This window comes from Roseateles sp. UC29_93, from assembly GCF_042695725.1.
Classification (GTDB): domain Bacteria; phylum Pseudomonadota; class Gammaproteobacteria; order Burkholderiales; family Burkholderiaceae_C; genus Roseateles; species Roseateles noduli_A.
In genome coordinates, this window is the sequence record NZ_CP170545.1 from 6,561,343 (window position 1) to 6,644,246 (window position 82,904).

Consider the following 82,904-nt stretch of genomic DNA (forward strand, 5'->3'; position numbering starts at 1 on the left):
GAGCCTCTGGCTCGGCAAGCTCGAGGTGCAGCTGCTGCAGCTCGGACGCGGGCATACCAAGGGCGACACCGTCGCGTGGCTGCCCGAGCAGAAGATCCTGTTCTCCGGCGATCTGGTCGAGTTCGATGCCACGCCCTATGCCGGCGACGCGTACTTCAGCGATTGGCCGCAGACGCTGGACAACCTCGCCGCGCTCAAGCCAGCTGCGCTGGTGCCCGGCCGTGGCGCCGCGTTGACGACGCCTGAATCCGTCGCGCAGGGACTCGCCGGCACGCGCAGCTTCATCGCCGACCTGCACGCGTCGGTGAAGGCCGGCGTCGCCGCGGGCAAGGAGCTCAACGCCGTCTACAAGGACACCTACGCCGTCATGAAGCAGAAGTACGGCCACTGGGTCATCTTCGACCACTGCATGCCGTTCGACGTCACGCGCTGCTATGACGAGGTCACGCAGTTCCGCGATCCGCGCATCTGGACCGCGCAGCGCGATCAGGAGATGTGGCAGACGCTCGAAGGCTGATGGCCCTCACCCCCAAGCGGGAGAGGGAGTTTGAATCGCTGACTGCCGCGATGGAGACCGCCGTGCATGCCACCTCGACCGCGCCGACGTCCGATGTCGACTATCAGCGCGTCGTCTATCCGTACCGTCGCAGCGCGGACCAGGACGCCCATGAGGGCGGCCGGGCCGCGCGCCATCCGGTGGTCGTCGTCGGTGCGGGACCGGTCGGATTGACGGCAGCGATCGACCTCGCGCTGCAGGGTGTGCCCGTCGTGCTGCTCAACAACGACGGGCGGCTCTCCGTGGGATCGCGCGCGCTGTGCTTCGCGAAGCGGACGCTGGAGATCCTCGATCGCCTCGGCTGCGGTCAGCGACTCGTCGACAAGGGCGTCTCCTGGAACGTGGGACGCGTCTTCTTCCGCGACGAGCAGGTCTACCAGTTCAACCTGCTCGCCGAGCCCGGCCACCAGCGACCGGCCTTCGTCAACCTGCAGCAGTACTACGTGGAGGGCTTCCTCGTCGAGCGCGCGCTCGAACTCCCGCTGATCGATCTGCGATGGCACCACGGCGTGACCGGACTGACGCAGCATGACGATCACGTCGCGCTGGAGATCGACACGCCCGAGGGGCCGTACACGCTGCTCGCCGATCACGTCGTCGCCTGCGACGGATCGCGTTCGACGCTGCGCAAGCTGATCGGCGAGGAGAGTCACGGCCGTACGTTCAAGGACCGTTTCCTCATCGCCGACGTGCGCATGAACGCGCCCTTCCCCGCCGAGCGCTGGTTCTGGTTCGATCCGCCTTTCCATCCAGGACAGAGCGTGCTGCTGCACCGCCAGCCCGATGGCGTGTGGCGCATCGATTTCCAGCTCGGCTGGGATGCCGATCCCGAGCTCGAGAAACAACCCGAGCGCATCCTGCCGCGCGTGTGCACGCTGATGCGCGAGGCCTCGATCGCCGCGGGCGGCGACGGCGCTGTGCCTGAGATCGAGCTGGTCTGGGCGAGCGTCTACACCTTCGCCTGCATGCGCATGGATCGCTTCCGGCATGGGCGCATCCTGTTCGCGGGCGACGCGGCGCACGGCGTGTCGCCGTTCGGCGCGCGCGGGGCCAACTCCGGCATCCAGGACGCGGACAACCTCGCATGGAAGCTCGCGGCGGTCGTGCAGGGGCATGCGCCTGACGCGCTCCTCGACAGCTACGCCCGCGAGCGCGAGATCGCTGCCGACGAGAACATCCTGAACTCGACGCGCTCGACGGACTTCATCACACCGAAGAGCGACGTCAGTCGGATGTTCCGCGACGCGACGCTGACGCTCGCCAAGGACTTCGACTTCGCGCGCCGGCTGGTCAACAGCGGACGACTCTCCGTCCCGACGGTGCAGTACGGCATGCCTGCCGCGGACGCTCCGATCCGCATCAACGACTGCGACGACTGGTTGCTCCGCCAGATGCGGCCGGGTCGATTCACCTTGCTGGTCTTCCACGATTCGAACGAGCACGAGCACGAGCACGAGCACGAGCACGAGCACGAGCACGAGCACGAGCACGAGCACGAGCACGAGCACGAGCACGAGCATGCGAGTGAGTACGAGGACGCCGTCGCAGTAAGTCGGCGTCAACGAGTGCCGGTGGGGCCGGAATGGGGCTTGGGGGTCCAGGAGGGATCCCCCATGCCCCGTGGAGAGCCCGCGCTTGGCGACGCGGGGTCTGGGCTTGAGGCGGTGCTGACGATCCACGTTGATGAGTCGCTCGACGCACACGGGCTGGTCCGCCAGCGCTACGCCGCTGCCCCGGGCGCGGTGGTTTTGCTGCGTCCTGACCAGCACATCTGCGCGCGTTGGCGCACGATGCCGGCTGGTGGGGCGATCCGTGCGGCGATGCATAGCGCGCTCGGCCATGATGTCTCTGTGGAGGAGCCTGCCGCATGCCTTTGATCACCGCTCCCAACCTGGACGCTGGCGACGACTTCTACGAAGCGCTGCTGGGCGCGCATCATGGTCTTGACGCCGAGGCGAGCCATGCCTTCAACGCGCGGCTGATCCTGCTGCTCGCGAATCACATCGGCCGGCAGGATGTGCTGCTCGAGGCGCTGTCCGCAGCGGCCCGGGCCACTCCGGTTCCTCCGGCTTCCCCGGCTTCCCCAGTTTCCATCGATGCCCCGACCCCGGGCGCCGCTTCCCCACGAGGACAAGCATGAACGCACCAGAGACCCTCCGCTCGCCCGAGGCGACCGGCCAGGCGCCGAGCGCACTGGACTACCAGAGCGGCTTCGGCAATCAATTCGAGACCGAGTCCGTCCCCGGCGCGTTGCCGAAGGGCCGCAACAGCCCGCAGCGCGCGCCGATGGATCTTTATCCGGAGTTGCTGTCGGGCAGCGCCTTCACCGCACCGCGCGTGGAGAACCGCCGCACCTGGCTGTATCGCCGACAGCCCTCCGTCGTGACGGGCGCGTTCCACGCCTACGAGCAGCCGTTCTGGACCAGCGGCGCGGCAGGCGGTGTCGCGGCGCCGCCGGACCCGCTGCGCTGGCATCCGTTCCCGATGCCCGATGACAACGCGAATGCGCCGGGTGTCGACTTCGTCGACAGCATCAAGACCATCGTCAGCAACGGCGATCCTGACGCGCAGGTCGGCATGGCATCGCTGATCTACGCCTTCAACCGCCCGATGACCCGACGCGCGCTGATGAACGCCGACGGCGAGATGCTGATCGTTCCGCAGGAAGGCGGCCTGCGCCTCACGACCGAGATGGGCCTGCTCGACGTCGTGCCCGGCGAGATCGCGCTGATCCCGCGCGGTGTGAACTTCCGCGTCGAGGCGCTCGATGGTCCGCAGGCCCGCGCACGCGGCTACGTCTGCGAGAACTACGGCGCCGCCTTCCGCCTGCCGGAGCTCGGCCCCATCGGCTCCAACGGCCTGGCGAACCCGCGCGACTTCCTCGCCCCCGTCGCGGCGCACGAACCCGACGGCGCGCCGTATGAAGTCATCCGCAAGACCGGCGGCGCGCTGTGGCGCAATGCCCAGGCGGTGACGCCCTTCAACGTCGTCGCCTGGCACGGCAACCTGACGCCGCTGAAGTACGACACGAAGGATTTCATGACGATCGGCTCGATCAGTTTCGATCATCCCGATCCGTCGATCTTCACCGTGCTCACCTCGCCGAGTGACACGCCTGGCACGGCCAACTGCGACTTCGTGATTTTCCCGCCGCGCTGGCTGGTGCAGGAGGACACCTTCCGTCCGCCCTGGTACCACCGCAACGTGATGAGCGAGTTCATGGGGCTGATCTACGGCCAGTACGATGCCAAGCCCGAAGGCTTCCGTCCCGGCGGCGCGAGCCTGCACAACTGCCTGGTGCCGCACGGCCCCGATGCCGACGCCTTCGAGGCCGCCAGCACGCGCACGCTGACGCCGCAGAAACTCGACCACACGCTGGCCTTCATGTTCGAGAGCCGCTGGCGCTTCCGCCCGTCCGAGTGGGCGCTCAACGGCGGCGCGCTCGACACGAACTACGCGGCCTGCTGGGGCGCGTTGAAGGACAAGTTCAATCCGAATGCCTCCGAATGACAAGGCCTGACCCCATGACCGACCTCGACCACACCCACGACCCCGCGCTGCGCAGCTGGATCGCCTCCGCCAACACGCCGGACACCGACTTCCCGATCCAGAACCTGCCGCTGGGCATGTTCCGCATGGCCGGCGCGACCGGCTCGTTCCGGCCCGGCACGGCGATCGGCGACCAGGTCCTGGACCTGATCGCCGCCGCCGACCTCGGCGTGCTGTCCGATGGACTCGGCGCCGTGCTGCGCACCTGCGAGGGACTCGGCCTCAATTCGCTGATGGCGATGGGCCCGGATCTGCGCCGGCAACTGCGCCATGAACTTGTCGCCGCGCTGAACGCGGACGCGGGATCGACGTCCTCCGAGCAGCTCGCGCCGGCGCTCAAGCCGATGACCGACGTCGAGATGACGCTGCCCTGCCGCATCGGCGATTACACCGACTTCTACGCCGGCATCCATCATGCGACGACGGTCGGCAAGCTGTTCCGCCCGGACAACCCGCTGCTGCCGAACTACAAGTGGGTGCCGATCGGGTATCACGGGCGCGTGTCGTCGATCGGGGTCAGCGGGCAGACCTTCCGCCGTCCCGTCGGCCAGACCAAGGCGCCCGATGCCGAGGTGCCGAGCGTCGGTCCGATCAAGCGGCTCGACTACGAGCTGGAGGTCGGCGCACTCGTCGGCACCGGCAATGCGCAGGGCCATCCGATCGCCATCGACGACGCGGAGCAGCATCTGTTCGGCCTCGTGCTGCTGAACGACTGGTCCGCGCGCGACATCCAGGCCTGGGAGTACCAGCCGCTGGGCCCCTTCCTGTCGAAGAGCTTCGCGACGACCTTGTCGCCGTGGGTGATCACGATGGAAGCGCTGGCGCCGTTCCGTCGCGCCTTCACCCGGCCGGAAGGCGATCCTCAGCCGCTGCCGTACCTCGACGGCGAGGCGAACCGCGATCGGGGCGCGATCTCGATCCGCCTGGAAGTCCATCTGCAGACCCGCGCGATGCGCGACGCCGGCGAGGCGCCGGCGAAGCTGATGGCCTCGGATTTCGCCGACGCCTACTGGACCGTCGCGCAGATGCTCACGCATCACGCGAGCAACGGCTGCAACCTGCAGCCGGGCGACCTGTTCGGGTCGGGGACGATGTCGGGGCCGGAGGCCGGCCAGGGCGGATCGCTGCTGGAGTTGACGAACGGCGGCAAGCAGCCGATCACGCTGCCCAACGGTGAGCAACGCACCTTCCTGCAGGACGGCGACAGCGTCGCGCTGGTGGGTCGCTGCGAAGCGCCGGGACGTCGCACGATCGGATTCGGACCGTGCGTGGGCACGGTCGTGCCGGCGGTGGCCTGATCCGCCAGATCGGCCGGGTCACACACCGACACACCCTCAGGCGCCCGCTGTCGCCCCGCCATCCCGGCAGGTTGTCAGCGGAAGCCGACGGATGACGTCGGATTGAATCCAGTCCGTGCGCATTGCAGACGCACGGGATCGGAGGTTGCCGAAGCGGCGCATGCTCACTCTCCTCAAAGGAATCGACATGCCGCCGACGCGCCTCCTCGCCGTCTCCGCCGCCGCCTGCCTGGCCGCCTCGCCCCTGCTCTCCTTCGCCCAGGTCACCGTCAAGGACGATGGCCAGTGGCGTGCCCTGTTCACCGCCGGAGCCAGTCTCTCGTCGGGCAACAGCGACTCGACGACGGTCAACCTCAGCGGCGAAGCCGTCAAGGCTACGAAGACCGACAAGCTGTCGATCAACGGCCGCGCGCTGTACCTGAAGAACGACGACGACCAGGCCGAGCAGCGCTACGCCTTCGGCACGCACTACCAGCGCGACATCAACGACCGCGTCTTCGGCTTCGGGCAGTTCGACGCGCTCAAGGACGAGCCGTCCAACCTGTCGTCGCGACTCTCCGTCGGCACCGGTCTCGGTTATCACGTGATCAAGCAGGACAACGTGACCTGGGACGTCTCCACCGGCGTGGGCTACACCCGCGAGCGCTACGTCGAGCCGTCGATCGTCGACGGCGTGGCGCGCGACCGGTACGCCAACACCGAGCTGCTGTTCGCCGAAGAATCGAACCACAAGATCTCGGACAACACGACGCTCAAGCAGCGCCTGGCCTATCTGCCCGACCTGCGCAACAGCGGCGAATTCCGTGCCACCTTCGACGGCGGCATCTCGGTCGCGATGACCAAGCGGTTCAGCCTGACGGCCACCGTCCAGCACCGCTACGACAGCAATCCCGGCGATGGGCTGAAGAAGAACGACACGCTGTTCATCACCGGCGTGTCGTACCGGATCGATTGATCGAGGATCGTCCGCCTCAACCGAGCAGCGCAATGAGCCGCGTCGCCGCCGGCGGCAGGTAGGCCTGGGCGCGATGCGTCACCACCAGGTGGCGGCGCATCGTCGTTTCTTTCAGCACGACCTCGCGCAGTGATCGAAGCCGCCCAGGCCCTTCGAGGTGGCGGCGCGAGATGAAGCTGAGCAGCCCCGTCTCGGCGATCAGCGCGGGCAGCATCTGCAGCGAGCTGCTCTCCACCTGGACCACCGGCCGCGGCAGGCCGTGCCGGTCGAAGCCGTGATCGAGCCAGTCGCGCGTCGGCGCGCCCGCCGGCTGCAGCACCCAGCGGTATTCGCCGAGCGCCTTCAGGCTCGGTCTCCCCGAGAAGATCGGATGTTTCGCCGAGGCGGCGACGACGACGGCGTCCTCGACCAGCCGCTGCGACACGAAGCCCGCTTCCGCGCGCCGTTCGGTGCCGACGATCAGGTCCAGCTCGCCCGCGCGCAGCATCGGCATCAGCGCGTCGACCAGCGCGACCGTCGTCTTCAGCGTGACCTCGGGCGCCTCCTTCAACAGTCGATTCACCGCCTTGGGCATCAGGAACTGCGCCGCCGTCGGCACGACACCGACGCGGACTTCGCCCGACAGGCCGCGCCCGATGTCGCTCATCTCGCGCTGCGCGTCCTGCGCGTCGAAGCGCAGCTGACGCGCCCAGCGCAGCATCACCTTGCCGGCGGGCGTCAGACGGATGCCTCGCCCCGCGCGCTCGAACAACGGCGCGCCGGCCGCCTTCTCGAGCCGGCGGATCGCGCCGGTCAGCGCCGGCTGGGTGCGATGCAGGCGTTCCGCCGCCTGGCCGACGTGTTCGAGCTCGGCGATGGTCTCGAAGTAGCGCAGGTCACGGAGATCCATAGCAAAAGCCGTGCTGATGAAAACGAAAGAATAATCGATTGGACCGGGGTGGAACGTCCGCCAATACTTGGCCTCGACAGCTTCAAGAACGTCCAGACCCCGGCCTGCGGACCGGGGCGCACACGGAGACAGACCCATGATTCGATCGATGCCCTCGCGCCGGGCGGCCCTCGCCGTTCCGCTGGCCATGCCACTCGCCCTGACGCTGGTCCTGTGGACGACCGCCAGCGTTGCCGCGCCCTATCCGAACAAGCCCATCCGCGTCTACGTGCCCTTCCCTCCCGGCGGCGGCACCGACGTGATCGCCCGCGAGGTCACGCAGGCGGTGGCGACCTCGACCAAGTGGGTCTTCGTCATCGAGAACAAGCCCGGCGCCGGCGGCAACCTCGGCGTGGACGCGGCCGCCAAGTCGGCCAAGGACGGCTACACGCTGGTGCTCGGCCAGAGCAGCAACCTCTCGATCAATCCGTGGCTGTACGCCCGCATGCCCTACGACCCGGCGAAGGACCTCGCGCCCATCGGCCTGGTCGCGCGGGCGCCGCTGGTGCTGGTGACCTCGGCCGATTCGAAGCTGAAGACCATCGCCGACGCCGTGGCTGCCGCGAAGGCCCAGCCGGGCGCGCTGAACTACGCCTCGGCCGGCAACGGCACGGTCGCGCATCTCGCCACCGAGCTGTTCCAGAAGGCCGCCGGCGTGAAGCTCCAGCATGTGCCGTACAAGGGCGTGGGGCAGGCGCTGACCGACGTCGTCAGCGGCAACGTGGACCTGTACATGTCGACCACGCCGTCGCTGCTCGGCCACATCCGCCAGGGCAAGCTGCGGCCGCTCGCGGTGACCTCGGACAAGCGGCTGCCCGAGCTGCCCAACGTGCCGACGCTGGCCGAGTCCGGCTTCAAGGGCGCGGAGTCGGCGACCTGGTTCGGCTTCCTCGCACCGGCCGGCACGCCGCCGGAGATCGTCGCGCGATTGAACAGCGAGTTCACCAAGGCGCTGCAGCAGCCCGCGCTCGTGAAGAAGCTCGGCGACGAAGGCGTCGCCGTCACCGTCAGCACCCCCGACCAGTTCAGCCAGCTCATCCGCCAGGACCTCACCCGCTGGGGCAAGGTCGTCAAGGACGCCGGCATCAAGATCGATTGAAGGAGAGCCCCATGAGTCAAGCCGCCGCATTGCCGAACGCGAGGCAGAACGCGACGCCGAACGCGACGCCCGACGCGCTGCCCGACGTGATCCGGGACATCGAACGCACGCCCGCGGAGGTCGTGGCACGCGCCGCCGCCTATCCGTCGTCCATCCTGGCCGACGTCGCGGGACGCCGCGGCGCGTTGCACGGGCGCATCCAGGGGCTGTCCCCGTCGATGCGCTTCGCGGGCACCGCCCTCACCGTCGAGGTGCGGCCGGGCGACAACCTCATGATCCATGCCGCCATGGCGTTGGCGCAGCCGGGCGACGTGCTCGTCGTCGACGGCAAGGGCGACCTGTCGAGCGCGCTGATGGGCGAGATCATGTCGCAGCAATGCGTGGCGCTGGGCATCGCGGCCGTCGTGATCGACGGCGCCGTGCGCGACAGCGAGGCGATCCGTGCGCTCGGCTTCCCGATGTTCGCCGCGGGCTTGAATCCCAACGGGCCGACGAAGTCGGTCTCCGGCCGCTTGAACCATCCCGTCTCCATCGGCGGCGTGACGGTGCATCCGGGCGATCTGGTCGTCGGCGATGCCGACGGCGTCACCGTGGTCGAGCGCGCCAGGGCCGCGTCGCTGCTGCCGCTGGCCGAAGCGAAGGTCGCCGCCGAGACGGCCCGCATCGCGGGCATCCGCGATCGCGTGGCGCTGCGGCCGGTCTGGCTCGACGGCGCGTTGCGCGCCGCGGGCGTGATCAAGGACGGAGAGACGCTGTGAGCCGTCCCGTCCTGCTGGTGACCGGCGCGGACCTGGCGCCGCAGGCGCTCGCGCTGCTGTCGGACTTCGAGGTGACCTACGCCGGCAGGACGCCCAGCGAGGACGACATCGTCGACCTCTGCCGCGCACGCAATCCGACGGCGATCATCGTGCGCTACAGCAAGGTCGGAGCGGCGGCGATCGAAGCGGCGCCGGCCTTGAAGGTGATCTCCAAGCACGGCAGCGGCACGGACACGATCGACAAGGCGGCCGCCGCCGCGCGCGGCATCCACGTGGTGGCCGCGGTCGGCGCCAATGCGGCGGCCGTGGCCGAGCAGGCGATGGCGCTGTTGCTGGCCTGTGCGAAATCGGTCGTGGCGCTGGACGCGCGCATGCGCGACGGGCACTGGGACAAGGCGACGCACAAGAGCATCGAGCTGGAGGGGCGCACGGTGGGTCTCGTCGGCCTCGGCGCGATCGGGCAACGCTTCGCGCGGATGGCCGACGCGATGGGCATGCGCGTGATCGGATCCGATCCGTTCGCGAAGGAACTGCCCCCGTTCATCGAGCGCGTCGCGCTGGATCAGCTCTGGCGCGAGGCCGACGTGATCTCGTTGCACTGTCCGCTGACGGCGGACAACGCGGGGCTGCTCGACGCGGGCACGCTCGCGGCGTGCAGACGTGGCGTGATCCTGGTCAACACGGCGCGCGGCGGCTTGATCGACGAGGCCGCGTTGCTCGAGGCCGTCCGCAGCGGACAGGTGGCCGGTGCCGGCCTCGACAGCTTCGCGATCGAGCCGATGCCGGTGGACCATCCGTTCATTCACGAACCGCGCATCCTGCTCAGTCCGCACATCGGCGGCGTCACCGCCGACGCCTACGTGAAGATGGGCATCGCCGCGGCGCGCAACGTGCTTGCCGCGCTCGCGAGCTGATGGGCTGATGGGCCACCCCATCGGAGCAGGGCTCAAAAAGCACTGAGGGGCTCGCGCCCCTCAGTCTTCCGTTCAGCGCTCCATCTGACGGCCAGGACCGTCGTTGCGGCGCGGCGGATCCACCGCGCGCGGAGGTTCCGCGGCCCGCGGCGGCTCGGCCCGCGGGGCGGGACGCGGCGCCTCGACGCGCGGCTGCGGCTGCGGCTGCTGCGGCATCGGGCGCGGCGCTTCGACGCGAGGCTGCTCCACGCGCGGTTGCTCGAACCGAGGTTGCTGCGGACGCTCGAAACGAGGCTGCTCCGCACGGGGCTGCTCGAAGCGCGGTTGTTCAACACGAGGCTGCTCAAACCGTGGCTGCTCCACACGCGGCTGCTCGACACGATCGGGGCCACGATGGCGCCAGTCGCTCCGATCGCGATCGCCATCGCGGCGCTCCGACGGACGTTGCACGTCGGGACCACGCTGCGGCACCACCGTCTGCGCGGGCGGCGTCTGCTGCGCCTGCGGCAGCTGCGGCCGCACCGTGGCGATGTCGGGCTCGGGGCGGATCACGCCGCGGACCGGGCGGCTCTCGCCGGGTCTTGCATCATTCGGCGCGTCCGGGCGACCGTCGCCGTTCCGATCCATAAAGGGACGGCTTTCGTTCCGGCCATCGTTGCGACCGTCATTCCGTCCGCCATTGCGACCGTCGTTGGGGCCATCCGGCCGGCCGTCGTGATTGCGGTCCACGAATGCACGTCCGTCGTTGCGGCCATCAGGGCGGCCATCCGGACGACCATCGGCCTGCCCGATCGGACGCGGCGGCCACGCGCGCTGCGGCTGCAGCGCGGTCGCCGGCAGCGGCGCCGACACAGGGCGCTGCGTGTAGAGCGCGCCGTGATCGCGCTCGTTCCGATAGGCCGGCGGACGCTGGCCCGGCCGCACGACGGTGGCCGGATTCGCATCCGGATTCACGCGGCGCCAGTAGGCCTGGCTGTGGCGGAAGCCCGGGGTCCAGGCCTCGCGCGGCGCCAGCGGCACCCAGCTGCCGTAGCGCGGCGGCGGCGGACGCCGGCCTCCCCCCACGACAACGCCGATCGAGATCCCCGGCCCCACCCCGCCGACCAGCGCCGGCGCATACGCGGGACGACGCACGTACGGACCCGGCACCCAGCACCAGCGGTCGCGCCAGTAGGCCCAGCGGCCGTAATGGAACGGGGCGAAGCCCCAGGGCATGTCGTCCACCCAGGTGTAGCCCCAGCGCGCGCTCCACATCCAGCGGCCGTAGCGGTACGGCGCCCAGTCGGCGACGACCACCTGCGGCACCCACACGGCACCGTAATCCGAGCTCTGTTCCCAGGCGCCGTAGCGCGCCAGATCTTCAGCGCCGGTCATCTCCGGCGACACGTAGGGCACGCTCGTGCCGCTGCCCACCAGCGGCTGGACCGCGTCGCGGCTGTCCTCCAGCATCAGGCGCGCGAAGCCGTCCTGCTGCAGCGGCTGGCGCTCGGTGCGCGGGCCGTTGTCCCACCAGAATTCGGCCTGTTCATTCGTTCCCAGCCAGACCGGCTGCGCGTCGGTCGCGCGCGAGTCGAAGCGCAGCTTGCCCTGCCAGGCCTGCGCCTCGCTGCCGCGATCCAGCTGCGTCACGCGGTACAGGCCCTCGCGCTCGAAGCCGAAGCGGCCTTCCAGCGTGCGCACCGTCCATTCGTCGGCCGACTCCTGGCCCCGCACCCGCAGGCCGACCGCGCCCTTCACGATCTGCACCGCGATGCGGTTGTCGGCGAGCGCGTTGAACTCGATCTCGCTGCGCTGGTCGATCCAGAGCGTGGAGGTGCCGATGGTGATCGTCGCGCCGCTGCCGTCATCGGAACGCAGCCGATCGCCTTCGCCGATGCTCTGGTTGCGGTGCATCTGCACCCATTCGCGTTCATCAGCGTCGTACAGCCACACCGAACCCGCCAGATCGGCCAGCCGCCCCGCGCGCGACGGGGCGTCCGCCATCGCCGGGCCATGGGCCAGCAACGCCACCAGCGCGACCAGCACCAGCGAGGTCGCCATCCACCAGCGTGACAGTGCCCCGCGATCCCGCGCACGCGCCAGCCCGGTGGTCGTCCGTCGGAACGACGAGCGCTCCGGCAGACGATCTGGTGAACGATTCAGCGAACGGGTCATCGAGTCTGTCATGGCCTTGAGCCTCCACCGGTGTCCGGAGGAATGCGGGACGCGGAGCTCCGCGATCGTTTCTTAACGCTTTGGCGACGTCCTGGTGCACGCCTGCTTACAACTTGACGCCCTGTTGCGCGGAGGTCAAGCGGACGCCGTATGTCCATCCAATATGCCCATCCGATATGCCCATCCAGTCCGAGCATGCGCCACCAGACGCTCGCAACAGGTTCTGGCCGTGCTCCGGCACCCGGCGCGCCCGGGACTGCGCCGGGTCAATCGTCGGTGTTCGGGTCCAGGCCCGGGAACAGGATCTCGGTGAAACCGAAGCGGCTGAAGTCCTTGATGCGCATCGGATACAGCGTTCCGACCAGGTGATCGCATTCGTGCTGGACGACGCGGGCGTGGAAGCCCTCGGCCTCGCGGTCGATCAGGCTGCCGAAAGCGTCGAAGCCCCGGTACCGGATGCGGCTCAGCCGCGGCACGACGCCGCGCAGCCCCGGCACCGACAGGCAGCCTTCCCAGCCCTCTTCCATCTCGTCGGACAGCGGCTCGATGGTCGGGTTGATCAGCACCGTCATCGGCACCGGCGGCGCCTCCGGATAACGCTCGTTGCGTTGGAAACCGAAGACGACGACCTGCAGGTCCACGCCGATCTGCGGCGCGGCCAGGCCGGCGCCGTTGGCGGCCTTCATCGTGTCGAACATGTCCTCGAGCAGCTGCTTCAGCTCCGGCGTGTCGAAGTCCTCCACCGGCTTGGCGTGGCGCAGCAGGCGCGGGTCGCCCATCTTCAGGATGTCTCGAACAGCCATGGTGGTTTCCTTGTGCGGTGGCTTCCGGCGGGAAGCGTGGCGGGTCATGCAGGCGACGGCGGCCAGGGGCGCCATCACGTAATCTGGGACCATTCTAAGAACCCGACCCGGAGACTGCCCGTGAGCGCCACCACCGCCCTGCCCTCAGCCCCGGCATCACTGCCGGCCTACCTGGAACCGTTGGGTCCCGGCGTCTTCGCCATCGACACGGCCTTCCAGCGCGACCACTTCGACGCGGCTTTCCTGATCGTCGACGGCGGACGCGCGGCCTTCATCGACACGGGCACGCGGCTGGCGCTGCCGCGGCTGCTCGGCGCGCTGGAAGCGCTCGGCGTGCCGCGCGACGCCGTGGACTGGGTGATCCCGACCCATGTGCATCTGGACCACGCCGGCGGCGTCGGTCCGCTGATGGCGGAACTCCCGTCGGCGACGCTGCTGGTGCATCCGCGCGGACTGCGGCACATGGTCGATCCGTCCGCGCTGTGGGCCGGTGCGCTCGCGGTCTACGGCGAGGCGGAGATGCGCCGCTCCTACGGCGAGCTGGTGGGCGTTCGGGAATCGCGCGCGCGGGCGAGCAGCGATGAGCAGCGCATCACCGTGGGCGCGCGCCCGCTGCGGCTGATCGACACGCCGGGGCACGCGCGCCATCACCACTGCGTGTGGGACGAGACGAGCGGCGGCTGGTTCACCGGCGACACCTTCGGCTTGTCGTATCGCGAGTTCGACGATCCCCGAACGCGGCGCGTGGATCATGCCGACCAGCACGCCGGTGCAGTTCGAGCCGGACGCGCTGCGCGCTTCGATCGCGCGGATGATGGCGACGCGGCCGTCGCGCATGTACCTGACGCACTACAGCGTCGTCGGTCGCGACGCGGCGGACGTCGAGCGCCTCGCCGCGCTGCTGGTCGCGCAGATCGACGAGATGGAAGCGATCGCGTTGCGACTGAAGGACGCGCCGGATCGCCACGCCGCGCTCAAGCGCGAGCTGCTCGCGCTGTACCAGCGCCGCGCCATCGCGCACTGCGGCGAGCGCATGCCGCCCACGCGTGTGGCCGCGCTGCTGGCGATGGACGTCGAGCTGAATGCCCAGGGGCTGGGGATCTGGCTGGACCGCCAGCGCTGATCTTTCGATTTGATTTCATCGAAAGGTATTTTTCTAGGTATCAACGATCTTCGAAATTATTCGAAAGCATTCGTAGACTTCCGTCCAAGCAAACTTCCGGGACGGACGATGATGCGACGATGGGGAAGACGAGCCGCACCGTGCTGGCGGCAGCCGCCTTGCTGGCCACGCTGCCCGCGGGGGCCCAGCAGCATGCGGGGACGGCGTCACTGGCGTCCTCCGGCCGCTGGTCCCATGTGCCGGTGGGCAAGGCGCCGACGCCCCCCATGGGCTGGTCGAGCTGGAACGCGTTCCGGGTCGACATCTCGGAGGCCCGCATCCTCGACGCGGCTCAGCGCCTGGTCGACACCGGCCTCGCCGGCGCGGGCTACCGCTACGTCAACGTCGACGACGGCTGGTGGCTGAAGCGGCGCACGGGCGACGGGCGCCTGCAGGTGCGCACCGGCCTGTTCCCGAGCGCCGCCATCGGCGGGGCGAAGGGCTCGTCGCTGCGGCCCTTCACCGATCGCCTCCATGCAATGGGACTGAAAGCGGGCCTCTACACGGACATCGGCCGCAACGCGTGCTCGCAGGCGTATGACGCCGACAGTCCCAACCTGCCCGAGGGCACGATGGCGGAGCGCGAAGTCGGCCTGTCCGGCTTCATGGACCGGGACATCGCGCTTTTCTTCGGCGAGTGGAACTTCGATTTCGTGAAGGTCGACGGCTGCGGGCTCTCGTCCTACGGCCCGGAGCGCGCCTACGTGGCGTCCGGTCAGTACCGCGAGGTGAAGCCGCTCATCATCGATCCCAACGTCTACCAGACCGACATCGCAGGCACGAAGCGCCTCTACGCGGGTTTGCGGGAGACGCTGCGGCGCGCCCGGCCGGACGGGGACTTCGTGCTGTCGGTCTGCCTCTGGGGCACGGCCAATGTGCGCAGTTGGGGTCAGGACCACGGGACGATGTGGCGCACCAGCAGCGACATCGACGACACCTGGAGCCACATGGTCCACAACTTCGACAGCGTGGCCACGCGCGAGTTCTACGCCGGCCCGGGTCGCTGGAACGACCCCGACATGCTGGAGATCGGCAACGGCGACTTCGACGGCGATCACCTCCTCCAGGCCCGCACCCACCTGAGCCTGTGGGCGATCATGGCCGCGCCGCTGATGATCGGCACCGATCTCTCGAAGGCGCCGGGCGCGATCGTCGACCTCCTCGGCGCGCCGGAGGTGCTGGCCATCGACCAGGATCCGGCCGGTCATCAGGGTGTGATCGCCTACGCCGACAACGATCGCCAGATCGTCGTGAAGACGTTGGCCGACGGCCGCAAGGCGGTGCTGCTGTTCAACCGCACCCAGGCGCCGACGACGCTCACGCTGACGGCCGAGCATCTCAAGATGGCGGCGTCGACGCCGATCACGGTCCGCGATGCGTGGGAACGGCAAGACCTGACCCCGTTCACCGGTCGTCGCAACTTCGAGCTCCAGGGCCGCGAGGCGCAGTTGCTGGTGGTCAGTGGTCGCCACGCGCTGCAGGCCGGCTACTACCTGTCGGAGCGGCCCGCAGAGGTTTACGTCGCCCGCGACGGCATCCGCGCTCTGCAGGCGGATCCGGTGATCCACCGGATGCTCGATCCCTACGGCGGCAGCACGGAAGGTTCGGGCAGCCGGCCGGTCTATGCGGGCTGGGGCGCGCCGCGCGCGGACGCGACGCCTTACGACGAGACGCTGCGGGTCGTGAACGTGCCGTACCGCCATGGGATCGGCGCGCTGGCCGGATCCCGCCTCGAGGTGAAGGTACCCGCCGGCTCGCGGCGTTTCGAGGCCATGGTGGGTGTCGACGACTCCACGCGCGGCCAGGCCGCGTCCGTGGTGTTCGAGGTCTACGGCGACGGTCGCAAGCTGGCCGTGTCGCGGCCGATGCGGTTCAACCAGGCGGCTGCGGCGCTCAGCGCCGACCTGCGCGGCGTGAAGGTGCTCGAACTCATCGCGCGCCAGGTCGGCACGGACACGGATCCGGTCCTCGCGACCTGGGGCGCGGCGCGCGTCGAATGAGCGCTCGATCCCGGCCGGTCTGAAAACAAGAAGGGGACCGCAGCGCGGTCCCCTTCAAGATGCGCCGCGCGATTCGCGCGGCGCGATCGTCCTGTCTCACGCGTCGAGGTTGAGCTCCTGGATCTTCCGCGTGATCGTGTTGCGCCCGATGCCCAGCTTCTGCGCGGCCTCGATGCGGCGTCCGCGCGTCAGGTCCAGCGCGGTCAGGATCAGGCTGGCCTCGAAGCGACGCGTCAGCACGTCCCACACGTTGGGCTCGCCGGCCGCGAGCAGGCGTCTCGCCTCGCGCGCCATCTCGGCGACCCACGCGTCCGGCGACGGGGGGATGGGCACCGCCGGCAACGGCATCGAGGTGGACGCAGCCGAACTCGTCAGCCCGCTCGCCAGCGGCATGACCTCGGACGACATCGTGGCGGAGATCGCCGACGCATGCGCGCCGGGCTGCGCCAGCAATTCCTGCGGCAGGTCCTTGGCCTCCACGACCAGGCTCGGCGCCATCACGCTCAGCCAGTGGCAGATGTTCTCCAGTTGCCGGACGTTGCCCGGGAAGTCGAAGTTCACCAGGCGCTGCAGCGCCGCCTCCGACAGCCGCTTCGGCTCGACGCCCAACTCGCCCGCGCTGCGCTGCAGGAAGTAGCGCGTGAGCAGCGGCACGTCCTCGCGGCGCTCGCGCAGCGGCGGCAGTCTCAGGCGGATCACGTTCAGGCGGTGGAACAGGTCTTCGCGGAAGCGCCCTTCCTTGACCAGCGTCTCGAGGTTCTGGTGCGTCGCCGCGACCACGCGCACATTCGCCTTCTGCGGGCTGTGACCACCGACGCGATAGAACTGGCCGTCGGACAGCACGCGCAGCAATCGCGTCTGCAGGTCCAGCGGCATGTCGCCGATCTCGTCGAGGAAGAGCGTGCCGCCCTCGGCCTGCTCGAAGCGGCCGCGACGCGTCGCCTGCGCGCCGGTGAACGCGCCGCGCTCATGGCCGAACAGCTCCGACTCCAGCAGGTCCTTCGGGATCGCGGCCGTGTTGATCGCGACGAACGGTCCGTCCGCGCGCGGGCTGTGCTTGTGCAGCGCCCGCGCCACCAGTTCCTTGCCGGAACCCGATTCGCCGGTGATCAGCACCGTCACGTGGCTCTGGCTCAGCCGGCCGATCGCGCGGAACACGTCCTGCATCGCCGGTGCCTGGCCCAGCATCTCGGGCATCTGCACCTGCTCGGCCTCGCCGACGGCTTCGCGCTGGCTCTCTTCCTGCGCGCGCCGGATCAGCTCCACCGCGCGCGGCAGGTCGAAGGGCTTGGGCAGGTACTCGAAGGCCCCGCCCTGGAACGCGCTCACCGCGCTGTCCAGGTCCGAGTACGCCGTCATGATGATCACCGGCAGCCCCGGAAGCTGCTTCTTGATCGTGCTCAGCAGCTCCAGGCCCGAGCCGCCCGGCATGCGGATGTCCGACACCAGCACCTGCGGCGTGTCCTCCTCCAGCGCGGCCAGCACCTCACGGGTCTGGCTGAAGCTGCGCACCGGCAGCCCTTCGCGCGTCAGCGCCTTCTCGAGAACAAAACGGATGGAATGGTCGTCGTCAACAATCCAGATCGACTTCATCTATGGCTCCCCTTTCCCCCGTTGTCGGCTTGTGGCCGCGGCTCAGGGCAAAGGCAGGGTGATTCGGAAATCGGTCCGACCCGGCTGGCTGTCGCAATCGATCATCCCCTGGTGCTGTTGGGCGATCGTCTGCGCCAGCGTCAGCCCGAGACCAGAACCGCCCTCTCTCCCTGAAACCAGCGGAAAGAAGATGCGGTCCTTGATCTCCTCGGGCACGCCCGGGCCGTTGTCTTCGATATGCAATTCCAATGCCAAGCGCCAGCGCTGCTTGCCGATGGTCACCTGCCGGGCCACGCGTGTGCGCAGGGCGATGAAGGCATCGCCCATCGGGATGCGCTCGTGCAGCGCCTGCGCGGCGTTCTGGACGATGTTGAGCACCGCCTGGATCAGTTGCTCGCGGTCGCCGCGGAAGTCGGGCAGCGAGATGTCGTAGTCGCGGATCATCGTCAGCCCGCGCGGGTACTGCGCCAGCACCAGCGTGCGCACCCGCTCGCAGACCTCGTGGATGTTGACGTCGCCCACCACCTGCGCGCGCCGGTGCGGCGCCAGCAGCCGGTCCACCAGCGACTGCAGCCGGTCGGCCTCGTGGATGATGACCTCGGTGTATTCCTCGAGCTCCGGCCACAGGTCCGTCGGCTGCAGCTCCAGCGCGAGCAGCTGCGCCGCGCCGCGGATGCCGCCCAGCGGATTCTTGATCTCGTGCGCGAGGTTGCGCGTCAGTTCCTTGGTCGCGTGGACCTGGTCGAGGTTGCGTTCCTCGCGGTCCTGGCGCGTCTGCTGCGCGTTCTCGATCAGCTCGATCACCAGCCGCTGCGGGTCGTCGGTCTGGCTGACGATCACGTGCACCGGCAGCAGGTCGTCATGCGTGCGCGGGCCGCGACGGATGGTGGCGTCGAAGCGCGAACTCGAGAACGCGTTGCGGCTCACCTCCTCGAGCGCCTCGACCACGCGCCCGGTGTCGACGAACCATTCGAGCAGGTTGCTGCCCTGCACCGCGCGGCGCGGCAGGTTGAACAGCGTCTCGACGGCGGTGTTGGCGAACTCGCAGGTGCCGTCGGCACGGACCACGGCGACCAGGGTCGCCAGCAGGTCGAAGCAGGCGTACTGCGCGTGATGCGGATCGTGGGGGACTGGGGCGGGCGTCTTCTTCATGCGGTGTCGCTCTCGTCGCCATCGACGCGCGACACACCGGCGGCCTGGCCCGCCGTCCCTCGATCAGAGGTTGGGCGGCGGCAGCTTGGCGAGCTCGCGCTTGATGGCCTGGACGTCGGCCTCCTGGCGCGACACCGAAGCCTTGAGCTCGGTCGTGCGGTCCAGGTACTTCTGGTAGTTGCGTTCGTCGCCGCGCCGCTCGGGCTGGCCGTTGTTGTATTCCTGCTGGATCTTGGCGAGCTTGCCTTCGGCGTCGCGCAGTTCCTGCTCGAGGATGCGGCGGCGGTCATCATCGCGGACGCGCTGGTCCTTGACATCGACCTTGAGGTCACCACTCTGACCTCCCGAGGCGGGCGCCGTCGTCGACGGCGCGCGCGGCTTGCTCGGCGCGATCACGGAGATCGGCGTGCCCTCGATGCTGCGGCAGCCCTTGTCGGCGGCTTCCTTCGCGGACATCGCGTCGGTGTACAGCACGGGAGGGCCGGGGCAGCGATACACCACGCCCTGCGCCGATGCCTGCCCGGCCGCCATGCCCACCATGGCGGTCAGCATCATCACCAACCACGAACGTCCCACCCGCTTGTGCTGCAGCGTCATCTGCATTCCCTGCTTCTAACTGACCAGAGTCGTCGGGCATTGTGACGCAATCAGTCACTGTCAGGCGAGGGCGTGCGTTCACGCGCTGTTGCCAGGTGTACGCACGGGCAAGGACCGGCACGGCGCGCCAAAGAGAAAGGGACGGCCGGAGCCGTCCCTCTGCGTGGTCACGAACGTGCGGAGCGGGCCGTGCCGAAGCGGTCATGGCGCCCTCCGCGCGGACGATCACAGCGAGTAGTACATGTCGAACTCGACCGGGTGGGTGGTCATGCGGAAGCGCTGGACTTCCTGCATCTTCAGCTCGATGTAGGCATCGATGAAGCTGTCGGTGAACACGCCGCCCTTGGTCAGGAACGCGCGGTCCTTGTCCAGGTACTCCAGCGCCTGGTCCAGCGAGTGGCAGACGGTCGGGATCTTCGCGTCTTCTTCCGGCGGCAGGTGGTACAGGTCCTTCGTGGCGGCTTCGCCCGGATGGATCTTGTTCTCGACGCCGTCCAGGCCGGCCATCAGCAGGGCCGCGAAGGCCAGGTACGGGTTGGCCGAGGGATCCGGGAAACGCGCCTCGATGCGGCGGCCCTTGGGGTTCGCCACGTACGGGATGCGGATCGAGGCCGAACGGTTCTTGGCCGAGTAGGCCAGCTTCACCGGGGCTTCGAAGCCGGGCACCAGGCGCTTGTACGAGTTCGTGCCGGGGTTGGTGATGGCGTTCAGCGCGCGGGCGTGCTTGATGATGCCGCCGATGTAGTACAGCGCGAAGTCGCTCAGGCCGGCGTAGCCGTCACCGGCGAACAGGTTCTTGCCGTCCTTCCACACCGACTGGTGGACGTGCATGCCCGAGCCGTTGTCGCCGACGATGGGCTTCGGCATGAACGTGGCGGTCTTGCCGTAGGCATGCGCGACGTTCTGGATGATGTACTTTTGCAGCTGCAGCCAGTCGGCGCGCTGGACCAGCGAGCTGAACTTGGTGCCGATCTCCATCTGGCCCGCGTTCGCGACCTCGTGGTGGTGGACTTCGACGGGGATGCCCATCTGTTCCAGGATCAGGCACATCTCCGAGCGCATGTCCTGGCCGCTGTCGACCGGGGGCACCGGGAAGTAGCCGCCCTTGACGGTCGGACGGTAGCCGCTGTTGCCGTGCTCGTAGTCCTTGCCGGTGTTCCAGGCCGCCTCTTCCGCCTCGATCTTGACGAAGGAGCCGGACATGTCGACGTTCCAGCGCACGCTGTCGAAGATGAAGAACTCGGGTTCCGGACCGAAGTAGGCGGTGTCGCCCAGGCCGGACGACTTCAGGTAGGCCTCGGCGCGACGGGCCAGCGAGCGCGGATCGCGCTCATAGGCCTTGCCGTCGGTCGGATCGATGACGTCGCAGCTCAGGATCAGGGTCGGTTCTTCGAAGAACGGGTCGATGTTGGCCGTGTTCGGATCCGGGATCAGCAGCATGTCGGACGCTTCGATGCCCTTCCAGCCGGCGATCGAGGAGCCGTCGAAGGCATGGCCCGACGTGAACTTGTCTTCGTCGAAATGGGAGACGGGCACGGTCACGTGCTGCTCCTTGCCGCGCGTGTCGGTGAAGCGGAAGTCAACGAACTTGACTTCATGCTCCTTGACCAGGTTCATCACGTCGGCGACGGTCTTGGTGGCCATCAATCACTCCTAGAGGGGGCTGGATGAGAAAGAAAGAGTCGTGGGGCATCGGCCCAGCGCGGACGATTTAGCAGTTTGCATGCCAACAGATGGCGGCACGGTGACAGTCAGGCGCCAGAGCGGTGCATGGCACGCAAGCCCTTGATGCCCAACGCGCCACACGGGGGCGGTGTGAGACAACCAGAGAGAACCGCTGACCGACCACGCCCGGCATCGTCCGGGCGAGCTGCCCGAAGCGGTGCATCATCGCACCAATTCAGTGCTGATGACGGCACCAAACTGAACCACGCCCGTCCGCAGGGCAGCGTAGGCGGCGTCCATGGCGGCCGGGTCGCCCTTGACGCCCAGTTCGATGTGCCGGCCCCATTGCGGGTGGTCGACGCTGGGCAGCGAGAAGACCTTGATGCCGGGGAAGTCGGACTCGACGCGTTCCATCAGCGGGGTCAGGCTGGCTTCCATCGCGCCTTGCACGATCAGCGAGCGCTCCCGCGTGCCGACCTCGCGATGCAGGTCCGCGTGCAGGTGGTCCAGGACCCACTCGATCATCGGATGCGCCATCACCGGGAAGCCGGGGACGAAGTAGGCGCGACCGACCGAGAAACCGGGGATCTTGTTGTACGGGTTCGGGATGATGGCGGCCCCTTGGGGGAACACGCCCATCTCCATGCGGCGCCGCGTGTCCGGATGGTCACGCTCGGGCGTCGTGCCCTGCTCCGCAGCCATCTGCTGGACGCGTTGCCAGATCAGGTCCGCGGCTTCGGGATGCAGCTCGAGCGGTCGACCCAGCGCCGCGGCCGCGGCCTGCCGCGTGTGGTCGTCCGGCGTCGCGCCGATACCGCCGCAGCTGAAGAACAGGTCGCCGCTGTCGAAGGCGGCGCGGTACTCGCGGATCAGGTGCTCGCGGTCGTCGCCGAGGTACTTCGCCCAGGCGAGCGACAGGCCGCGCGCGCCCAGCAGCTCGATCACCTTGGACAGGTGCTTGTCCTGACGCTTTCCGGAGAGGATCTCGTCGCCGATGATGAAGAGGCCGATGTTCATGCGGGGTTCCTGCGAAAGCGTGGGAGCGGAGGTCGGCGCGGGCCTGGATCGGGATCAGAGCGGCGACGGCTTGTTCTCGATGCGGGGCGTCGGACCGGGGGCCGGGTCTTGCCTGTCGTCGACATTCTCGACCTGGTCAAGGACACGCGGCGGTGCCGCCTCGTAGTTCGCCGGCAGCGCGTCCATCACCGGATCCGGCGCGCGATCGGCGACGGTGTCGGCGCGCCGCATCTCCTGCAGCGCGGCCAGCGCGTAATGCGAGAACCACAGCGAGCTGAACGCGAAAACCAGCGTGTACAGCCACACCGAGACCAGGATCAGCACCGGCGCGAAGGCGATCGTCAGCGCGCCCATCGCCCAGATCGCGGCGGGCGCCGCACCGAGGTAGCCGGTGGCCAGTCCGAGCACCAGCAGCGGCATCCGGTGCTCGGTGATCAGGCGGCGGCGCTCGGGGCCGGACGCGTGTTCGGCGAGCACGTCGAAGGTGAAGACGCGGTAGCCCAGCCAGCCCCAGATCAGCGGCGGCAGGATCAGCGCCAGCGGCGGGATCAGCCAGAACGGCAGCGACGCGACCAGCAGCACGACGCACAGCACCGTGTGGCCGAGCGACCAGCTCAGGCTCGCGACGAAACCCGCGCCGTGCTTGCACTCCAGGCTGGCAAAGCGCCGCTGCGCGACCAGGTCCACCATCGACGGCGTCATCAGCAGCGCCACCAGCAGCAGGCTCAGCACGACCAGCGCCGGCACGGCCATCGCCAGCACGATGATGGGCGCGAGCACGGTGCGGAAGGACGCGGCGCCGAGGCTGTCCAGCCACTTCAGCATCCCGTCGATGAGACTCCACGACTCCATCGTGGCGCGCACGCCGGCGACCGCCGCTTCCCAGAAGAAGTAGCCGAGTCCGAACGCCAGCGCCGCCGACACGATCAACGGCAGCAGCGACAGGCCGATCACCCGCGGATGCAGGCAGTACGCGGCGGCGCGCCAGAACGAGTCCGCCAGGCGGCTCATCGGCTTGATCATCAGTCGTTCCCTCCGGCCGGCGCGCGGCCGGCGATGTCCATGGGCGCGCCGCCGGACGGGGTCGATCCGTTCCCGGGCGCGTCCGCGATCTTGTCACGCCCGACCATCCGCTTGAGCCCCAGCCACTGCTGCGCCCAGAAGCCGCGCCCGTAGTCGCGACCGCCCTCCTCCGGCAACTGGTCGCGCACGCCGGTCGGATCCCAGCGGTCCTCGAAGTTGGCGGTGCGGAACAGCACGTCCCAGATCGGGAACATCACCGCGAAGTTGTGGCCGCCCAAGGTGCCGCGGCCGAAGCCCTCATGGCCGATGCCGATCGAATGGTGCAAGCGGTGGAAGCGCGGGCTCACCAGCAGCCGCTCGCCGATCAGGCCGAAGGTCAGTCGCAGGTTCGCGTGCTGCAGGTTCTCCAGCAGCTGCGAGATCGCCACCAGCGCGACGAACTGTCCGGGACCGACGCCGATCAGCCGCGCCGTCACCGCGACGGCGCTGTCGATGATCAGGTCGTCGAGCAGATGGTTGCGGCTGTCGCTCCACATCGTCATCTGGCGCTGGCTGTGGTGCAGCGAATGCAGCGCCCACCACCAGTTCCACGAATGCTGCGCGCGATGCAGCCAGTACATCAGCAGGTCGAAGGCGACGAGGTACACCACGAAGCTGACCCACGCCACGTCGGTGACGCCGGGCCACAGCGCGTCGAGCTGGAAGGTCGGGATGCCGTGCATGCGCATCTCGCCGACGGCGCTGTCGAACAGCGGTTCCAGCGAGAAGAACATCACCAGCCGGAACAGGCCCAGCCGCTGGATCAGCGTGTAGAGGATGTCGATGCGGATCGCGTGGCGGTCGGTGACGGCCTCGGCCGGACGCCAGCGCTGCAAGGCGCCGATCACCGCCAGCATGACGATGATCTGGATCAGGCCGACGAGCAGCCAGCCGGTCGCGTCGAACGCGTCCTCGAGCAGGTTGCCGTAACCCAGGTTGAAGACGATCGGTTGAATGACGCTTTCGAACAGCGCCTGCTGCACCTGTCCGAACAGATCGGTGAACCAGTCCATCACGCCGTCGGCCCTCCTGAAAATCGATGCATCGCCGCTTCAGCCTGGAAGCACGTCCACACGCCGACGCCTCAGCGCCTGAGCGCGTCCTTCGGGCCCGGCGCCCCGGCGCCACCGCCGGACGCCGCGGTGCCCGCGGCCGACGTCGCCTTCAGGGCGACCGCCTCCTGCGGCCTGCGCATCCACGCGACGTACTCCGGATGATCGCGCAACGGCGCGAAGCACATGCCCCGGGCTTTCAACCCTTGCAGCAGCGGTTCCAGCACCGTCGGCGCCCAGGGGTCCTGCCGCGACCAGATGCCCAGGTGCGCCATCAGGATATCGCCGGGCTTCACACGTCGCAGCGCCTGATCGAGCAGCGCCCGGTTGGGAAACTTGTCGCTCGGCAGTTCGTCGCCGAGGAAACCCGACGCGCTCCAGCCCACATGCCGGAAGCCGCAGGCCTGCGCCGCCGCGAGCAGCGCCGGCGAGGTGCGCCCGGCCGGCGCGCGGAAGATCATCGACATCGGCCGCCCCGTCATCTCGAGGAAGCGCCGCGCGGGGCGCTTCAGCTCCTCGCAATACTCCGCCGAGGTCAGCACGACGTTCTGCGGCACCTGCTCGCCCGCCGCGCGCTTGAAGCGGAACTTCCCGTCGGGCAGATCCGCCGACCAGGTGTCGTGGAACCAGGTGTGCGAGCCGAAGTCGTGGCCCTGCTCCGCCAGTTGCTTCCACCAGGGCGCCCACTTGTCGTCGAGCGTCTGGCCGCCGTCCATCGTCGGCTCCTGCGCCAGGAAGAACGTCGCCTTCGCGTCGAAGCGCTTGAGCGTGTCGACGATCAAGGGCGCGACCCCCATGTGGCCGGTGTCGAAGGTCAGGTAGACGGGTTTGTCGCAGGGCGCGGCGGCCGGTGCCGACGCGGACTGCGGCTGCGCCTGCACGACCGCGGTCAGGCCGAGCAGCAGCACCGCGCCATGACGCGACACCTGACGCAGCGCATGACGGCGCGCCTGGCGCAGGACGAACGAAGTCTTCACGGGCAGTGGCCTGGGTGGGGACGCGCTCACTGGCGCGGCATCTGGTCGAGCGTCCACACGCCGTGCGGCGACTTGCCGACCTTGACCTGCTGCAGGATCTGCTTGGTCTGCAGGTCCATCACCGTGAGCTTGCGGGCCCAGCGCGACGTGAACATCAGCGTGCGGCCGTCGGTCAGGATCTCCATGTCGTCCGGACCGCCGGGAGCCTTGAAGGTGTCGACGACCGTGAAGTCCGCCAGCGCGATCTTGCTGATCGTGTTGGCCGCGCGGTTGCTCACCAGCACATGCTTCCTGTCGCCGAGCGCGCGGAACGAATGCGCGCCGTCGCCGGTCTCGATGCGCTTGACCAGCTTGGGTTGCGCTGCGCTGACGTCGTAGACCTCGACGCTGCGCTCGCCGGTCAGCGCGACCAGCAGGTACTTGTCGTCGGGCGTCAGGTAGAGGTCGGCGGGCAGCTTGCCGACGGGGATCTTCCAGCGCGCGGCCATCGTGTTCAGGTCGATGGACAGCAGTTCGCTGCTGTCCTGCAGGCTCGCGTAGACGACGCTGCTCCTGCTGTCGATGGACAGGTGGCTCGGCGTCTTCGGCGCGGAGAAACGCTTGAACAGCGCCAGCGGCTGGGCCGCGTTCTGCGGCTGCCACTTGTAGATGTCGACGTGGTCCAGGCGATTGCCGGCCAGCACCAGCCACTTCATGTCGGGCGAGAAGCGCAGGTGGTACGGATCGGGAATGCCCCGCACGGTGCGCTGCACTTCGGCCGTCACCGGATCGAGGAAGGTCAGGGAATCGCCCAGCGCGTTCGCCACGACCATCGTCTTGCGATCGGGCGTCAGGTAGAGGTGATGGGGTTCCTTGCCGGTCGGGATGCGCTTGAGCTCGCGGAAGTCCTTCGGGTCGATGACGCTGATGTCGGCGTCCAGCGAGTTCAGCACGAAGATGGGACTGCCGACGGACGCGAAGGCGGCCGGGGCCGCGGTCAGCGCGCCCAAGGCGGTAACGACCAGGGCGGTGACGGCCAGGGCGGCCCGCACGGGCCGCACGAGGGAAGACAGCATGGAGATCCTCAACAGGAGATGCCCGGCGCGCCCAGCGCCACGCAGCCCTCAAGTGTAGGCGGGTTCACCCTAGGTCCCGGCCGGAACAGGACCGCGCAGCCCCTGCTGATGCGGGCTTGGGCGCCAGACAGGTCCGGGGCGTGAGCTGATCTTGAGCGATTCGAGGCGCCGCCTTCACGCCGCCAGCGCGCCAGGCACGGAGCGATCGTCTGGGCCCGCCGTTGCATCCGGTTGCGCCAGACTTGCCGCCAGCGTTGCGGCAAGTCTGCGCATGGCGAACTTCGCCCGACGGCTTATTCGTCGTCGCCGCCCAGCAGGCCACCCAGCAATCCGCCGCCGGCGATGCCGGTCAACAGGCCGCCCTCTTCCCGCGAGCCCCCGCGTTGCGGGGCCGCGGCGAAGACACGCGAGGCCAGGCGCGAGAACGGCAGGCTCTGCAGCCAGATCTCGCCGGGGCCGGTCAGCTTCGCCAGGAACAGACCTTCGCCGCCGAACAGGGCGGTCTTGATCTTGCCTACGTACTGAATCTCAAAACTCACGCTGGGCGTGTAGGCGACGACGCAGCCGGTATCCACCAGCAGCGTCTGACCCGGCTGGAGCGTACGTCGAACCACGGTACCCCCTGCATGCACGAAGGCCAGCCCATCACCATCGAGCTTCTGCATGATGAACCCTTCGCCACCGAAGAAGCCAGTCGACAGGCGCTGCTGGAGTGCGATCCCCAGCGACACGCCGCGGGCCGCACACAGGAACGCATCCTTCTGGCAGATGAGCGTGCCCCCGAGCTTGCCGAGATCCATCGGCAGGATCTTGCCGGGATACGGCGCCGCGAAAGCGACCCGCAACTTCCCATGACTCTGGTTCGTGTAGACCGTGGTGAACAGCGATTCACCGGTCACCAGCCGCTTGCCGGCGCCCAGCAACTTCCCGAAGAAACCGCCCTGGTTGGCGGACCCGTCGCCGAACACCGTGTCCATGCCGATACCGGCATCCATGAACATCATGCTGCCGGCTTCACCGATCGCTGCTTCGCCGGGGTCGAGTTCGACCTCGACGAACTGCATCTCGGCACCCTTGATTTCGTAGTCGACTACATCCATGGCCATGGTCTTCACCTTCTGTCTTTTCACCCGGAAACGGGCGCGATATTAACGTCTCGCGGCCTTCCTATACTGCGGTCATGACGCCCATGTCTCCTGACGAAAGCGCACCCAACACCCCCCTGAAGCCCGGCGACAGCTACGTGCAATCCTTCGCACGCGGCCTGTCGGTGATCCGGACCTTCGATACCCACCACGCCCGGCAGACGCTGACGGAAGTCGCCAAGCGCTGCGGACTGACGCGCGCCGGCGCGCGTCGCATCCTGCTGACGCTGCAGACGCTGGGCTACGTGAGATCGGAGGGGCGGCTGTTCGAGCTGACGCCGAAGATCCTCGACCTCGGCTTCGCCTACCTGTCCTCGCAGCCGCTGTGGCGCTTCGCCGAGCCGGTGGCCATCCAGTTGGCCAACGACCTGCGGGAGTCTGTCTCCATCGCGGTGCTCGACGGCGACGACGTGGTCTTCGTGCTGCGCGCGCCGCTGCGCAAGATCCTGTCCGACCCGATGGGCATCGGCAGCCGTCTGCCGGCGTGGGCGACGGCCACGGGTCGCGTGCTGCTGGCCTCGCTGACGGTCGAGGAACGCGAGACCCGCGTGGCGCAGGTGCAGCTGGCGCGACGCGCGAGCAACACCGTGCGCTCGCACGAGGAGCTGCGCGCCGCGATCGAGCAGGCGCGGCGTCAACACTGGTGCCTGGTGGACCAGGAACTCGAGGATGGCGTGCTGAGCGTCGCCGTGCCCATCACCGGCCGTGACGGCCGGGTCGTGGCGGCGATGAATGTCAGCACGCATGCCTCGCGCACGCCGCCGCAGCTGCTGCTGGAACAGAGCCTGCCCAAGCTCCAGGCGGCGGCGCAGAACCTGTCGCAGCTGCTGGTGCTGATGAAGAAGGACTGAGGCCGAAGGGCGCAGTCTTGCGTCCAGCAACGACGAAGGGCTGCCGAGGCAGCCCTTCTTCATTGGAACCGGCGCCTGGCGCTCAGCCCATGTGCAGCCCACCGTTGCAGCTGAAGTCCGCGCCGGTGGTGAAGCCGGACGTCTCGCCGGCGAGCCAGCCGACGATCGAGGCGATCTCCTCGGGTTCGCCCAGGCGCTTCACCGGGATGCCCGCCACGATCTTCTCGAGCACGTCGGGCCTCACCGCCTTCACCATGTCGGTGCCGATGTAGCCCGGGCTGACGGTGTTCACCGTCACGCCCTTGGCCGCCAGCTCCTGCGCCAGCGCCATCGTGAAGCCGTGCATGCCGGCCTTCGCCGCCGAGTAGTTGGTCTGACCGACCTGGCCCTTCTCGCCGTTGACCGACGAGATGTTGATGATGCGCCCCCAGCCCTTGTCGACCATGCCCGGCACCACCTGCTTGGTGACGTTGAACATGCTGTTGAGGTTGGTGTCGATGACGGTGTCCCACTCGTCGCGGGTCATCTTGAGGAACATGCGGTCCTTGGTCACGCCCGCGTTGTTGACCAGCACCTCGATCGGTCCGTGCTCCGCGATCGTGCGATCGAAGGCGGCGACGGTCGAGTCCCAGTCCGCCACGTTGCCGACCGAGGCATAGAACGTGTAGCCCAGCGCCGTCTGCTCGGACAGCCACTTGGCGTGATCGCGGCTCGGACCGCAACCGGCGATGACCTTGAAGCCTTCCTTGTGGAGGCGCTGGCAGATGGCGGTGCCGATGCCGCCCATGCCGCCGGTGACGTATGCAACTTTCTGACTCATGCTTGCCTCCTGTATGACCCCCCGGTGCGCCGCGTCCGCGGTCGGGGTGCCTGGAATATCGGTACGGGAAAGACGCGAAAAAACCACTCCGGAACGAAGCGGGAAAGAAGCCGGGAAATCGCCGATCGCTTCAGCGCTCGACGCACAGGGCGACGCCCATGCCGCCGCCGATGCACAGGCTGGCGATGCCCTTCTTCGCATCGCGCTTGATCATCTCGTGCAGCAGCGTGACCAGGATGCGGGCGCCGGACGCGCCGATCGGATGGCCCAGCGCGATCGCGCCGCCGTTGACGTTGACCTTGCTGACGTCCCAGCCCATCTCCTGATGCACCGCGCAGGCCTGCGCGGCGAAGGCCTCGTTGATCTCGAGCAGGTCCAGGTCCTTGGGCTGCCAGCCGGCGCGCTGGAGCGCCTTCCTCGACGCCGGCACCGGGCCCATGCCCATGGTCTTGGGATCGACGCCGGCGCTCGCGTACGAGGCCAGGCGCGCCAGCGGCGTCAGCCCCAGCGACTTGGCCTTGGCGTCGGTCATCAGCACCAGGCCCGCGGCGCCGTCGTTCAGGCCCGACGCATTGCCGGCCGTCACCGAACCCGCCTTGTCGAAGGCGGGCTTCAGCCCGGCCAGCGCTTCGGCGTTGGACTTGCGGTTGATGAACTCGTCGGCCGAGAACACCACCGGATCGCCCTTCTTCTGCGGGATCGGGACCGGCACGATCTCGGCGGTGAAGCGGCCCGCGTCCTGCGCCGCGGCGGCCTTCTGCTGGCTGGCCAGCGCCAGCTCATCCTGCTGCGCGCGGCTGACGTGGTACTCCTTGGCCACGTTCTCGGCGGTGATGCCCATGTGGTACTGGTTGTACACGTCCCACAGGCCGTCGGTGATCATCGTGTCGACCAGCTTCCAGTCGCCCATGCGCTGGCCTTCGCGCGAGCCCGGCAGCACGTGCGGCGCCAGGCTCATGCTCTCCTGGCCGCCGGCGATGATGATGTCCGAATCGCCGTCGCGGATCGCCTGCGCGGCCAGCATCACGGCCTTCAGGCCGGAGCCGCAGACCTTGTTGATCGTCAATGCCGGCACGGTGACCGGCAGGCCCGCCTTGATGACGGCCTGGCGTGCCGGGTTCTGGCCGACGCCGGCGGTCAGCACCTGGCCGAGGATGACCTCGTTGATCTGGTCGGGCTGCAGGCCGCTTCTGCGCAGCAGCTCCTGGATGACGATCGCGCCCAGCTCGCTGGCGGGGGTCTTCGACAGCGTCCCTCCGAATTTGCCGATCGGCGTGCGCGTCGCGGCGACGATGACGATGTCTTGGGGTGAACTCATGACGGTCTCCTTTTTCGAAACTGCTGGACGGCGGGCGTCAGCGGGTGACTGCTGGATGAACTGGCGGAATCAACTTTGAACCGGATGGGTTCTCACTGCGCGGGAGTGGGTTTCACGCGCGCTGCTTCACATAGCGGCCTGGCGCCGGCTCGATGGCCTCGTGGCCGTGACCGCCCGGCTTGCGCGGTGCCGCCTTCTGCGGACCCGCGTGGCCGGCCAGCCACTGCGACCAGTCGGTCCACCAGCTGCCGGGATGCTCGGTGGCGCCCTGCAGCCATTGCTGGTGATCGGCGGGCAGCGCCGCGCCTTTCCCCAGCCAGTGGCTGCGCTTCTTCTTCTCCGGCGGATTGATGACGCCGGCGATGTGCCCGGACGCGCCGAGCACGAAACGCTTCTTGCCCTTGAACACCTGCGTGCTGCGGTAGGCGGCGTCCCACGGGACGATGTGGTCCTCGCGCGAGCCGTAGATGTAGACCGGCGCCTGGATCGCGCCGAGGTCGATCTTCTCGCCGCAAACGGTCAGCTGACCGGGCACGCGCAGGTCGTTCTGCAGATAGGTGTGGCGCAGGTACCAGCAGTACATCGGTCCCGGCAGGTTGGTCGCGTCGCCGTTCCAGTACAGCAGGTCGAAGGCCGGCGGCGCATCGCCCTTCAGGTAGTTGCCGACGACATAGTTCCAGACGAGGTCGTTGGGGCGCAGGAAGCTGAAGGTCGTCGCGAGCTCCTGGCCCTTGAGCAGGCCCGGACCGCTCACCGCCTGGTCGCCGAGCGTCATCTCGCGCAACTGCACGGCCTGCTCGTCGATGAACAGGTCCAGCACGCCGTTGCTGCTGAAGTCGATCAGCGTGGTCAGCAGGGTGACGCTTTCGGCGGGCTGCTGGCCGCGCGCGGCCAGCACGGCCAGCGCGGTCGCCAGGATCGTGCCGCCGACGCAGAAGCCCAGCGTGTTGATCGTGTCGGTGCCGGCGATCTCGCGCGTGACCTCGATGGCCTTGATCGCGGCGCGGCCGATGTAGTCGTCCCAGGTCCAGTGCACGCAGTCCGCATCGGGATTGCGCCAGCTCACCACGAAGGTGCGGTGCCCCTGCGCAACCGCGTAGCGGATCAGCGAGTTCTCCGGCTGCAGGTCGAGGATGTAGTACTTGTTGATGCAGGGCGGCACCATCAGCAGCGGCCGCGCATGCACCTTCGCGGTGAGCGGCTTGTACTCGAGCAGTTGGAAGAATTCGTTCTCGAAGACGACGTTCCCTTCGGTCGTCGCGACGTTGCGGCCGACCTCGAAGGCGGATTCGTCGGTCTGCGACACGTGCCCGCGCCGCAAGTCGGCCATCAGCAGCTGCAGCCCGCGCGACAGGCTTTCGCCCTGCGTGTTCAGCGCGCGCTGCTGGGCTTCGGGATTGAGCGCGAGGTAGTTGCTCGGCGAGGCCGCGTCGACGAACTGCTGCACCGCGAAGCGGACGCGCGCCCGGGTCTTGTCGTCGGCCTGCACCTGGTCGGCCATCCGCTGCAGCGTCTTCGCGTTGAGCAGGTAGAGCTGCGCGGTGAAGTGGGCCAGACGGTTGTCGTTCCAGGACGCGTCGGCAAAGCGGCGGTCCTTCAGCGCAGCGGTCGCACCGGAGACCGTGGCGGACGCCGCCGAGGCGGGGGGCGCGCCGTGCGCGGCGGCCTGCACCGCCGCCTGGGAATCACCGAGCGCGGCGTTCCACAGCTCGCCGGCCTCGCGGACGTACTCGGACTGCAGCCGCGACCAGGCGTCGGCGGGGATCTGCATGGCCTGCAATTGCTTGAAGGCATCGCCGAAGCCATGCGACAGACTGCTGGCCGTCTGTTGGGCCTGCTGGGCCCAGTGTTCGAAACCGTGGACCGATGCGCCGGGGAACCCGGCTGCGGCGTTGTTCGCGCTCATGTGTCTCCTCATGCCGACCTGAGCAAGAAGCTTGCCACAGCCGGTCACGCGGATCGACGGGGAGGCTTCGCATATGCTCAGGCGCTTTGTAGCCCGACCAGCTTACCCCCGCGTGACGCTGCTGTCGCGAAGAGCCGAGGAAATCGTTGATGTATCTGGTGGCCATCGCCTGGATGTACGTGGTGCTGATGATGGCGATCGTCGAGGCCTTCAGCTCGCAGGGTTCGGTGCTCGGCGCACTGATCACCTTCGTGTTCTACGGCGTGGTACCGCTATCGATCGTGATGTACCTGATGGGCACGCCCGGGCGGCGCGCCGCACGCCGGAGAGCCGAAGCGTCCGGAAAGCCGCATGACGACGGCGAAGGCGCCGTTGCGCCGATGCCGACGTCGAGTCCGATGCAGGCGGCCGCGCCGGCCTCAACGCAGCCGGATGACCGCAGCCATGCGCCCGCTGCGCAGTCGGGTGACGCGTTCGTGGCGGAACGAAAAGAACCGTGACGGCTCGCTGAGCGTGCACCAGCCGCCGCCGCTGACGGCGGCGATGCCGAGCGCTTCGAGTCTGCGCCGCGCCAGGCCGTAGAGATCGGCGCGCCAACGCGCCTCCCCCTGTTCGTTCGGCTGGAAGCGGAACATCGGCTGATCCTGATGGCACGGCTCCGCGCCGAAGGCCGCGAGCACGTCGGCACCGACCTCGAACTGCGCCGGTCCGATGCACGCGCCCATCCAGGCGCTGATCTCGCGAGGCTCGCAGCGCACGGCCTCGCACATCGCGGCGACGGTGTTCTCCAGCACGCCGCCCGCGAGACCTCGCCAGCCCGCATGCGCGGCACCGACCACGCCCGGTCCGGCGAACAGCACCGGCAGGCAGTCCGCCACCATCACCGCGCAGGCGAGCGCGGGATCGGTGCTGACGGCGGCGTCGGCGGGCTCGGGATCGGCGCCGGGAAGCGCGTGCTCGGCGCGAAGTCGCAGCACGGTGGTCCCATGCACCTGCTTCAGGAACACGGGCAGGCCGCCAATGGCGACCGCGACACGCCGGCGGTTCTCGGCCACATGCGCCGGATCGTCGCCGACCGAACGTCCGAGGTTGAGGCTCGCCAAGTCGCGTTGATCCTCGGGCGCTTCCGGCCCGCCGCTGACGCCGCCAGCGCGCGTGGTCATGAAGGCATCGACGTGCGACACGCTCCAAGCCGGCCGCAGCCAGTCCGGAGGCGACGTCGCGGTGAACGCCTCACCTGCGCTCATGCCGCTCATGTCGCTCGCGCCGCTCATGCCGTTCGGCTTGCCCACCTCACTCGGCATCGGGGCAGGCGCTCGGTTGCGTCTTGTTGAAGGCGTCGAGCGCCATGCACTGCTCGAAGATCGCCATGACCGTCGGCACGTGATCGAGCCGGCTGTTGAAACGCTGCGCATTGAAAATCTGCGGCACGAGCACGCAATCGGCCATGGTCGGGCTGTCGCCGAAGCAGAAGCGGCCCGATCTTCCTTCGACCTTCAAGCGATGCTCGACGACCGCCAGCCCGCTCTCGACCCAGTGATGGATCCAGCGGTTCTTGTTGTCATCGCCGACGCCGAGGTCCTTCACCAGGTAGCGCAGCACGCGCAGGTTGTTCAGCGGATGGATTTCGCAGGCGATGTCCTGCGACAGTGCGCGGATGTAGGCGCGGCTCAGCGCGTCGCCGGGCAGCAGCGGCGGCTCGGGGTGCGTCTCGTCGAGGTACTCGATGATCGCCATCGACTGCGTGACCAGCGCGTCGCCGTCCTTGAGCAGCGGCACCAGGCGCGACGCGGACACGGCGGCGTAGGACTCGTTGAACTGTTCGTTCTTCGCGAGGTGGACGGACTTGTAGTCGAAGTCCAGGCCCTTGAGCGCCATCGCGATGCGGACGCGGTACGAGGCGGACGAACGGAAGTAGTTGTAGAGCTCCATGGCCGGCGATGATGCCACGGAGGCCCTGGCGGAGGCCGGTACACTGCGGGCCATGTTCCAAGCGCGGCGCTACCAGCATTGCCCCACCTGCGGCGGCCAGATCGAATACCGCGTCCCGGCCGATGACAACCGGGAGCGCGCGACCTGCACCGCGTGCGGCGCGATCCATTACGAGAACCCGTTGAACGTCGTCGGCACCTTGCCGGTGTGGGGCGATCAGGTGCTGCTGTGCAAGCGCGCGATCGAGCCGCGGCTCGGCAAGTGGACGCTGCCGGCGGGCTTCATGGAACTCGGCGAGACGCTGGCCGAAGGCGCGGCGCGCGAGACGGTCGAGGAGGCCGGCGCGCAGATCGAGCTGCAGAACCTGTACTGCGTGATGAACGTGGTCCGCGTCGGGCAGGTGCACACCTTCTACCGCGCGAAGCTGCTGAGCCCGGCGTTCGATCCGGGCCCCGAGACCCTCGAAGCGAAGCTGTTCCACGAGCACGAAGTGCCCTGGGACGAGATCGCCTTCCACACGATCCGCGAAGCGCTGCAGCGCTTCTTCGAGGACCGCCGCAGCGGCAACGGGTATCCGTTGCATACGGCGGATATCGACTGAGCATCAGGTCTCGGCTCAGATTGGCAGTGGCCGCAGTTGAGCGGTGTGCCAGAACCCGACGACCTGGATCACCACCGGTTCAACGACGTAGCGAAGCACATACTGCTTGCTTCGTCCGAGTCCCCACTCGCGCGTGCGAGTGCTCACGGGTCGACCAAACTCCGGATTGCGCGCAAGCAACTCTGAAGCATTGCGCACGTCGCGCATCAACCGGTCCGCAGCCTGCTGGCTGTGTTCCTCCAGGTACCGTCGTTGCTGCTTGAGTTGAATGGCGGCGGATGGGGTCCAACGAACCCTCATTGCGCCTCACCCCGCTGCTGGCGCGTTTCTTCCTCGATCTCGGCCATGAGGTCTTCATGAGAGATCGTGTCGCCACGAAGTGCGGCCTTCACCGCGTTGTCTTCCTGACGCTCCATGAGCACCTCATGAAGAGTGACATCCGGCTCGTTCGGGTCGGTGCGTTCAACCCAGCGCTTGACGAGGAACTCGACGAGATAGTCCATGTCCACAGTCAAGCGCGCTGCAAGCGCTTCGACGCGAGCCTTGAGCTTCTCATCGATCTGGACACGGAAATCGGCGCGAGGCATGAAGAATTCGGGGGCCTGTAGGAGTGCGGACATTCTGCACCTGCTCTTTCAAAGACAAGAGGAAGGTGCGGATTCTCAGAGCTTCAAAACGCTTGGCAAGAGTGCTTGACGGAGGTCAAGCGATTCACCGACTTCGATGAGTCAGGGCTTGATTTCCTGCGCCGACGCCCATGGTCCGGTGATGCCGTCGAGTTCGCAATCCCACAGCGCCTGTGCGTCGAGCGCATCGGTGACGCCTTCCGCATAGACCTTCAGAGAGAGGCTGCGCAGCATGACCACCAGGCTGCGCACGAAAGCGGCGCGCGCCACGTCCGCCGACACGCCGCTGACCACCGAGCTGTCGAGCTTCACGTAGTCCAGTCCGGCCTGGAAAAGACGGTCGATTTGAGCCAGTCCGGCCCCCGCGTGTTCGAGGCCGAGCTGCACGCCCAACGGGCGCAATTGACGACCGAGTTCCTGCAGCGCCTCGAAGTGCTGCACCGCCGCCGGCTCGGCCAGTTCGAGGCCGATCTGCCGCCGCACCGCGGCCGGCGCGGCCTGCACCAGTTCGCGCGCACGGGCGATGAAGCTGCCGTCGTTCAGCGACGCCGGCGCCACGTTGACGCAGCGCATCCGCCCGTCACGCTGCGTGGCCTGCAGCGCCAGTGCCAGCGCCTGCAGGTCCGCCTCGGCGCTCAGCCGATGGCGCAGCGCCAACGGCAACCAGCGCGCCGCGGGCTCGAACTCGCCGACCGGATTCAGCTTCAGTTGCAGCGGGCATTCGAGATGCAAGACCTGACGCTCGCGTCCGATCAGCGGGAACTCCAGCAGCCGGCTGCGCTGGTGCGCCAGCGCGTCCGAGATCAGCGCGCGCCACGCCCGCTCGCCCTGCGCGACCTCGTCCGACGGCGGCGCCTCGCGCAGCTCCAGCACGACGCCCTCGCCCTGCTCGGCCTTCGCCAGCGCCGCGTCGGCCGCGGCGAACCAGGCGCTCATCGGCTGGTCTCGCATCAGCTCGACCGCGCCCAGCGCGACGCCGACCCCCGAGCCCAGGTTCTGCAGGCCGGCCCGCAGCGCATCGGCCAACGCCTGCGCGGTGTCGCCGACCACGTTCGGCGCCGGCAGCCACAACGCGAAGTCCGAGCCGTTGAGCCGCCCCGCGAGGCAGCCGCGCACCTGCTCCGGATACACCCGCAGCGCCTGCGCGATCGCCGTCAACGCCTGATCCGTCGCGCCGTGCCCGAGGCGCTGGTTCAGCCCCTGCAGGTCCCGCAGCCGCACCAGCACGAGGCCCGCGCGCAGCGGACCGTCGTCGCGCTCCAGCGCCGAGTTCAGCTCCGCCACGAACTGCCGTCGGTGCGACAGGCCCGTCAACTCATCGCACAGCAACTGGTGATGCAGCGTGCGCAGCTGCTCGGCCTGGGCCTCGAACATCTGCCGCGTGCGCACCACCATCGTGTTCATGGCGCTCGTGAGTTTGCGCATCTCCGGCACGCGCGGCTCCAGCACGGTTTCGAAGCGCCCTTGCGACACGCCCTCGGCCTGCCGCACGGCGGTGTCCAGCGGCCGGCGCAGCCGCGCCAGCACCGCCGCCGCCGCCACGCCCGTCAACACGCCCACCGCGATCAGCCACAGGGCCGTGCTGAGCGTCGCGCGCCACAGCGCCTCGTGCACGTAACCGGTCTGGCCGCGCAGCTCGATCTCGCCGGCGGCCTTCCAGCCGTCCGACACCTTCGCCACGCCCGGCGCCACGTCCAGCGGCAGCAGCGCGACGAACCATCGCGGCGCGTGCGAGACCTGCGGCGTCTCCAGATGGCGCTCGAACACCTGCGCGCCGCTGCCGTCACGCCAGCGCACGCTCTCGTACGCGCCTGCGTCGAATTGCGCCGAGATCAGCAGCGACATCAGCTCCGCATCGCCCTTCTGCTGCGACAGCGCCAGCGCCAGTGCATTGGCGTTGTCGGCGTTCTTCAGCTGCGCCTGCGTCTGCAGCAGCTCGCGCAGCGACCAGGTGCTCACCGCGACGCCGCCCAGCGCCGAAGCCAGTACAGCGCCCAGGACCAGCCACCAGATTTGTCTTATCAGGGACATGTCTTGAATTCTCCGTCGCCCATCAGAAGCCCTCCGCCTTCGCCTTCGCCAGCAGGTCGCGCCACAGCGACAGACGGACCAGCGGATTTCCCCGCCGTCGTGGCGCCGACGCCGCTCCACAGACCTTCGCCGTTGAAGCTGAACACCGGCGTCAGGTCCGGCCGCAGCGACGCGGGCCGGATCTCCGGATTGATATTGTCCAGAATCAAGGGCTCCGCCTCCGGCTGCGCATAGTAGGCCAGGACCATGTGCGCCTGCGGCCGGCCCTGGAACTGCGCCCGCACGTACACCATCCGCAGCCTGGACTGCGGCACGCCGGCGCTCAGCAGGCTCATGTACTTGGCGATCGCGTAGTCCTCGCAATCGCCGGCGCCCTTGTCCAGCATCTCCAGCGGCGTGGCCCAGTAGTCGACCTGACCCCAGACCTCGATGTCGTCCTTGAACGCCACCCGCTGGTTGAAGAAACTGTTGACCGCCGTCAGCCGGTCGCGTTCCTCGGGCATCGCCGCCGCGCGATCGGCCATCTGGATCATGGCCTTCACCGACGCCTGCGTCTTCGGCGACAGCTTCGCCGCGGATTCGGTCAGCTTGTCCTGGTCCCACCCCCAGGCCAGCGCGGACCACAGGCCCGCCGCGGACACCAGCACGGCCAACGCCCGTTGCGCCGACCGGATTGTCCGGCCTGCGCGTGACGTTGCACGAGTGACGAAACGTGACATGCGCTGCAATGTATCTGCCCCGGCGCGCTCCGGCGGGCGAAGTGCGACATGCGATGCGCCCCCGGGGACGCCCCTTCCGACAAGCGGCAATTTGCCGCATCCCCCGCGCGCCTCGGGTCGGAGAGCGCCGGGATAATCCGGCTCTCACATGAAGACCCACGCCATCCGCCAGGAACTCGATCAGGCACGCGCCAACGGCCCGCTGCGCCAGATCCAGATTCCGCCCTGCCCCGAGCTGCTACAGCGCCTGCGCGCGGTGATGGCACTGCCTCAGCCTGACCTCCACGAAGTCGGCCGCGTCGCCGCCGCCGACGTCGCCATGTCCGCGACGCTGCTGCGCGTGGCCAACAGCCCCTTGCATCTGGTGGCAGGCAACGTGCCTTGCACGACCGTCGGTCAGGCGATGTACCGCCTGGGCCTGGATGAGAGTGTCGCGCTGATGCAGGCCTTCCTGGTCCGTCATGCGATCCCCGTCAACAGCCCGCACCTGCTGCGCTTCTGGCAGCGATCGACCAAGCGTTCGGTCGCGATGGGCTTCATCGCCGGCCAGTTGCCCGGCATGCGCGTCGACCTGGCGCAGAGCTATGGCCTGTTCTGCCATGTCGGCATGCCGGTGCTGCTGCAGAGCGTGCGCGGCTATGGCGCGACGATGGTCGAAGCCGCCGCCCGCATCGACCGCCCCTTCATCGCGACGGAGAACGCCAACCACCGCACCGACCACGCCGTCGTCGGCGCGCTCGTGATCAAGGTCTGGCACCTCGCGCCCGAACTGATGACGGCGATCCGCCTGCATCACGACTTCGAGGCGCTGAAGGACGGAAGCATCGAGCCGGAGATCCGCTCGCTGATCGCCGCGGGCCTGATCGCCGAGCACCTGATGCGCCAGCACGAGGGGCTGGACGAGGACGTCGACTGGGCCGCCAACCGCGACGCGGCGCTGGCCTGGCTGCACCTGTCCGAGGACGAGCTCGAGCAGTGGGACGACGCACTGCGTCCGTTGCTGGACGAGGCCTGAGTTCGGCTTGCGGGGCCAGGGGGCCGGCCCTCATACGTCTCGCAGGCTCCACAAATCGGGCCGGCCCCCTGGCCCCGCACGCCTCCAGCTCGTGGTGGGCGTCGGCGTGGCGTGCGACGGTCAGGTGGCGCGTACGGCCACACGGGCAGCCGCGAGGTCCCAACGCGCGCAACCGACACTCTTGAACAGCCGCGTGCGGCCGTCGTTCACGGGCCGCTGACCGAGCACGAGGTCGTCGAGCGCGTCCTGCGGCTCGAAGCGGCCGGCCGCCATCAGGTCGCCGGCCTCGGCCTGCGCGCCGACCGGGTCGTCGACCCAGATCTGCGCGCCGCGGACCAGCTCCTGCGGCAGCTCCACCATGTCGTCGCGGAACGCGCCGACACCGATCACCACCGCGCCCTCGCCCACGCCGGGACGCAGCACCGGCACGCGACTGGTGGTCGCGCACACGATCACGTCCCAGGGGTGACGCGTCTGGGATTCCGCCGGCAGCGGCTCGACGCCGAGCTCCTCGACAAAACCTGGCACCGTCTGGTGCCCTTGCACGTGGATCGTCGCCTGCGGATGCAGCGCCTGGAGCGCCTCCACATGCGCGCGCGCCTGCACGCCACCGCCGACTACCAGCACGCGGCGCGGCGCCTTGCGGATCAGGTGCTGCAGCGCCAGCATGCTGACGGCCGCCGTGCGGCGCGCCGTCAGCGCGGGCCCGTCCAGCACCGCCAGGCGCTGGCCGGTGCGGCTGTCCAGCACGACGACCTCGCCCGAGATCGTCGGCAGGCCGAGCGCCGCGTTGAGCGGATGCACACTGACGAGCTTGGTGATCGACAGCGTGTCGCTCAGGCAGGGCATCACCAGCAACACGCCGTCCTGGCGCAGCGGCAGCACCTGCCGCGGCGGACAGGTGAGCCGGCCGTCGCGATGCTCGCGGCAGACCGTCGCGATCTCCTCCATCAGGGGGGACCACGGGACGCGCGCGCGAAGTCGCGGCGGCGTCGAGGACCAGCATCCGGGCGCGTGCTCCGTGGACGGCGCTTACTTGCGCGGCGGCGGGACGTCGGTGCACGAACCGTGCGCGACTTCCGCGGCCAGACCGATCGACTCGCCCAGCGTGGGGTGCGGGTGGATCGTCTTGCCGATGTCGACGGCGTCGGCGCCCATCTCGATGGCCAGCGCGATCTCGCCGATCATGTCGCCCGCATGCGTGCCGACGATGCCGCCGCCGATGATGCGGTGGGTCTCCTCGTCGAACAGCAGCTTGGTGAAGCCCTCGTCGCGGCCATTGGCGATCGCGCGGCCGGAGGCCGACCAGGGCAGCAGGCCCTTCTTGACCTTGATGCCGCGGGCCTTGGCCTCATCCTCGGTCACGCCGACCCAGGCCACTTCCGGATCGGTGTAGGCGACGCTGGGGATCACGCGCGCATCGAAGCGCGACTTGGCCAGCGCCTCGTCGCCGAGCAGTTCGCCGGCGATGACTTCCGCCGCCACGTGGCCCTCATGCACCGCCTTGTGCGCCAGCATCGGCTGGCCGACGATGTCGCCGATGGCGAAGACGTTCGCGACGTTGGTGCGCATCTGCACGTCGACCGGGATGAAGCCGCGATCGCTGACGATCACGCCGGCCTTGTCCGCGCCGATCTTCTTGCCGTTGGGCGTGCGGCCCACCGCCTGCAGCACCAGGTCGTAGACCTGCGGTTCCTTCGGGGCGCCCTCGCCCTCGAAGGTCACCTTGATGCCTTCGGGCGTCGCTTCCGCGGCCACAGTCTTCGTGTTCAACATGATGTTGTCGAAGCGCGGCGCGTTCATCTTCTGCCAGACCTTGACCAGGTCGCGGTCCGCGCCCGTCATCAGCGTGGGCAGCATTTCCACGACGTCCAGGCGAGCGCCCAGCGTCGAGTAGACCGTGCCCATCTCCAGGCCGATGATGCCGCCGCCGACGATCAGCATGCGCTTGGGGCGGCTGGTCAGCTCGAGCGCGCCGGTCGAGTCGATCACGCGCGGGTCGTTCGGCATGAAGGGCAGGCGCACCGCCTGCGAGCCGGCCGCGAGGATGATCTTGCGGAACTTCAGCGTCTGGGTCTTGCCGGTGCGCTCCTGGGCCTCGCCTGCGGTCTCCTCGACCGACAGGTGGTTGGCGTCCAGCAGCGTGCCGTAGCCGCGCACGACCGTGACCTTGCGGCCCTTGGCCATGAAGGCCAGGCCGCCGGTCAGCTTGCCGACGACCTTCTGCTTGTGCGCGAGCAGCTTGGGCAGCTCGACGGTCGGCTCGCTGAACGAGACGCCCAGATCGGCGAAGTGCTTGACTTCGTCCATCACCGCCGCGACGTGCAGCAGCGCCTTGGACGGGATGCAGCCGACGTTCAGGCAGACGCCGCCCAGCGTGGCGTAACGCTCGACGATCGCGACCTTGAGGCCGAGGTCGGCCGCGCGGAACGCCGCCGAGTAGCCGCCAGGACCGCCGCCGAGCACGATCACGTCGTACTCGCCTTCGGCCGGGCCGGTGTAGGTCGCGGCTTGCGGAGCCGGCGCCGCGGGGGCAGGCGCAGGCGCAGCCGTCGGAGCGGGCGCAGGCGCCGCTGCGGCCGGAGCCGGCGCAGCAGCGGCCGGCGCCGGAGCAGCGGCGGCATCGCTCTCCAGCACGACCAGCAGGTCGCCCTGGTTGAGCTTGTCGCCGAGCTTGACCTTGAGTTCCTTGACCACGCCGGCGACGGAGGACGGGATTTCCATCGAGGCCTTGTCGGACTCAACGGTCACCAGGCTCTGCTCGACCTTCACCGTGTCGCCGACCTTGACCAGGACTTCGATGATCGCGACGTCCTTGAAGTCCCCGATGTCGGGAACCTTGACTTCAACTTGTGCCATGTTGTCTTTCACTCATGGATTCTTAGCGCGCCCGGCCGGCGCCGGGCCGCCCCGAGGCGGCCGGGCACCCGCCCGGCGGGTGGCGGCGGTATCCCGCCGCCGGGTGCCCATCACAAAACGATGCGGCGGAAGTCCGCCAGCAGGGACGCGAAGTACACGTTGAAGCGTGCGGCCGACGCGCCGTCGATGACGCGGTGGTCCCAGCTCAGCGACAGCGGCAGGATCAGGCGCGGCTGGAACTGCTTGCCGTCCCACACGGGCTGCGTCGAGGACTTGCACACGCCCATGATCGCGACTTCCGGCGCGTTGATGATCGGCGTGAAGTAGGTGCCGCCGATGCCGCCCAGCGACGAGATCGAGAAGCAGCCGCCGGTCATGTCGGCCGGGCCGAGCTTGCCGTCGCGGGCCTTCTTGGCCAGCTCCGACATCTCCTGGCTGATCTGGAAGATGCCCTTCTTGTCGCAATCGCGGATCACCGGCACGACCAGGCCGTTCGGCGTGTCCGCGGCGAAGCCGATGTGGAAGTAGTTCTTCAGGACCAGCGTGTCGCCGTCGAGCGAGGCGTTGAATTCGGGGAACTTCTTCAGCGCCGCCACGGTCGCCTTGATCATGAAGGCCAGCATCGTGACCTTGATGCCGGACTTCTCGTTCTCCTTGTTCAGCTGGACGCGGAAGGCCTCCAGCTCGGTGATGTCCGCGTCGTCGTGGTTGGTGACGTGCGGGATCGTGACCCAGTTGCGATGCAGGTTGGCGCCGCTGATCTTCTTGATCCGCGACAGGTCCTTGCGCTCGACCGGGCCGAATTTCTCGAAGTCGACCTTGGGCCAGGGCAGCAGGCCGGGGAAGGCGCCACCACCGGCAGCGCCGCCGGCGGGCGCCGCGGCCTTCTGCGCGACGGTCTGCGTCGTGCCGGCCATGACGGCCTTGACGAAGCCCTGCACGTCGGATTCGGTGATGCGGCCCTTGGCGCCGGACCCCTTCACCTCGTCGAGCGGCACGCCCAGTTCGCGGGCGATCTTGCGGATGCTCGGCGACGCGTGCGGCAGCTTGCCGGAGGGCTTGGTCGGCTCGTGCGGCGGCAGCGCGGCGGTCGGGACCTGACGGTCCGACGGCGCCGCGACCGGCGCGCTCGCGGCGGCCGGAGCCGGCGCGGCGGCAGCCTGCGCCGGAGCGGGCGCGGCAGCAGCCGGGGCGGCGGCACCGCCAGCGGCTTCGATCACGGCGATCTTCGAGCCCTTGGCGACCTTGTCGCCGAGCTTGACCAGCAGCGCCTTGATCACGCCGCCATGCGACGACGGGATCTCCATCGAGGCCTTGTCGCTCTCGACGGTGATCAGGCTCTGCTCCTGCTTGACCGTGTCACCAACCTTGACCAGCACCTCGATCACCGCGACTTCGTCGAAATCGCCGATGTCGGGCACGACGATGTCCACGGCACCCGCCGGTGCAGCGGCAGCGGCCGGCGCGGCGGCAGGCGCCGCTGCGGGTGCAGCCTGCGGCGCGGGCGCCGGAGCAGCGGCCGCCGGAGCGGGCGCGGCGGCGGCCGGCGCCGGAGCACCCGCGGCATCGCTTTCGAGCACGACGATCAGGTCACCCTGGTTGATCGTGTCGCCGATCTTGACCTTCACCTCCTTGACGACGCCCGCCACCGAGGACGGGATCTCCATCGAGGCCTTGTCGGACTCGACGGTCAGGAGGCTCTGTTCGACTTTCACCGTGTCGCCGGGCTTGACCAGCAACTCGATGATCGCGACGTCCTTGAAGTCCCCGATGTCGGGAACCTTGACTTCCACCAATGCCATTTGTGTTGTCTCCGAGTCCGACGCTTAGGCGTACAGCGGGTTGATCTTGTCGACGTTGATGCCGTACTTCTTCAGGGCCTCAGCCACCTTGGCCTGCGGGATCTTGCCCTCGTCGGCCAGGCTCTTCAGCGCGGCCACGACGATGTAGTGGCGGTTGATCTCGAAGTGCTCACGCAGCTTGGAGCGGAAGTCGCTGCGGCCGAAGCCGTCGGTGCCCAGCACCTTGTACGAACGGCCGGCCGGGATGAAGGCGCGGATCTGCTCCGCGTAGTTCTTCATGTAGTCGGTCGACGCGATCACCGGACCCTGCACCTTGCTCAGCTGCTGCGTCACGTAGGGGACGCAGGCCAGTTCGGTCGGGTGCAGCAGGTTCCAGCGCTCGGCGTTCTGGCCGTCGCGGGCCAGCTCGTTGAAGCTGGGGCAGGACCACACGTTGGCGCCGACGCCCCAGTCCGCTTCGAGCAGCTTCTTGGCGGCCTGGCTCTCGCGCAGGATCGTGCCCGAGCCCAGCAGGTTCACCGTCAGCGGCTGCGCGCCCTGCGGCTGCACGGCCTCTTCCAGCAGGTACATGCCCTTGAGGATCTGCTCCTCGGTGCCGGCCTTCAGGCCGGGCATCGGGTAGTTCTCGTTGAGCAGGGTCAGGTAGAAGTAGACGTTCTCCTGGTTCTCGACCATGCGCTTCAGGCCCGAGTGCAGGATGACGGCGACCTCGTGCGCGAAGGTCGGGTCGTAGCTGATGCAGTTCGGGATCGTGCCGGCCAGGATGTGGCTGTGGCCGTCCTCGTGCTGCAGGCCTTCGCCGTTCAGCGTCGTGCGGCCCGACGTGCCGCCCAGCAGGAAGCCGCGCGCCTGCATGTCGCCCGCCGCCCAGGCCAGGTCGCCGATGCGCTGGAAGCCGAACATCGAGTAGTAGACGTAGAACGGGATCATCACGCGGTTGTTCGTCGAGTACGACGTCGCCGCGGCGATCCAGCTGGCCATGCCGCCCGCTTCGTTGATGCCTTCCTGCAGGATCTGGCCGGCCTTGTCCTCGCGGTAGTACATGACCTGGTCCTTGTCGACCGGCGTGTAGTTCTGACCCGCGGGGTTGTAGATGCCGATCTGGCGGAACAGGCCTTCCATGCCGAAGGTGCGCGCCTCGTCGACCAGGATGGGCACCGTGCGCGGGCCCAGGTCCTTGTCGCGCAGCAGCGTCGTCAGGAAGCGGACGTAGGCCTGCGTCGTCGAGATCTCGCGGCCTTCGGCCGTCGGATCCAGCACGGCCTGGAAGGTCGCCAGGTCGGGCACCTTCAGCGACTCTTCCGCCTGCGGACGGCGCTTGGGCAGGTAGCCGCCCAGCGTCTTGCGGCGCTCGTGCAGGTACTGCATCTCCGGCGTGTCGTCGGCCGGCTTGTAGAACGGGATCTTCGACAGTTCGCTGTCCGGGATGGGGATGTTGAAGCGGTCGCGGAAGGCCTTGATGTCCTCGTCCTGCAGCTTCTTGGTCTGGTGCGCGGTGTTCTTGCCTTCACCGATCTTGCCCATGCCGTAACCCTTGACGGTCTTGATGAGCATGACCGTCGGCTGGCCGACGGTGTTCACCGCCTTGTGGTACGCCGCGTACACCTTCTGCGGGTCGTGGCCGCCGCGGTTCAGGCGCCAGATGTCCTCGTCGGACATGCTCTCGACCATCTTCAGCAGCTCGGGATGCTTGCCGAAGAAATGCTTGCGCACGAACGCGCCGTCGTTGGCCTTGTAGGCCTGGTAGTCGCCGTCCAGCGTCTCCATCATGACCTTGCGCAGCAGTTCCTGCTTGTCGCGCGCCAGCAGCGGGTCCCAGTACGAGCCCCAGATCAGCTTGATGACGTTCCAGCCGGAGCCGCGGAATTCGCCTTCCAGCTCCTGGATGATCTTGCCGTTGCCGCGCACCGGGCCGTCCAGGCGCTGCAGGTTGCAGTTGACGACGAAGATCAGGTTGTCCAGCTTCTCGCGCGCGGCCAGGCCGATCGCGCCCAGGCTTTCCGGCTCGTCCATCTCGCCGTCGCCCAGGAAGACCCAGACCTTGCGCTTGGAGGTGTCGGCGATGCCGCGGGCGTGCAGGTACTTCAGGAAGCGCGCCTGATAGATCGCCATCAGCGGGCCCAGGCCCATGGACACGGTCGGGAACTGCCAGAACTCGGGCATCAGCTTCGGATGCGGGTAGCTCGACAGGCCCTTGCCTTCGACTTCCTGGCGGAAGTTGTTCAGCTGGTCCTCGGTGATGCGGCCTTCGAGGAAAGCGCGGGCGTAGATGCCGGGCGCGCTGTGACCCTGGATGTAGAGCAGGTCGCCGCCGTGCACGCCGCCTTCGCCGGTGTCGTCGCCGTGCCAGAAGTGGTTGAACCCGCAGCCCAGCATCGTCGCCAGCGAGGCGAAGCTCGAGATGTGGCCGCCCAGGTCGCCGCCGTCTTCCGGATGCAGGCGGTTCGCGCGCACCACCATCGCCATCGCGTTCCAGCGCATGAAGGCGCGCAGGCGTTCTTCCATCTCGATGTTGCCGGGGAAGCGTTCTTCCTTGTCGGCCGGGATGGTGTTGACGTAGGCCGTGGTGGCCGAGAAGGGCACGTCGATGCCGGCCTGACGCGCGTGGTCGATCAGGGTCTCGAGCAGGAAGTGGGCGCGATCGCCGCCTTCCTCACCGATGACGGCGGACAGGGCGTCCAGCCATTCCTTGGTTTCGAGGGCGTCGGTGTCATTGGCGGCTGCGCCGAGGAACGACTGGGGCTGCGCGGACATGTCTTGTCTCCTAGCTATCTCAATCACGGCCTTCTGGCGGGCTGGTTGCCGCGCGAGGCTCTCGGTTCGAACGGGTCACTGTGCCCGAACTTGCGAGAACCGTCATGCGTGCGCCGTCATGCGTTCGCACGCGGCAAACCCCACCGGAAGGGCTATGGCGGCGGAGTGTCGCATAAGCCGCTCATTTTCCAAATAGCGCGATGCGTTTCCATATCATGAAATGCAATAGCCTTTGGAGGCCTCGTTTCGTGACGGATGTCTTTCACGATGCGATCCGGGAATGCCCGGATCGGGAATGCCCCGGGGCCGCCCGGCCCGGGGCGGGCTGAACGCGCCGGGATAATCGCGCCCATGTTGTCCCGCCTCGATGTCCAAGGCTTTGCGCGCCGTGCCCTGAATCCCGTCAAACGCCTGATCTCGGCGTGGTGGCGCCGGCAGTCCCCGTCCCGGCAGGACCGCTTCGCGACCTTGGGGCCGCTGCTGTCGGTGGTGCTGTTCCTGGCGGCGATCGTGTCGGCCTTCTGGTACCTGCGCAACGAGGAGATCGAGCGCGAGGCCGAGGCCGTCAAGCGCGACACCGAGATGGCGCAGCAGCAGATCCGCTCCCGCCTGATCGAGAACGAGGACTTCCTGATCCCGCTGCAGCGCGACCTGGCCAACCGCTCGATCGACAACCTCGAGTTCACGCAGCGCGCGATGGCGATCGCGCGCAACCGGCCCGAGATCACCCACATCACCTGGCTGAACGCGCGCCGCGAGAAGCGCGTCAGCGTCGCGGCGATCGGCGAGCAGGCCGAGTCGCTGATGACGCTGGAGGGCAGCGACCCCTCCATGCCCAACGGCCACGCCAACAGCGAGCCCGAGCGCGCCTTCCAGGGCGCGCGCGACCGGCGCACGCGGACGTATTCGGCCTCGTTCGCCGACGCCAACAACTCGACCGTCTTCCAGCTGCAGCTGCCGCTGAGCGACCGCGCCGGTTTCGCCGGCGTGCTGATCGCCGAGTACGCGGTCGAAGGCCTGCTGCGCTACTCGGTCCCCAACGAGCTGACCTCGCGCCACGCGGTCGCGGTGCTCGATCCGCGCGAGCAGGTCGTCGCCAGCACGGTCACGCCGATGCCGGGCAAGCGCATCACGCGCGCCCCGATCTATCACGAGGTGCCGATGACCCCCGCGCCCGGCCTGGTGCTGCGCGGCCAGGGCTATCGCACGTCGATCGGCCTGATCTCCAACACGCTGTTCTGGATGGTGATGGCGCTGTCGGTGCTGACCGTCTGGATGCTGCTCGGCACCTGGAAGCACATGCGCCGCCGCGCGCAGGTGCAGAACGCGCTCGCCGCCGAGACCAACTTCCGGCGCGCGATGGAGAACTCCATGCTGACCGGCATGCGGGCGATGGACCTGGAGACGCGCATCAGCTACGTCAATCCGGCCTTCTGCGCGATGACGGGCTTCGCCGAGTCCGAGCTGATCGGCCGCAAGCCGCCCTTCCCCTACTGGCCGCCCGACCGCTACGAGGAGAACCTGCGCCTGCTGCAGCAGGAGATGCAGGGCCGCAGCCCGGCCGGCGGTTCCGAGGTGAAGGTGATGCGCAAGGACGGCAGCATCTTCGATGCCCGCATGTACGTCTCGCCGCTGATCGACCCCAAGGGCAAGCAGAACGGCTGGATGACCTCGATGACCAACATCACCGAGGCCAAGCGTGTGCGCGACCAGCTGTCGGCCTCGCACGAGCGCTTCACCACGGTGCTGGAGGGCCTGGACGCGGCCGTGTCGGTGCTGTCGGTGCAGCAGGGCGAACTGCTCTTCGCCAACCGCAGCTACCGGCTGTGGTTCGGCGCCGATCCGAAGGGGCACGCGATGCTGGCGGGCTCGCAGCCGGCCGGGCTGGCCGGCGCGACGAGCACGCAGGAGGCGGGCTACGCGGCAGGCGCCGGCGGTGACGGCGGCCACGGCGAGGAAGAGGACGTCGACGGCTACGGCGGCCTGCCCGCGCAGCACCTGACCGAGGTCGGCGGCGATTCGCGCGAAGTGTTCATCGCGCAGCTCGACATGTGGTTCGACGTCCGCGCCCGCTACCTGCAGTGGACCGACGGCCGCCTGGCGCAGATGCTGATCGCCACCGACATCACCGCGCGCCGGCATGCCGAGGCCCAGCAGCAGCAGCAGACCGAGAAGGCGCAGGTCACCAGCCGGCTGATCACGATGGGCGAGATGGCGTCGAGCGTCGCGCACGAGCTCAACCAGCCGCTGACCGCGATCACCAACTACTGCAACGGCATGGTCTCGCGCGTGCGCGGCGACAACATCCAGAAGGACGACCTGATCGTCGCGCTGGAGAAGACCGCCAAGCAGGCGCAGCGCGCGGGGGCAGATCATCCACCGCATCCGCGCCTTCGTGAAGAAGAGCGAACCGCAGCGCCAGCCCGCGTTCGCGGCGTCGATCGTCGAGGATTCGGTCGAGCTGGCCGGCATCGAGCTGCGCCGGCGCAACGTGCAGATCCACACCTACGTCGCGCAGCGGCTGCCGGTGATGCGCGTCGATCCGATCCTGATCGAACAGGTGCTGCTGAACCTGCTCAAGAACGCCGCCGAGGCGATCGACAACGCGGCGCTGCCGCCCTCGCGCCGGCACATCGAGCTGCGCGTCGTGCCCAAGCACACCGCCGAGCTCGGCGCCAACATCGAGTTCTCGGTGACCGACATGGGACCGGGCCTGCCGGTCGAGGTCATCGAGCGCATGTACGAGGCCTTCTTCTCCACGAAGGCCGATGGACTGGGGATCGGCCTAGGGTTATGCCGGTCCATCATCGAGTCCCACCAGGGTCGGATCCGTGCCGAGAACCTCTACAATGGCCCGTCCATCGTCGGGTGCCGGTTCGCCTTCACGATCCCCGTGGACATTCCGCGTCCGGAGTCTTCACTCGCCCCTCTGGACAAGAGCGGCGACGCAGGGACGGGCACTGCACACAACACCGCAGCAACACCATGAGCTTGATTCCGAAGAAGGGTAACGTCTATGTCGTCGACGATGACGAGGCCGTGCGAGATTCCTTGCAATGGTTGCTGGAAGGCAAGGACTACCGGGTCAAGTGCTATGACTCCGCCGAGAGTTTCCTGAGCCGCTACGACCCGCGCGAAGTCGCCTGCCTGATCGCCGACATCCGCATGGAAGGCATGAGCGGCCTGGAACTCCAGGACAAGCTGATCGAACGCAAGAGCCCGCTGCCCATCGTCTTCATCACCGGTCACGGCGACGTGCCGATGGCGGTGCAGACGATGAAGAAGGGCGCGGTCGACTTCATCGAGAAGCCGTTCAAGGAAGAGGAACTGCTGTCGCTGGTCGAGCGCATGCTGGACCAGGCCCGCGGCGCCTTCGCCACGCAGCAGGAAGCGGCCAGCCGCGACGCGCTGCTGTCGCGCCTGACGACGCGCGAGGCGCAAGTGCTGGAACGCATCGTCGCCGGCCGCCTGAACAAGCAGATCGCCGACGACCTGGGCATCAGCATCAAGACGGTGGAAGCGCATCGCGCCAACATCATGGAAAAGCTGAACGCCAACACCGTGGCCGATCTGCTGAAGATCGCGCTCGGCGCGAACACGCAGGCCAAGGCCGGCTGAGTTCCCCCGCATCCCCCGAGGCCGCCCTGTGCGGCCTCTTTCATTTCAGAGTTTCGTTCTCGAGTTCCGGAGTACCGACATGACCGCACAACTGATCGACGGCAACGCCCTGTCCAAGCAACTGCGCGCCGAAGTGGCGACGCGCGCCGCCGCGCTGACGGCCAAGGGCGTGAAGCCGGGACTCGCCGTGGTGCTGGTCGGCGACAACCCCGCGAGCCAGGTCTACGTGCGCAACAAGGTCAAGGCCTGCGAGGATGCCGGCCTGCACTCGGTGCTGGAGAAGTACGCGGACACGATGACCGAGGCGGAACTGCTCGCGCGCGTCGACGCGCTGAACAACGACCCCACGATCCACGGCATCCTGGTGCAGTTGCCGCTGCCCAAGGGCATCGACGCGCACAAGGTCATCGAGGCGATCGCGCCGGAGAAGGACGTCGACGGTTTCCACGTCGCCAGCGCCGGCGCGCTGATGGTCGGCCAGGACGGCTTCAAGCCGTGCACGCCCTACGGCTGCATGAAGATGCTGGAGTTCATCGGCTATGACACCAAGGGCAAGCACGCCGTCGTGATCGGCCGCAGCAACATCGTCGGCAAGCCGATGGCGATGCTGCTGCTGCAGGCCAATGCGACCGTCACCGTCTGCCACAGCGCGACGCCGGACCTGGCCCACTTCACGCGTCAGGCCGACATCGTCGTGGCCGCCGTGGGCAAGCGCAACGTGCTGACCGCCGACATGGTCAAGCCCGGCGCGGTGGTGCTGGACGTCGGCATGAACCGCACCGAGGAAGGCAAGCTCTGCGGCGACGTCGACTTCGACGGCGTCAAGGAAGTCGCCGGCTGGATCACGCCGGTGCCGGGCGGTGTCGGGCCGATGACGATCACGATGCTGCTGGTCAACACGATCGAGTCGGCCGAACGTGCTGCGGGCGCCGCCGCCGCCCGCTGATCCTCATCGCACCATGACAAACGGGCGGCCAGTGGCCGCCCGTTGTCGTTGAAGAGCGCGTCCGTACTGCCTCCGCCGCTGGCCCTCCCCCCTGCCCTCTCCCGCAAGCGGGAGAGGGGGTAAGAAGAGGTCAGTTCGTATCGGCCTCGCGCAGCGTCTGGACGACCGGGCGCTGCAGCACCCCGCGCAGCGCCCACCAGCCCGCGAGTTGCGCCAGCACGGCGCCGCCGATGGTCGTGCCGATCAGCACCCAGGGCTTGAACTGCCATTCGAAGTCGAAGGCGTAGTGCGTCAGCGCCCACCCCAACGCCTGGGCGGCGATGCCGGCGAGGAAACCGGCGAGCGCCCCGAGCCCGAGCAGCTCGGCCCGCTGTACCGCGGCGAGCAGCGCGCTCGACGCGCCGAAGGCCCGCATCAAAGCGAACTCCCGCGTGCGCGCATCACGTGACCCCACCGCCGCCACCAGCAGCACGACCACGCCCAGCGCCAGCGCCACCGCGAACAGCAGCTGCACGGCCATGATCACCTGCTCCAGCACCTGCTGCACCTGCTTGAGCTCGGCCGAGACGTCGATCAGCGTGAGGTTGGGGAACTCCTTGACCAGCTGGCGATCGAGCGCCGCCGCGGCGCCCTGCCCTTCCGGCGAGCGGTACGCGGAGATGAAGCTGACCGGCAGCTCCGGCATCTCCGCGCGCGGGTACAGCACGAAGAAGTTGACCCGCATCGATCCCCAGTCGACCTTGCGCAGCGAGGTGATCTTCGAATCGACCAGCACGCCCGCGATGTCGAAGCGCATCGTGTCGCCGAGCTTCAGGCCGAGCTGTTCCGCGAGGCCCTGCTCGACGCTGACGCCGTCCTTCTCCTCGGCCGTCCAGGTCCCGCCGGCGATCAGGTTGTGCGACGGCAGCGTGCCGCTGTGACTGAGGTTGAACTCCCGCTCCACCAGACGCTGGGCGCGCTCCTCGGTGAAGCGGCTGGCCTTGATCGCCTCGCCGTTGATGGCGACCAGCCGGCCGCGGATCATCGGGTACCAGTCGTAGTCCTTCACGCCGGCCTTGTCGAGATCGCCACGGAAACCCGGGCCCTGCTCCGGCTGGATGTTGATGACGAAACGGTCCGGCGCGTTCACCGGCGTCGCGGCGCGCCAGCTCTCGATCAGGTCGGTGCGCATCAGCACCAGCAGCGCCAATGCGAGCAGCCCCAGCGACAACGAGCCGACCTGCAGCACCGCGAAGGCCGGCCGCGCGGCGACCTGCCGCGTCGCCAGCAGCAGCCAGCGCGGCGCGCCGGCCTGCGGCACGAGCCGACGCAGCGCCAGCACCGCGCCATACGCCAGCAGCGCGAAGAGGCCCAGCGCGACCGCGAAGCCGCCGGTGGCGAACAACCCCAGGCGCCAGTCCGCCGACAGCGCCGTGAGCACCGCGGAGAAGCCGATGACACCGGCCAGCAGCACGGCGATCGACCCCATCTTCGGTCGGCCCAGTTCGCGGCGGATCACGCGCAGCGGCGGCACGGCCGCGAGTTGCAGCACCGGCGGCAGGCCGAAGCCGAGCAGCAGGCTCATGCCCATGCCCAGGCCCAGCAACACCGGCCAGAGGCCCGGCGCCGGCAGATTGACCTCGATCAGTCCCGCCAGCATCGCGATGAAGCCGTAATGCAGCAGGAATCCGAGCAGCACGCCGATCGCGCTGCCGATCAGGCCGACGGTGGCGAACTCCAGCGTGAACACCCAGGTCAGCCGGCGCTGCGGCTGGCCAAGCACGCGCAGCATCGCGCAGTCGTCCAGGTGACGGTTGGCGAATTCCCGCGCCGCGAGCGCGACCGCGATGGCGGCGAGCAACGCGGCCAACAGCGCGACGAGGTTCAGGAACTTGGTCGCGCGGTCCAGCGTCTGGCGCATCTCGGGGCGGCCGGTCTCGAGCGACTCCAGCCGCACGCCGCGCCAGTTGCCATCCTTCATCTGCTGGCGGGCCTGCGCGTTGAACTGCTGCACCGAGGTCGCCTGGCCGATCACCGCGAAGCGGTAGGTGATGCGGCTCGCGGGCTGGATCAGCGCGGTCGCGGCGATGTCGGACTGCGCCAGCATCACGCGCGGCGCGAAGTTCATGAAACCGGCGCCGCGATCGGGCTCGTTGGCGATCTCGCCGGCAATCTTCAGCGTCAAATCACCGAGCAGCAGCGGATCGCCGACCTTCAGTCCCAATGCGCTCAGCACGCCCGGATCGACCCACACGGTGCCGGCCGCCGGCGCGCCGACCTGGCGGCCGTCCTTCAGCGCCAGCGCGCCGCGCAGCGGATAACGCGGGCTGACCGACTTCACCGCCACCAGCCGGCTGCCGCCGCCCTGGTCCTCGTTGGCGCGGGCCATGCTGGGGAAGTTGAGCGTCTCGACGCTGCTCAGGTTCAGGCGCTGGGCAAGTTCCTTCAGCGGCGCGGGTGTCGGTTGATCGCTGGCGACGACCGCGTCCCCGCCCAGCAGCTGCGCCGCGTCGCGACGCAGGCCCTGGTCCAGCCGATCCGACAGGAAGGCCACCGCGCACACCGCGGCGACGGCCAGCATCAGGGCCAGGATCAGCAGATGGAGTTCGCCCGCGCGGAAGTCGCGCCAGGTCTGCAGTCCCATCTGCCGCCATAACGACGGCGGTCGGCGGCCCGTGGGAGAACCGGAAGCCGGCCGGGCCGAGGGGGTCCCGGCCGGCGTGCCGGCAGGGGCGCCGGCGGGGGTGGCGGACGGAGAAGACGGGTGCGCGCTCATGCGCGGACTGTAGCGAACCGCATGCCCGCGCGCTGGCACGGGGGTGCGGCCATGCAATCGGCTTGAACAGTCCGTGCAAGCGGTTTTGACGATGCGGCTCCCGCCCGGGCGTTCAATGGAACGCATGAACACCCACTTCCCTCCCCTGTTCGTCTCCCATGGCTCGCCGATGATCGCGCTGGAGCCCGGCGAAGCCGGCGCCTTCATGCAGCGCCTGGGCCGCACGCTGGACGCCGTCTGGGGCCGGCCGAAGGCGGTGCTGGCGATCTCCGCGCACACGACGGCGCGCGAGGCCGTCCTGCTCGGCACCGACCGGCACGAGGCGGTGTACGACTTCGGCGGCTTCCGCCGGCGCTCTATCAGCTGCGTTACGACGCGCCGGGTGACCGGGCACTGGCGACGCTGCTTGGCGAGACGCTCGCGCTGCCGGTGGTCGACCATGGCGGCCTGGACCATGGCATCTGGACCGCGCTGCGCTACATCTATCCGGACGCGGATGTGCCCGTGATCCCGCTCACGCTGACGCCGCACGCCTCGCCGGCGCAACTGATCGAGCTCGGCGACAAGCTGCAGGCGCTGTCGCGTGAGGGCGTGTTGATCCTGGGCACCGGCAGCATCACGCACAACCTGCGCCTGCTGATGCGCGCGGCGTCCGAGGACATGCCCGAGATGGCCGAATCGGCGGCGTTCAGGGGCTGGTTCGCGGAACGTTCCGCGGCCCGGGACTGGGAGGCGCTGGCGGCCTATCGCACGCAGGCGCCGGCGGCCGCGCTGATGCACCCGACGGACGAGCATCTGCTGCCCTGGTATGTCGCCGCGGGCGCGGGTGGTCGCGACGACGCGCCCATCCGCATCCACGACGGCGTCACCTTCGGCGCGCTCGGGATGGATGCCTATGCGTTCGGCCCGCAGGCCGAGCGCCTGTCCCAGGCGCTGGCCGACTGAGCCTTCAGCGGGCGGTCTGCGCGGCGGTCAGAGGAAGATGGCCGCCAGGATGCCGAGGATCAGCGCCCACTTGACGACGTAGTAGCCGGTGCGGGACTTCGCCTTGAACGCCTTGAAGAACAGGCGCACCTTGTAGGCGTGATAGAAGAACTTGTTGAGGCCGCCGATGGGCTCGCTCTCCAGGTTCTGCGTCGCGGCGGACGTCATCACCAGCTTGCCGAACGCACGGTTCAGCCAGCGGATCGGCGCGAAGTGGACCGGGCGCTCCACGTCGCAGAACAGGATCACGCGCTGATGCGTCGTGGTGTTCTCGGCGTAATGGATGAAGGTCTCGTCGAACATCACGTCCTCGCCGTCCTTCCAGTGGTACTTCTCGCCGTCGACGTCGATGTAGCAGCCGGGGTCATTGGGCGTCGTCAGGCCGAGGTGGTAACGCAACGAGCCCGCGTACGGATCGCGGTGGCGCACCAGCTTCGCACCCGGCGGCAGCGACGCGAACATCGCCGCCTTCACGCCGGGGATCTGCTTGAGCAGCTCGACCGTCTTCGGGCACAGCGCGTTCGCCGAGGCCATGTCCCGGTCGTACCACTTCAGGTAGAAGCGCTTCCAGCCGGTGCGGAAGAACGAGTTGAAGCCGATGTCGTTGTAGCCGGACGCGGCCTTGATGTAGCCCTCGTCGTTGAGCTTGAGGGCTTCCTCGCGGATCACCTGCCAGTTGTCGCGCAGCAGGCTGAGCTCGGGGAATGCCGAGGTCTTCAGGTAGGGCGTGGCGGGGGCGCGGGAGAACAGGTACATGACCGCATTGATCGGCGAGATCAGCACGGTGAAGTCGGTCAGCGCGCGGGCCAGCTTGAAGCGGACACGCCCGCGGAAGTGGGCATACAGCGCCGAGGCGATGAAGATCGCCAGCACCCAGTAACGCGTGGGCGGCAGCCAGTCGGCCATGTGCGGGACTCCAGCAAGAGAAGCCGGCGATTATCGACGATCGAATGCGAGCGACACCGCCCAGAACATCAAGCCCCCGAACGCGAGGGCGACCCCCACCCATCCGGTGGACGTCCAGCCGTGGCCGGCGGCGATCGCCAGGCCGCCCAGCCAGGGGCCGAGCGCGTTCGCCGCGTTGAAGGCCGAGTGGTTCAGCGCCGCGGCCAGCGTCTGCGCCTCGCCGGCGACGTCCATCAGCCGGGTCTGCAGCACGGCGCCGAGACCGCCGCCGCAACCGATCAGGAACACCACCGGCAGCAGCGTCCACAGGCTGCCGGCCGCGAACGGGTACAGCGCCAGCGACGCCGCGCTCCACAGCAGCAGCCCCCCGATGGTCGGCATCAGCGCGCGGTCGGCGGCCCAGGCGGAGACCAGCGTGCCCGCGGTCATGCCCATGCCGAACACGCTCAGCACGACCGGCAGCATGCCGGGGCCGGTGCGCGTGACCTCCAGCAGCGTGGACCCGAGGTAGGTGTAGACGGCGAACATGCCGCCGAAGCCGATCGTCGCGATCCCGAGCGTCAGCCAGACCTGGCGACGGCCGAGCGCGCCAAGCTCGCGCATGGCACTGGCGCCGGGCTGGACGCGATCGCGCGGCGCATGCAACGCGACCAGCGCGGCGGTCAGCAGCGCCAGCAGCGTCACGACGCCGAAGCCCCAGCGCCAGCCGGCCCACTGCCCCAGAGAGTTGGCCAGCGGCACGCCGACGATGGTCGCCACGGTGAGCCCCAGCATCATGAGACTGACCGCCTGCGCGCGGCGCGCTGGCGCGACCAGCGAGGCGGCGACCAGCGCGCCGACGCCGAAGTAGGCGCCATGCGGCAGGCCGCTGAGGAAGCGGAACAGCAGCATCGCGTGATAGCCGGGGGCGAGCGCGCTCAGGCCATTGCCGACGGCGAAGGCCAGCATCAGCGCGATCAGCAGCGTGCGTCGCGGCACCTTGGCGCCGAGCACCGCCAGCAGCGGCGCGCCGACCACCACGCCCAGCGCGTAGGCGCTGATCACGTGGCCCGCCGTCGGGGCATCGATGCCGAGATCGGGCGCGAAGAACGGGACCAGGCTCATCGCCGCGAATTCGGTCGTGCCGATCGCGAAACCGCCGATCGCCAGCGCGAGCAGGGCCCAGCCCGTGTGGGCGGCCGGCGTCGGGTCGTCGGAGAGCTGGGGGGAAGCGATCGGAGAGGCGGCGGACATGTCGGACGGCTGAAAGGAAACGCTCAGGGAGCGTTCAGGAAACGTTCAGCATTGCAACACGGATCGGGTCGCCCCACCGGTGGCGGGGACTGGAGAGCGCCCTGTGGAAGGGGCTGAGGCCGCCTGCCTGGAGCGGCGCCGTAGGCACTCGTCGGAAGCGTGTCTCTGGAGCGGGCGAAGGGAGTCGAACCCTCGTCATTGGCTTGGGAAGCCAAGGTAATAGCCGTTATACGACGCCCGCGGAGGAGGCGCATTATGGCCCAAGCCAGCGGCGGTCCAGGGGATCCAGGGCCGCCGCTCAGCGGGTGCGCTGACCGATCAGTTGAGACAGCAGGCGCTGGAGTTCTGCTTCGGCCAGCGGGTTCAGGCCCACGAAGCGGCAGCCGATGTGGACCTGTTCGCCGGCAAGGAAGGACCGGAAACTGCGCCGGATACGCACCTCGAGATCGGTCACCAGCACGAGCTGATCGCCGACCATCACCCTCGCCTGCGAGACCTTCTGGCCGAGGAACAGACCGCGCCCCTCCTCGACCGTGCCGCGCAACCCGAGACCGCCCAGCGACACGTCGTCCACGCTCAGGCTGCGGGCGCGGCCCAGCAGCACAAACTCGACGCGCACCGCAGGCCCGAGCGGCACGTCGCGGCGCGGGGTGCTGCGACGCTCGTCGCCGTCGCCGTCGACATCCTCGGAAACTGCCTCAGCGTCGGTGTCGGCCTCAGCCGCAATCACATCGACGGCGTCGACGTCGGCGGTAGCGGGGGCGATGCCTTCGGCGGCGACTGGCGCTTCATTGGCCGCGGGCGGTTTCGGTCGGAATCGGAGGCGGAACATGGGAAGGTCGGAAAGCACAGGCCCCCGGGTTGTATGCGCTCCGGGTGAACGCCTTCATGTCTGGCCGACCTGGAAACGTGACCGATTTCACGCCCGAGAACATCCGCTTACAGGACCCACCCACCGTCGATCGTGAGGCTGGCGCCGGTCATGTAGCCCGACTCGGGGCCGGCGAGGTAAGACACCAGCGCCCCGATCTCGTGGGGCTGGCCCATCCGGCCCAGCTTCAACTTGTCCTGAAGGTAGTCCGCGAACGGCGCGGTCATGTCCGTGGCGATCGGCCCCGGCTGCACGTTGTTGATCGTGATGCCCCGCGGCGCGAGATCCAGTGCGAGGTTCTGGACCATCGAGGCCACCGCCGCCTTGGTCATCGCGTACACGCTGCTGCCCGGCGACCCGGTGCGGATCGCCGTGTTGCTGCCGATGGTGATCACCCGCCCGCCATCGCGCATCTGCGCCACCGCGGCCTGGATCGCGAGGAAGACGCCGCGTACGTTGACGCTCAGAGACAGGTCGAGGTCTTCGAGCGACACGACGTCGATCGTCCCGTGTCGCAGCACGCCCGCGTTGACGACGACCGCGTCCAGCCGTCCCAGCCGCTCGGCCGCCGCGGCGACCGCCGCGCGGATCGCGACCGGATCGGCGCTGTCGGCCTGGATCGCCAGGCCTCGCCCGCCGGCGGCCTCCACCACGCCGAGCGCCGCTTGCGCCGCGTCCGGCCGCGACACATAGGTCAGCGCGACGTCGAAACCATCCTTCGCGAGTCGCTCCACGATGCCCGCGCCGATGCCGCGCGAACCACCGAAGACCAGCGCGACACGTCGAGTGCCCTGCTGATCCGGGTTCATGTTGTCATGCTTCATTGCTTCCACTCTTTTCTGGAACGATCGTTCCATAATTGGTCAAAAAAAACAGACTCACTTCAGAGCCTGCAGGGACAGTCGCGCCAACGCGCGCAATTCGGTGTCCGTCGCGCCTCCGCGCGCAGCCAGACGCAAGGCGGCGATCTGCGCGAAGACGAAGGCCACGGCGTGTTTCGCTTCAACCACCGCGGACAGCTCGCCCTTGGCCTGCGCATCCCGGAGGCGTTCCAGCAGCGCCGCCTGCATCGCCCGGCCGCCCGTCTCGCGGATCTCGACCAGCGCGGCGCTGCCTTCGCTGTCCATGCCGAACTCCTGGACCGAGCCCACGCCCAGGCAGGGCAGGTGCGCCTCGTTCACGACGCGCTTGAGCAATCGCTCGATGCCGTCCAGCGCGGTCTTGCCGCTCTTGAGCGCCTCGATGTGCCGGCTGGTCTCGCTTTGCGCATAACGCTGCAACGCCGCGCAGTACAGGGGCCACTTGCCGCCGTAGGTGCTGTACAGGCTCTGCTTGCCAATGCCCATCGAGGCGGTGAGCATCTCCGCGGAACTGCCCGCGTAGCCGTGCTCGCGGAACACCGCCACCGCGGCGTCCAGCGCTTCGTCGGGATCGAACTGCTTGGGTCTGGCCATGTGGCGGACTGTAGCGATTCTGGAATGACCGTTCCATAAATGAGGCTTTCACCTCGGACCGGTGCCAGGATCGAACCGACCTCAGTCCCAGGCGGGCGCGAAGTCCGGATTGGCCAGCCGTTCGCCGCGATCGAGCGTGGCGATGCGGGTCATGTCGTCATCGCTCAGGCGCAAGCGCAGCGCCTCCAGGTTCGCGGCCTGGTTGGCGGGCTTCGTCGACGACGGGATCACCGCGAATCCCCGTTGCAGCAGCCAGGCCAGCGACACCTGCGCCGGCGTCGTGCCATGTCGCGCGGCGATGTCGAGCAGTACCGGCTCGGTCATGACCTTGCCGTAGGCCAGCGGCATGTAGGCGGTCAGGGGCAAGCCCGCCGCCTTCGCATGGTCGACGACCTGGCGGTTCTGCAGGAACGGGTGGATCTCGACCTGGTTGGTCGCCAACTCGCCGACGCCGACGAGATCGATCGCTTCACGCATCTGCCCGACGGTGAAATTGGACAGGCCGATCGCCCGCGTCAGGCCGAGGCGCTTCGCTTCGATCAGCGCGTCGAGCGTGTTCTTCAGCGGCACCGCGCCGCCGGGCGACGGCCAGTGGATCAGCGTGAGATCGACAGCCGTCATGCGCAGCTTCGCGAGGCTCTCACGCAGGCTGGGGATCAGGCGGTCGCCGGCCAGTTGCTCGGTCCAGATCTTGGTCGTGACGAACAGCTCGGCGCGCGGCAAGCCGCTCTCGGCGATCGCCTGGCCGACCTCGGCTTCGTTGCCGTAGATCTGGGCGGTGTCGATGTGGCGGTAGCCGAGCGACAGGCCGCTCTTGACCGCATCGATGACGACCTGGCCCTTCAGGCGGAAGGTGCCGAGGCCCAGCGGCGGCATGGGGATGGCGACGGGGTGGGAGGTGGGGTGGGAGGTGGGTGTGCTCATGAGGAACTCCGGAAGATGCGGGACAGGCGCAGCGAGCGTGCGCGATCAATGGCCGACGGCGATCGGCGCGGCGCCGGCGGCACGCGCGGGCAGCGGGAAGCGGCGGTCGAGGCGACCTGCCAGCACGGTGAGCGCGAAGGCGCCGAGCACGACGATCGCGCCGATCCAGGGCGTGTGCAACAGGCCCAGATGCTCGACGATCAGACCGCCGCCCCAGGCGCCGCCGGCGATGCCGAGGTTGAACGCGGCGATGTTCAGGCCCGAGGCGACGTCGACGGCCTGGGGCGCATGCGCTTCGGCCTGCTGGACGACGTAGAGCTGTAGACCCGGCACGTTGCCGAAGGCGAAGGCGCCCCAGGCGAGCACGGTCAGCACGGCGAAGACCGGCGACTGCGCGGTGAGGCTCAGCACGAAGAGCACGGCGGCCAGCCCCAGGAAGATCAGCTTGAGCGCGCCGATCGGTCCGCGCTTGTCCGCGAGCTTGCCGCCCCAGACATTGCCGACCGCGACCGAGAGGCCGTACACAAGCAGCACCAGACTGACGCCGTTGGCGGAGATGCCGCTGACCTGCTGGAGGATCGGGGCGAGGTAGGTGAAGGCGATGAACGAACCGCCGTAGCCGACCGCCGTCATCGCGTAGACGAGCAGCAGGCGCGGCTGACGCAGCGGCTCGAGCTGGTGAAGCAGGCTGGCCGGCGCGGGCTGGGCGAGCTTGCGCGGGACGAAGGCCAGGCTGGCGAAGAAGGCGACGAGGCCGAGCGCCGCGACGGCGAGGAAGGTTGCGCGCCAGCCGAAGTGCTGGCCGACGAAGGTGCCCAGCGGCACGCCGGTGACCAGCGCGACGGTGAGCCCCGAGAACATCGTCGCGATGGCGCTGGCGGCCTTCTCGCGGGGGACGAGGCTGGTGGCGATGGTCGAGCCGATCGAGAAGAACACCCCGTGCGCCAGGCCGGTCAGCACGCGGGCGACGACGAGCGCGCCATAGCCCGGCGCGAGCCATGCGAGCAGGTTGCCGGCGGTGAACAGCAGCATCAGCGCGAGCAGCAGCCGCTTGCGCGGCCAGCGGCCGGAGAGCGCGGTGAGGACGGGGGCGCCGATGGCGACGCCCAGCGCGTACAGCGAGACCAGCAGGCCCGCGGACGGCAGGCTGACGCCGAGGTCGGCGGCCATGGTCGGGATCAGGCCCACGATGACGAATTCCGTGGTCCCGATGGCAAAGGCGCTGACGGTCAGCGCCCATAAGGCGATCGGCATGAGGGGCTCCTGCAAAGCGTGGAAAGTGAGGGAACGGTCGCCAGTGTTCCCTTTTCCAACTTGCAGAAAAAGCCGTCAATCTTCAAAACATTGTTGATTAAAAGGCAAGTTCCAGTGAGCCAACCGATGCGGCGCACCCTTCAACTGGCGAACCAATTTCACGGGCGCATCACTGCGAAGCTTCCTTCCTGCAAGAGCGCCCGCCATGCCCCATTCATTTCCAGCTTCATTCCGGAGCATCCCCTCTTCATCCGCTCAGATTCAGCACCCGACCACTGGACAGAGCCATTCGTACGGACCAGACCCCTACAAGCTGCAACGCTTCCTCGATGCGCAGAAGCAGAGGGACAGCGGGCGTGACCTGATCGACGTCGACATCAACTCAGGCCAGGTGCAACACGACTGGATGTGGTACGTCTTTCCCCAGGTCAAAGGCCTTGGGAACTCAGCGCTCTGCAATGACTACGGCATCAATTCATTGGCGGAGGCTGAAGCATTCTTCAAGCACCCCGTCCTTGGCAGGAAGATGATGGACCGACTCGACACGATTGACCATGCCCTCAGGACTCAGTACTGCATGAACGCCGACATCTACCTCGGAAAGCAGCGTGCCCCGAAGCTCGCGGCGTGCCTGACGCTCATGTTCCAGGCGACCGGCGACAAGAAGATCGAACGCTTTCTGAAGGACCACTTCGGCTCAAACCATGAGCCGACCATGAAGGTCCTGCGCGGATGGCAAGACTGGCACTACCGCCAGACGAGCGTGGACCCGTACAACCTCGAGCGATTCTTCGATCGCGATCCAAAGCGGTTTGACCGGATCGTCCAAAACCTCAGCAGAGGCTCGATGGAGCTTCAATCCTTGCCTTACATCTTTCCGCGGATGCGTCGCGCCGGCGAAACGCAACGGATGGATCGAGCAGGCATGACCTGCGAGGATGAGATGTGGACCTACGCGTACCGTCCCGAACTCCGCCGCAACTTGAACTTGGCCATGGATGCGCTGCTCGCCAACAGGGCGGGCGTCACCGCGCAGGACATCTTTGGCAAAGCCGGTGCCACGCAGGTCGAGGCGTCGATGAGATTCATCAACAGGAGCGTGGATTTAACGGACTTGTTCGACAAGTCAAAGGAGATTCTTGAACGATTCTTCGGCGCGGAGGACCGCCGAGCGCCCAAGGCCTCGCCATCCGTCGCCGACGCCACGACGGCACGTCCACACGCGCAGCCTGATCGGAACCAACGCGTCAACGCGCAGCGACTCCCGGCTGCTCATATCGGCACTTCCAAGGCGGCAAGCTCGCACGCCACGCTTGGGCAGACCGGTCCTTTCAACCCGGAACGCTTCCTGAAGACCCACGGTCGGACGATCGACAACTTCGTCAACGAGTTGCGGGCAGGCCGCAAGCAGACGCACTGCATGTGGTACGCGTTTCCTCAGCTCGAAGGCCTGGGCAAAAGCAAGGAGGCCAGGACCTACGCGCTCAGGTCGATGGACGATGCCCGTCTCTACCTGGCTGAGCCCCTCTTGAGACGGAACTACGAGCGCTGCCTCGATGCGTTGATGGATGACAGGAACAAGGGCCGCGACGCCTTGTCGATTCTGGTGAATCCGATTGACGTGCAGAAGCTCCAATCCTCGCTGACCCTCTTCCGGTATGCCGCTGACGACGACACCTTGATCACGAAGATCGACGACGTCCTGGCGCGCTACTTCGGCCACCACCTCTGCCAGCGAACGAGGGATGCCTGCTTGAATCAGCCAAGGGCGCACTGACGCAGGCGCGGCGCCATCACGCGCCTTGCGACCGTCTGGCGCGGGGCCGGCTCTATCATCCGGCCCTCCCCGCGCCCTCACGCCGTCGATGAAAAGCTCCCTCGATGAACTCGCCGTCCTCGCCGCCATCGTCGATGCGGGATCGATCAGCGCGGCGGCGGAGCATCTGGGGCAGACGGTCTCCGCTGTCAGCCGCTCGCTGAGCCGCCTCGAGCAGAAGCTGGGCACGACGCTGATGCGGCGGTCCACGAGACGTCTGGAACTCACCGAGGAGGGCCAGTTCTTCCTCGCCCGCGCCCGCAACGTGCTGGCCGCGGTCGAGGACGCCGAGGAACAACTGGCGCTGCGCCGCGACCAGCCCGCCGGGCGGCTGCGCGTGAATGCGGCCTCGCCGTTCATGCTCCATGTGCTGGTGCCGTTGATCGGCGGCTTTCGCGAGCGCTATCCGCAGATCGAGCTCGAACTCAACAGCAGCGACCAGATCATCGACCTGCTGGAGCAGCGCACCGACGTCGCGCTGCGCATCGGCACGCTCGCCGATTCTTCGCTGCATGCGCGGCCGCTCGGCAGCTTCCGGCTGCGGGTGCTCGCGAGTCCCGCCTACCTCGCCGCGCGCGGACGTCCGACCCAGGTCGAATCGCTCACGAACCACTCGCTGCTCGGTTTCACCGCGCCGGAAAGCCTCAACACCTGGCCCCTGCGCTGGTCCGGCGGCGAGGGCTATCCGATCAAGGCCGCGGTGAGCGCGTCCTCGGGCGAGACGCTGCGCCAGCTGGCGCTCGCCGGCCAAGGCCTCGTGTCGCTGTCCGATTTCATGACCGCGCGGGACCGCGCCGACGGCACGCTGGTGCAGGTCCTCGCGACGCACACGGTCGACACGCGCCAGCCGGTGCACGCGGTCTATTACCGCAACACCGCGCTGGCCTCGCGCATCAGCTGCTTCCTCGACGACCTCGCAGCCCAGATGGCGAACCTCACTGCCTGACCCACCCTGTCGTGCCCGCGTCGATGCGCGCCGGACCGCGCCATGCGACCTTCACTTGTTCACGTCGCCCACGCACAGGTACTTCGTCTCGACGTACTCGTCGATGCCCTGGTGCCCGCCCTCGCGGCCCAGGCCCGACTGCTTGACGCCGCCGAACGGCACCTCCGCCGTCGAGATCAAGCCGGTGTTGATGCCGACCATGCCGTACTCCAGGCCTTCGGACACGCGCGTGATGCGGCCGATGTCGCGGGCGTAGAAGTAGCTCGCCAGGCCGAACTCGGTGGCGTTGGCCAAGGCGACGCCCTCGGCCTCCGTGCCGAAGCGGAACACCGGCGCCACCGGACCGAAGGTCTCCTCGCGCGCGCACAGCATGTCGGCCGTCGCGTCAGACAGCACCGTCGGCTGGAAGAAGCGGTCGTGCAGCCGCGCCCCGCCGACCAGCACCTTCGCGCCCTTCTCCACCGCGTCGGCGACGTGGCGCTCGACCTTCTCGATCGCCGCGTCCTCGATCAGCGGCCCCTGCGTCACGCCGGCCTCGAAGCCGTTGCCGACCTTCAGCCCGCCGACCTTCTCCGCCAGCTTCGCCACGAACGCGTCGTACACGCCCGCCTGCACGTAGAGCCGGTTCGCGCACACGCAGGTCTGGCCCGCGTTGCGGTACTTGCTCGCAATCGCGCCCTCGACGGCGCTGTCGATGTCGGCGTCGTCGAAGACCAGGAACGGCGCGTTGCCGCCCAGCTCCAGCGACAGCTTCTTGATCGTCGGCGCGCATTGCGCCATCAGGATCCGGCCGACCTCCGTCGAGCCGGTGAACGACAGGTGCCGCACCACGTCGCTCTCGCACAGCACCTTGCCGATGGCGATGGAGTGCTCCCCGTCGCCGGTGATCACGTTCAACACGCCGGCCGGCATGCCGGCGCGCTGCGCCAGCTCCGCCGCGGCCAGCGCGGTCAGCGGCGTCTGCTCCGCCGGCTTGATCACGACCGGGCATCCGGCCGCCAGCGCCGGCGCCACCTTGCGGGTGATCATCGCCAGCGGGAAGTTCCACGGCGTGATGGCCGCGCACACACCCACCGGCTGCTTGATGACCATGTAGCGCTTGGTCGCGTCGGTCGTCGGCACGATCTCGCCGCGCACGCGCTTGGATTCCTCCGCGAACCATTCGACGAAGCTCGCGCCGTAGACGATCTCGCCGCGCGCCTCGGCCAGCGGCTTGCCCTGCTCCGCCGTCAGGATGCGCGCCAGGTCGTCCGCATGCTGGATCAGCAGGTGGTACCAGCGCATCAGGATCGCGGCCCGCTCCTTGGCCGTCTTCGCCCGCCACGCCGGCCAGGCGGCGTTCGCGGCCGTCACCGCCGCGTCGGCCTCGGACGCGCCCAGGTTGGCCACGTGCGTCAGCAGCGCGCCGGTCGCCGGGTCCTCCACATCGAAGCGGCTCGTGCCGCCCACCCACTCGCCGTTGATCAGCGCGTCGGTCTTCAGCAGGCTCGGGTCCTTCAGCTGCGCCAGCGGGGAGGTCTTGGGGTCCATCGTCGCCATGTCATATCTCCGCGTCCCGTCTCCGGGCAAGGCAGGCATCCTAGCGGCGCCACCAGGGCCGCCATGTCAACGCCGCGTCACCTCCTGTGCGCCCATGTACGGCTTCCCGGCCGGTAAGCCGCGCCTGCGGCGCGGGTTGACTCCGCATCACAACACTGCGGCGAGGGCCGGAAGGGCCCGCTCCTATAATCAAAAGCTTCGCGAAATCAGGCGCTTGCAGGCGGCCACCCGCCGCCCCGGCGTCGATCACGGGCGGACATGCGCCCGGATCGGAACCGGCAAGCCGCGCACCCGCGAAGACACAACTGGATTCACATCGCAGCGTCGTCTGCGCCACACCCGACCCGCCAGGCCCATCAAGCAAAGGACAGGCATGAAAGCCGCAGAGATCCGCCACACCTTCCTGAAGTTCTTCGAGTCCAAGGGCCACCAGATCGTCGCGTCCAGCCCGGTCGTGCCCGGCGACGACCCGACGCTGCTGTTCACCAACGCGGGGATGAACCAGTTCAAGGACGTGTTCCTGGGCTTCGACAAGCGCGCCTACTCGCGCGCGACCACGGCGCAGAAGTGCATCCGCGCCGGCGGCAAGCACAACGACCTGGACAACGTCGGCTACACCGCGCGCCACCACACCTTCTTCGAGATGCTGGGCAACTTCAGCTTCGGCGACTACTTCAAGAAGGACGCCATCGGCTACGCCTGGGAACTGCTGACGCAGCACTTCAAGCTGCCGGCGGAGAAGCTGTGGGTGACGGTGTACTCCGAGGACGACGAGGCCTACGAGATCTGGAACAAGCAGGTCGGCGTGCCCGCCGAGCGCATCGTGCGCATCGGCGACAACAAGGGCGGCCGCTACATGTCCGACAACTTCTGGATGATGGGCGACACGGGCCCCTGCGGCCCCTGCACCGAGATCTTCTACGACCACGGTCCGGACGTGGCGGGCGGCCCTCCGGGCTCCGCCAATGAAGACGGCGACCGCTACATCGAGATCTGGAACAACGTCTTCATGCAGTTCAACCGGACTGAAGACGGCGTGATGCACAAGCTGCCCAAGCCCAGCGTCGACACCGGCATGGGCCTGGAACGCCTGGCGGCCGTGCTGCAGCACGTGCACTCCAACTACGAGATCGACCTGTTCGTGAACCTGCTGGCCGCGGCCAAGCAGAGCGTGGACGCCGCAACGCCTGGCACCGGTGACTGCGACAAGGAATCCCCGTCGCTGAAGGTCATCGCCGATCACATCCGCGCCTGCTCGTTCACCGTCGTCGACGGCGTCATCCCGGGCAACGCCGGCCGCGGCTACGTGCTGCGCCGCATCGCCCGCCGCGCGATCCGCCACGGCTACAAGCTGGGCGCGCGCGCGCCGTTCTTCCACAAGCTCGTGGCCGCGCTGGCCAAGGAGATGGGCGAGGCCTATCCCGAGTTGCGCCGCGATGAAGCGCGCGTGACCGAGGTGCTGAAGCAGGAAGAGGAGCGCTTCTTCAAGACGATCGCGACCGGCATGGAGCTGCTGGAATCGGCCCTGGCCGGCGGCGCGACGCAGATCGACGGCGACACCGCCTTCAAGCTGCACGACACCTACGGCTTCCCGGTGGACCTGACCGCCGACGTCTGCCGCGAACGCGGCGTGACCGTCGACGAGCCCGGCTTCAACCGCCTGCTGGAAGAGCAGAAGGACCGGGGCCGTCAGGCCGGCAAGTTCAAGATGGCGCAGGGCCTGGCGTACACCGGCGCCGCGACCACCTTCCACGGCTACGACCACCTGACGCGTGACGAAGCCCAGGTCGTCGCGCTGTACGTCGACGGCAGCGCGGTGCAGAGCGCCGACGCCGGCGACGACGTCGTGGTCGTGCTCGACCACACGCCGTTCTATGCGGAAAGCGGCGGCCAGGTCGGTGACGCCGGCGAACTGCGCAACGCCACGACCCGCCTGGTCGTCGACGACACGTTGAAGATCCAGGCCGACGTGTTCGGCCACCACGCGCAGGTCGTCGAAGGCACGGTCAAGGTCGGCGACGTCTTCGCCGCCAAGGTCGACGCCGAGCGCCGCGCGAAGACCATCCGCAACCACAGCGCGACCCACCTGATGCACAAGGCGCTGCGCGAGGTGCTGGGCGCGCACGTCCAGCAGAAGGGCTCGCTGGTCAACGCCGAGCGCACCCGCTTCGACTTCGCTCACACCGCGCCGATGACCGCCGAGGACATCCGCAAGGTCGAGGCCATCGTCAACGCCGAGATCCTGGCCAACGCCGACACGCAGGCCGCCGTCATGGCACTGGACGACGCGCAGAAGAGCGGCGCGATGATGCTGTTCGGCGAGAAGTACGGCGAGACCGTGCGCGTGCTGAGCATCGGCTCGTCGAAGGAACTCTGTGGTGGCACGCACGTGCGCCGCACCGGCGACATCGGTCTGTTCAAGATCGTCGCCGAGAGCGGCGTCGCGGCCGGCATCCGTCGCGTCGAGGCGGTCACCGGCGACAACGCGCTGCACTACCTGCAGTCGCTGGAGACGACCGTGCAGGCCGTCGCCGGCACGCTGAAGGCCGCGCCCGCCGAACTGGAACCGCGTGTCCACGCGGTGCTGGAGCAGCTCCGCGCGCTGGAGAAGGAACTGGCCGCCGCCAAGAGCAAGCTGGCTTCCGCGCAGGGCGACGAACTGCTGTCGCAGGCAGTCGACGTCAAGGGACTGAAGGTGCTGGCGGCGACGCTGGTCGGCGCCGACGCCAAGACGCTGCGCGAGACGATGGACAAGCTCAAGGACAAGCTCAAGACCGCCGCGATCGTGCTGGCCGCCGTCGACGGCGACAAGGTCCAGCTGGCCGCGGGCGTCACCGCGGACAGCATCGGCAAGGTCAAGGCCGGCGAGCTGGTCAACTTCGTCGCGCAGCAGGTCGGCGGCAAGGGCGGCGGCAAGCCGGACCTGGCGATGGCCGGCGGCACCGACGCCAAGGCCCTGCCCGCCGCGCTGGCGAGCGTGCAGGCCTGGGTCGGCGAACGCGTCTGACTCCCCCCTCGAACAGACTCCGGGACACGGGCGACGATCGAACCGCCCACCCCGGAGTTTCGACGAACAACCTCTTCAAGGGCCCCGGTCGGGCCCTTGTCGTTTCAAGCCACTGGAGCAACCATGACTGACACCCCGATGGACGACGACTTCGGCGACTCGATCGACGTCGAGAACGCGCAGCGCCTCGGCGAGCTGCTGGCCGTGCTGGCCGGACAGGCCGATCCGGATGCGCCGGCGATCACGCTGGACACGATGGACGGCTACCTGACCGCCTTGCGGGTCGGACCGTCCGACGCCGCGCCCATCCAGGCGATGGACGCGCTGTTCGGCGAGGACTGGCCCGCCGGTCTCGACGAGCAGGACCTGACCGACGCGTTCATGGAAGCCTTGCACGTGCGCTGGAACGAGATCGGCGACAGCCTGGAACCCCAGCCCCTGCTGGAAGCGCCAGAGCAGATGCACCTGACGCCGCTGATCTCCGAGTTCGACGAGGAGACCAAGGCCGAGCTGGTCGCGCAGGGCACGATCACCGCGGAACTACTCGAGCGCATGCCCGCGCCCGGCGCGATGTGGGCGCAGGGATTCCTGCAGGCGGTCGAGGACACGAACGCATGGTCGCTGCCCGCCGGCGACGGCGCCGACGACCTGCAGGCGATGCTGGAAGCAATCGAGGCCGTGACGCTGGCCGAGGACGCCACGCCGCGCGCCGAGTACGTCCAGCGGGCCTACGAGGAGCCGGAAGGCATCGACCAGAACGCCCTGATCGACGACATGCTGTTCACCGTGCAGGACCTGCGCCTGTTCTGGATGCAGCAGCGCGTGATGAAGGAAGCGATCTCCGGACTGACCTCGGATCCGGACACGACGCACTGATCGCGCGGGATCAGACGGGCCCACGCATCGAAGGCGGACTCGGGCCGCCTCGCACAAACGCCGGCCTTGCGCCGGCGTTTTTCATGGCGCCGGCGACGAGGCAGCGCTCAACGCCGCTCGCCTCAAAGCCGGCCCTTGCAGTTCGGCGCACCGCAGCGGCAACGCAGTCGGCCTTCGTGATGGCTCTCGCCATAGTCGGCGCAGATCTCCTCGCCCGGGTCGATGTCGCGGATCGCATAGAACTCGGCGCGTCCTTGCCGGATGCGCAACACGGCATTCGGCGCGCAGCTGTGATTCACGTGGCGCAGCGCGCAATCGGACTTCGTCGCATCGATGGCGGTCTTGTCGGTCACCTCGACCACGTGGATCCGACGCCGCCCCTCGATGCGCCGTCGGGCCTCGCGCACCGGGACGATCTCGCCGCGCATCTCGCCGATCTTGCGGCGCGCAGGGATGGACTCGGCGGCGAAGACCCCGAGCCCGTCGATCGGACTCTTGTCCACGGCCAGCGCGAAGCGCTCAGCCGGTTGCGGCTCGCCCTTCGGGCGCGAGGCCGTGTCGGCGGCGGAGGCCGGGGCAGGAGCGGCAGCGACGGAACTCAGTCGAGGCATGAAGGCGACGCGCGGCGCCGGCCGCGACGAAATGGGGAAACGCACATTGTCGCGCCCTTGCCACTGGTCTCAAGAAGAGCGCGCTTGACGCGTCCGTCGCGTCGCCAAGATACTGTTTCGCATGACCTTCGCGCTCCGCACCACCCGCCTCGTCCAGATGTGCTGCCTGCATCCGCTGCAGGCGCACCTGTGCGCACGCGGCCAGGGACGGCGTCGAACGCGGCAGACGCCCCCAGGATCCCGGACCCCACGGTCCTGAAGCGATCCACCGGACTCCCCCTGACAAGGCCCGCGCAACCCGCGGGCCTTGTTCATTTCCGCCCCCTCGGTCCTTCCATCCCACCAGGAGAACCCCGATGCAGACCCCGACGAATCCGACCCGCTCCACTGACGATCGCGACGCTGGCCGCCGCGCCGTGCGCATCGCCGAAGGTCTCACGCTGCGCCGCCCTCGCCCCGAGGACGCCCGCGCGCACGCCGAGCTGGTAGGACACCCGGGCGTGCAACCGTCGCTGCTGCAGGTGCCTTACACCTCCGAGCTGCTCTGGCACGAACGCTTCTCGAAAGTGCCCGACACCAACAGCGGCGAGTTGCAGCTGCTCGCATTCGACGGCGAACGATTGCTGGGGTCCGCCGGACTGCATCCGGTCGGACCGCAGGCGCGGCGCCGGCACGCGATGATGCTGGGCATCGGCGTGCATCCGGACGCGCAGGGGCGCGGTGTCGGCGCGGCCCTGATGGACGCGCTCATGCGGCAGGCGGACGACTGGCTCGGCGTGCTGCGGATCGAGCTCACCGTATTCGCCGACAACACGCGCGCGATCAGGCTCTATGAACGTTTCGGCTTCGAGCACGAGGGCCGCCTGCGCGGCTACGCGTTGCGCGACGGACGTTACGTCGATGCCTTCACGATGGCACGGCTGCATCCGCGGCCGCCCGTGATCGAGCGGACCGCGGCCTGAGCCGGGAGCGCGACGGGCCCAGCCCGTCCGCGGCGGTCAATCGGCAGCCAGCGCGGGCACCTGCGCCTCGACCACGCCGTTGACCAGGCGCCACAGGTCGTCGCCGTCCAGCAGGGTGAGCATCTGCGGCCCGTGGCCCTTGAGCAGGTGCACCTGCGCCTGCGCGGCCCAGCCCGGTCGCGTCGGGCTGGGTTGCAGCTGCTCCGCGCCCGCGACAAAGACCTGCCCCAGCTGCTGGACCGCCAGCACCAGGCGTTGTCCGGCGCCGGTCTGGCACACCATCAGCGCGGCTTCGTCGCCGCAGGGGGCGGTGGAACAGCAACTGACCGAGATCCAGCACGGGCAACATGCGGCCCTCGAAGCTCAGCATGCCGCGCACGGCCGCGGGGGCCGTGGGCCAGGCGGTGATGCGCTGGCGCTCCAGCGCCGCGACCACCTGCACCGCGGGAAGTCCCAGCCACTGGTGGTCGACGAGGAAGCTCGCCACGTCCAGCGTCTTCGCGCCGGCTGGCGGCATCGGCTTGAACGCCACGGGCATCGCGCCTGCGCCGGTCGACTCGCCGGCCGCCAGACGCCCGCCCAGCGGCAGCATCACCAGCGCGGCAAGATCGTTCGCGTCAGGCGGCGTGAGGCGACGGTACTCCCGGTAGCCGCCCGACATCGCCAGGCCATAGGCATGGACACAGCCATCGAGGTCCAGCTCGCCGGTCACATGCTGATCCGACGGCAACGTGGAGAGCGCGGGCAGCGCCATCGGCAGTCGATCGCCCGGCGACCAGCGCGCATCGCTGCTCGCCACGACCTCGCCCGCGCGCGTCACCAGCAGCGCCGCCGCACCGGCCTGGTCAGGCAGGGCCGCACGCAGCATCGCGCGGAACTGCGGCGCGCCGTCGAACACGATCGCGATGCCGCCCACCATGGCCGCGCCATCCGGATGCGGCACGCCGGCCGCGTAGACAAGACAAGGCGCATGGCCGTCGTCGCCGTAAAGGCCGGAAGGCGCATGCGACGACACCACATACTGCCCGGCATCGCGCAAGCCGAGCGCACCGGATACCCAGTCCCCTTGCAGGGAACGCCCGACGTGATGCGCCTGGCTCGGGTCCGACACGGCGACGACACGTCCGGCGCTGTCGAAGACCAGCAGCAACGAGTAGACGGTGTAGAGCGCGTGGATGCTCGCGAGCACCGCTCCGGCCGATGCGACGTCGCCGTCGGCGAGCGCACGTTGCAGTCGCGCGTCGAGCGCCCACCAGCGGCAGTCGTTGGCGCGTTCATAGAGGTTGCGGTTGACGATGGAGATCGCCAGTTCCGCCTGGAAGCCGGCACCGTCGAAGACGGCGTCCAGCGCGCCGTCCTCGAGCTGCGCGATCGCGCGTTCGAACACCTGGCGCAGTTGGTCTCCCGTGCGTTCGACCTCGTTGAGCAGGGTCACGGCGAAGGCGTTCCCGCCAGCCTGGCCGGCCACGGCGCCCTCGCCGGCGCGGGCGCCGGGCTGCGCATGGGCGCGGCTCTTGAGCTTGCCGTTCCACAGCGAGCGCGACAGCTCGCGCTGGATGCGGCGCGCTTCGACGGGGATGCTGCGCAGCTCCTCGTCGAACAGTTCGCGCGTGTCGAGGTCGCGCGCGCGGCCGGCCTGGCGCTCGGCGGGCGCATCCGCGAAGGCGTGCTGCAGCGGCTGCAGCATCTGCGCCCGCCAGCCGGGTCCGAAGTAGCCTTCATAACCGCTGGCCGTGCTGTCGCAGGCCAGGTAGTCCCGACCGGCGAAATCGAGTCGCCAGCCTTGCGCTTCGCCAGCGTCGGCCAGCGGCGCGCCGAGCGGGATCTGCCAGGGGTCCGAGGTCAGCAGCACGCGCCCTTGCGCATCCTTGAGCACCAGCACCGAGCGTGGCACGCCCGAGCACAGCGCGCGGAAGAGGCCGAGCATCTCGTCCTCGAGCTTGAAGGACAGGCACAGCAGACCGCGCGCGCCGCCGGAGTCGGCGCCGTCATGGCCACTCACCGCCGCTGCGTAGATCAGGCCGCTGCGGCCGCCGAGCAGCCCGGTCGGGCCGTGCACTTCGACGAAGGCGCGGCCGGGCTCGAAGGCGCCCTGCAGCCGCGCGTCATCGACGACGGGAGCACACCTCGATTCATCCAATGCCGCCAGACGACGCCCGTCGGCGGCCAGCAGCGCGACCTGGTCGTAGACGGAGTACTTGGCGACATAGGCGGCAAAGCGGCGACGCAGCGCCTCGACCTCGCCGGCATCGACATCTCCGGCCGCATCCGCCTGGAGCAGCGCACGCAACGGGCCGTCGCTGGCGAGGAAACCGACGTCGGCGGTCCGTTCGAAGAGGTTGCGCACCAGGATGTCGATCGCGACCTGCGAACGCCCTTGCAAGTGCCCGACCGCATGTCGCAACTGCCGGCGGGCCAGGCTGTCCAGCAGCCGTCCCGTCAGCGCCTCGAAGGCGGTGCGGGTGTCGGCCATGTCGGTGGCCGCGCCGCTCATCTGGCCCAGCAGCGCCAGGCTGTCCCAGGCGCCCTGCAAGCGCAGCAGCGGCTCGCGGTATTCCTCCAGCAGCGGCATGGCGGCCAGCAACGGCGCCACTTCGGCGCTGAACGGCAGGCCTTTCCGATAGACCTTGTTGGATCCCTGCGTCATCTCATTTCCTCCCAACGACCACGCCCTCGTGAGGCGACGCGCGGCAGTGTGGCGCGCGTTGACGACGTTGTCAGGGGGAGAAACGCACGGTTTCCGAGAGTAACTTCGTTGATCGCACGGCGATCAGAGATGAAGTGCCGCGCTGGTGCGGCAATGCCGCGAGTTGGAGAAAAACCCCGGCGATGCGACAGGCTGGTGCGTCAGTCCATCGACACCGCGGCACCTTCCGAGGTGCGGCGCTGTGTCTGGGCATGGAGTTCGCCGTCGGATGCACGGCTCTGGGGCTGGCTGGTGGCATCGGTGCCGCGTTCCGGCGCCGCCGGTTGCGGCGCGGGCGGGCGACTCGGCTGGCGCTTGCCCGTGATCAGCAGCCGGGCCAGCTTGACGACCTCGCTGGCCTGGGCAGGCGCGGCCGGCACCCACAGCGCAGCGCCGAGCACGGCGACGCCCAGCACCCTCCAAAGGGGCCGATAGGCGGTCAGCGCTTGTTGTTGTCGGCTTTGCATGGTCTCCCCGCGCGAATCTGCATCTTAGCGACGATGAGAGGAGTATCGAAAGTCAGCCCCCTGGCCGCCAGGGGGCGGCGACGAACTGCGCCTTGGAGCGGTTGACTTGCGGAATGGGGGGACGAGAGTCGCCCTTGGGCAGGAGCGCCTGTTTCAGGCCGGCTCCGCGCACCTCGAAGCGCACCTCCTGCAGCACCCGCCCACCTGCATCGAGCAGCGCCAGTTCATGCCGTCCCGGCATCGGCAGCCAGTCCCAGATCGCACCGCGCCCGATGACGCGGCCATCCAGCCGCCATGCCGCGAGGGCGCCACGTTCGAGTCGACCTTCGTGCGTGAATCGCAGCCGCTGCGCCTCCGGCGGGATGTCCGGATCCAACGCGTAGATCGCGCCGTCGATCGGATTGCTGAGCGCCACGGAGGTGCCCGCCGACTGGATGACCGCCTGCTCGGTGCCCGCGACGAACCACTCGCGCCGCACAGGCTCCTGGCTGCCCTCGAAGCGCGTGTCCCGCGGCACGACACCGGCCGGCGGCCTGATCGCCGGCGGCACACCGCCGGCATGAAGCGCCAGCATGATCTCGCGCCACACGGGCGCCGCACCGCTCACGCCAGACACCTGGTGCATCGCTTCGCCGCTCGAGTTGCCGACCCAGACGCCCACCGTGAACCGGCTGGTCCATCCGATGCACCAGTTGTCGCGCATGTCCTTGCTCGTGCCGGTCTTCACCGAGGCCGGGAAAGGCAAAGCCAGCGCGCTGGACAGTCCGAAGGTCAGCGCGCGGGCGTTGTTGTCGGCCAGGATGTCGCCGACGATGAAGCTGGCCTTGGGATCCGCGACCCGACGCGATTCGACCGGCAGCGTTCCGGCCTGCTGGCGCGCATCGCTCCGAGGCGCGCTCACTTCGGCATATCGCCCCCCATTGGCCAGCGCACGGTACGCGTTCGTGAGGGCCAGCAACGTCACGTCGGCGCTGCCCAGTGCCAGCGAGGGGCCATAGAAGCCGCCCGTTTCCGGCAGTTGCAGGCCCAGCGCGTTGAGCCGCTCGAAGACCGCCTCCGGCGTCAGCATCAGCGCCAGCCGCACCGCCGGCACATTCAGGCTGTTGCCGAGCGAGGCCCGGGCGCTGATCCAGCCGCGGTACTGCTTGTCGTAGTTCTGAGGCAAGTACATCCCTGCCCCCGTCGCGATCTGCGCCGGCGAGTCGTCCAGCAGGCTGGCCGCGGTGATCAGGCGACGCTCGATCGCCAATTCATAGAGGAAGGGCTTCAGCGTCGATCCCGGCTGCCGGCGAGCAAGCACATGATCCACCTGGGCCGCATCCGACAATTGGCTGCCACTCGATCCGACCCAGACGCGGATCTCGCCGCTGGCGTTGTCCAGCACGAGCACCGCCCCGTCCTCGACCTGCCGGCCGGACAGCTCCGCCAGGTGCCGCCGCAGCGACAGCACCGCCACGCGTTGCCAGGTCGCATCGAGCGTGCTGCGTTGGGTCGGCGGCCCGTCCGCTCGCAGTGCGAGGCGCGCGTAATGCGGCGCCCACTGCGGCGCATCCGCGACTGACAGCGCCTTGCGCCGCAGCACGGCGCCGACCTCGTCGACGAGACCGTCACAGCCCTGCCCCATCGCGCGCAGCACGCCGCAGGCGCGCGTCGCGAGGGTCTCGCTCGCGGCGTTCGGTCCGCGCAGCATCGCCGCGAGCAATGCGGATTCGCGCGCGTCGAGCCCGCTGGGGCGCTTGCCGAAGAGCGCCTGGGCCGCTGCGGGCACGCCGACCAGCTCGCCACGAAGAGGCACGCGGTTCAGGTAGGCCTCGAGGATCTGCGCCTTGGTCCACCGCTTCTCCAGTCGTGCGGCCACCCACGCCTGCCCGAGCTTCTGCGTCACGCTGCGTCCGCCGCGCCGGGCCAGATCCTGATCGAGGAGGCCCGCGAGCTGCATCGTCACCGTCGATGCACCGCGCGTGCGGGTGTTCCACAGATTGGCCCAGGCGCTGGCGGCGACGGCCGACCAGTCGACGCCGCTGTGCTCGTAGAAGTGCTGGTCCTCGGAGACCAGCATCGCTCGCAGCAGCGAGGGCGACATCTGGTCCAGCGGCACCCAGGCGAGCACACGCCGGCTGGGGTCGACGCGCAAGGTCTGCAGCAGCTCGCCTCGACGGTCCAGCAGTTGGAAATCCGACAAGGGATGCGCGGCGCGCGTCTGCGCGAACGAGGGCAGATCCGCGGCCTGCGCTGCGACGGCGGCGACGACGCCAAGGAGCGTCACGGCCAGCGCGCGCCTCCACCGCGCCAGTCCGCGCAAGCGCCCGGCCGCGGGCGTCTTCAAGGCTGGACCTCCAGGGTCGCATTCGGGACCTCGCCGAAACGGTCGGGCGAATACATCGCCTCGGCGCGCGTCGTCGGCATCTGGAAGCGTCCGGCATTGTTCAGGCGGATCGTGTACTCGAGGACATGCCTGCCGCGCGGCAGGTAATCGAAGTAGGCGCGCCACGCCGTGAAGCTGCGTTCGATGAAGCTGGGCCACGCCTGACCCTCGGCACGCTCGCCCTGCGTATCGATCGTGCCCTCGACCACGGCCGCGCCTGTCGGCATCGGGTCGCTGAGCACCACCCAGGACATGTCGGCGGCCGCGTCGACCTCCAGCCGCACACGCATCACGTCGCCGCGCGACCATCGCGGCGCCGCCTTCTGCGACACGGCAGTGATCGTCCGCTTGATCGCATAACCGGCCGTGAGCGGCGCCTTCAACGGGACGGCGGACAGGGCCTGCACGGTGGCCCAGGGCCGGCCGTCGCCCGTCTGCGTCACGGTCAGCGTGCCGTTGCCGGAGGCGGGCCATGGCAGACGCAACTCGCCGCCCTCGGGCTTCGTCGTCCAGTCGAGCGCGACACTCGAAGCCGCCAGCTTGGCCTCGGTTTTCCCCTTGACCGGCTGCGATTCGAAACGCGCCGAGAACTTCTCGAGCGCCAACGCGCCCCACAGGTTCGCCGTCGTGTTGAACCAGGCGCCCCGCTCCTGACGCGCCAGCGCGCCGACGACCATTCGGGGCAGGTCCTCCTTCCAGCCGGGGTCGTCCACCAGCGCCAGGATCGCGCGCGCCGCCGTCGCATCGCCGCTGCCCATCAGCCACCACCAGGCGTCGGACTCTTCGTTGACGAAACGCAGCGTCGTCCCCGCGAAGCTCAGTCGACTGCGCAACTGGTTCTGCGCCGCGGCGATCTGATTGGCGCGGTCGGGCGCATCGGTCATCCGCTGGTGCAGCACCAGCCAATCCACGACGGTGCCGGTCGGCCAGGTCGTCAGGTTGCGGCCCTCCACGGTGCCCAACTGTCGAGGCGTCGCTTTCCCATACCGTGCCAAGGCGGCCAGCGCCGCAATGCGCCGCGGTTCATCGTCCGGGCGCGGGGCCCAGTGGCGGCGCTCCAGTCGTCCTTCGACGAATGCAGCCAAGCCATCGAGCGCCTTGCCCAGTTGCGACGCAGGCAAGGGGCGGCCGGCCTCTTGCGCCACCGACAGCAGATGGGCCGTCAGGACGTCGCTCCCCTGCGTCAGATGCTTCGAAAGCGGGAAGTAGGCAAAGAGTCCATCGGCGTCCTGGTAGGTCGCCAGCTGCCCCATCAGCCCATCCCATGCGGCGCTGTCCTGCAGCGCGATGAACTTCGAACTCTGCTGCTCGAGGCAGGTATACGGGTATTGCTCGAAATAGCGACGGATGCCCGGCAGCGCCGTCGACAGCTTCGGTTGCAAGCCGATCTGGAGCCCGCCCCGCTTGATGCCTTGCGCAGGGAGCGCGTCGGCGGGCGCGCCGACCGGGATGCTGATGGGCGCGTCGAGTTGACGCAGCGTCGCCTGCAGCACCCGTACAGGCACCGCAGGCTGGACAGCCTGCGTGGTCCGCATGGCGTCCTTCGCGCCACCGCCCTGCTCCTGGGCCTGCGCCTCCCAGACGATGCGCTGGGCGCCTTCGGGGATGACCACGTCCCAGGTCAGCTCCTGGGCTTGACCCGCGGCCAGCTTGACGGTTCGCGCCTCGGCGGGCACCGCCTGGTCGCCGCTCTCGCCGCTCGCCTTGCCCGTCAGCGTCACCTTGAGGTCCATCGCACGAGTCGTGGCGTTGCGAAGCGTGAGCATGGCCTGGACCCGGTCGCCTTCGCGCACCAGCGGCGGCAGACCGGAGAGCAGCTGCAGATCCTGACTCACGTTGATGCTGCCCTCGCCAGTACCGAACCGTTGTCCTGGCGCATCGGCAACGGCCACCAGCCGGAAGCGCGTGAGCGAATCGTTCAGCGGCACGCGCACGAGCGCCTCGCCCCGTGCATCGACGGTAACCAGCGGCTGCCAGGTCAGCAGCGTGTCGAACAGCTCGCGCGTCGCGAACCCGCCCCCGCCCCCGGCGGCCACGGCCTTGCGACCGTAATGCCGCCGGCCAATGATCTCGCTGTGGCCGGTGGCCGTCGTCACGCCCCAGGGGCGCGTCTGGATCATGCCGTCCAGCAGCTTCCAGCTCGGGTTGGGCGCAAGGGCCAGCAGCCCCTCGTCCACCGCCGCGAACGCGATCTGGGCGTCAGGAACCGGCTTGCCATCCTGGGTCACGCGCAGCTTCACCTGCGCGCTCTGCCGCACGCCGTACTGCGCCTGCTGCGGTACGACCTCAACCTGCAACCGGTGCTTGGCCTGGCCGATCTCGATCGGTGCCATGCCCAGCTTGAACGACGGCTTGGACAGGTCGACCATGGCGGTGGGGGCCTGATAGTCGCCCGAGGCGCGCCACTCCCGCCACCAGTTCACCGGCTCGCGCCAGCCCCACGAGAAGAACGAATACCACGGCACTTCGCGCAATCGGCCGCGCAACACCATCACGCTGACAAAAGCGTTTGGCGTCCAGTTGCTGTCGATCTTCAATTCCAACCAGGGGTCGCGCCCCGATAGACGGCGGACCTCGCTGTACAACACGCCTTCCCGCTCGACGGTGATCAGCGCAGTGGCGTCGCGATAGGGCATGCGCACTTGGAACCGGGCCGTTTCGCCGGGCTCATAGCGCCGCCGTTCCGGGATCACATCGATACGATCGTCGTTGTCCTGCGCGAACCAGAGTTCTCCGGCCTTCGTCACCCACAGGGATCGGGCGGCACGTGCGGTGCGGCCGCCATCGTCATTGGAGGACCCGATCAATTCGATCTGCCCGCCTTGACTCAGCTTGACTTCGCAGTGCATGAGCCCGAGCGCATCGGTCTTGCCGCTGCAGAGCTCGCCCAAGTCCTTCAGGTTCCGTTGATGCTCATAGGCATAGAAGCCGCCCACCAGTCGCTTGCGCGTGCTGAGCGTCTGGATCTGGCGTGCACTGAGCGTGATCTTCCGATTGGCCATCGGCTTGCCATTGGTGTCCAGCGCCACCGCCTGGACCGACAACGCCTGGCCGTTGGCCACCCAGGTCGCGGCGCGCAGACCGACGATCACATCGGCGGGCCAGACGACCTGGGACGCGGAGCGCGTGTGCGTCTGACCATCGGGGTCGCGGTAGTTCAGCTCAACACGCAGTTCGGCGGGACGGTCGATGTTTCCCTTCAGCGGCACCTTGAACGACGCGCCGCCTTTCGCGTCCGTCTGCAGTGCGAGCTTGTCCAGAACGAGTCGGCTCGCCCCTGGCGTGCCGCCACTGGATTCGCCGCCGCCCTCGTCCATGTCGCCCGCAGACCCGGAATCCTGAGGCCCCTCCGGCGACGGTGGCTCGAAGGCGTAATCATCGAGCCCGGGGAAGTTGGTCCAGCGGGGCAGCAGCATGGCACTGACTTCCACCGGCGACTTCGCCATCGGGCCACCGGCCATGTAGTTCAGTTGGGCCGTCCAGGCCTGCTCTTTCGCACCTGTCGCTGGTGTTTTCGGCGGGATGAGGCGCGCATCGACGAGCGGCACGCGGAATTCCTCAACGCGTACGCTGCCACTGTCCCAGGTACGACGCCCACCGCGCGCGTCCCCTCGCTCCATCACGAAGCGATATCGGCCAAGCTTGGCCTCCGGCGGTACCTTCCATGAGCTCAGCGCGTAGCGAGCCCCTTGCCATCGCAGGTCCAGTGTCGCGATGTCCTCCCCGGTGCCTTCAAACACGACACGCAGCTTGTCAGGCAACTGGTCTGGTGTCGCATCCGTCAGCCCCTGCACGGTTTCCAGGCGGAAGAAATGCTTCATCGACAGCGTCTCGCCGGCGCGCAACAGCGGGCGGTCGGTGACGGTATGGGCGCGCGCTGAGCGCTCTGATCCCCATGCAATCGGCACATTGAAACGCCACGGCTCGATGCCACGGCTCCACCCGCTGAACATGAACGACTGGTCCAGAGCCTTCCCTGGCTGAGCGAGCCTCGCCGTGATGAACAGGCCCGCCTCGGCGATGCACTCGCCGCCCCCGCTGTCGCGGTCCAGGTTCGGCCGATCAATGCGCGCCAGGCCTTGCCCATCGGTTCGGCCGCTCCAAAGGGCCTTGCCGCGGCAGTCGTAGACCGACACCTGAGCCCCATCGACTGGCCGCCCCTTGTCGAGCGATGTCACCCACACCAAGCTGTCATCCTTCCCGAGCTTGAAATGCAAGCCGAGATTGGTGACGAGCGTCCCCGTCCGCACGAACATGGGCTGGATCGGATCAAGGAGCGATTGGCCCAGGCGCGGCGACTTCAGCTCGAGCACGTGATAGCCAGGCTGCGACAGCGGAATGCCGATCACATCAATGACCTTGTCCGGATTCGGCGGGGGCACTGTCATCGACTGCAGGTCCGAGACATCTTTCAACCACTCAGCCTTGCGGTCCTCCCACTCGTTCTGTCGGAACAGGCGCCCGTACCAGCGCAGGATCTCAACATCGTCAGTCAATCTTTTGATTCGCAAGTGCCCACTGGCGCGCGGCTGCAAGTCGGTCTGCACGTGCCGCAAGCTCAGAGGGACCAGACTAGGTCCGGCCGCTTCCCATTCGACGATCCCGAAGGGCGCCGCGGCGAACTTCGCCAGAGGCGGCGCCTCCGACGTTCGGACTTTCATCGGAAAACTGGCAGCGTTTGAAAGAGGCCGGCCGCTCTCATCCTTGATCCCGCTGGGAAGCTCGAGCAGATATTCCTGCTGCTCCGCCAACGGCGCAGGGAACCGCACTGTCGACAACCAATGGGCCGATTGCTGCTCCTGATCGACCGGCGCCAAAGGCGCCACGCTTACACCATTCGCTCCCTTGAGGCGAACCTTCAGCGCAAGGTCTCGCGCAATCGGCTCCGAGAAACTCACCGTGATCGGACGGATCGACAGGCATGGCGCATTCGCGCGCTCACGCTCGCACGAAAGCTCCGCAGTCAGCGGCCCTCGGACTGAGAAGCGGATTCGTCGGTCGGCACGCGTCCTCACGGAATCGTTGGCGGCGGCCGCGATGCCTGCCCCCCACACCAAGGTTGCCTCTGCGCCGGCCGGCAAGGGACGCGTGCAAGCCACCAGGATCCAGCTCTGACGCTTGACGTCGCCCATCTTGAGGGAACGGAGTAGCTCGTCTCGTTCAGACGCGCTGCGAAGCTCGACCGGAATGCGCTCGCCAAGTGCCTTCGATTCGCACCACATGTGTGGCGCAATCGTCTCGGATTTGGCGTCACCGGAAAGTTGCAGGAGGAATCGTTGGTCTTCCTCGATCCTGCTGCCCTCCCAAGGACTGACTCGCCGTATGGCGGGCGCTCCCAACTGAAACGAGAATTCGCGCGCTCCGCTCCATCCGGTAGGCGCGCCAGGCGCTGTGGGGCGGAAGTCGTCCTTCGCTGCCACCAGGCACTTCGATCCGGCAGGCAATGGACGGGAGAAGTCGAAGGCCCACTCCCGATCGTTGATCCAGCGTCCGCTCCCCTGCGGTGTCGAATCTCCACAGCGGACCGTGACGGGATCGGGTAACCGCAAATCGCCCAACCTCGATGTCGGGGCTTTGAATCGCACGACGACGTTCTGGACCTGCGCCACCTCACCCTGAGGCGAGACTGACGCGATTTCCGCCGCATGCCCCTCTAGATTCCCCAACAGCAAGCCAATTGCCGCCCATGCTGGCAGTGAAACAAATTTCGCTTTTTTCCAGAAACGCTGCATACGCTCCCCGTCATGCTCGAACGAGGGAGTCAGTCTATTCTGAGGTCGATCAAAAATCAGTCCCACAAAAGGGGCGGGTTCCCATCCACTTCCGCCATGTTCCTGCAATCAGCCCCTCAAACTCGACGCCGATTCGAACAGTCTCGGCTCCGAACGGCTGAAGCGGGATACTGCTTCCGGAAAAGGCAAAACCCCTCGACCATGGCTGATCGAGGGGTTTGGCGGGG

Annotated in this window: 64 protein-coding genes, 1 tRNA gene and 4 pseudogenes (1 of these 69 running past the window's edge); 28 read left to right on the top strand and 41 right to left on the bottom strand. The window is 68.4% G+C overall.

The window, feature by feature from the left end; all coding sequences use genetic code 11:
- The 6 genes from ACFJIX_RS30590 to ACFJIX_RS30615 form a co-directional block, all read left to right on the top strand.
- Nucleotides 1–517: the 3' portion of an MBL fold metallo-hydrolase gene (locus ACFJIX_RS30590; protein WP_377156719.1), read on the top strand. The gene continues 437 nt to the left of window position 1, outside the view; 517 of the gene's 954 nt are visible here — the last part of the coding sequence; its start codon lies off the left edge, out of view; the stop codon is at nt 515–517.
- A 62-nt stretch (nt 518–579) separates the two neighbouring features.
- Nucleotides 580–2,433, top strand: a complete 1,854-nt coding sequence (locus ACFJIX_RS30595) for an FAD-dependent oxidoreductase (protein ID WP_377156721.1) — start codon at nt 580–582, stop codon at nt 2,431–2,433.
- A complete protein-coding gene (locus ACFJIX_RS30600) occupies nt 2,424–2,696 on the top strand; it encodes a DUF2783 domain-containing protein (protein ID WP_377156723.1) in 273 nt (90 codons plus the stop codon). Before ACFJIX_RS30595 ends, ACFJIX_RS30600 begins: the two co-directional genes overlap by 10 nt.
- Nucleotides 2,693–4,066 carry a homogentisate 1,2-dioxygenase gene (gene hmgA / locus ACFJIX_RS30605; protein WP_377156725.1) on the top strand — a complete coding sequence of 458 codons (1,374 nt, stop codon included), beginning with the start codon at nt 2,693–2,695 and terminating at the stop codon, nt 4,064–4,066. Before ACFJIX_RS30600 ends, hmgA begins: the two co-directional genes overlap by 4 nt.
- Nucleotides 4,067–4,080: 14 nt before the next feature.
- Entirely contained in the window at nt 4,081–5,403 is a 1,323-nt protein-coding gene (gene fahA / locus ACFJIX_RS30610) for a fumarylacetoacetase (protein ID WP_377156728.1), read from the top strand.
- A gap of 187 nt (nt 5,404–5,590) precedes the next feature.
- Entirely contained in the window at nt 5,591–6,358 is a 768-nt protein-coding gene (locus tag ACFJIX_RS30615) for a YdiY family protein (protein ID WP_377156729.1), read from the top strand.
- Nucleotides 6,359–6,374: 16 nt separating this feature from the next.
- On the opposite strand, the gene ACFJIX_RS30620 is transcribed toward ACFJIX_RS30615, so the two are convergent.
- Nucleotides 6,375–7,247: a LysR family transcriptional regulator gene (locus ACFJIX_RS30620; RefSeq protein ID WP_377156731.1), complete on the bottom strand. Its 873-nt coding sequence runs from the start codon at nt 7,245–7,247 to the stop codon at nt 6,375–6,377.
- Between the two features lie 187 nt (nt 7,248–7,434).
- Between ACFJIX_RS30620 and ACFJIX_RS30625 the strand changes: the two genes are divergently transcribed.
- The 3 genes from ACFJIX_RS30625 to ACFJIX_RS30635 are packed head-to-tail and all read left to right on the top strand — an operon-like array spanning nt 7,435 to nt 10,057.
- Nucleotides 7,435–8,385 carry a Bug family tripartite tricarboxylate transporter substrate binding protein gene (locus ACFJIX_RS30625; protein ID WP_377156732.1) on the top strand — a complete coding sequence of 317 codons (951 nt, stop codon included), beginning with the start codon at nt 7,435–7,437 and terminating at the stop codon, nt 8,383–8,385.
- Between the two features lie 11 nt (nt 8,386–8,396).
- Nucleotides 8,397–9,143: an RraA family protein gene (locus tag ACFJIX_RS30630; RefSeq protein WP_377156733.1), complete on the top strand. Its 747-nt coding sequence runs from the start codon at nt 8,397–8,399 to the stop codon at nt 9,141–9,143.
- Complete coding sequence (locus tag ACFJIX_RS30635) at nt 9,140–10,057, top strand: NAD(P)-dependent oxidoreductase (RefSeq protein ID WP_377156735.1); 918 nt, start codon at nt 9,140–9,142, stop codon at nt 10,055–10,057. The genes ACFJIX_RS30630 and ACFJIX_RS30635 overlap by 4 nt, the downstream gene beginning before the upstream one ends.
- A gap of 72 nt (nt 10,058–10,129) precedes the next feature.
- On the opposite strand, the gene ACFJIX_RS30640 is transcribed toward ACFJIX_RS30635, so the two are convergent.
- Together ACFJIX_RS30640 and def are read right to left on the bottom strand one after the other, a co-directional pair.
- Complete coding sequence (locus ACFJIX_RS30640) at nt 10,130–12,211, bottom strand: DUF6600 domain-containing protein (protein ID WP_377156737.1); 2,082 nt, start codon at nt 12,209–12,211, stop codon at nt 10,130–10,132.
- A 266-nt stretch (nt 12,212–12,477) separates the two neighbouring features.
- Nucleotides 12,478–13,014 carry a peptide deformylase gene (def, locus tag ACFJIX_RS30645; RefSeq protein ID WP_377156738.1) on the bottom strand — a complete coding sequence of 179 codons (537 nt, stop codon included), beginning with the start codon at nt 13,012–13,014 and terminating at the stop codon, nt 12,478–12,480.
- A 120-nt stretch (nt 13,015–13,134) separates the two neighbouring features.
- Here def and ACFJIX_RS30650 point away from each other — a divergent pair.
- From ACFJIX_RS30650 to ACFJIX_RS30660, 3 genes and pseudogenes are all read left to right on the top strand, one after another.
- Nucleotides 13,135–13,743 (top strand): annotated as a pseudogene (locus tag ACFJIX_RS30650) (MBL fold metallo-hydrolase); the annotation flags it as partial.
- A gap of 22 nt (nt 13,744–13,765) precedes the next feature.
- Nucleotides 13,766–14,137: a hypothetical protein gene (locus tag ACFJIX_RS30655; RefSeq protein WP_377162137.1), complete on the top strand. Its 372-nt coding sequence runs from the start codon at nt 13,766–13,768 to the stop codon at nt 14,135–14,137.
- A gap of 119 nt (nt 14,138–14,256) precedes the next feature.
- Nucleotides 14,257–16,176, top strand: coding sequence for an NPCBM/NEW2 domain-containing protein (locus tag ACFJIX_RS30660; protein WP_377162061.1), 1,920 nt, complete (start codon nt 14,257–14,259; stop codon nt 16,174–16,176).
- 96 nt (nt 16,177–16,272) lie between these two features.
- Here ACFJIX_RS30660 and ntrC read toward each other — a convergent pair whose 3' ends face one another.
- The 10 genes from ntrC to ACFJIX_RS30710 form a co-directional block, all read right to left on the bottom strand.
- Nucleotides 16,273–17,769 carry a nitrogen regulation protein NR(I) gene (gene ntrC / locus ACFJIX_RS30665; RefSeq protein WP_377156740.1) on the bottom strand — a complete coding sequence of 499 codons (1,497 nt, stop codon included), beginning with the start codon at nt 17,767–17,769 and terminating at the stop codon, nt 16,273–16,275.
- A 42-nt stretch (nt 17,770–17,811) separates the two neighbouring features.
- Nucleotides 17,812–18,921: a nitrogen regulation protein NR(II) gene (gene glnL / locus ACFJIX_RS30670; RefSeq protein WP_377156742.1), complete on the bottom strand. Its 1,110-nt coding sequence runs from the start codon at nt 18,919–18,921 to the stop codon at nt 17,812–17,814.
- 63 nt (nt 18,922–18,984) lie between these two features.
- On the bottom strand, nt 18,985–19,524 hold the full coding sequence (locus ACFJIX_RS30675) for a hypothetical protein (RefSeq protein ID WP_377156744.1): 540 nt from the start codon (nt 19,522–19,524) through the stop codon (nt 18,985–18,987).
- Nucleotides 19,525–19,743: 219 nt separating this feature from the next.
- A complete protein-coding gene (glnA, locus tag ACFJIX_RS30680) occupies nt 19,744–21,162 on the bottom strand; it encodes a type I glutamate--ammonia ligase (protein ID WP_377156747.1) in 1,419 nt (472 codons plus the stop codon).
- A 243-nt stretch (nt 21,163–21,405) separates the two neighbouring features.
- A complete protein-coding gene (locus ACFJIX_RS30685) occupies nt 21,406–22,200 on the bottom strand; it encodes a competence/damage-inducible protein A (protein WP_377156749.1) in 795 nt (264 codons plus the stop codon).
- Between the two features lie 54 nt (nt 22,201–22,254).
- Nucleotides 22,255–23,223, bottom strand: a complete 969-nt coding sequence (locus ACFJIX_RS30690) for an EI24 domain-containing protein (RefSeq protein ID WP_377156751.1) — start codon at nt 23,221–23,223, stop codon at nt 22,255–22,257.
- Complete coding sequence (locus tag ACFJIX_RS30695; RefSeq protein ID WP_377156753.1) at nt 23,223–24,275, bottom strand: sterol desaturase family protein; 1,053 nt, start codon at nt 24,273–24,275, stop codon at nt 23,223–23,225. Before ACFJIX_RS30695 ends, ACFJIX_RS30690 begins: the two co-directional genes overlap by 1 nt.
- Before the next feature lie 71 nt (nt 24,276–24,346).
- Nucleotides 24,347–25,219, bottom strand: coding sequence for a polysaccharide deacetylase family protein (locus tag ACFJIX_RS30700; RefSeq protein ID WP_377162064.1), 873 nt, complete (start codon nt 25,217–25,219; stop codon nt 24,347–24,349).
- Nucleotides 25,220–25,317: 98 nt separating this feature from the next.
- Complete coding sequence (locus ACFJIX_RS30705) at nt 25,318–26,346, bottom strand: YncE family protein (RefSeq protein ID WP_377156755.1); 1,029 nt, start codon at nt 26,344–26,346, stop codon at nt 25,318–25,320.
- A 293-nt stretch (nt 26,347–26,639) separates the two neighbouring features.
- Nucleotides 26,640–27,452, bottom strand: coding sequence for a TIGR00266 family protein (locus ACFJIX_RS30710; protein WP_377162067.1), 813 nt, complete (start codon nt 27,450–27,452; stop codon nt 26,640–26,642).
- An 83-nt stretch (nt 27,453–27,535) separates the two neighbouring features.
- On the opposite strand from ACFJIX_RS30710, the gene ACFJIX_RS30715 reads away from it, so the two are divergent.
- Nucleotides 27,536–28,342, top strand: a complete 807-nt coding sequence (locus ACFJIX_RS30715; protein WP_377156757.1) for an IclR family transcriptional regulator C-terminal domain-containing protein — start codon at nt 27,536–27,538, stop codon at nt 28,340–28,342.
- A gap of 82 nt (nt 28,343–28,424) precedes the next feature.
- Here ACFJIX_RS30715 and phbB read toward each other — a convergent pair whose 3' ends face one another.
- The 3 genes from phbB to phaC form a co-directional block, all read right to left on the bottom strand.
- Nucleotides 28,425–29,162, bottom strand: a complete 738-nt coding sequence (phbB, locus tag ACFJIX_RS30720) for an acetoacetyl-CoA reductase (RefSeq protein ID WP_377156759.1) — start codon at nt 29,160–29,162, stop codon at nt 28,425–28,427.
- A 130-nt stretch (nt 29,163–29,292) separates the two neighbouring features.
- Entirely contained in the window at nt 29,293–30,480 is a 1,188-nt protein-coding gene (locus ACFJIX_RS30725; RefSeq protein WP_377156761.1) for an acetyl-CoA C-acetyltransferase, read from the bottom strand.
- 112 nt (nt 30,481–30,592) lie between these two features.
- Nucleotides 30,593–32,386 carry a class I poly(R)-hydroxyalkanoic acid synthase gene (gene phaC, locus ACFJIX_RS30730; RefSeq protein WP_377156763.1) on the bottom strand — a complete coding sequence of 598 codons (1,794 nt, stop codon included), beginning with the start codon at nt 32,384–32,386 and terminating at the stop codon, nt 30,593–30,595.
- Between the two features lie 149 nt (nt 32,387–32,535).
- Here phaC and ACFJIX_RS30735 point away from each other — a divergent pair, with 149 nt between their 5' ends.
- Nucleotides 32,536–32,886 carry a hypothetical protein gene (locus ACFJIX_RS30735; protein ID WP_377156765.1) on the top strand — a complete coding sequence of 117 codons (351 nt, stop codon included), beginning with the start codon at nt 32,536–32,538 and terminating at the stop codon, nt 32,884–32,886.
- On the opposite strand, the gene pgeF is transcribed toward ACFJIX_RS30735, so the two are convergent.
- Both pgeF and maiA read right to left on the bottom strand, forming a co-directional pair.
- Nucleotides 32,806–33,690: a peptidoglycan editing factor PgeF gene (pgeF, locus tag ACFJIX_RS30740; RefSeq protein ID WP_377156767.1), complete on the bottom strand. Its 885-nt coding sequence runs from the start codon at nt 33,688–33,690 to the stop codon at nt 32,806–32,808. The two genes, ACFJIX_RS30735 and pgeF, sit on opposite strands and share 81 nt — an antisense overlap.
- A complete protein-coding gene (maiA, locus tag ACFJIX_RS30745) occupies nt 33,680–34,318 on the bottom strand; it encodes a maleylacetoacetate isomerase (RefSeq protein WP_377162070.1) in 639 nt (212 codons plus the stop codon). Before maiA ends, pgeF begins: the two co-directional genes overlap by 11 nt.
- A gap of 52 nt (nt 34,319–34,370) precedes the next feature.
- On the opposite strand from maiA, the gene ACFJIX_RS30750 reads away from it, so the two are divergent.
- Entirely contained in the window at nt 34,371–34,919 is a 549-nt protein-coding gene (locus ACFJIX_RS30750; RefSeq protein ID WP_377156768.1) for an NUDIX hydrolase, read from the top strand.
- 15 nt (nt 34,920–34,934) lie between these two features.
- Here the strand turns inward: ACFJIX_RS30750 and ACFJIX_RS30755 are convergent, their stop codons facing one another.
- The 4 genes from ACFJIX_RS30755 to ACFJIX_RS30770 form a co-directional block, all read right to left on the bottom strand.
- Nucleotides 34,935–35,219 (bottom strand): type II toxin-antitoxin system RelE/ParE family toxin, encoded by a 285-nt coding sequence (locus ACFJIX_RS30755; protein WP_377156770.1) that lies wholly within the window; start codon nt 35,217–35,219, stop codon nt 34,935–34,937.
- Nucleotides 35,216–35,539, bottom strand: a complete 324-nt coding sequence (locus tag ACFJIX_RS30760; RefSeq protein WP_377156772.1) for a hypothetical protein — start codon at nt 35,537–35,539, stop codon at nt 35,216–35,218. The genes ACFJIX_RS30755 and ACFJIX_RS30760 overlap by 4 nt, the downstream gene beginning before the upstream one ends.
- A 108-nt stretch (nt 35,540–35,647) precedes the next feature.
- Complete coding sequence (locus ACFJIX_RS30765) at nt 35,648–37,576, bottom strand: EAL domain-containing protein (protein WP_377156774.1); 1,929 nt, start codon at nt 37,574–37,576, stop codon at nt 35,648–35,650.
- A complete protein-coding gene (locus ACFJIX_RS30770; RefSeq protein WP_377156777.1) occupies nt 37,567–38,223 on the bottom strand; it encodes a transglutaminase-like cysteine peptidase in 657 nt (218 codons plus the stop codon). The genes ACFJIX_RS30765 and ACFJIX_RS30770 overlap by 10 nt, the downstream gene beginning before the upstream one ends.
- Before the next feature lie 220 nt (nt 38,224–38,443).
- Between ACFJIX_RS30770 and ACFJIX_RS30775 the strand changes: the two genes are divergently transcribed.
- Nucleotides 38,444–39,310, top strand: a complete 867-nt coding sequence (locus ACFJIX_RS30775; protein WP_377156779.1) for an HDOD domain-containing protein — start codon at nt 38,444–38,446, stop codon at nt 39,308–39,310.
- A gap of 120 nt (nt 39,311–39,430) precedes the next feature.
- Here the strand turns inward: ACFJIX_RS30775 and ACFJIX_RS30780 are convergent.
- The 4 genes and pseudogenes from ACFJIX_RS30780 to aceE form a co-directional block, all read right to left on the bottom strand.
- Nucleotides 39,431–40,273 (bottom strand): annotated as a pseudogene (locus tag ACFJIX_RS30780) (delta(1)-pyrroline-2-carboxylate reductase family protein); the annotation flags it as partial.
- Between the two features lie 69 nt (nt 40,274–40,342).
- The gene (lpdA, locus tag ACFJIX_RS30785; RefSeq protein ID WP_377156780.1) at nt 40,343–42,169 is read right to left on the bottom strand and encodes a dihydrolipoyl dehydrogenase; all 1,827 of its coding nucleotides are present in this window, start codon (nt 42,167–42,169) and stop codon (nt 40,343–40,345) included.
- Nucleotides 42,170–42,279: 110 nt separating this feature from the next.
- Complete coding sequence (gene aceF / locus ACFJIX_RS30790; RefSeq protein ID WP_377156782.1) at nt 42,280–43,971, bottom strand: dihydrolipoyllysine-residue acetyltransferase; 1,692 nt, start codon at nt 43,969–43,971, stop codon at nt 42,280–42,282.
- A gap of 24 nt (nt 43,972–43,995) precedes the next feature.
- Complete coding sequence (aceE, locus tag ACFJIX_RS30795) at nt 43,996–46,725, bottom strand: pyruvate dehydrogenase (acetyl-transferring), homodimeric type (protein WP_377156784.1); 2,730 nt, start codon at nt 46,723–46,725, stop codon at nt 43,996–43,998.
- Between the two features lie 1,392 nt (nt 46,726–48,117).
- On the opposite strand from aceE, the pseudogene ACFJIX_RS30800 reads away from it, so the two are divergent.
- From ACFJIX_RS30800 to folD, 5 genes and pseudogenes are all read left to right on the top strand, one after another.
- Nucleotides 48,118–48,378 (top strand): annotated as a pseudogene (locus ACFJIX_RS30800) (PAS domain-containing protein); the annotation flags it as partial.
- Between the two features lie 877 nt (nt 48,379–49,255).
- On the top strand, nt 49,256–49,714 hold the full coding sequence (locus tag ACFJIX_RS30805) for a sensor histidine kinase (protein ID WP_377162073.1): 459 nt from the start codon (nt 49,256–49,258) through the stop codon (nt 49,712–49,714).
- 35 nt (nt 49,715–49,749) lie between these two features.
- Nucleotides 49,750–50,055 (top strand): annotated as a pseudogene (locus tag ACFJIX_RS30810) (response regulator transcription factor); the annotation flags it as partial.
- Nucleotides 50,056–50,073: 18 nt separating this feature from the next.
- The gene (locus ACFJIX_RS30815) at nt 50,074–50,343 is read left to right on the top strand and encodes a response regulator transcription factor (RefSeq protein WP_377162076.1); all 270 of its coding nucleotides are present in this window, start codon (nt 50,074–50,076) and stop codon (nt 50,341–50,343) included.
- A gap of 79 nt (nt 50,344–50,422) precedes the next feature.
- On the top strand, nt 50,423–51,289 hold the full coding sequence (gene folD / locus ACFJIX_RS30820; protein WP_377156786.1) for a bifunctional methylenetetrahydrofolate dehydrogenase/methenyltetrahydrofolate cyclohydrolase FolD: 867 nt from the start codon (nt 50,423–50,425) through the stop codon (nt 51,287–51,289).
- 130 nt (nt 51,290–51,419) lie between these two features.
- Here folD and ACFJIX_RS30825 read toward each other — a convergent pair whose 3' ends face one another.
- Nucleotides 51,420–53,912 (bottom strand): ABC transporter permease, encoded by a 2,493-nt coding sequence (locus ACFJIX_RS30825; protein ID WP_377156788.1) that lies wholly within the window; start codon nt 53,910–53,912, stop codon nt 51,420–51,422.
- 256 nt (nt 53,913–54,168) lie between these two features.
- On the opposite strand from ACFJIX_RS30825, the gene ACFJIX_RS30830 reads away from it, so the two are divergent.
- Together ACFJIX_RS30830 and ACFJIX_RS30835 are read left to right on the top strand one after the other, a co-directional pair.
- Entirely contained in the window at nt 54,169–54,552 is a 384-nt protein-coding gene (locus ACFJIX_RS30830; RefSeq protein WP_377156789.1) for a hypothetical protein, read from the top strand.
- Nucleotides 54,447–54,989 carry a dioxygenase gene (locus ACFJIX_RS30835; protein WP_377162079.1) on the top strand — a complete coding sequence of 181 codons (543 nt, stop codon included), beginning with the start codon at nt 54,447–54,449 and terminating at the stop codon, nt 54,987–54,989. The genes ACFJIX_RS30830 and ACFJIX_RS30835 overlap by 106 nt, the downstream gene beginning before the upstream one ends.
- Nucleotides 54,990–55,016: 27 nt before the next feature.
- Here the strand turns inward: ACFJIX_RS30835 and ACFJIX_RS30840 are convergent, their stop codons facing one another.
- From ACFJIX_RS30840 to ACFJIX_RS30875, 8 genes are all read right to left on the bottom strand, one after another.
- Complete coding sequence (locus tag ACFJIX_RS30840; RefSeq protein ID WP_377156791.1) at nt 55,017–55,934, bottom strand: aspartyl/asparaginyl beta-hydroxylase domain-containing protein; 918 nt, start codon at nt 55,932–55,934, stop codon at nt 55,017–55,019.
- 30 nt (nt 55,935–55,964) lie between these two features.
- Nucleotides 55,965–57,167, bottom strand: a complete 1,203-nt coding sequence (locus ACFJIX_RS30845; RefSeq protein WP_377156793.1) for an MFS transporter — start codon at nt 57,165–57,167, stop codon at nt 55,965–55,967.
- A 166-nt stretch (nt 57,168–57,333) separates the two neighbouring features.
- A tRNA-Gly gene (locus tag ACFJIX_RS30850) sits at nt 57,334–57,408 on the bottom strand.
- 57 nt (nt 57,409–57,465) lie between these two features.
- Complete coding sequence (locus ACFJIX_RS30855; protein WP_377156794.1) at nt 57,466–57,999, bottom strand: hypothetical protein; 534 nt, start codon at nt 57,997–57,999, stop codon at nt 57,466–57,468.
- A gap of 107 nt (nt 58,000–58,106) precedes the next feature.
- Nucleotides 58,107–58,862, bottom strand: a complete 756-nt coding sequence (locus ACFJIX_RS30860) for an SDR family oxidoreductase (RefSeq protein ID WP_377156795.1) — start codon at nt 58,860–58,862, stop codon at nt 58,107–58,109.
- A 54-nt stretch (nt 58,863–58,916) separates the two neighbouring features.
- Nucleotides 58,917–59,492 carry a TetR/AcrR family transcriptional regulator gene (locus ACFJIX_RS30865; RefSeq protein WP_377156797.1) on the bottom strand — a complete coding sequence of 192 codons (576 nt, stop codon included), beginning with the start codon at nt 59,490–59,492 and terminating at the stop codon, nt 58,917–58,919.
- An 81-nt stretch (nt 59,493–59,573) separates the two neighbouring features.
- Nucleotides 59,574–60,416 carry a 2,5-didehydrogluconate reductase DkgB gene (gene dkgB, locus ACFJIX_RS30870; RefSeq protein ID WP_377156799.1) on the bottom strand — a complete coding sequence of 281 codons (843 nt, stop codon included), beginning with the start codon at nt 60,414–60,416 and terminating at the stop codon, nt 59,574–59,576.
- A 45-nt stretch (nt 60,417–60,461) separates the two neighbouring features.
- A complete protein-coding gene (locus ACFJIX_RS30875; protein ID WP_377156801.1) occupies nt 60,462–61,670 on the bottom strand; it encodes an MFS transporter in 1,209 nt (402 codons plus the stop codon).
- Nucleotides 61,671–61,875: 205 nt separating this feature from the next.
- Here ACFJIX_RS30875 and ACFJIX_RS30880 point away from each other — a divergent pair, with 205 nt between their 5' ends.
- Entirely contained in the window at nt 61,876–63,447 is a 1,572-nt protein-coding gene (locus tag ACFJIX_RS30880; RefSeq protein WP_377156802.1) for a DUF1810 family protein, read from the top strand.
- 88 nt (nt 63,448–63,535) lie between these two features.
- The gene (locus ACFJIX_RS30885; RefSeq protein WP_377156804.1) at nt 63,536–64,432 is read left to right on the top strand and encodes a LysR substrate-binding domain-containing protein; all 897 of its coding nucleotides are present in this window, start codon (nt 63,536–63,538) and stop codon (nt 64,430–64,432) included.
- Nucleotides 64,433–64,483: 51 nt separating this feature from the next.
- Here ACFJIX_RS30885 and ACFJIX_RS30890 read toward each other — a convergent pair whose 3' ends face one another.
- Complete coding sequence (locus ACFJIX_RS30890; RefSeq protein WP_377162082.1) at nt 64,484–65,962, bottom strand: NAD-dependent succinate-semialdehyde dehydrogenase; 1,479 nt, start codon at nt 65,960–65,962, stop codon at nt 64,484–64,486.
- Between the two features lie 382 nt (nt 65,963–66,344).
- Here ACFJIX_RS30890 and alaS point away from each other — a divergent pair, with 382 nt between their 5' ends.
- Both alaS and ACFJIX_RS30900 read left to right on the top strand, forming a co-directional pair.
- Nucleotides 66,345–68,978, top strand: coding sequence for an alanine--tRNA ligase (gene alaS, locus ACFJIX_RS30895; protein ID WP_377156805.1), 2,634 nt, complete (start codon nt 66,345–66,347; stop codon nt 68,976–68,978).
- Nucleotides 68,979–69,101: 123 nt separating this feature from the next.
- Complete coding sequence (locus tag ACFJIX_RS30900; protein WP_377156807.1) at nt 69,102–69,854, top strand: UPF0149 family protein; 753 nt, start codon at nt 69,102–69,104, stop codon at nt 69,852–69,854.
- Between the two features lie 122 nt (nt 69,855–69,976).
- Here the strand turns inward: ACFJIX_RS30900 and ACFJIX_RS30905 are convergent, their stop codons facing one another.
- A complete protein-coding gene (locus ACFJIX_RS30905; protein ID WP_377156809.1) occupies nt 69,977–70,465 on the bottom strand; it encodes an SET domain-containing protein in 489 nt (162 codons plus the stop codon).
- Nucleotides 70,466–70,821: 356 nt separating this feature from the next.
- Here ACFJIX_RS30905 and ACFJIX_RS30910 point away from each other — a divergent pair, with 356 nt between their 5' ends.
- Complete coding sequence (locus tag ACFJIX_RS30910; RefSeq protein WP_377156811.1) at nt 70,822–71,427, top strand: GNAT family N-acetyltransferase; 606 nt, start codon at nt 70,822–70,824, stop codon at nt 71,425–71,427.
- On the opposite strand, the gene ACFJIX_RS30915 is transcribed toward ACFJIX_RS30910, so the two are convergent.
- The 4 genes from ACFJIX_RS30915 to ACFJIX_RS30930 form a co-directional block, all read right to left on the bottom strand.
- The gene (locus tag ACFJIX_RS30915; protein ID WP_377156814.1) at nt 71,372–74,074 is read right to left on the bottom strand and encodes a chemotaxis protein CheW; all 2,703 of its coding nucleotides are present in this window, start codon (nt 74,072–74,074) and stop codon (nt 71,372–71,374) included. The two genes, ACFJIX_RS30910 and ACFJIX_RS30915, sit on opposite strands and share 56 nt — an antisense overlap.
- 200 nt (nt 74,075–74,274) lie before the next feature.
- On the bottom strand, nt 74,275–74,580 hold the full coding sequence (locus tag ACFJIX_RS30920; RefSeq protein WP_377156816.1) for a hypothetical protein: 306 nt from the start codon (nt 74,578–74,580) through the stop codon (nt 74,275–74,277).
- A gap of 52 nt (nt 74,581–74,632) precedes the next feature.
- Nucleotides 74,633–76,906, bottom strand: coding sequence for a penicillin-binding protein 1C (pbpC, locus tag ACFJIX_RS30925; protein WP_377156818.1), 2,274 nt, complete (start codon nt 76,904–76,906; stop codon nt 74,633–74,635).
- Complete coding sequence (locus ACFJIX_RS30930) at nt 76,903–82,677, bottom strand: alpha-2-macroglobulin (protein ID WP_377156820.1); 5,775 nt, start codon at nt 82,675–82,677, stop codon at nt 76,903–76,905. The genes pbpC and ACFJIX_RS30930 overlap by 4 nt, the downstream gene beginning before the upstream one ends.
- Nucleotides 82,678–82,904: the final 227 nt, after the last annotated feature.

Coding starts and splice junctions, on each gene's coding strand:
- ACFJIX_RS30600 (WP_377156723.1), top strand. CDS start 2,424: ATGCCTTTGATCACCGCTCCCAACCTGGACGCTGGCGACGACTTCTAC.
- hmgA (WP_377156725.1), top strand. CDS start 2,693: ATGAACGCACCAGAGACCCTCCGCTCGCCCGAGGCGACCGGCCAGGCG.
- fahA (WP_377156728.1), top strand. CDS start 4,081: ATGACCGACCTCGACCACACCCACGACCCCGCGCTGCGCAGCTGGATC.
- ACFJIX_RS30615 (WP_377156729.1), top strand. CDS start 5,591: ATGCCGCCGACGCGCCTCCTCGCCGTCTCCGCCGCCGCCTGCCTGGCC.
- ACFJIX_RS30620 (WP_377156731.1), bottom strand. CDS start 7,247: ATGGATCTCCGTGACCTGCGCTACTTCGAGACCATCGCCGAGCTCGAA.
- ACFJIX_RS30625 (WP_377156732.1), top strand. CDS start 7,435: ATGCCACTCGCCCTGACGCTGGTCCTGTGGACGACCGCCAGCGTTGCC.
- ACFJIX_RS30630 (WP_377156733.1), top strand. CDS start 8,397: ATGAGTCAAGCCGCCGCATTGCCGAACGCGAGGCAGAACGCGACGCCG.
- ACFJIX_RS30640 (WP_377156737.1), bottom strand. CDS start 12,211: ATGACCCGTTCGCTGAATCGTTCACCAGATCGTCTGCCGGAGCGCTCG.
- def (WP_377156738.1), bottom strand. CDS start 13,014: ATGGCTGTTCGAGACATCCTGAAGATGGGCGACCCGCGCCTGCTGCGC.
- ACFJIX_RS30655 (WP_377162137.1), top strand. CDS start 13,766: ATGCCGACCAGCACGCCGGTGCAGTTCGAGCCGGACGCGCTGCGCGCT.
- ACFJIX_RS30660 (WP_377162061.1), top strand. CDS start 14,257: ATGGGGAAGACGAGCCGCACCGTGCTGGCGGCAGCCGCCTTGCTGGCC.
- ntrC (WP_377156740.1), bottom strand. CDS start 17,769: ATGAAGTCGATCTGGATTGTTGACGACGACCATTCCATCCGTTTTGTT.
- glnL (WP_377156742.1), bottom strand. CDS start 18,921: ATGAAGAAGACGCCCGCCCCAGTCCCCCACGATCCGCATCACGCGCAG.
- ACFJIX_RS30675 (WP_377156744.1), bottom strand. CDS start 19,524: ATGCAGATGACGCTGCAGCACAAGCGGGTGGGACGTTCGTGGTTGGTG.
- glnA (WP_377156747.1), bottom strand. CDS start 21,162: ATGGCCACCAAGACCGTCGCCGACGTGATGAACCTGGTCAAGGAGCAT.
- ACFJIX_RS30685 (WP_377156749.1), bottom strand. CDS start 22,200: ATGAACATCGGCCTCTTCATCATCGGCGACGAGATCCTCTCCGGAAAG.
- ACFJIX_RS30690 (WP_377156751.1), bottom strand. CDS start 23,223: ATGATCAAGCCGATGAGCCGCCTGGCGGACTCGTTCTGGCGCGCCGCC.
- ACFJIX_RS30695 (WP_377156753.1), bottom strand. CDS start 24,275: ATGGACTGGTTCACCGATCTGTTCGGACAGGTGCAGCAGGCGCTGTTC.
- ACFJIX_RS30705 (WP_377156755.1), bottom strand. CDS start 26,346: ATGCTGTCTTCCCTCGTGCGGCCCGTGCGGGCCGCCCTGGCCGTCACC.
- ACFJIX_RS30710 (WP_377162067.1), bottom strand. CDS start 27,452: ATGGCCATGGATGTAGTCGACTACGAAATCAAGGGTGCCGAGATGCAG.
- ACFJIX_RS30715 (WP_377156757.1), top strand. CDS start 27,536: ATGTCTCCTGACGAAAGCGCACCCAACACCCCCCTGAAGCCCGGCGAC.
- phbB (WP_377156759.1), bottom strand. CDS start 29,162: ATGAGTCAGAAAGTTGCATACGTCACCGGCGGCATGGGCGGCATCGGC.
- ACFJIX_RS30725 (WP_377156761.1), bottom strand. CDS start 30,480: ATGAGTTCACCCCAAGACATCGTCATCGTCGCCGCGACGCGCACGCCG.
- phaC (WP_377156763.1), bottom strand. CDS start 32,386: ATGAGCGCGAACAACGCCGCAGCCGGGTTCCCCGGCGCATCGGTCCAC.
- ACFJIX_RS30735 (WP_377156765.1), top strand. CDS start 32,536: ATGTATCTGGTGGCCATCGCCTGGATGTACGTGGTGCTGATGATGGCG.
- pgeF (WP_377156767.1), bottom strand. CDS start 33,690: ATGCCGAGTGAGGTGGGCAAGCCGAACGGCATGAGCGGCGCGAGCGAC.
- maiA (WP_377162070.1), bottom strand. CDS start 34,318: ATGGAGCTCTACAACTACTTCCGTTCGTCCGCCTCGTACCGCGTCCGC.
- ACFJIX_RS30750 (WP_377156768.1), top strand. CDS start 34,371: ATGTTCCAAGCGCGGCGCTACCAGCATTGCCCCACCTGCGGCGGCCAG.
- ACFJIX_RS30755 (WP_377156770.1), bottom strand. CDS start 35,219: ATGAGGGTTCGTTGGACCCCATCCGCCGCCATTCAACTCAAGCAGCAA.
- ACFJIX_RS30760 (WP_377156772.1), bottom strand. CDS start 35,539: ATGTCCGCACTCCTACAGGCCCCCGAATTCTTCATGCCTCGCGCCGAT.
- ACFJIX_RS30765 (WP_377156774.1), bottom strand. CDS start 37,576: ATGTCCCTGATAAGACAAATCTGGTGGCTGGTCCTGGGCGCTGTACTG.
- ACFJIX_RS30775 (WP_377156779.1), top strand. CDS start 38,444: ATGAAGACCCACGCCATCCGCCAGGAACTCGATCAGGCACGCGCCAAC.
- lpdA (WP_377156780.1), bottom strand. CDS start 42,169: ATGGCACAAGTTGAAGTCAAGGTTCCCGACATCGGGGACTTCAAGGAC.
- aceF (WP_377156782.1), bottom strand. CDS start 43,971: ATGGCATTGGTGGAAGTCAAGGTTCCCGACATCGGGGACTTCAAGGAC.
- aceE (WP_377156784.1), bottom strand. CDS start 46,725: ATGTCCGCGCAGCCCCAGTCGTTCCTCGGCGCAGCCGCCAATGACACC.
- ACFJIX_RS30805 (WP_377162073.1), top strand. CDS start 49,256: ATGCGCGTCGATCCGATCCTGATCGAACAGGTGCTGCTGAACCTGCTC.
- ACFJIX_RS30815 (WP_377162076.1), top strand. CDS start 50,074: ATGCTGGACCAGGCCCGCGGCGCCTTCGCCACGCAGCAGGAAGCGGCC.
- folD (WP_377156786.1), top strand. CDS start 50,423: ATGACCGCACAACTGATCGACGGCAACGCCCTGTCCAAGCAACTGCGC.
- ACFJIX_RS30825 (WP_377156788.1), bottom strand. CDS start 53,912: ATGGGACTGCAGACCTGGCGCGACTTCCGCGCGGGCGAACTCCATCTG.
- ACFJIX_RS30830 (WP_377156789.1), top strand. CDS start 54,169: ATGAACACCCACTTCCCTCCCCTGTTCGTCTCCCATGGCTCGCCGATG.
- ACFJIX_RS30840 (WP_377156791.1), bottom strand. CDS start 55,934: ATGGCCGACTGGCTGCCGCCCACGCGTTACTGGGTGCTGGCGATCTTC.
- ACFJIX_RS30845 (WP_377156793.1), bottom strand. CDS start 57,167: ATGTCCGCCGCCTCTCCGATCGCTTCCCCCCAGCTCTCCGACGACCCG.
- ACFJIX_RS30855 (WP_377156794.1), bottom strand. CDS start 57,999: ATGTTCCGCCTCCGATTCCGACCGAAACCGCCCGCGGCCAATGAAGCG.
- ACFJIX_RS30860 (WP_377156795.1), bottom strand. CDS start 58,862: ATGAAGCATGACAACATGAACCCGGATCAGCAGGGCACTCGACGTGTC.
- ACFJIX_RS30865 (WP_377156797.1), bottom strand. CDS start 59,492: ATGGCCAGACCCAAGCAGTTCGATCCCGACGAAGCGCTGGACGCCGCG.
- dkgB (WP_377156799.1), bottom strand. CDS start 60,416: ATGAGCACACCCACCTCCCACCCCACCTCCCACCCCGTCGCCATCCCC.
- ACFJIX_RS30875 (WP_377156801.1), bottom strand. CDS start 61,670: ATGCCGATCGCCTTATGGGCGCTGACCGTCAGCGCCTTTGCCATCGGG.
- ACFJIX_RS30880 (WP_377156802.1), top strand. CDS start 61,876: ATGCCCCATTCATTTCCAGCTTCATTCCGGAGCATCCCCTCTTCATCC.
- ACFJIX_RS30885 (WP_377156804.1), top strand. CDS start 63,536: ATGAAAAGCTCCCTCGATGAACTCGCCGTCCTCGCCGCCATCGTCGAT.
- ACFJIX_RS30890 (WP_377162082.1), bottom strand. CDS start 65,962: ATGGACCCCAAGACCTCCCCGCTGGCGCAGCTGAAGGACCCGAGCCTG.
- alaS (WP_377156805.1), top strand. CDS start 66,345: ATGAAAGCCGCAGAGATCCGCCACACCTTCCTGAAGTTCTTCGAGTCC.
- ACFJIX_RS30900 (WP_377156807.1), top strand. CDS start 69,102: ATGACTGACACCCCGATGGACGACGACTTCGGCGACTCGATCGACGTC.
- ACFJIX_RS30905 (WP_377156809.1), bottom strand. CDS start 70,465: ATGCCTCGACTGAGTTCCGTCGCTGCCGCTCCTGCCCCGGCCTCCGCC.
- ACFJIX_RS30910 (WP_377156811.1), top strand. CDS start 70,822: ATGCAGACCCCGACGAATCCGACCCGCTCCACTGACGATCGCGACGCT.
- ACFJIX_RS30915 (WP_377156814.1), bottom strand. CDS start 74,074: ATGACGCAGGGATCCAACAAGGTCTATCGGAAAGGCCTGCCGTTCAGC.
- ACFJIX_RS30920 (WP_377156816.1), bottom strand. CDS start 74,580: ATGCAAAGCCGACAACAACAAGCGCTGACCGCCTATCGGCCCCTTTGG.
- ACFJIX_RS30930 (WP_377156820.1), bottom strand. CDS start 82,677: ATGCAGCGTTTCTGGAAAAAAGCGAAATTTGTTTCACTGCCAGCATGG.